This is a genomic window from uncultured Ruegeria sp. (assembly GCF_947489545.1).
Classification (GTDB): domain Bacteria; phylum Pseudomonadota; class Alphaproteobacteria; order Rhodobacterales; family Rhodobacteraceae; genus Ruegeria.
This window is the reverse complement of sequence record NZ_CANLDZ010000015.1, coordinates 1-115343: the sequence shown is the minus strand read 5'-3', so window position 1 is coordinate 115343 and position 115343 is coordinate 1. Positions and strand designations below refer to the sequence as shown.

The window sequence follows — 115343 nt, the reverse complement described above, 5'->3', positions numbered from 1 at the left end:
CAAATGCCGATGCTGCATCTGAACTTTATCAGGCAGAGCCACTATACAGTGAAACCTACCGAGTTGTCGTTTCCAGCACACACCCGATTAGTCAAAGGAAAACCGTGAACTTGGATGTGTTAGCGGGTAACGAGGCGCTGGCCAGAGTTGACTGCGACATGCGAGAAGTCTTGTTTAGCTTTTGCGCAGATCGCGGAAATACAATGAACTTCACCCATCGTTCCAACCGTGTTGATTGGCTTTTGGAGCTGGTGCGGTTGGGGAGGGGGTTTGTGATCTTACCCGAGACGGCAGTTCCAAGGAGCAAGGAATTTGTCTCACTGACCATTGAGGATGCTGATTTCGAACGTCACGTGGTTGCGCTTCGGTATGCCCACCAACCTGTACGCCCCGAAATTCGGGGTTTCACTCAAGAACTGTCGAGACACATTTCAGCAGATGAGTGCATCGTGTGATGTCTTTTAGCAATTGCTCGTGGAGCGCAATTGAAGGTTCTGTCTGGGTTCACACCCTCAAACCATAGTCAAAATCTATCGTTAAATAGAAACTGGGAATTGGCGCTTCCGCGCGATGTCGTGGGATATTTGCAATATCGAATTCTAGATGAGGCATGCGGCGTCATGGAGGAAAAATCTTCAATTAAAGTGATGTGTTTGTGCGCGAAGCTAATGAAGGTGTGTGGTAAAAATGGCCTACGTTAGAAAGTGGGAAGAGGATCCCCTGTCTGCCTCATTCTCTAAGCAAGAGCGGGATTTGCCTTTGCTGCCGACAATTCTGGCTGGCGTCCTTACTGGTGTTGCTGGGGCTTGCTTAGCGTTTTCTGCGGGGTACGGGATTATTGCAGCAATGGTCTGCTACGTTATTGGTGGTGCTGTAGTTTCGCTCCTTCTGCCCTTGGCTTTCCATAAGTTGATCACCCTTAGAGCAGATTCAGATCGTAAGGAGACTCCGGAGTTTCTGTCAGAAGGCGGTGTGAGTGGTGAACTGGACGAATTGGATCAACATTTTCTGGGTGAATTGGAATGGCTTGTTCATAGAGGTCAGGGTAATACCACTCTTGGATTGTACCAGGGATCTCAGGTCATGTTTGTCGCGGGCGGAACAAAGGAGGCGTGCGACATCAGAAACTCATTCACTGAGGCGGGCTTTAAAATCAGTGACAGCCAAAGCCTCAAAGACGCGATGCTGATCATTCTTGATGCTCCGGAGCGTTGGGGACTGCTTTGCATAGATTTTGACGCATTCGGCGGTGTGACGGGTTTCGATACTGTTGTTGAGCAGCTTGTTTCATTTCGTAATGCTGCTTCCAGCGTGCCAGTTATGCTTATCTCGCGTTCCTTCTCGATAGATAATTTTTATTTAGTTCACAGACCGTCTATTGCCGATGGCTGTTTGCGTGTTCCTGCCGCAGATTCAAGCGTTGTGAGAGCGCTAAAAGACGTCTGTGTAAACAATCTTATTTGGCAGTATTGTCGTGATCGAGCCTAGATGTTCAATTACGCCAGTTGATGCCTTGTTCCACGAGTGCATAACAAATGTCCATTTGCTATGCTCAGGAGAGCGATCGTGACAAGATGCAGCAATTTTCTAACAATTGCTTCTATGCCCCTTCTTTACGCCTGGAATGTCGCTACTCAAGCAGCTTGAAACTTGAACATCAGCATTCCTCGGCAGGGTAGAAGTTAATATGGCTACACTCACGATAGCTATTGGCTATTCAGCAATAGCACATCGGTATTGGCTTTCGAACTCAATATCGCTGAAATCTAACGAACCACCTCGGATACAGCGTGGCGCGGTGTGGATAGGAGTTTTTATCTAGTCGCGTCACGCAACGTCAGGATTTCCAAACACAGATTCGCGCAGGAACCCTTTTTGAGTAACGCCAAATCAATAACCCAAAAACTAGGGGGATACATGCACGCCCGACTAAAATGAAGACGAAATAGCAATAACACCTACGAACGGAGAGTACTTTGAATAAACTAAATGCAATGATAATGTGTGCCATCGTAGCCTTCGCTCCTTATACTTCGCTAGCGAATGCACAAGGTATGGGCGATGCAAATGTCAATCCGTGGCAAGAGTGTGGTATCGGCGCCATGGTTTTCCCTGATAATGGCGCTGCATCTGCAATCTCGAATATTATTTGGGACTTGGGAACAACAGCGGTGAGTTCCGCCCTGTCTAGTCCCGAAGAGTGCCAAGGTTCGACGGTTCAAGTCGCAGCCTTTGTAGCGCGCGGGTATGATCACATTTCACGCGAAACAGTTGTCGGCGAAGGTGAATACTTGCAAACACTGATGGACGGGATCAACTGTGATCCAGCCATTCAACCAGCGCTTCTCGCTGATGTTCGTGACAGATTCGCTGCACGGTTAACGGATGCTGAATACGCAGCTAAAGACGACAGCGCAAAAGCGGAAGCATACTTCCTTAGTTTGCGTGACGTTGTGCGAGTAAACTATTCAGGTAGTTGCGAAACCTTCTGATCAAGCAGTAACCCCATGATTGATCAAGATCAGGCGGCTGCGGCCGCCTGATTATACGTTTGGAGGAGTAGTTCTTGCGTTCAATCAAATTGTCGGTGTTTTTTCTGGTATCTTGCCTAGCATTTGCCTGGCAAGCTGGTAATGCATCTCCCAGTTCACTGAAGGAGACCACCCAACTTAATGGCAATGCCAATGATCCTCTGTGGCTCAGTCTTCTACAATACGACGTTTCACGCACATCGCCCCGCAGCGATATTCATTCTGGCGACTTCTTTCTGACCGCCCGCGGACACCAGGACCCAGAAGCGGAGCTCCTGGCTCTGATAGATGCAGTTTATGAGCCAGTGCCAGATGATCAAAATGCACATGCCGTCTGCCGCTTCCCTGCACGCGTCTTATACTTACAAAGGGTCTTAAACGTGGATGATTTGCCGGACCTGTCGTGTCCCAATTACGAAGAATGGTCAGGATATGGTAGGATTACCGGTGCAACGCTCATCTTTGCCTCTGGAAGTTTGGGTGATCCAGCAACATTTTATGGTCATATCCTGCTTAAATTCACTACCAACGCTACATTTAGTGGAAATACGCCGCGCCAGACAGGCCGCAACAGCTTGTTGGATAGATCACTCAACTATGGTGCAGTTTTCCCCAAAAACGAAAATGCTGCAGTTTATGTCGTCAAAGGGCTGTTTGGCGGCTATTCATCTACATACACAAACGTTGAGTATTATGCACAGCTTGGTAACTATGTGCAAAATCAGGATCGAGACCTGTGGAAATATGAGCTGAACCTGACGCAAGATCAGTTAGAACTGTTGATTGCGAGTAGTTGGGAGCTCTACCAGCAGGAGAACACCTACTATTTTCTTTCAGAAAACTGTGCATACCGCTTTGCCGAGCTAATTGCATTGGTCACTGAACAGGATATCAATTTTCAGGGAAAGCCATGGGCACTACCTCTCGACGTTTTCGTCGATCTCGATACGATGCAAGGCTCCAATGGGTTACCGCTGATCGCCAACATCGAGAGGATACACGCTCCGACCACTAGATTCCTGAGTGCATATGAAGCCTTAGATGGTGAGCAACAGGTGGCATTGGAGTTATCCGTTCGCTCTGCGTTAAATACCGATCAACCCTACGTGCCTGCGCCTTACTTTGGACGTTCCAATATATCAGACAAAGATCGTGCCGAGGTTGTCGAAGCCGGTCTACTCTACATTACAATGATACGTTCGCAGGATGAAAATGGTGATGCAATTGAAGACGTTGTATCCCTTGACAGAGCGTTCCTTTTGCAACGGATAAGACTGCCAGCAGGAGATACCGGCATTGGATTGAGCGCTGATACCCGCCCGCCACATGAAGGACATCGCACCTCAACGGCGCAGATCACTTATCTCAACAACAACCGCCTAGGTGGTGGTGTTGAATTGCGTCTACGACCGGTTCTAACCGACTTTCTTTCACTCTCGGCGGGTGAGGCGCCATTCTCCGAACTTTCTATGGGAGATGTGAGTTTCATCTTGCGGGGTGGAACAGCGCGACTCCGGAGGTTTGACGCACTGCAGATCACCGCGATTTCGACGCGCAAGAGTCGGCTCCCTTACGAATACAAACCATCTTGGAGGCTGCGGTTTGGAACCGAAAGCCGGACACTCGCCAAAGATGGAAATTTAGTTGCACTAGCTGAGTTCGGCTATGGACACGCCTTTGCGCCGACACCAAACACAGCGCTATATGGAATGGTTGAAGGTCGACTAGATACTGGACAACATACCGTCAGGGCAGGCTTCAGTATTGGCGCGATAGCGCGAATAGATGACCGTGTGCAAATAATGTTGTCGGCACGTAGTCTCTCTCCAATCCGAAATTATGAAAGGACAACGCTCCAATCTGACTTCGGGCTTCGGATCGGGGATCAACGCGACAGCGACTTTAGGTTGATTTCGCGCTACGAAAATGATGACATTTCAGGTCAAACAATGGAATTCGGGCTGAGTTACTCACGGCATTTCTAACCTGTCAACTTAGGGCGCAAGTCGTATTTGAATTACTTTGAAATACCAAAGCCCGTCGTCAGGTATTTTGAGTAACCGTCCAACTAGCCGATCTGTAACAGGCAATCAGGGCATCAACTCTCCGAACACGGACCCAAGCTAGAGTTGACCGGTCATTTTTCCAATCGAGCGGAGCCTAATCGGGCTGCGGTATCGACTTCTACGCCGAGCACAACAGTGCAAGGCTTTTCAAGCTCCTTCATCGTGGGCCTTCGGCGAGTGCCTTGCGAAGTTTGCGCCGGCGAACGTGAAGGGCCTTTAAACAAAGGCAAGACGGCTATGGCGGACCAATTGGTCTTGCCTAAAACTGCTTGACCTCAGAGGCACCGTTGCGGAAGGCCTGAACCTAAGGGAATCGACCCCTATATTCGGCGTGTTTTTGGCAGGTAGCGCCCACCATAGGCTGTATCAATCAAAGCATAGAAACCTAATATTTTCCCAGTACAGTCAACTGGTTCTAAGGTTGGGTACACGGGCTTCGATAGGGTGCATTCCTACGCGATCAATTACAGAGACCTAGAAGTCTCGGTCGGGGGGCAAGGCAAAGCCCAGCCACAACCCGAGTTGGCAATAAGGCCTTTGTTCAAAGACTCGCGAGTTTCTACTCGATGAGTGAATAATTAAACAGTGAAGTGAAAACACCAGTGTTCAAGAGACTTCAGTTCATTTTATTCACCTTGCCTCAGACACTTGCTGCAGGTCAGGTTTTGTCTGCCCCGCTGATTCAATGTCCAGGCTGGCAGCAATATGCTGTCGAGGGGACAGGGGTGCCGCTGAGGTCTTCTTCGCCAATACAGTTGTTTGAGGTTGCTGTTGCCAATGGCAAAGCAGTCCAGGCGAAGGCAAAACCCCACAAGAGGGTCGCTTTCGATCTCGCTCAAAACGAACGCACCAATCCAAACCTCTCTGCCGAAAGGTTTTTTGGAGCAAAGCCGCCTTCCAGACCAGCGACTTTTGTTAAGACACCAGCTCCAGATGGCAAAATCGCTGTCTCTCCGCAATGTCGCTATGTTGTCGTAGAGGGTGACACACTTATCAACATTGCGGCCAAAATACTGGGGTCAGCAAAGCGCTGGAAAGAAATTGCGCGGGCAAATGAGCTATCGGGTTCCTCTCCCTTGAACCCGGGGCAAGTCCTCCAATTGCCTTGCGCAACCGCCGGGAAGGGGTCTATGCGGGCAGTAACGCCCCTTCCCTTATGGACGGCACGTTCCGGCGAATATGTCACCAATGTCATCAAGAGATGGTCACAATCGGCCGATTACACCTATCAACAGGTTGGCATCGATGAATCGGAGGTAACCGTTCCTATCTACGTCCGTGGTTCTTTCAAAGATGCCCTCAAAGAGTTGATCGGTGGATTTGAAGGCAGCGGACGCCCGCTCCCGATCAGTATTTATTCCAACAGCGTTGTGCGCATTGGGATGCCCAATCTGAATACCTCGGGTGGTGGTGTTCAGGGCGGCGGAAACTGATGCGAGCCTCCCGCCTGCAATATCCGGCCCTGGCCGCATTTCTGGTGTCCGCCTGTCTCGGCTCCAGCCTCCGGGCTGAGTCAGAGGGGTCTGGGAACGAGATGTTTCAACTCAGACCCACGCTCGCCGCGCTACTTGCTTTTGGTGACACCACGTCGGCCCTGACAGAGAACGAGGTGTCCAAACGCATTGACTACAAGCGTGGGGAGATGTTCCAGAATATCGCAGCCGAACAAGCGCGCCCGTTGCTGGCCAATACACCCCGGGTGACCACCTGGTGGGACGGGCAATATATGGAGAAGGACGGGTATGCAGCGGTCGCCTGGCATGGCGCTGATGGGAAAGAGCATGCTTATATCACCGATAGCAGTACGAGAGAAACCAATGGTCAGGGAATACGGGCCTATTCCGGCTATGTGTTTGACTTCAAGATGCGCTATCCGCTTAAGCGATTTGTCGACACGAGAGGGGACACCGCATACCAACTTCTGCGCTATGGCGGCCAAACCGGGGAACTGACCACCTATCTCGCTGGTAAGCGCCGCTGGTGGGAAAACGGCATCGATCATCTGCAGGCCCACCTTCCGGCCTCTGTCTGGGACATTCTTCCGAGCTCCCCCTCGGCCGAAAGCTCCGACGTACAGGTCAACACCAAACAAACCTTCCGGTTCTATGGGAAATTGCTGCAACACGACCCGAGCGAGGGCAACTAATGCGAGGTTTCCACCTGCAATATCCTGCTCTGGCTGCCATAGTAGTGCCCGCTTGTCTCGGTTCCGCCCTCCGGGCCGGGCCAGAGGAGACCGGGAGCATTATGGCCCGTCTGGGTGAGAGTACCGGCAAGATGATGGAATTGCCGGACGGGAGTCGTTTTATGATCGGTCTTCCGCTGGAACAGATCTTGCAGGTCAATGCAATCGGGTTTGTTGCGGCTGCGGCAGATGTGGAGACGGAACCCGGCTCAAATAGCCTGACGACGCTCTACTGGGACGACGGTGAGATCAATAAACTGGATACTCTGAGATCGAAGGCCTGGCGTTCCTTAAGGAAACCCCTGTGATTATCACGAAGATACCCGACGGAGTGCTTGGCCGGGAGGCCCTGCAGTTTATTCTGTCTGGGCATCAGCTTTATACAACACTGCACGTGGATTGCGCCCACCGGATTCTGCGCCGGATGCCAACCATGGGTGTGCCGGCGGAAGAACTGGCCGAACCCGGACTGATCCGGCTGCTGATCAAGCAGATGCTGGGGCCATTGCTCTGCAAGCGCTTGATACGCGATGGTCAGCTGTCAGCGAAAGATCAGACGATCGTCGCACCTTTGAACGATGACGGGGATGCGGTGCGCAAGCATGGTGAACTGTCCCAGCGCATGAGCGCGGTTCAGAAAGCGGATCTTAAATGGGGAGACGCAAAATGAACGACACCAATGATAACCACGACATACTTTCGCTTGAAGGTCACGACCCGGCCTCTCGTCGCCTCAGGCGTTTGAATTTTATTCTGACTGTGGTCGTCGCGATCGTGGTGGCCGTCAGCTTTACGATCGTAATACAAACCGTCAGTTCGGCGATCCGAACCGTGGACAGTTACCAGGACAGGCTCGACAGGTGTTGGGCATCCCGGAAAAGCCTGATGCAGCAAACCCCGGAATTAGATCCATGACAGACGATCTAGATCTGATCTGGCCGCGATTTTGGTTCGCCGTTGCAGAACCAGCTGGAGACGGCCGCCGAGGTGGCCCGGGAACAGGGGCGGGGACTGGACTCCGGACGAAAAGCGAGACGCTGCCCAATCGGCTGCTTCTGGCGGTGACACTGGTCGAAGCTATCCTTGGTTGCTCGCTCGGGACCGGCAGGACTGCATCGATAAGATTGCGGCATCTGCACGCTGTGAGGCGCTGATTAGCAGCTACTGCGACGGGGAATGAAGGCTGTCACAGCAGGTTTTCGAAACAAGTTATGTAACGGAAGAAGGAGAAAAGGACCCAAAAACAGGAGCTACATAAACCGAACCGTCCCACTGAGATCGCAATCTATCGGACGATAATCGAGTTCAGGACCGCGTTCCTGAATCCTTTTCAACACCAAGCATACCCTAAAGCTCCTGACTTGCGAGTCAGAAGCGTGGAAAGGTTTTTCCGAAGAAAAGAGATCATATGCAAATGAAATCGAAGTGCCCCGAAGAAGGCACAAACGAAAACCCCGATTGCGCGCCGGTCTTTTTGTCGGCATCTCCCGGCTTGCTGACGGTGCAGTTCAGTGGCGGCTCGGTGTGATGATCCTGTTTGTCGCAGCGCTTAGCCTGTTCACACTTATTCTGATCGTCGAAGATGTCCGTTGGTTCGAGATCAGCTATAGGGCATTGGGCGCTGTAACGCTGAATGGAATATGCCTGAACGTCCTGCTGGATGTGTCCGTCATCGATATGTTGTGCGGTGCGTTCATCTGGCTCATTGCCTCGGTAGTTGTTCGCTTTGCGTGCAGCGCAAATGCGTTGGGGCAGGGGAACAACTGGCTGATGGGCGCCATTGGTTTGCTCGCCGGGGTAAACGGCGCGTTGGCTGCTCTGGGAGTTTATGGCATCCTGATGATTGCCACGCACCTGAGCTACACACGAGCCAGATTACGGCCCAAGGGAAAACGGATCATCAGCCTCTTCCCTACGGCACTGTCCGGTGGTTTAACAATTCTGTTGGTGTTTTGCTGCAGGATAGCTGGCTTCGACATCAGCTTTGGTACGGCAGAAGAAATCAGTACTGACTTCGACTTGTTGCTCCTCGGAGGGGTTGTGATCTTCGGCGGCCCCATCGCAGTTGTCAGCGTCACACTTGGTGTCACCTGGATAATTTTCGACCACCACACTCTACAGAGAGGGTGTTCGCGATGAAATCAATAACAACCACACCTGACACGGACGCCCTTGTCGAGATCATGATCGGAGCCACGCGCGGATGCCCTACGGTAACCGGCCCGAATATCTACAGTCGCAGCTTTCGATATCGGTACGATGATTTAGAATACCTAATAGGTGGTCCGGCGCACAAAACAGCAAACTATCGTGATCATGACCATCTCAAGTCTGCACACCAATGCTTTGAAGAATACCTCAGTCTTTTCCCTGAGATCAGGCCTCTTTTCCGCGAGGTGCAAGATGACTGATCCGATATCATCGAAACGACTTTGGCAATCAGTTGTGATGATAGCCATTCGGGATCTCTGCAACGACCATCCCTGCAAGCAACTCAATCGCAAGGGTGCCGAGAACTGGGTCGGGCCATACCCGGATGCTGACTTTCGGGAAGTCTGTCATCTCGCAGGGTTCGAGGTACGCCGCGTACACACTGTCCTGTCCCGTCTGTGCGAGCTTGCCCCGGCAGATCGCAGGGAACTGCTCAATACATTTACTCCATTACCCCGCAACAAGAGGGCGGCATGATGATGGCGCATCAGTTTGAGGTCTGCTGCAAAAACGCGGGCCGGAACAAGAGTTCGCGTCTCGGCAGCCTGCGGTCCCGTGTCAGCTGCAGCATTCGTTTCCACATGATCCGGAAATACACAGGGTTACTTACAGCGACGGCGCAAATACTTCATCTACCCCAGAAAACCAACAATTCCAACCAGCACGCCGGAGGGCGTCACTCCGAACCCAACCTGTACAATGATCGCGGACAACATCAGCGCAATGATGACCGGAACGTGCTCGGCACCTTCCCACAGAGTACCGCAAGTGCAGGAACATCTCCTGAACTCATCAGAAACTGAAGTCGGAACGCAGCCACGCAACAGAAAGTAAACTTATGAGTACCAATCCTGATCTTCGCCTCACCTCCAGTTCTTGCAAACTGACACAGGCCACGATGGTCGCAGCTTGTGTCGTCGGAACCACTCCGATGATGGCCCAGGAGAACAGAGAAACAGATCCGGCGAGCTCCTTTGACCTTCGCCAGTTGGAACACCGGGTCGAAGCCTACGACGGGACAGTTAAAACGCTTGCTTGCAACCCATCAACGATCTGTCTGGTCAAGCTCGAATGTGATGAGCACATCATCAACACCGGGCTATCGAGCGCGGCTTACTGGAGGATGTTGTCCCCCATAGATCATTATCTGGTTCCGCATTCGCACGTCGGATTCAAACCCAGATCAAACACCAGGCCGGCCAATGCCATCATATTTACCGACAAGCGTATTTATGAGCTTAGCCTCGTCATCGACAATGCGGAGAGCACATCTGTTCTGAGCTTTACCTATCCGGGCTCGGACGCTGGCAGAGCCGCAACTGATTGTACCGGCACCGGTGCAACGTCGGATCAATAGGTTTCAGGGTCAAGAGTTGTAATGCTGTTTCCGGACGCTCTGAATTGTCTAGGGTTTGCGCCTGTCGCAAAGAACCTCTTTCACGTTTTGAACTGGTCGAGCATGCTCGCGGCAGATGTGCTGGGGTGCAAAGACGGCAGTTTTTTTTGTGCATGGGCTGTATTAGGGCTGGACACAGAAAGCCTAGAACCAGCAGCGTTCGAGGCTCATCTGGATAGTCTGGCCATCGATTTTGGCGGGTTCTGGAACGGCAACTGTTTCTGGGTGGTGCTCGACAGAAAACCCTCTGCGGGTCTGCAGCAGGTCGGGCTGACATTTGAGGATGTCGAATCTGAGGCCCAGTTACTCGATCAGATCTCCGGCGGATTCTCCGGGATGGATGGCAACTTGAAGCCGTTGCAGGTCTCCAATGAGTTCTCTTCTTCGGTTGCCCGGCAGCTGGTCGAACTGCGCACCCTGACGGTGATACAGGCACAGCAGAACACGGCCGCATCGTCCCGGGTCCTAGCGTATCTCGATCGCAAGGAAAGCGTCCAGCAGGATACGGATGTCGAGATACAAGAAAGCATTGAAGCCTATGATGGTAGCAGCGAGCACAGATCAGTCAACGAGATACTGGGGGCGTGACAATGAACCGTGTTCGCCTCTATGATCCAGTAAGCCATAAATATCTACACGTATCCGGTGAACACCCCACCGATGACAAAGCTTGGGCTTGGGCTGGTTCGCCGTTACAAACCGGTGTCTTACGTCGGCGGGCGTTGAACGCGCGTAAACCATGGCCTTACGTTGTTGTTCCCGTAGTTCAATCTGTGAAGTCTGATACCTCCGACGCTAATTCAGATTCTGAGGCCATGACATGACCGGTCATCGTCAACAAATTCCCGACAGCCGTCGCACAAAAACGCGGGTCGTGCAGACGGCCAAGGGGCCAACGATGCCTGATCGCACTGTCCCAATCCATTCACCAACATCGCCGTGCCTGGCGTAGGCCGGCGTGGCGGATCCGAATTGGTCGCCGTGGGCGGATTACTATCTTCTGCAATCTGGAAGATCAGGTAAGTCATTCAAGATTATTGCAGGTGAACTTGTTCGTTCCTGGATAGCAATCGCAGATCGTTATCAGCTGCTCTGCTCAATTCCGGATATTGAAGCCATCCTTGTAGCGTATGGGTTTTCTGAACCCTGCTACTGGATTGAAGACTGCGATCCCTCTACAGGAACGGGATGTTCCGCAGAGGAACCGAGCCTCCACAAAAGGAGGCCAAGCCCTTGAGTCTCCATCTGTGGAATGAACCGCTTAAGATCGACACGCCTGAGGTCAAGCCGCCCTTGCGAGCGCCCATCGCCAGGGAGCGCGCGTCGAGGCCGTTGCCTATCCCCTTATCCGGAGATGTATATCGCAGCGGTCGGGGGACGTTTTATCGTCAAGTGGATGCCTGAAAGCGGTCCGACCCACGCGCCGGACTGCACGTCCTATCAGGCGCCAGAAGAACTGTCCGGATTGGTGCAGATACAGGGATCCGCGATCACGGAATCCCCTGAAGACGGGACAACAACGCTGAAAGTGGGTTTTGCCCTGAAGAAAATGGGTAAATCCCGCGCGATGCCGGAACTGACTGGTAACAAACCCACGAAAGCAAAAGAAACTCCACGCAAGCTGACTTTGACCAACCTGCTTCATTACCTCTGGCATGACGCGGATCTGGGCAAATGGTATCCGGCGATGGAAGGGAAGCGGTATTGGGGTATCATCCATTCCACACTTCGCCGAACAGCGGCGGGCAAGGTTGTTAAGGGACAGGGTCTTGCCCGCATCCTCTATGTTCCCGAGCAGTTCAAACTTAGTTGAAAGGGAAGTCTCGGTCGTTTTCCTACTCATGGCAGAGCAATCTTGTAAGTTGTACTAAGCAAAAAATGTTTTTATCAGAGTTTTTTCACAAGCGTTCTTGTGAGTGGTTTGGGCGAGTCACGGTTTTGTGCCTTTCAGCTGAAGTCCGGGTCTTCCGAATGTTGATCTACCGTATTTAGATTACATGGTTTCGCGACCCAGCTTCGCGACAGCGCACCGTCTTGCTATAGCTCTCGGAACACCACCTGGATTCTTGATTGGTGTCTGGGGATACAACGAGTTCGGATGGTATCCGCATCTACGCCTGTTTTCTTTGTGGATATACAGATGTAAGGGCGCAGCGTTGTTTCACTGCAGAAGTAAGAAACCAGTCAAATCGTGCCCGTCAGCCCAGTGTTTTTTCCTTCGTCGGTGTTATCTGTTAATCTGGGCAATACCAAACCGTCGGATTGTGGTCAATCAAACTGGTGAATTGATGCTGTTAGCAACAGGGAAGCATATCAGAACATCGATGCACTAAATTGTTTCGTATCGCGCGAAATAGTGCAATGCACCTGGCTTCGTCAGATGCTACCCAAGGCTAGCCCGCTTCTTTAATGAAACGTTTAAACACACTTACCGTTGCTGTGCAGGCGCCGTCCGCACAAGATAATTGCGACGGGCCTGTTCATAGTTTTTACCTATTAATATATAGATATATAGTATTATATCAATGAATTAACATGGTGCTAAGATGCAAGCATCAGCAGCGCCGGGGCGGTAGACCTCTAAAACCTCGTTGCCGCCAACTGGCGAAGCTCGTGAGCGCCGATTGAGGGCCCTCCGATGCAGCCAAGGATGAACGACCTTGGCTGCATCGACAAGATGTGAAGTGATGCACAACCTATCAGTTTACTATTATCACAAAAAGTAAAATTATACCTCGCCCAAAATATATATTAGACCTATCTGTCAGATTGCCACATGTACGACATAATGGAAACAGTACACTTCATATCGCCCTTGCATCTTAGTAGTGACTCTCCAACAAGAGGGGAGTCCACAATCAATGAGAAGGCGCAATCTTCCAGTTTACATGGAATACGAATTCAAAGAGGCGCTGGAAAACGGTGGAATCCTAGAGATCGAGTGCATCTCATCTGCCAACCGTACCTCAGAAGAAGTAAGGGGCGAGTGGTGGATTTTCGTTCGGGAGACCTTGAGTGGTCAGGTCGTTCGAAGTGTACTCTGCTCACGTCGGAGTACGGGACCAAGACTTCTCAAGACATCAAGGGGTGTAGTCGGCTTGGCTGCGAAGCTCGGGGCAACGCTCATTTCAGTTCCATTGTTGGAAGGCGGAATTGGTGTCTGTGAGGTTAACTTCCCAGAAACCTCTGCGGATGAGGCTAACTCATAGCACGAGGCTAGCCGTAACGCGCTTTACCGGTCGCTATTGTCGTCGCATCCATCCGACCGTCGCTCAACTAAAACGACACGTACCGGATCTTCAGATGATCATCCTCGAACTTCCGGTTCTGCGTGAAGCCTCTGTGTTTACCGCAAAAGCTGCATTGATTTTGAAAGCTCTTGAGGGCCAGGACGCCTATGAAGGCTTTGCAAACGCGATGGTGGTGCAAAGCGACACCGTATATCCGGCGAGTGTCCGGGGCGCGGTTTCTACCGATGATCTAAGTCAATTGCTTCGGCTTCTTCTCCTGATTCCGAAAGAAATGACGACAAGGACAAGTCGTGATGTGATTGGCGGGAGGGTGTGAGGCCATTTTTCGGACTGAAAAATCTGTCCAGCGCACAAATGCGCGAACTTCTCCCGCCATGGGTAATTCGCCGAGAGATCACCTCACTGTCAACGAAAATACGAGTACAGAAAGCAATCCAGAGATGAAACCAATGACAACACGGGGCACCGTTCAGCACCTCGTGACTTTTCTTCAAAACCCAATTTCCGTCCTAGTATTTGGGCGTCCCCGGAGTGGCGGCACGGCGCTTCTTCAAGCGTTGAATAACACTCGATTGCACTCCCAAACGGGGCATCAGCTGACCTCAATGTACTTTCGGCAGTCACTTGATCGGGAGACCGCGTTGTCATCCATAAAAGAAGACGTCGATGTTCATCTGATTGATGAATTTGAGGTTGGTACTATCAGTTTTGTCAATCACGGCGTTACGAGATTGGTCGCCTTCACAGGCCATAACTGGCTGGATCTAGCCGTAGAGGGTTTTCAGGCCGTATTTCGCCGTGGGCCTGATCTGATCCTGCAAATTGAGGAACACGATACGATTGTGCCGCGTGACGAGTTCTAAATCCTTTCACCTTCAATAACGACCTGAGAGGGCTTTGGCGCAAACTTTGGAGTGGTTCGAAGGGTATTGCCAAGTTGTTGACGGCCAATTGTAAAGCAATAGAAAAGGTAGGGCTATTTCACCAGTTAGGCAGTGTAACTGACCCAGAGGTTGAACGCGTTGTTGCGAATGTGGCGGTATGAGGTTTTGGTGAGTTGATAGCGGGGGGGGCGAAGTATCAGGTTGAATTGGTCATGCGCGGACGAAAACCTCTGAGCTTGCCGGCTCACGATGACATCCCGTTCCGCTAGGAGGTCTTCGACCTCCGCAGTGTTCAAGGCAAACCGGTGGTATGCCCAAACGGCGCGGGCAATGACTTCAAGAGGGTGGCGAGAGCCCTTCAGGCGCGGCATACCGGATGGAATGTTCACGCATTGCCATTAGTCGTCTTCGTAAAACCAGACAACTTGGCAATACCCTGATCTTTGGTCACAAACTATATCCAATCCCACCCTGCTGCACGCAGAGAAAACAAACTGCACAATGACACAAGGATTCATTGCTGCATAAGAGTTTGAATATCTCCATCTTCTAATTACTGGAGAAAACAGCTCTTAGGTGTCATTATGAAGAAAATCACCTTATATATAACGGTCTTTCTATCATATTCTGTTGCCAATATGGCTTTTCGAAAAGCCGTTTCCAGCTGGCACGAAGCACAACTATTGAATATGCGTCACAACCCACTAAGAGGCTGGATTTCTATTTTACTTAAAATCTACTTTTTTTCTTTAAGCTTTTTCGCGGTCTTTCCGGCAGCCCGGGCGGAGGTAGTTCGTTCCGGTGCCATACTCGGTTTAGCTACATACGGGACGTTTGATTTCGTACTCTATAGCCACTTTGAAGGGATATCCCTCCATTTCGTAGCCATGAACCTCACTTGGGGAACACTCACTTCCGCAATGTATGTAGTAACAGCTGTATACGTCGGGCTCGCACTGCACCCGAAGGCGTATCCCGTTTGAACGAAGATAAAGGCGCAATCGCGCATTTGGTGCCGCGTTGAGGGCTAATGCGCAGGTACGAAGCTAGGCAGGCTTAGGACTACAATGTCAGTTGCCCAAATTTTCACGCGTTAAAAGGTGTAGCCAAACTCTCTGACCTCGCTCTGCGAATAGTTGCCTGCCCTCAACAGATCTCCGTCATTAGGCGCCAACACAATTCAATCGAACACCTAAACATGAAAAGTGAGTGGAGAAATGTTAGTAAGCTGCCCGGTCTTAGCGAGCCCTTATCCCTCAAATTTAAACCCTTTCGAAAAGCCAGCTCAAGATGGCACGATAGACTGGCTGGTTCGTTACGGTATTGTTTGTAGTAAGGTCGAGGAGGATCGGGTTAGGAGGCAAGGGTGGACCCGCTGCATGGCGCGCTGCTACCCAAATGCTTCTCTTGTTGATTTGCAATGGATTTCTGATTGGGTCAGTTGGATATTCTTATTTGACGATCAGAACGATGAAGCAGAACAGGGACGCGAAACAGAACGTCTAACTGAATGTCGCCCCCTTCTTCTGAACATCATGAGAGGTGGCGCGGCACAGGATGATAATCAGATGCTTCAAGCTTGGCATGATCTATGGGCACGCATCCGACCTAAAGTGAACCCTGACTGGTTAGAGCGGTTGACGCAGCAACATGACGATTACTTCTTGGCATGTATTTGGGAGGCATCCAATCGCAAAGCCGGTATAGTTCCGGACACTAATACTTACCTGCTTAAGCGGCTTGATTCAGGCGCTGTATACCCCTGCTTGTCTATTATTGAGTTTGTTGGGCAACTGAACCTACCAGAGAACGTACTTTGTCACCCGGTCGTTAGTAACCTAAGTCTAAGCACAAACAATCTTGTTTGTTGGAGCAACGATATTGTGTCTCTAGAAAAAGAAGTAAAGAACGGTGACATGCATAACTTAGTTATTGCTCTGAGCAATGAGCGCCAAATCAGCCTGCAACAAGCAACCGACAAAGCAGTTGTCATGCACGACACTGAAATGGAGCGTTTTGCAGCTTTGATAGATCAGGTGCCACAGTTTTCCACACAGATTGATATTGATCTGCAGTCATATATCGAAGGCTTGAAGTTTTGGATACAGGGAAATCTTGATTGGTCTTTTGAAAGCCAAAGGTACGGCGCAACGCCGACTCATCGCAGATAGTAGTCCGATGGTCTGAAGGTTTTATTCGAAATCAAGTTTCAGATGCAACAAACTGCACTGACTGCACTGACTGCACAAAAGGGCGAATTCTGTTGATGGGCAATTGCTTCGATATCCAATCAGAATGACGGTGTCCGTCCGTTGAACCCGCCCTGTTACGCTGCTCAAGCAGCGTAACGCCAGGGAAGGAGCTCGTCGAGACGAGCGTTGTGGTTGGTAATTTAGGTAAAGACCCTAGTGAGCCAAGCTTGGGGGTCGACGTCGTTCAGTTTTGGGGTTTCGATGAGAGTGAATGCGATCGCCATGGCATTACCCCGTCGGATTTTCATCTACGCTCGCGACATCAATTTGAATTGCGTACGCGACCCACATTATTGAAAGCAATTAAACGCATCTACCAAAAGATCCTGAAGAGCTTCTTTCAGATCTACACGACACCATCAAACCTTGGAATCGAACACCAGACTTGCACTGGTTACTCCGGACGAGATCGCCGGATTAGCTGTTTCTAGCAATTCGTCAATACCGGCCGTTCCGCATGGTTGCGACACACTCGGATCTTAATGCAGTTACTTGGTCAAACAGCTTTCTTGGGATTGCTCAACAAAAGGATTGATAACCAAACCCTGTGGGAACAGTGTCTCGATATGTGTTCTGGCCGATTCCAGAAAAATTACCTTAATATTAGCCCCGGCATCCATTGTGGCATAAATTTCAATTCCTTCTTTCCGAGCATTCCAGATAGTTTCCAGGAACGCCCAACTCGTTGGTTTTAAGTAATTCAGGACCGGCCTGGACGCTAGCATCGTTGCATGCATTGATAGTGCGTTTGCTTCCACGGTCTCACCAAGCGTTGTAAAGTCACGGGTAGCAATAGCCTTGTACACTCGAGTACAATCAGCTTCGGCACGTTTCGGCCAGGTCTCAAAGAGCGGTGATGTTGCCATAGTGTGCCGCATCCCATCGCTTGATGGCATCATTTTGATCGACGTATCGACAGGTATGATCGCTATTCGGAACTCTGGCCAATCGTACTGTAGTCGACGAGCAAGACAGTCGGTCCCGTCAGCTCTAATTCCCCGATCCCAACGTACAAAACCATGCCACATGGACCGAGTTGCACTACCGCTACCAAAACGGGAAATCATGCTGAGTTGCGTATCGGGGATATCAAGCTTGAATGCCCCGCAGATTGCTCGAGTTAAGGCAGCGAACCCAGATGCCGATGATGCCAGTCCTGCTGCAGTCGGGATAGTATTTTTGGTGACAATATGTAACGGTAAATCCTGACCGCGGCGAAACAGATCTACGAATTTTAATGCTTTCCTCGCAAAACTGCTTTGATTGGAAAGTTTCTCACCATCGAGCCAAACACCGTCGGCACCATCAGCCGCTGCAGACACTCGGGTCGTGCTCCCCAGGTTCCCAAGAGAAATAGATAGTGAACTGTTTAGCGGCAGATTCAAAATCTGGTCTCGTTTGCCCCAGTACTTTGATAGTGCAATGTTGCTAGGTGCATAGGCTTCACAAGGTTCTGGATGTGGCAAACTACTTGGTAGCAAACCGTTAAAAATCACTTGAACCGGATCAATCATCAATGCGCAGTCCCTCCGACGTTGCGGTTACTTGAAAAAAACCGATAGGAACGGCACCTACCGCTAGGACACAATCACCAAGTCCGGAACCAGATATCTTTGCACCAATGGTTGCTGGGCAAGCGAGTGCATCACCCACTATCTTTCCAAGGGTTGGGTCTGAAACATCAAGTTCTTCCATCATGCCTTGATATTCTGAAATGGCAGCGCCAAAGGCTAACCAATCTTGTTTTTTTGCGAAAACAATTGCGTCAGCGGCAGCTTGGCCCATCCGCTGGTAAAGAACTTCAAACGCTGCCTCTCTCCCAACCATAGATCGCGCAACCTTGGCAAGCACGACCGGTGTTGGAGTTTTATAGCCACTATGACACAGGCTTAGAATCGGAGGTGTAGGTAGTTGGGTTATCTCCGCCGATATTTCTCCCGCCGGAACTTTGTCTAACAATTCAGTTGGAAGCTTATAGGCAAGCATGCCGCCAAAGATGCTCGCCGCTAAATCTGCACCACTCCCGCGTCCTTCGTTTCGTCTAACAATAGTTAGTGCCTTGGTGTACAGTGATTGCCCCAAATCCTCGCCTACCATTGTAGCCAGAGCCGCTAAGCTAGCGATCGTCACGGCAGCCGAAGATCCCAAACCCAAGGAAGGGTCGATCTTAGATGAAATGGTTAGACGCACCCCATGTTTTAAACGGTTACTAAAAAACTCAACGGCACTGAGAATGAAACGATATCTGCCACCCTTAGAAACAAACTCAAGTGGCAACGTCATGGGTGGACCTATGTCTGAAACGATTTCCACTCGTCTTTCGGTCAAAGGTAACGCCTCGACGGTGATCCTTTGGTCTATTGCACAAACGATAGAAGGGTATCCGTAAACGACGGCATGTTCACCTGTGATCATGATCGAACCAGGGGCAGAAACCCGGATGGTGGTGTAGCTCATGGAGCTGCGCCATGCGCTGCCCCTAAAGCGCAAACCCTTAGCGGCGCCCAACAGAGGTTTCCATGATCAGTCATAAGCGCGTTCATGGCATCTTCATCCTCCATGTAGACTAAAACCATCCCCCCTTGCTCTCCTTTTATTGATCCGGCACCGCAAACCTTTGCGGCGCCCCCAATTCTTTCCACAGCATTCACAAAGTTTTGCGTCGCAGATGGTACCACTCCTATTCGAACCAAAAGACGGTGATTGTGACGCAATGTCTTTATCGGGCTCACGCTTGCTTCAAGATTTGACTGCAGGGTGTTGGTGCAATCGTTGAACTCTTGCCACAATGCCACGTCTTTTTCGTGAAATCGGCGCACCGCCTCTACGCATTCTCCCGTGGCGCTCGCAGGTGTTCCATGGAAAACCCAGTACCAGCCATCGCCTGTCCACAACGCGTGGTGCTGCGGAATGTTCGGGCGACTCACCCGATCGCCATCCACCCTAATCACCCCGCCGTAAACGACGGTGGCGGCATCAACAGCGCTACCGTGTCCATGTTGCAGACGCTCACAAAAACGAATTCGCTCAACGCGCTCTTGGGGCGATACAATTTCATTGAACAGGCTTTCGTAAAGGGCGAATATTGCCGCGATTATCGCCGCCGACGAACCCATCCCCGCCCCCAATGGCAATGATGAACGGCTTCTCAGTGTTCCCGAAATAGGTATTTGATGGTTTTTACGAACTTTGGGCTTCGACAATTGTTGCAGGAACAATGTCACAGCATACATTGCCAACTCGTCGGGCCGCTGTAGAATGTTTTGAACCGGCAACTCGCCGGCCACAAACTGCTCAAACCGGCGATCAAGTCTCTGTTTGAATTCATCCAGCATTGCAAATGGATAAAACTCACCAGATGAAACTTGCTTGAAAGCAGTGAACAGTCCACTACAACCGCGGATTGGGTTCAACCACACTTCAGTGTAGCGAGCAATCGATACCGCGAGTACCGGAGCTCCGAACACCACCGAGTGGTCTCCTGACAAGATTACTTTGCCAGGAGCATGTGCTCGGGGAGTGTTAATTGAAAGCATTGACGTAATGACGTTTGTGTTCATCAATCTTCGCCAATCTATACTGACCCTTGGCCAACCGGGGCATTTCAACACTGCTCCCATCTTGTGGGTCGGGCACTTCTCTAAGAGCAAGATAGGTATCATAGCTGACTGCGGTACGCTCCGCTAAGAGTGCCTTATGTCGGGCCGTCAATAGATGATCCGCGTAACCGGGCTGTACCTCGCCGGCGAAGAATTCCGCAACTGCACCCGAGCCATAACTGTAAAGACCGATTGGTCTACCCGTCAGATCAATTTCTGTGTTTTCCAAGGCTGATGCCAACCCCATATAGAGCGACGCAGCATAACAATTCCCGACTTCGCGATTATAGACCATGCCAGCCTTGCATCGGTCTAGATTTGGATCGCCATTAGCCAATTTGGCAAGATGGCGGTGGCCTTTTTCACCCATTCGCGAAAATGGTAGATGGTAACAGAATTGGACAAACTCCTCGTAAGCTCTACCCCCGTTGTCTTGGTAATCGTTCCAACACTGTTTAAGTGCGTTGAGATAGCGAAGAGTTGAAAACTTACCATCGACCAAAGGTGTCTTACGATAGTTTGGCCTCCAGAAGTCCATTATATCTTCTGTAAAACAACCAGCTATCGGGTCGATTGCTAGAAGTTTTGGGTCAGCAGATACGAGCATGGCCACCGCACCACACCCCTGGGTTGCTTCTGCTGAACTGTTCAAATCATAGCGCGATACATCAGAGGCAACCACCAATACTTTTTTTTCGGGCTGCCTCGTCACATACGCACACGCCATTTGAAGTCCCGCCGTTGCCGAATAGCATGCTTGTTTGAGCTCAACAGTTCTGCAATTTGGAGGTAAATTCAATAGTCTATGAACGTAAATCCCTGCAGATTTTGACTGATCAATTCCAGTTTCGGTTGCAAAGAGAAGTGTGTCGATCCCGTCGACGCCTTCGGCATCAAGTATTGGACGGGCTGCTTCAGCCGCCAGAGTAACAACGTCCTCATCGAAGCCTGTCAAGGCTATCTTTTTTTGCCCAAGACCAACTTTAAACTTATCAGGATGGATTCCATGACGTTCGGCCAACGTTTCTAGTCCAAGATAGGACCCAGGCACAAAAAAACTCAGAGCAGCTATTCCCACCTTCACATTTGTTGCTTGGCTGGTCATTTTAGAAACCTCCCGTTTTTCTTTAAGTCAGCACAATCCGCACAACCAAGTAAAAACATCGCAGTACGAAATTCGCGTTTTAGTTGCTCGATCTTATCAATCACTGCATCGCGCGATATCTGAGCGGCTGAAAGAAATGGTGCCGCGAGACCGCACAAATCAGCCCCTAAAATGATAGATTTTGCTATGTCGATGCCTGAGCGAATTCCACCACTGGCTATCAGCGTTGTTTTCTGCTGACTGCTCTTCAGGATTGGCCGTGCGGCACGTAGAGCCTCAATCGTTGTTAAACCCCAATCTTGAAATACCAAGCCGAGGTCGTCTGATTCCGATGCCCTGCGATGGTACTCAATCCTGCTCCAGGAAGTTCCTCCTCGCCCGGCGACGTCAAAATGACGAATACCAGCGTCAAGTCCCAACCTGATATCGGGGGCAGAAAGGCCAGAACCAACCTCTTTTAGCAATACAGGTACCGGCAAGTCTGGAACCAGTTCAGCGATTGCCGCTCCAAGACCAGAAAAATCCCTGTCGCCTTCGGGTTGCACCGCTTCTTGTAAGGGGTTCAAGTGAAGATAAAGCCCGTCTGCACCTAAGACCTCAACCGCTTCGGTACACTCTTCAAGGCCAATACCGGTATTCAGTTGAACGGCACCCATATTTGAAATCAGAACAGTTTTGGGTGCAAACTCGCGTAGTTCAAAACTTGATCGAGCATGATTGTTGGTAAACATTACGCGCTGAGAGCCGACTGCCATCGCTACCTCTGTAGCTTCTGCTGCTTCAGCTAGGTTCTTGTTAATTGTTCTTAAATTTTCCCCCTCCCCGCCAGTCATCGAAGAAATGAGAAGCGGAAAGCTAAGCCTCTTACCGAGGAACCCCACCTGCGTTTGGATGTCATCCAGATTAAGTTCAGGCATTGCTCGATGACATAAACGCAAGCTGCTAAAGTCGCCTGTATGGCGCTCGACACCCGTATCTTTAGCAATAATACTTAAATGGTCGTGCTTACGGCCAGAGACACTACGATCTGGGAGATGATCAGTCATGCGCGCTCCATCTTGATGTGTGCTCGCATTAACTCGCCAGGGTTGGTTTGGGCTGCCATCAGCGATAGTTCGCCACAAAGAACGGTTGCAGCGCAAACACAGGCAAGCCTGCGAGCATTGTCACCGGGTATTCTTTCTTCGCGGCAACCGATACGTTTTAGGTGAGCTTCGACTTGTGGGTTGCTCTTGCCATTGCCTACAGATCCAACGATCAGATTGGGCAGTGTGCAAGAAAAGTAGAGCGCTTCATTTCGAGCCTCGCAATGAACAATCCCCTGGCTACCCTCGACGATATTTGCCGCGTCCTGACCGGTTGCCAGGTAGAAAGCCAAAAGCATGTTTGCAAAATGAGCGTTGGCACTGCGCAACGATCCTGCAACGGTCCCTCCAATCAGGTTCTTTTCTACATTGAGCCGAACCATCTTTTCAGGTGTTGTACGCAACATACGAACGACGATTTCTCGAGGAATTTCGATCTCGGAAATTACGTATTTTCCGCGGCCAAGAATACCGTTCACGGCAGAGTTTTTCTTGTCGCAACAGTAGTTTCCAGAAATACTTGCATAGTCGAGCTCTGGGTATTGTTGTAGAATCCATTCAATTGCTGCATCGGCTGCTTTCGTAACCATGTTGTGGCCGGAAGCATCTCCGGTAATACACTCCATTCGAATATAGATGAGGTTCCCTATTATCTGGCGGTTCATTGAAAGCAGCTGAACAAAACGTCCAGTTTTTTTGATAACTTCTGAAATCTCTTCCTTACGCTCAGAAAGTGCCTGCCAAGTTAATTGAGCAGCTGCTCCGTTTTGGGCCCTCAGCATGATCGATCGCGACATCCGTTCGTCGACCAATGTGCAACGAATTCCACCCGAACGCTGCGAAACTCGAGCTCCGCGTGCCGTAGAGGGCCAAAGCGGTGCTTCAAAGGTCGCGAGAGGAACACTGATCTGCCCTTCGACATGCTCCCCGGTAATTTCAATCGGACCGACCCATTGAGTCGGGATCGGTGTGAAGGGTTTTGGTTCAGTCGTCCGGTTTTTAGCCATTGTCATATCGCCGTCGCACGTCTCAAAATTCGTCAAAACCTTCTCCCTTGCGTATGATGCCGTTGGTATGTCGGTAAGTATGAAAACACATTTAGGTTCATGATGTTGATCAGATTTACTCACCTCCAATTTTCGATTTTCTTCTATAAATGTTCAGATCGTGAGTTACGCTTTTCCCAACTAGAACCTACGGAGCCGCCAAAGGTCACATTCGTGTTTGGGCTCGTTTGCTATGTACGATCTCATTGAAATCAGCGGCTGGCACTTCTGTCAGCATGATCGATTGGTAATGTAACTCGCGATAGCGTTGAGTGTTTCTGCTCTAGCTCCAAACGGCGCCAGAAGGCCTTCGGCGTCAACCAAAAGTCGATTGAGTTCTCTGCGAGACCTTTTGATCCCCCAAAGTCCAACAAGTGTTGCCTTTCCCGCTTTCTTGTCCTTGCCTGTCGCCTTGCCCAACTCTTTCGGACTTGCAACGATATCCAGAAGATCATCTACTATCTGAAACGCTATTCCGATTGTCTCTCCGAACTGGGTCAATCGACTAATATCGTCATCTGTTGCGTTCGCCAAAATAGCACCAGTTCGACAGGCGTATCGCAGCAGCGAACCGGTCTTCATAGCTTGAAACTCGCGAATCTCGACTTCCGTCTTATCGCTATACTCTGCTTGAAGGTCGAGCATCTGCCCACCCACCATACCATTGCTACCAGCCGCTTTTGAAAGCTCCCGAGAAACACGTAGACGTACGGCGGCATCCGGATGAACAGCTTCGTCAGCGATAATATCAAACGCGAGCGTCAGGAGCGCATCACCTGCTAAGATTGCAGTTGCCTCATCGTAAACTCTGTGAACGGTCGGCCGTCCTCTGCGCAAATCATCATCGTCCATCGCCGGTAGATCGTCATGCACAAGGGAATAACAATGAATGAGCTCCAGTGCGCAAGCTGCGTCCAGTACGCCTTTATCCACGCGGCCCAAAAGTGCTGTACACTCCAAGATCAATAAAGGCCTTAGTCTCTTACCACCATTCAGGACGCCGTATCGCATCGCGGCCAATAGTCTCGGTGGGCGTTTTATCCAATTAGTAAGATCAGATCCTCTCAGAAGGTCATCTAGTCTCACTTCAATGCGCTCGGTTTGCATCGCTAAATGTGTTTTAAGATCAAGTGTCATGCCTCACCCCGGAACACTTAGGTCAATGTGTGACATTCAGTGTTTTACCAAAACAGGTATTCTAAACGTCACAGATCGAAACTTAAGCATGCTAATTTGTTTCCTTTATCGATCTGTCGATTACTTCATCTGGTTTATTGCTTCGATAGAGAAACAAGAAGAGAGTTCCCTGCTACCAAAATCAGTGTTGGGTCTTGGCTCTGTGAACATCCCATATATCGACCAGCCATTATCCTCCAAACGGCTACCCATTAGCTTCAAAAAGTCCTTACGATCGATAACACCTAAATTCTTCATCGCGATAACCCTCAACGCTCACTCAGGTGTAAATAGAGTGAAGCCAGCCCGTGATGGAAGCTTTTTAGATCCACCGTTTTATAAAAGAGATACTCACTATACATTCGCTGACTTCTCTTGATTCAGCATCAAAAGCCAAGTCATACATCGTACTTATTTATTGACTTACACAGTTTAAAAAACAAATGTCTAGCCTTCAGAAAGATTCAAATCTTATTGATGCACGTAAGGACTATTATTTGCACAAATAGTAATGTTCGCGTTGAAGGTTGAGTCGGGGTCGATCCCCGCTGAGTGCAGAATTGGAGAGGTAAGACGAGTTTGTGATTTTGGCGGATTCTGCAGGGCTACCCAATCAGCGATCTAGTTTTCGTTTAGCCAACGATGGGTATAGACATTGCATGAAAGTGTCTGCCAGAGGGCTCTTCAGGTTTTGGAGACTAGGGTCAGGAATCATAACCAGTAGATGACGGTTGCCGCGAGTGCGATGGCTGAGAGGAAGACTTTGGGACAACGGTCATAGCGTGTCGCCACACGCCTCCAATCCTTGAGTCTGCCAAACATGATCTTGATGTGGTTTCTCCGCTTGTATCTGCGCTTGTCGTACTTGACCGGCGTCTTGCGTTGCTTTCGCCCGGGGATGCAGGCACGTATCCCTTTGTCTTTCAGCGCGCCTCGGAACCAATCGGCGTCATAACCGCGATCACCGAGCAGCCAGTCTACCTTTGGGATACTACTGAGCAAAGCCCGAGCTCCGATGTAATTACTGACTTGCCCGGCGGTAACGAACAGGTTGAGCGGGCGCCCTTGGCTATCATAGATGGCATGCAGCTTTGTATTCATGCCACCTTTGGTTCTACCGATCAGGCGGTCACGCCCCCTTTCTTAGCGGCCATACTGGTCGCAGTGCGGTGTGCTTTTATATAGGTCGCGTCAATCAAAACTGTCTTCTCTTCGCCGTGCTCGGCGGCCAGACCAGCCATGATCCGTGCGAAGATGCCTTTCTTGCTCCAACGCTTCCATCGGCGGTAAAGCGTCTTGTGAGACCCGTAGTCGCCAGGGGTATCTCACCAGCGCAAGCCATTGCGATTGATGAGGATAATCCCACTCAACGCCCATTTGTAATCAACCCGGGACTTGCTGTGCGACTTCGGAAAAAATGGGACGAGCTTGGCCATCTGCTCGTCGGTTAGCCAATAAAGATCGCTCATGTCATCGCTCCGTTTTGGGAGCCGTGAATTATTTAGCGCACCGAGATTCAATGCATCCTGACCCTAGATGCCGCAATCATGTCGATAGCGTTCAGTCTCCTGCCCAAACGTCTTTCCCCGGAGTTTCAGTTTATGCTTCTTGATCCGGTTCCCGCACGGGGTCCAAGATGAGGACAAGGCGGGTTTCTCCACTGCCTTCGATAGGTGGCGAGCGATGTAGCAGTCCAGACGGTGGTTGTCCGGTCCAAAGCGTTCCGCGAAGTAGAAATGGTGACCCGGTTGGCACAGTGAAGACGCGTTTAGGTTCCCTCCCATCCGTAGAGATACCGTATTGCGTCCCGATGCCCCGATAGGTGCACACGAGCTGCGCAGTTGTGGCGTCGATGTGGAATTCGCGGCAGGCATCGGTTTTCACAGTTTCCAACCGTAACCGAAGGTGTTTGGCGGACATCAGACCCGAAAAAGTGCCGGCCAAAAGGGCGATGTCATCCTGCAACCACTCCCTTTCCTTGCCGTCAGGCAAACCAGATGCATCACAGATATGTCTGATAGTTTTCGCCACTGCATTTTGAGGCAAATTAACCTGAGCACGTGGCAAAGCATCCGGGTCAAGAAGATCAAGCCAGCTTTGTACACTTGGCGGGGTTTGTCTGCGCCAGATAGCTGCAGCACATCCCGGTTTCAACAAAACGCTCAGGTTGGTGGGATTGTCGGCAACACCTACACCTACCGCCGCGTTTCTTACGGTCTTTCGAATGTATTCCATGCCGCCACGCCCGTCGGTTAAGGTTGCAAATAAACCCGATTGCAATGTTAACACACTCGACGCGTCCGTTGCACTAACTTCAATAAGCGAAAGCTGCGGGTACAAATGTCCGGAAGGTCCTCATCTGACGCTCAAATCTAACGGCAGCTTTGGGCTGGACCTGCCGATTGCACACGCAGCATCCAGATGGCTCGGCGATGGCGGTTATGGGCTCAAACTGCCAGTTGAGTCATGTCGCAGAAAATGACGAGGGCGAGCACACGTTTGTTTTGCAGTCTCGATAATAAGCTGTGTGAACGGTAGAACTAGCCTCTGCTGGCGGTGCGCAGCACCTTACGAATGTAAGAGTTTGCAGACCGAAAATGTGATGGACCAGACGCCTCGGCAAACCGACCAAGAGACCATTTACCGGTCCATGGGTGCACACCACTGGAGTAAAGCGTGACATCGTCTTGAGCCTCGATAAATCGACGCAGTTTATCGCAGGCGGACTCGAATTCCGAGAGCAGGCCCGCCCAAGGTGTCTCGTTGCCTCTCGCATACAGTGACGCGTTGTATTCTTTGAGTTGGTTCCATTTGTAGCCCCTGGCTGGCACATGAACCTCGCGTCCCGCAACGCCGTCTTCGTACCAAACGTGGAACATGCCCATCCAATGGGTGCGGTGAGCGATGACACCTTTGATCGTGGTTTGGTCTTCAGGGGTCGACAAACAGGAACGCGCTTCATCGACGCCATCGAGCGTTTTGCGTAGCTTTGCCAAGTCCTTATCGAAGGCGGCAAGCAAATCAGTCTTGTTCGTTGCTGCGGGCATTGCTTAGCACTACACTATTCAACGGGTGGGTTTCTTGATTTGGGTCAATGGCACTTGGTTTTGCCTAACGAAGCGGCAGTGACCCTTTGGGTGGATGCCGCGAGAGTCCGCTCTCCCGTCATTTGCCACCTCGTTTGAATGTCTGGAATGTGCGGTTCGCGACGTACTGCACCTGCAAAGGACCGAAGCCTTGTCGATGGCAACTCAGGGCTCAAACTCCCAATTGGGCTGATAATAAAGAACGGCTGCAGTGAGCCCATGACCCCCGGATTCTGCGCGATACACAAACAAGGGCAAAGCGCTGAAAGCCGAAATCCAATGCAGCTCTTAGCTGGCTTGCGGTATTCGGTCTATACTCTGCATTCGTAGCCTGCATAGCGGTCATTCGCGGAGACAGCAGAAGAAAGGGTTGCTACGTTGGGGTTCGGTAGGTTGAGTGCGAAAGCCCTGGCTTCAGAAGTGGCCACGTCGGGCGGTATTGAGTTTGCGAACATGAATCCCGAAGGTCAACTCACGCGCAGAGTCCGTCGGTTTCGCCAGTATACCCCAATTTTGTAATCGGAACCTGAGACAGTCTTAGGTTTACAGGATCAACCCGATGCTTAGCGACGGAACCGTATCAGGAAAGTGTCTGTGTTTTAACTACCGTTGATTGCTTGCGACTTCACCTCTCAAATGATTTCTTCTGAAAAAACCGATGCAAGACTAAGTCGGTAAGATTACGCCAACTGCTTTAACCGGGGCATCAAATCCAAAAGTTCCCTTGTGTACGGATGCTCTGGAGTTGCGAACAACGAGGCCGTTTCCTGCACCTCAACCAGCTTTCCCTGGCGCATCACGCCGACCCGGTCACACATCTGACGTACGACCGGAAGATCGTGACTGATGAAGAGCATTGTCAAGCCGAGGTGATCCTGCAGATCTTTGAGGATGTTCAGGATTTGCGCCTGAATCGAGACGTCCAGCGCACTTGTTGGTTCGTCGCAGATCAAAAACCGCGGCTGCGTTGCAAGTGCGCGGGCGATGCATATACGTTGGCGCTGCCCCCCAGAGAACTCATGGGGGTATTTGCGCCACGCGTCCTTTGCCAAACCAACCCAGTCCAATAACTCGCGTACGCGCGGGCCGATTTGGGCCTTTGGAAGAATTTGGTGGTGATGGATCGGCTCGGCTACAAGATCCCCGACCCTCATACGGGGATTGAGGCTTGAAAACGGATCCTGAAAGATCATTTGAATCTGCCGGCGATAGGCTTGCAGAGCATCCGTGCCCATCGCCGTAACGTCCTCGCCATCAAAGATCACGCGACCACTATCCAACGGGTAGAGCGTGCCGATCATCCGCGCGACAGTGGATTTCCCGGACCCGCTTTCGCCGACTAGGCCAAAAACCTCGCCGTCGCGAATATCGAAACTCACCTGATCGACGGCTGTGAAATACTGACGTTGCGACGGCAGCAGCCCGCCTTTCTGCAAGAAGGTCTTGGTGATGTTCTCGACTTCCAGCAGCTTGCCAGTTTTGGACAAATCGGTCTTGTCCCAATGCGCCGCTAGATCGTCGATCTTGAAGGTTCTTTCACGTTCACCATAGCTGACCATTGGGAAGCGTTCGACCTTGGTATGCGGGCGCGGCACGGCGGCGATCAGGGATTTGGTATAGTCATGCGTGGGCGCACCGAGGATTTGATCGGTGGTTCCGCTTTCGACGACGTGGCCGGAATACATCACGGTGACCGTATCAGTGGTGTCGGCAATTACGCCCATGTCATGCGTCACAAGGATGACGCCGACCTGGCGCTCTTTGGCAAGCTCTTTGATCAGATCCAGCACCTGCGCCTGAACGGATACGTCCAGCGCCGTGGTGGGCTCATCTGCAATCAGCACACTGGGTTCGGTACACAGGGCCAACGCGATCACGACCCTTTGGCGCATCCCGCCGGAAAACTGGTGGGGGTACTGATTGAACCGATCTGCCGGGTCCGGAATCGATACCCGGTCCAACAGCGCAATGGCGCGTTTCTTCGCCTCTGACGCAGCCAGGCCAAGGTGCAACTGGATCGTCTCGACCAACTGCTCACCGACAGTAAACAGCGGGTTCAGTGAGGTCAGCGGGTCCTGAAAGATCATCCCGATCTCTTTGCCACGAATCCTGCGCTTGTCCTCGGCGTCCAGTTCGTCGATGCGGCGGCCGTTCAGCCAAACCTCCCCCTCGGACACATGGGCCGGGGGGTCCAGCAGGCCGATCACGGCATTGCCGGTCATAGACTTACCCGCGCCGCTTTCCCCAACAACCCCCCGGATTTCACCGGGGTGCAGGTCATAGGTCACATGTTCCACTGGCTTGAAGATGCCGTGGCGGGTGGGGATTTCTACCGTCAGATTGCGGATCGACAAAACGGGATCGGTCATTTCAGCCTCGGGTTCAGAACATCGCGCAGCCAGTCGCCCAGCAGGTTCACACTCAGCGCCAGCGCCAGCAGGGTGCAGGCTGGGAAGAACAGAATCCACCATTCGCCCGAGAACAGGAAGCCCTGACCGATGCGGATGAGTGTCCCCAGCGAGGGCTGTGTCGGCGGCGCGCCAACACCCAGAAAGCTAAGCGTCGCCTCAGCAATGATCGCTAGCGCCAGCGAGATGGTGGCAATCACCAGCACCGGCGACAGCACATTGGGCAGGATGTGGCGCAGCATGATGGTCAGCGGGCTTTGCCCGATAATGCGCGCGGCGGCGACGTAATCCTTGTTCTTCTCGACCAGCGTTGCACCCCGGACAACCCGGGCGAACTGCACCCAGTCAGACAGACCGATGGCAAGGATCAGCACCCAGATCGCCATCTGGTCACGGTACTCAATGGGCGTGATACCCTTGGCAATGCCAAAGATCAGCATCGCCAGAAGGATCGACGGGAAGGTCAGCTGTATATCCGCCGTGCGCATGATGATGGTTTCGGTCCAGCCGCCAAAATAGCCAGACAGAAGGCCCAGAATGATTCCTAGAACCATGGCAAACAGAACGGCTGCCACGCCTACAAACAGCGAAATCCGCATCCCGTAGAGGATCGTGGAAAACACGTCTCGCCCCTGATCGTCAGTGCCCATCAGGAAGCTTTCTCCGGTAAAGGCATTGGGCTCCATCGGTGGGGTGAAGCCGTTCATCAGATCGAGGCTGGAGGGATCAAAAGGGTTCGTCGGCGCAATCAGCGGTGCCAGGATGGTGGCGAGAATCAAAACCAACGCTACCGTGGCCGAGACCATAGCCACTGGCGACCGGCGAAAGGCGTAGAACTGGTCGCTGTCCAGAATGCGTCTTACACGGTTCATGCGCTGACCCTCAGGCGCGGGTCGATAAAGGCATAGAGGATGTCGACCGCAAGGTTGATGGTGACGAAGATGACCGAAATCATCATCAGGTAAGCTGCCATAACAGGAATATCCACGAACTGGATTGCGTTGATGAACAGAAGGCCAAGGCCCGGCCACTGGAACACCGTCTCGGTGATGATGGCGAAGGCGATGATAGCCCCCAGTTGCAGACCGATAATGGTGATGACGGGGACCATGGTGTTTTTCAGCGCATGGCGGAAGTTGATGGTTCGGTCACTTAGACCGCGGGCGCGGGCAAAGCGGATATAGTCTTGCCGCAGTACCTCCAGCATCTCAGAACGCACCAGCCGCATGATCAGGGTCATTTGGTACAGCCCCAGCGTGATCGAGGGTAGGATCAAGGCTTTAAGCCCGCTGGCCGTCAGGAAACCGGTGTTCCACCAACCCAGATCCACGACCTCACCCCGCCCGAAACTGGGCAGCCATCCCAGTTCGACCGAGAAGATGTAGATCAACAGAATGCCGATCAGGAACGTCGGCAGGGACACCCCGATCAGCGAGGCCGACATGATGAAGTTCGCCGCGAACCCGCCCCTTCGGATGGCTGTGAAAACGCCCAGAGCGATGCCCAGCACAATGGCGAACACAGCCGACACCATCGCCAATTCCAGCGTGGCGGGGGCACGTTCGGCCAGAATCTCGGCCACCGGACGTCCCTGACGGAAGCTGACACCGAAATTGCCCTGCACTGCCTCTTGCAGGAATTTCACATATTGTACCGGGAACGGTTGATCGAGGCCCAGCTGGCCGCGCAGACGTTCCACGTCTTCCATGGTCCGTTCCTGCCCCAACATGTTGTCGATCGGGTCACCGACAAAGCGGAACATGGAAAAGGCGACAAGGCCAACGACGAACAGAACCAGCGCCGATTGGGCCACGCGCCTGATGATGTATGACAGCATTTAGTTGACCGACACCCAGCGCAGAAGGAAGAAATTGTCGGGCCGTTGTGTCAACTCGATATTGCTGCGTGCACCCCAGACCAGCGGCTGAACGTAAAGGGGCACATAAGCCACCTCGTCTTGCAGGATACCTGCGACCTCATCCAGCATCGCCTGACGTTTGGCCTCATCAATCTCGGACTGGATCATCGGCAACAATTCATCCACGCGCGCGTTGGAATATCCGCCGAAATTCCACGAGCCCAGCTTCTTTTCCTCATTGGGGGTCGAAGCGAGAAAGCGCACGGGATGTTCAGCGTCAAACGTTCCGGGCGACCAACCCAGCAGATACATATCGAAGTTATCGGCCCGCAGTTCCGGCCAGTAGTTCTGTACCGGCATTGCATCCAGTGTCACGTTCAATCCGGCCTGCGTCAGCATGGCGGTGATCGCCTGGCAGACGGCTTCGTCGTTCAGATAGCGATTGTTCGAACACTTGAAGCTGACCTCTGCCCCTTCCGCCCCGGCCTCGGCCAGCAGCGCCTTGGCCCCGTCGGGGTCGTAGGCGTAAGGGTCTGCACTGGCTGCCGAATAGCCGCGCATCGCTGGGCTGACCAACTGGCTGGCCACTTCGGCATTGCCGCGCATGATGGTTTGCAGGATGGCCGGAACGTTGACTGCCTTGGCCACCGCCTTGCGGGTTCGCGGATCACGGAACACGTCGGAACCACCCTGACCGGCCTCGCTTGCGCCTTCTTTCAGGTCAAAGCCCAGCATGATGACACGCGCTTCAATCCCCTGAATGACTTTTACATCTGAATTGCCTTGCAGCCGGGCCACGTCCTGGATGGGGACCGGGTTGATGAAATCCACATCACCGGACAACAACGCCGCCAGCGCGGTTGCCGGGTTTTGAATCGGAACCAGTTCGGCACGGGTCAGGTTGTGCTCTGCCTCATCCCACCAGCTGTCGAAAGGCTCTAACACTGTGCGCAAACCCGGCTCGCGCGCGGTGACGCGGAACGCTCCGGTACCATTTGCATTAAGGGTGGCGTAGTTTCCCGCCTCTTTGTCAGGAAGCGCGGCCTCATTTGCCTCGGCCCAGCCGCTGTCCATGATCATCCAGTTGGCAATGCTGTCCGGGAAGATCGGATTCGGCGCGGTGGTCATCACATCGACGGTATAGTCGTCAACCTTCACCACCTCGCTGACCGGAGCAAACCAGCTGCGCGTGTCAGAGCTTTCGTCCGAGGCCCGCTGATACGAAAAGATCACGTCATCAGCATTGAATTCGGCCCCGTCGTGAAACGTCACACCTTCGCGCAGTTTGAATCGCCAGCCTGCACCGCCATCAATGGTCTCCCAACTGGTGGCCAGTGCCGGTTCGATGGTCATATCCTTGCCCCGACGGACAAGCCCTTCGTAGATGTTGTTCAGAAACCCCAGAACAGGGGCAGAATTGACCGCATGCGGGTCCATCGTTTGCGGGTCAGTTGTGACGGCAAATGTGAACTCTTCTGCTGCGACGGGTAGGGCAAGCGCGCTCAACAACGCGGCAGTGGTCAGACGTTTCATGATAGCTCCCACTTTTTGGTGCCAGGCCCCGCAGGCCAGGGCCTGGCGACTCGGGTTAGTTCAGACCGAAATGCTTGACCATTGGCTGATCCTCGGGATCAACATTGATGTCCAGATTTTCGGCCATGCCCCAGTTCAGCACCTGATGGTGGATCGGGATGTACAGCTGTTCGTCCTGTACCACACGCCAGATCTCGGCGATGGCTTGATCGCGGGCAATCAGGTCTGTGTTCGAGGCCAGCGATTTGATCTTGGCATCCAGGTCATCATTGTCGAAGCCGGTGCCGTTCCAAGTGCCGATATCGCTTTCGCGGCCATGAACCAGGAAGTTGAAGATGTATTCCGAATCATAGGTCGGAACACCCCAGCCCAGCATGTAGAAATCGGTCTTGCCATCTGTGATCAGCGGGAAATGCTGCGCCTTGGGCTTGGCATCCAGGTTCACCGTAATACCGATCTGACCCAGCATCCCGACCGCGGCCTGACAGATGCCTTCGTCGTTGATGTAGCGGTCATTGGGGCAATCCAGCCGGATCGAGAAACCGTCAGGATAGCCCGCCTCGGCCAACAAAGCTTTCGCGCCTTCAACATCCGTGCTGCTTTCACCGTCCATCTCGACCGTCCAGCCGTTGACGAAGGGTGGTGCGATCATCCCGGCAGGTTGCGACTGCCCGCGCATGACCACCTGTTTGATGGCATCCCGGTTGATCGCCTGCGACATCGCCTGACGCACGCGCACATCGGCAAGCGGGTTCTTGCCATCGACGTTATCGGCTTCGATATCGTCCCCACCCTGGTTCATGCCAAAAAAGATTACCCGGTTCTGCGGCGCTTGTTTGACGACCAGCCCATCCACGGCATTCACCCGGTCCAGATCCTGCACCGGCATATCCTGAAGGAAATTCACCTCACCCGACAGCATCGCAGCAACGCGGGTGGCATCGTTCTGGATCGGTGTATAGATGATTTCGCTGATCGCCATCGGGAACTGATCACGACCCCAATAATCCTCGTTCCGCTCCATCACAGTTTTCACGTCGGGCTCACGGCTAACCAGTTTGTAGGGGCCGGTGCCGTTCACATTAGTCGTCGCAAAGGTGATCTCGCCACCCTCAAAATCCTGAACGTCAACTGCGTTGTTCACCTCGGTCCAGACTTTGTCCATGATGAACAGATCCGTCAGGTTCGCCGGCAGGATCGGGTTCGGACCATCGGTTACGATCTCGACCGTATGGTCATCGACCGCGCGCACCTCGACGATCGAATTGATCAGCTCTTTCATGTCCGAGTTCGGCTGTTTAGCGCGATTGATGCTGAAAACCACGTCTTCCGCAGTGAAATCGGCGCCGTCATGGAACTTCACACCTTGACGCAGATTGAACACCCAGACATTCGGATCACTCTCGTTGGGAGCCCAATCCGTGGCCAGTGCGGGTTCGAAGGCGCCGGACGTATCGCGGATAATCAGAGGTTCATACATCTGGTGGCGCACGGTATGCGTGGGCCCTTCGTTTTGCGAATGCGGGTCAAGCGTCAAAGCATCCCCCGAGCGCGCCCAACGCAAGGTTTCTGCATTGGCCAACGACGTCGTAGTCATCAACAGCGCAAGCGCGAGCATTTGTTTTTTCATTATTTTCTCCCATATTGCAGTCGTTTAGCTGCATTGAATTCACGATACTTTGCCGCAAAATTCTGTGAACGGTATGGTTGTTGATAGCATACCAACTGTGAATGCATGTCAATCATTCAACGGGTTGCCTAGTTGTCAAACGCAAGCGACCCGGGACTTTTAGAGAACAGCAACTCTCCCCAAAAACAGCGCTTCAAGAACCTATTACTCTAGCGAACCCAAAACAAACCACAAAAATCATGCTTCCCGTACCGACAAGTAGATCCGGGTAGCTTCGAGGAGAACCGCGATTCTCAGAATCTAGATAAGTGTCCGCACTATAAGCGATTACCACACTGCCTTATACTCGCTGCGAGATTCTGCGATCCTCCCAAGGCGTTTTAGTCTTGCAAAGCTCACAAAGCGGTTGTTCGAGCAGAACACACCAACGGCAGATTGGTCCGCTCATCTGCCTTAGGTCGCTGGTACTACTAATGTCCGGCTTGCGCCGGGTTCACGACGTGCTCACGAGCGAAGCCTCAAAGTGCAATGAAGGTATGGTAAGGGCTTTTACTTCCAGTGGAGGCAAGTCGCGGAGAACGGTGGTAGTGAGCCCAAACTGGACACAGTTTGCGGCGCAGCTGATGTCAGCTTAGCCGATTGCCTTGCAAAATCACCGCATCAAAATCGCGAAGACTTCTTGAGCCAGCGGTGTACCTATGAGTTCTTCTCGGCCCATCGCTGATCCAACTTGGATACTGCTCGATATCGAACAAAGTGTACGAAGCACGTGCGTGGCATATTGTTACGTGCTCTGTGTGGCCACCTAGGCAATCTTTGGCGTTGCTCGTGAAGGCTTCGCGCAAGAGATGGCGACATCGGCCATAGTTATTGGCTATGACCCCATAGCGTATCAGTATTGGCTTTCGATCCCAATATGGCCGAAATTTATGGAAGCTCCCTCGAGCACAGCGTGGCGCGGTGTTGATGGGGAATTTGCTTTTGCCGCGTCACGCAACGCCGTAGTTTCCAAACCCGGATCCGCGCGTAAATTTTTTTGGATGGCCGGATTACGACATGTTGAGAGTATTGGACAGGGGATACGTGTTCTACAAAAAGAAATTTTGGAAACAAGAATAGAGCGGCAACAAGCGCTCGCAAATCACCACGAATTCCAAAAAACGAATCTAAGTCAAATAGATAAATGTGCACGACTATTGCAATAGGGAGGCAGCTACGGTGTCGACGGCGAAGAATCTCGGCTATACGATCCGCAAGGGAAAAGGTTTGTTACAGGCCGAACTGGCTGGCATATCCATGCCTACGATGAACTTTATCGAAAACGGTAAAACCAGTCCAAAACTGGAAACATTGGAAGCTATTGCAGAGGCTCATGGCACCAGCGTGCCACATCTGATGGTTTTCAGCTCGACACAACTGTTCCGCATAAGCAGGATTTAAAGGTTAGAGTAGCTCGAAATGTGCGGGACAGGCGCGAATACCTCGGTCTATCGCGGCGCGAGATAGACGAGCGGGCAGGTTTTGTACAGCAGTACATTACGAAGGTTGAAGGCGGAACTCGGCTGTTACTTTTGAAAAACCTCATCCGGATGTCATATGCACTCGAAACTCACCCGACCTGGCTTATCTCAGATGGGTTTGATGTTACTTTTTCGGTGCCAGATGAGATACCCGGAAACCACTGAAGTTATGAAGATATTCGAAGCACGAAGAGTACACAGAAAACTGTCTATATTTAAGATTGGAACTGCGACCGGCCATGGTCCTGCGATCTGGTATAATATGCTGCGATCCGGAAACATGACGATTGTGGTGTTTTTGAAGATATGCCGCGCGCTATCTTTAGATCCGGAAGATTTGATTGATGCTCGATCTTCAGAACAGGATGAAATCCTGGCTAAAAAGTTCTTCCCGAAAGCCACGCATTAAACATAGATTTTTCCTATCTAAAAATAGAAATCTAGTATTTTCCCTGCGCAGCACCCTGCCGCTAATCTCTTATTGTTGATAACTTTGAGTGACGCACCTTCAGGTTATCTAAAGAGCTTATCCTGGGAGTGTCAGTCGGTGAATGCGTGCTTGGTTTCTACTCTTTTATCTCCGGAACAAGAGCATGAGATAAGTACGGCTAAAACCCGATTTGCGCGGCGAAGTGATTTATTAAAATGGCTGATTTACGGAAAATGAGTCAATATTTAAGATATATTAGATTCTCGCGCTGATGTTTAAGCGACTCCGGTTCATTCCCCTAACTCTGCCCCTGGCGCTTGGTGCAAGTCAGGCTTTATCTGCCCCGCTGATTCAATGTCCGGACTGGCGGCAGTATGTCGTCGAGAAGCCGGGAGCGATGCTGCGGTCTTCTCCGCCAAAGCAATCGTTTGAGGTTGCTGTTGCCAACGGCAAAGCAGTCCAGGCGAAGGCAAAGCCCCTCAAGAGCCCCGCTCAAAACAAACGCACCGAGCCATTCCCTCTGCCGAAAGGCTTTTGGAGCAAGGTAAAACCAGACGCCAAACCTGCGACTGTCGGTAAGACCCCTCCGCCGGGCGCCCCGGACACCATCTCTTCGCAGTGTCGCTATGTTGTCGTGAAAGGCGACACACTTAGCAGGATTGCGGCCAAAAAACTCGGGGCCGTAAGGCGCTGGAAAGAAATCGCGCAGGCAAACGGGTTGTCGGGCTCATCCCCTTTGCTCCCGGGACAAGTCCTCCAATTGCCATGTGCGACCGGTGGGAAGGGGTCAGTTCCGATTTCGCCCCTTCCCGCTCCACTTCCCGTGTGGACGGCACGTCCCGGCGAATATGTCAGTGACGTGGTCGAACGCTGGGGCAAGACGGCCGGGTACAAGGTGACACAAGACGGGGTGGATGAGTGGCAGGTGATCGTTCCGATTGTCTTTCAGGGCAGTTTCAAGGATGCGCTGAAGGAACTCATCCGGGGCTTTGAAAGTAGCGGCCGTCCTTTGCCAATCAGCATTTACGCCAACAAGGTCGTCAGGATCGGGAGGCCCATTTGATGCGCACGTTTCCAACACTCATTGCGCTGTTCCTGACCATCGGCCTTTCTACAGGCTGTGATGCCATCCGGGATGCGGATGGGCTGTCCAGTAGCACCATCAAGCGCACGGCAGATGAACGGGCGCGGCTGAGGGCCGCTCAGCGTGGTCAATTGCACGAAGTTAACCGGCCATTCTACGGAGAAGTGGTCCAGGTAGAACGCGGCTCGCAGAGTGGCAAGCCACTGCCAAAGAACCTTGAAGGCGCACGCAGCATCAAGATTACAACGGGCGGGTCCCCGGCGGACATCAAGACGCTGGCCAACCGGATTTCGCAGCAGGCGAATATGCCCGTGAACATCCGAACCGTTTACACCAGGCCGGATGGTGAGCCCATCAAGATCCCGATCGGCACGACCATGCGGGTGGATCATGAGGGGGCGCTGTCCAAGCTGCTCGACCAGATCGGTGCGCGGATGGATATTGCGTGGTCCTATGACGGCAAGGCTATCACCTTCGATCGGATGATCACAAAGCGCTACAAGCTGTCTCTGCCGACGGGAACGTCAGTCCTGACCAGCAATGTTGGCGGAGTGATAGGCAGTGGCGGAGCAGAGGGCAATCGCAGCGTCACCTTTAGTCGAGGCATTGAGGAACACGATGCCTGGGCGGACCTGAAAGAGCAGTTGACTGCCGTGACACCGCCACCGGCCCAGGTCACTTATGGGGAAACGATGGGTCGGGTATCAGTATTTGGACCACCTTCGGTGCAGGCGCGGGCGGCACAGGTGATCACGGATTTCCAGGAGGTGTATTCGACCCGGATCGGTATCGAGATCGCAGTGTATTTCATTGATACCAGCAAGAGCGATACATTCGCAGTTGGTCTTGAAGGCTCTGGCACGCACGGCGCAATTGCCGGGGCGATTGGTGCGATCACCGGCAATGGTATTGCCACGATCAAAAACGACTTTGGATCCATCAACTTCCAGTCGCTTGCAGAAAACAGTTCCGTAGTCGATTACCGCCTGGCTTCCACCATCGCCCAGTCCGGCACCATAGCACCGATCGCCCTGCCCAGGTCGCAAAACTATGTGAGCAAAACGACATCAACGCCCGATTCAAACGGGAATGTCTCTACCAGCGTTGAAACAGCGACGATCGATACAGGGATCTCGATCCATGCGTTGCCGAGGTTGGTTCAGAGCAACCGTATTCATCTGTCCCTGACGCTGATCCAGAACGACCTGACAGAGTTGGAGAGTTTTGAGTCCGGTGGCAGCACGGTGCAATTGCCGAAGGTGGATCAGCGGATGATCCTCAACGACAACGTACTGGCGCCAGGCGAGACATTGGTGTTTTCCGGCTACGAACAGGACAAGGCCACCCGCTCCAACACTGGTGTGGGCAGGGCGCGGTTCCTCGGGCTGGGTGGACGGACCAGGGGCGGGGTCGACAAGATCCGCATGGTTGTGTTGGTCCGCCCAGCGATTATTCCGGTGGCTGGCTGATGGTCCGGGTGGTGACATATCACGGTCAGGAGGCCATCGCCGGGCTGCGCTGGGAACGGAAGGGAAACCGCCCGTTATGGAAACCCGCTCCGATTGCCGCAACCTGGGCTGATCGGACGGCGCACCTGCCGGACGGAGAGGATCTGATCGGGACGGTCAGCCTGCTGTCCCTGCTGGCGGACAGTTTGCCGGACACCGCAGTGGACGACACAGTGTTGTTGATCTTCGCGGATGCTTCGCAGGATTTGCATTTCGCGGCCGTGATTGTCCGGGGCAAGCCCAAGCTGGCGGAAGAAATGCTGTTCGAGGACCGCGAAAGCTTTCTCGATTACGTGACCCGGGAATGTGACAGCGGTCGGATCAATCGGTTGGCCACAACTCAGGATCTCGTCGATGTGTTGGACACCGATCTCAAGGTTACTCTGTTCGAAGCCCCGACAAACTCCATGGACCCGGTTCGCATCGAAGGAAATCCACGAAAGGAACCGTCGCATCGTCTGTTAATCGCAGGCATTGCCGGTACTGGCGTCGCAGCTGCTGCGGTTTTTGGGAGTATGCTGTGGTTGAGTTCTTCGGAAGCAAATCAGGACGCGGTCCCGAAAGTTGCGGTCATTCTTGACCGAGCTGCCTTCGAACACGGCTGTCTCGAGGCGTTTGCCGAAGGCTGGCCGCGCGCGCCGGGCTGGGACATCGTGCGGGAAGGCTGTGCCACCCCTGAGATGAACGATCCGGCATTGTCCAGAAGTTCAACCGTGGGCGCTGTGGCCTATCGGGAATACAAGTTGCGGGACGGCTATAACGGCGAGATTGCCCGCCGCGCGGCCGAAGCGGTGCATGAGGGCACGGTCGTCGAGTTGCATGTGGGGGACAATCGGCTCTTTGCAACCAAGGTAATCGAAGCCCCACTAATGGAAATGGAGTTGGGCGGTGAGGCGCTTTCGCCTGCGGAGCTGCGAGATGCGGCGGCCGAGGTGTTTTTGGGCAGCGCCCGTCTCAGGGTGACGCTGCCGGGTGGCGCAGAGACTCGCGTCCGTATCGAGATGCAGGGCAGTCTTGAAGACGCGCTGTCCACAGCCCACCGCCTGCCGATGACCGGGATCAACCGGCTTTCCCGCACGGGTGAAATCATCACCCTGGACCTGTCCCCTCTGACCCCGCGCTACATGCCGCGCTCATCCTTCGAGAAGGACCCGACCTGATGCGACACCTGTTTATTGCATCCGCACTATGCACGAGCCTGTGCCTCTGCCCGATGGCTGCAGCTGCGCAAAGCTGGGACCGTACACGGCTCAACGACGAGGTTCTGAACTCGGCGGCCAACTATACCAACGTGCTGCGTACATCCCATGCCGAGGTCCGCAGGTATATCAACTGGAGAGGCTGGCGACCCGGAATGAACGCCGAGCAGCAGGAAGCGCGCACCTCATCGATCCTGACCTCTATCGATGCCAGCGAAACAATCAACGCAACACTTGTTCCAACGCTGACGCCAGCCACCCTCGAAAGCTACGGTGTGCGGTTCCGGTATTGTGATGGCAAACTGCTGAGCTATTTCGGAACGCCCGATTTCAAGCACAACCTGACAGGCGCGCAGATTGCAGAAGCGCCGGTGCTGCAGGCCGAACGGCGGGGCAAACGCTATGCCGGACGCCCTGTCGGCGTTGTGGAGGCGGGGTCGGATGGCATGGTCCTGGCCTTTTCGAACGGACGGCAGATGCGTATCCCCGACTGCCTGATCAAAGGCGCTTATCCGACCAGCCTGGCCACTGGTACCGTGGCCTATCTCAGTTCGGCCCTGCAGAAGTACGGGGTGGCCCGGACAAGGCGCACACGGGAAAAGCAGAAGGTTGCCTGTCCGGTGGGAGAGGTTGGGCTTGGTCAGACCGAGCGCCGCTATCTGAGAACGGATTACAGTGCACAAGGGAACCAGATCGGCACTCCGTACTACGACACGTCGGAAGGTGGTGATGGCAACTGGACGGTGACTGCGGACTTCTGCCGTGAACCGGGGACGGTTCGAAAGCGGGATGTACAACCCTGTGATGCGGTGATCAGGGGACCGAACCGGACCATGACGGTACCGGGCAAGGGCAGGGCGGTTTATGACTATTATGTCACCGAAGCGCAGGATCCGACCGATTTCACGAAGGTGGTCTGGCTGCCCTCCGATGCGGAAGGAAACTACACCACAAACGTGACGGGCGCGCTGTCGCAGCTGTCAAACTGCGACAATCTCGCGCCCACGGCCACGGTCACACCTGTGGTCAGCACAGCAAAGGAAACCCAAACGCTCGGCTGTGCTGAACCCTGGACGCATGGTGGCCGGGATTACGTGCGCAAAGTGACCACTACGACCTACACCTATTCCGGTATGAAACCCGATTGGGAAAGTGGTCTCTCAGCCACCGATGTGGATGTGGTGCGCTATGGCAGCTGGACCCTGGCGAATAACAGCTGCCGCAGGTGGGTCTTTTCATCCGCAATGCAGCAAAAGAGCACGGATTGCAGTTGCCGCGGAAAGGTGACGCACCAGCGAGCGGTGACCACCAAGGGGTGGGACTGGCAGACCCGTGCCGACACGATCACTACCACCCATGGGGACTGGAACCGGGTGTCCGGCTCCTGCGAGCCGGCTTGGAGGGTCGAGCGTCAAGGCGGCAGCTGCAACAACAGCAACTCACCCAACAGCGGCAATGATGGCGGACCCGAAGGTCGCGAGGACAATGATGGGGACGGCGTCAATGACGCTCAGGACTCAGATGATAACGATCCCGGCGTGGGTTGATTGCGCATAACAACTTTCTGTTCGCCCAACTCAACCGCAACCACCCACGTCACAAAGGAGGACACAATGACGATTTCCAAATGCGCACTCACGGCCGTTTTGGCGATGACACTTACATCCGGTGCGGCCTTTGCAGAGAAGCGCAAGTACTACAAGCGCGGCAAAATTTTTCAGAACGTGGCAGCGGAGCATGTCCAGCCGCTGCTCGCGAACACAGCCTGGGTGTTGACCTGGTGGACCGGGAAGAACAAGAAGCGCGGTGGTTATCTCAGCGTTGTCTGGTACGACGCGAACGGAGTTGAGCATGGTTGTTCTAGCAGCGGCAACTCTACACCCACATGGTCTGCCACGTATACTGGCCGCATCGTTGATCACCAGCGCCGTAACGTGCGTTACCCGCTTTTGATGCGGGTACGTGACGGTGAGCGTTTCTATAAGCTTCTGCGCTACAATGGTTCGACGGGTGAGATGGCTACTTATTTGATGGAGCGCCCCCGCTGGGCGGAGGCTCATTACGGCCACCTACAGGCGCGCATCCCGGCGGTGACCTGGGAGATCTGCCCGGACTTTCCTTCCGCCGAGAGTCTTGGTGCTGAGGTGAACGCCAGGCAGACTTCGCGTTACTACAATGAACTGCTGAAACAGGACCCCGGCGCACGCATTCTGCGACCCCACTACGTCAATGAATGCGCGCACGAGTGGTACGGCAAAAAGACAGACAAAAACTGTCAATTTGTGAGTCGAAACTGATGCGATCGGCCCGTCTGCAATGTTCCGTAATAACCGCTGCGCTGATCGGAGTTTGCCTAAGCCCGGGGCTGCGCGCCGAACAGGCAGGGCAGGGGGACGCCCTTTCCCGGCTAGTGGCACATTTCGGAAAGGTGGTGATTTTGCCGTCGACGCAGCGAGTGGTGTTTTATGTGCCTCAGAATGAGGTTTGGGGCCTGTCCAAAGACAACCGGATTGTCGAGCGTGGCGATGTCCACGCGCAGCCGGGCCCTGACTGGCGGCTGGAGCTGTATTGGCGCAACGGTGTGCTGGATGTTCTCGACCCCTCAAACGCAAATGATCTTGAGTTCGTCGATGAGACCCCGCCAATCGTCAGGCAGCTGGAACAGATCACCGGCAAGCGTCTCGCACGGGCCGTCGGGTCCCTGCAGGCAGGGACGCAATTGCTTGAAGGCGGAGTTGTTCTGAACAGTTCGGGCGAAATCATCGGCGAATGGGAAGTCCGCACAACCGGTGTCGGGTTCTACCCGCCGGACGGGCTTCGCCGCGATCTTGATCCCGCCGAGATCATCGCGGCGCTATCCGACGCTCAGCCGGAGGTCAACTAATGCGAAATAGTCGTCTCAATGGCAGAATGCCGGTTTTATCCCTTGTTATGAGCTTTCTGGCCGCCGGCGCCATGGCGCAGACACTTGGTGATCTGCCTGGAGCAAGAGCAGTACCATCCAATCCCGGTGAGGCAGGGTCGAACGGGCAGGGTCAGGACATTCTGAGCTGCCCGTTCGATGAACTTCTGGCGGCGTATACATCATTCTACAGTGATGTTCAGCAGGTCACGGCCACGGCGCTCTACAATGAAGTGACGCGGATCTGCACCGAGCGGCAGGACCAGGTAAAGCGGATCCTGAGCAATGAGCGGGAACTGAGAACACTGCTGGAAGGTCTGATAGAACCGGTGGTCCGGGTCGGGTCGATCCAGGCCGCCGCGTGCCCGGAGCCTGAGCCCGTTTTGGAACCGGCACCTCCACCCGTTCCGGACCCGGTTGATCTGAAAGCGGCAAAGGCGGAGGAAATCGCCCGGGACGCGCTGTACTGTGCCGCCCCGTTCCAGGTGGCAGCCATTCTCGGTTCGCCAGTCATAGGCCCAGGTCTGAATGCCATTTTGCTGGACACAGATACGGGAGAAGAACTGACCGTGCGGGTGGGAGATGTATTGCCCGGCGGCGTGCGCATCGATGTCATCACCATGCAGGGTGTGACGGTTGAAGCAGGTGGTGAACGGGAGCAGCTGCCCAATCGCCCGTCCTCACCGGAGGTGCACGATGGCGGGGGTTTGATCGCAATCCCGGCAACGGTGCAGGAACTGTATGACCCGGAGATTTCCGCTACTCCGAACCCGTTGGAGGCAGGGTCAAACCAATGAATATTCTGAAGGATATTCTGGGCGCTCTCAAACCCTCCGCATTGGAATGGAAGGTATTGGCGAACGGCATTATCGACGTACCGGATGCTCGGTTCAAAGAAATTGCTGCCGTACATCAGGACGGGACCTGCTTTGTCGCGGAAGGGAGTTATGCGCACGATGACGTGTTCGTCGAAGGACTTCGGCGCTTGCATAAACAGGGGCATATCCCGCAAACGGGTGCCACTGAGCAGCGCAGTATGGCCGAGATTCGCGCGCTCTATCGTCCGGAGAGCACCGCCAGGCGAGCCGCACAGTCGGAAATGTCCAAGGGGCGACAACGTTTGCGCGCCCTGATCGAGGCCGCGGCGGAAGCGCGGGCCTCGGATTTCGAGATCATCGATCACGAGACGCATACCGATGCGCGGATCAAGATTGCAGGGCGTTGGTTCCAGCATGGCAAGCCGTGGACGTCGGAAGAGGGTCGGGGCGCGATCGCCTGCGCCTTTGATGCCCAGGATAAGGGGACGGGTGAATCCACCCTGACGGAGTACGGGTTCCAGGGGTTTTCGATCAACCCAAAGAATGATTTCCCGCTCCCGGCAGGCGTGGCGAAGCTGCGATGTTCGCGCGGGGCGCATGAAGGAGAAACGCGGCTTGCCTCTCACCTGGTGGGTCGGCTGTTTTACAATACGGGTGACGACACCAGCACGCTTGAGGATCTGGGCCTTGATTCAGAGGTGATGGGCAAGCTGGCAAAAGTGCGGACGGGTTTGCGGGGCGGGATCATCATTGGCGGTGAAACCGGTGACGGAAAAACAACCACCCTGATTAGGAACCTCGGGCAACTCTGTGACGAGCATGGCCACCTGAAAGTTGTGATGCTGGAAGACCCGGTTGAATACCGGCTCAAGCGTCCGAGCGTGGTCCAGATCCCACTGCAGTCTGCGGGCGACGAAGAAGAACGCACGCGCCAATACCGGGATGCGTTGCGTCATTTCGTGCGGAGTAACCCGGACGTGGGCGTGATTACGGAAATCCGGGATGGGGTTGGTGGCCGGGAAGCCTTGCAATTTATTCTGTCGGGGCACCAGCTTTATACAACACTGCACGTGGATTGCGCTCACCGGATTCTGTTCCGGTTGCCAACCATGGGTGTGCCGGCGGCAGAACTGGCTGAGCCCGGACTGATCCGGCTGCTGATCAAGCAGACATTGGTGCCGTTGCTCTGCGAGCACTGCAAGCGCCCGATGCGCGAGGTTTATCTGTCAGCGAAAGATCGGGCGATCGTTACCCCCCTGAAAGGTGACAAGGATGCGGTGTTCATGCGCAATCCGGCTGGCTGCGACGCCTGCCATCGGGATACGAGCGAGATCGGGCGTTTGGCCTGGTGGGGGTACCAGCGCGAGATCGCCGTTGGCGAAGTGATTGAACCGGATGTCGAGTATCTGCGATGCGTGCGGGTTCAGGATTCCATTGGAGCATTGAACCACTGGCTGAAGCCGCGCAGCGAAGGTGGCATGGGCGGCATCACGATTTCCCAGAAAATGACCGAGTTGGTTCTCGCAGGCCGTGTCGACCCGCGGGATGCGGTGCGCAAGCATGGCGACCTGTCAGAGCGTATGAGCGCGTTTCAGAAAGCGGAACTCAAATGGGGAGACGCCAAATGAGAGACAACCTGGTCCTGATCTGGCGGCGCGTGCATTTCCGTGCACGAACCCGGGCGCGGACCTGGCGCCTTGTGGCGGACCTGGTGGAAGCGGGCCTGTTGCTGTCGGACGCACTGAACACGGCGGCGACCGTCGCACGTGAACAGGGCAGGGGGGTCGTGGGCGACATTCTTCTCGATATCCGGGAAGGGGTTCGCGATGACGAGTTTGAGGACCGGATCAGCCGCTATGCACCGAGCGACGAGTTCTTGCAGTTCCAGAATATGGCCCGTGCCAGTGCGGAGGCGGTGTTTCGGGCGGCTATGCGACAGGCGGAGCTACAGGACAAGGTGCATCGGGCCTTCCGCTCGGCGCTGGCGCAGCCGCTACTCGGATTTGTCCTGCTCGGGGCTGTGATCTACATGCTCGGCGGGTCGTTCTTTCCGACGATGGAGCAGATTTCACCGATGTCGAGCTGGCCGTTGGAGGGACAGCTGATCGCGCAGTTCAGCATCTGGTTCAGCGCCAATATCTGGATCGTGCTGATTGTCCTCGGGATGATGATCTTCGGACTCCAGCTAACGATTGCCCGCTGGACACGCGCTCCGCGGCAGCTCTTCGATCGGTTGCCGCCCTTTTCGTTCTACAAGATGCGAACGGGTGTGAGCTTCTTACTCACGATTACCGAACTCGGCCGCATGGGCGTAACGCTCAATTCTGCCCTGCTGGACCAGATGGCGGCCAACGCATCGCCCTATCTCAGATCCCGCATTACGGCAATCGCCCGGGAAGTCCAGGACTACGGCTGGGAAGAGGCTCTGCAGGCCACGGGCCATGATTTTCCCGGCCGGGATCTCAATGCGGTTCTGGGCGTGCTGACCCAGCAGGACAACTGGGTCGAAAAGTTCTCCGGCTTTCTCGATCGCTGGCTCGAAGATTTCGACACAACGATCAAGGAACGCACAGCCATTCTGAACGTGCTGCTGATGGCGGTAATCGCCGCAGCGGTTGGCGGCGGGGCGCTCAGTTTCATGTCCATCATGCAAACCCTTTCGGTTCATTAGCAGGAAGAAAACAGCCATGCTTACACGGACTTTTTTGCGACCAACTCGCCCCGGGTTTCATTCCGGGACACAGGCAAGGGACACCACCCGTCCACAAGCTCAAGGCAACCGGCGCAGGATGCGCCATCCCCGCCGCAAGCGTCGGGGAAGCCTGATCGGGGGAATGCTCTACCTGCTAGTGATTACTGTCGTAATTATTGGTCTGTACGGACTGTACAACGGCATGATGAACATGCTCCGGTCCAACCAGCTGCAAAGCCAGTTGACGCGAGCGGTTGCCATTATCGAACGCTATCACAGCTATACCGGCATCTATGCGAATGAAAGCCTGCTTGGATTTCTCGATGGAGAGGGTTTTACCGACCAAGAATTTGCCGAGACAGCGGCGGGTGGTTTCAATTTCAGGTCGCCTTATGGCACCGACATCACCATCCAGGGCGACGAGCGGAATTTCATCGTAACGATCAATGACCTGCCCGATTCAGCCTGCAAGAAAGCAGCGCTGGCGTTTCAAAGTTCGGGGTCCGGGCTGGACGGCCTCGTCATCGAGAACACACCCGTTGTGCTGCCAATGACGGAAATCGCGGTCAACGGGGCCTGCAACAACGGCACTAACGATGTGGCGCTGACCTTCTGAGACCCAGCCCATGTTTTTCGCTCGCATATCGTCTTTCTGCCGCTTTCGGCTCCCCGGCAGCCCCGCGCCCCGTCGCCTGGCGCGCAAGACCCGTCGCGGGTCGCTGGTTGTGGGTGCGGCCCTGGGGTTGGTGATCGCAACACTTACGCTGACGCTGTTTTGGCAGAGCGAAATGCGCAAAGCCCGTCACGACCGCAATCTGGCCCGGGCGCAGCAGGTCGCGGAGATCGCATCCTTCTTCGATCTCTACGTTCACAAACATGCCTGGTGGGGTGAGATTGACCTGGGGTATTCCCTACCCCCGAAACAACAAACGTCTTTTGAGGGCTGGATGGACGGGGTTGTCTCACCGGACATCGCCGGGTTCGACATAACCTACATCATCCTGACTCTGAACGAACAATTCAGCTACTACCCGGATTTGTACGGGCTGCTTCTGCTCAGCGCAAACGAAGATCCGGCTTATGCGGATCTGGATGGGCTGCTCGATGCGCTGGAAGCCATCGGGCTGAACTCGGGAAAAAAAGAGGGCAATCTTCAGGATCGCCTACTGTCGGCTGAGAATAGGGTCGAACAGATACTGGGGCGATCGCTGGGGACAGATGAGGCCGCCATTCTCACGGCGTCACTGTCCGGGGTGCCGGAAGATTATCTGCTCCGGGAAACCCGGGCCGGCCACGCGCTGCCGGAACTAGGCAACGAGAAGGGGGTGTTTGACCTGGCTGGCAACGCCATCATCGGGGTCAACCAGGTTAGCGCGGAGAACGCCACTGCGGGCAACGTGACCGGGATTGTCGAAGGCAACAATCACACCGGGATGCTGACTGAAGTGACTGGTACACTGGACGTGGATGAGAGTGTGACGGCCTTTTCTCTGCACGTCACCAATGCTCTTGGCCTGGGCGGGATCAATGTAACGCAAGCCCAGGCCGGGCAGACCACAGTCTTACATAATGTGGCCGCCGGGACGATAGCAGCCATGGCGGGACCGCTTGGAGCGGCGGATATGTTTGGGGAGACGGTGACAACGAAAAGCGATGTCACCGGGATCGATGCCGTTCTGGCCAGCGATGTCCTGGCCAAGGGCGGGATTTCGACGGGCACAGCCGATCTCACGACCCTGACCGCTGTGCAGGCAAACGTACAAAAACTGACGGTGAGCGGATCATGCGACGGATGCTGAGTATCATCGGGAAACAGGGACTGCGCAGGCCGCGCCAGGCTCGGCGGGGATTTAGTCTGATCGAGGCCATAATGGTTCTGCTCATTCTTATTCCTGTTCTGAACCTCGGAATAAGATTTGGGACGCAACATGTCCGTAACATCGCTGGTCTGAATGAGGCGCGGCTGTTGACGCAGGTGGTGGATGCCGGTGCAACACTGGCCCTGCGGGATCTCAACGGGACGATCAACTCCCAAATCGGTGTGGGCAATGCGCAGGTTCTGGACCTGGCGGACCTGGAAGCGACGGGCCTCTGGACTTCAGGCAGCAACCAGCTGACGGCTCTCGGGCGGGAGGTGTCGCTGATCCTGCACGCCCGTGGTTCGGAGGAACTGATCATACTGGCCCGGGCCTCAGCGCTGACGGGAGAAGAAAACCCGCGCTATGTCCCCCGGGGTGGGGAGGGCGTGGGTCTCGTCGGTTTTGTCCCTCCGGATGCGGATGATCGCCTGCGCGGGCCGGGACTAGATTACGATTTGTCGGCGCTTCAGGCCCTGACGGGCGCACCGCAGAGCCGGGATGTACTTGCCATCCGGGTGCTTCGGATGGATCGGGATGTTTTGCCCTTCCTGCATCGTGCTGCACAGCCGGGCTTTCCCGAGCTGAACGAGATGCAAACGGATCTGCTCATGAACGGGTTTGATCTTGTCGGTGCGGGGGAACTGCAAGCGAATGAAGTCACGGTTGCGGGAACTCTTCAGGCGGACACGATTACCGGAACATTGATGGTGGACGGGGATGTTGAGGCGGCGGGAGATCTGACCGTGGGCGGGGAGGTGACCGCCAACGAAGCAACAATCAGCGGTGCGACCACCGCCAGCACGTTGACCGTAACGGACCAGGCCACGATCGGAACATTGAAGGTGGAGGCCCTGACTGCGAACGACTCGGTTTCTGTGGCACGGGACCTTGTGGCGGAGGGCACCGCAACCCTGGATGCGTTGGCGGTGACCGATCTGTCAGCGCAGGGGATTGAGGCAAAATCTCTGACGACCGGCACGCTTGCGGCAGACAACGTGTTTAGCTCCGCAGTCACGGCAAACACCGGTCAGATTCAAACTCTTAAAACAGGGACGTGCTCGGGATGCTGACAACCAGAACAGGACTGTGTCGGCTGTCGACAGCGGCGTTGCTGATCGCAATCACCGGGACCACCGTCGCATTGGCGCAAGAGATCCAGCAGCCGGACCCGGACGACCCTGGCCTGCGGCCGATGATTGCCCTCCGGCAGGCGTTGCGAGCGGATGTGCAGGCACTGCAACGCATCGCGGAGTACCAAGAGGGTCTTCTGGACCTGGCAGAGAAAGATTCCGAGGACGCGCTTGATGCACGCCAGTCGTGGCAGGACTGCATGGAAGAGATCAACGCCGCCACTCTCTGCGCCGCTCTGACCAGCAGTTACAAGAGGGCGGAATAGTGATCCTGCATGTAACCCTTCTGAGCATTTTTCTTCTGCTGCTGATTGCAGAGGATGTCCGGACCTTTGAGATCAACTATGCAGCGTTGGCGGTGGTGGCACTGGCCGGGGTTTGCCTCAACCTCTACCTGGGGCTTCCGATCGAGGACATGCTGGCGGGCGGTCTTGTTTGGGGATTGGCGGGTCTTCTGACCCGTTGGATACTGGGTCGTCATGTACTGGGTCAGGGGGACCTGTGGCTGTTGCCCGTGATCGGCGCGCTGGCGGGGCTATGCGATAGTGTGACTGCCATCGTGGTGTTGGCCCTGCTCTGTGTCGTAACGATGCAGAGCTACCGGATGGCCCGTGCCCGCCCGAACGGCCGCCGCAGCTTCAGCCTGTTTCCTGCGGCGCTGCCTGGGGCGCTGACCATCTTCGGCGTTCTTGCAGCCCGCATTGCCAACATCGACATCAGTTTCAACACAACCGTGTTCCGGAACCCTGCCTGGTCGGAGATCAATACGTTTCTGCGAGCAGAGGCAATCCAATGGGGAGGGGTTGTCACTGCGCTGGCCGCGATGTTCGCCCTGATCTGGATGGTTTTTGATCGCCACTCACTGCACAGGGGGTGTTCGCGATGAAACTAGCAACACCCGCACCTGATACGGACGCCCTGGTCCAGATCATGATCGGATCCACGCGCGGATGTCCTACGGTAACCGGTCCGAATACCTACAGTCGCCGCTTTCGATATCGGCGTGGTAGATTCGAACACCTGACAGTTAGTCCTGAGCGCAAATCAGAAAACTATCGTGATCGGGACGTTCTCAAGTCTGCACATCAATGCCTTGAAGAATACCTCAACCAATACCCCGAGATCAGGTCTCTTTTCCGCGAGGTGCAAGATGACTGATCCGATGTCATCGAAACGTCTTTGGCAATCAGTTGTGATGATAGCCATTCGGGATCTCTGCAATGACCATCCCCGCAAGCACCGCCATCGCCAGGGTGCCGAAAACTGGGTCGGGACATACCCGACCGCCGATTTTCGTGAGGTCTGTCATCTCGCAGGGATAGAAGCATGCTGCTTGCATACTGCTCTGTTCCGTCTGTGCCAGCTTGCACCGGCACATCGCAGGGAAGTGCTCGATACTTCTACCCCATTACCCCGCACCAAGAGGGTGGCATGATGATGGCGTGTCAGTTTGAGTTCTGCCGCCAGAAGGGCGGGTTGAACAGCACTTCGCGGAAGAGCAGCTTGCGCGGAATGCGCATCGGCCAGACCTGCCGCCACAGGATCCGGAAATACTGCGGATCATATGCCGCGTATTCGCGCAACTTGATCACGCCGGCCGCAAAGAAGACGGGGGGAACCACAAGTGCGGCGATGACCATGTCAAAGGAGAACAGGGTCACCGCGAGCATCGCCATTGAGACGATCAGGGCAATCATCGGCTCCCGTTCCACATCAAAAAGGGTCTTGTGTACTGGGCGGGATCTCATCTCGATCTTCGGTCTCACAGGGATGGCCTCAATGTGGTCTGTCTTGGCGCAGGTTACTGCGCAATCCGGACGGGAGGCAAGCTGATGCTGGACCTCGAGCGCCTTCTTGGGCCGATTTTTCCCCATGTGCATGATCCGGACGTGGTCGAGATTTCTCTCAACCCGGACAGGAAGATATTCGTGGAGCGCTTCGGAGCCCGGGCCAAAGGGGTCGGCATGATGGACCCGGATCTGGCTGAGCGGTTCATCCGCAGCTGTGCCACGGCAACGGACATGCTGATTGATCCGAAAGAGCCAATCTTTTCGGGGCGCATTCCGGGCACCGCGCACCGGATCGAAGCGGTGCTGCCGCCGCTTGTGAACGGTCCGATGATCTCGATCCGCAGGCATCGGGACCAGGTTCTGCCCCTGTCGGAGTTTGCACCGGACGCGGAACTGCGCCAGGAGATAGAAGAGGCGATTGCGACACGGAAAAACATCCTGGTTGCAGGTGGAATCGGGTCGGGTAAAACCACGCTCACCAACTCCTTGCTGGCCACGCTTTGCGAACAGGCTCCGGACACCAGGATACTTGTGATTGAGGACACGCCGGAACTGAATGTCGGGTTGAGCAATCAGGCCCAGTTGCGCAGTTCGCATGACGTGAGCATGGACCGCTTGCTCGTATCCGTGCTGCGCCATGCCCCCAATCGTATCGTGGTGGGAGAAGTTCGCACCGGTATTGTTCTGATGACACTGCTGAAGGCCTGGAACACGGGCCATCCGGGTGGGATCACCACGATCCATGCCAACTCGGCTGAAGAAGTCCTGCCTCGGATGCAGGGTTTGGCGCTTGAAGTCAGCGTCACGGATCAGATCGCCCTTATCACCTCCTGCCTTGATCTGGTGCTGTTCGTCGAGCGCGGCATCGGACCCGCTCGCATCACGCAGATTGCCCGCCCTGTTCCCGGTCGGGATCTTTCCTCCCCATTTTCCCTGGAGACCAGACATGTTGAACGTAATTGACCGGACTATCCTTTTGGCGGTTTTGCTACTGCTCGTATTCATCTCTCAAGCCGACCCGGCCTTTGCCGAGGTCAATGACTCTATTTTTGAAGACGCGCAGCCGTTTCAAAAATTCATTGCCTGGGTCACAGGTGGGTTTGCCACCTTCCTGGCGATAATTCTGGTGCTTGTTGCCGGGTTCATGCTGGCGTCAGGCAGTGATTTCTCGGGGTTCGCACGGCGCATACCAACAATGTTGCTTGGGCTCGGCTTCATCCTGCTCGCGACCAAATTCATCACGTTCCTGTTCGGCTCTTCCGGAGTCGTGCTGTTGCCGCATGAGATTGCCGCGATGCAAACACCGGCCGTTACGCGACCAGCCATCGAAGCGCGGGAAGAGATTGCCCCCGAACAAAGCCCAACACCCGAGGAAATCGCTCATGTCCGGTAGAGGTATACGCTCCAGGATTGGCAGTGCTGTTTTTGCCCCTCTGGCGAGCCTGCTGCTACTCGCTTTGGTAACCTATGTGTTTACCCTGTTTTCGTTTACGCTTCTTACCCTAGCGGGCTTTGAAATAGGTTCCCATTCAGGCTACGGCAAAGCCTTCCTTGGATATGCCGGGGCGTTTTGCGCGATCTTGCCAGTGATCGTTTCAGTGTCACTGCTCGTGCTGATCCCCGATCTCCCAAAACCTGAGCGGCGCATACTGGCGGCAATCGCTGGCATCGGCAGTATCCTGTTTGTGGTGCATGGCATCATTGCCATTTGGACGAAATCAGATATTGCCGCCCATGGTTTAGATATTGTTTTCCCCAGGTATGGGGAGACCATCCTTGTCTGATTCCCGCCTTCTCTTACTGTCTCTATCCGTTGTGTTCAGCCTTGTGCTGCCCGCATTGGCTCAGGTTTCAGCCGATGAGGAAATCTTCGGCCCGGCCGTGCAAACAGAAACCGGGCCAGGGGAGCTGGATGCACTGACCCTGCCCGCTGACCCGGTGGAAGAGCCGGACACCCCTGCTTCAGATATCACGCCGCCGCCCATTGATACCGAGGTATTGCCCGCGGCAGAGGACACTGAAGAGATCAGCACTCTCGCACCAACACAACCGACCGCATCACCGGTGGTTCCGAACACATCTCAACCGGCACCAGAACCGGAGCCAGGGGCCGATGCCGCACTCAGACTCAGTCCCGACGAGCTGCGCGCCCTCGCGAAAGCGCTTGCGGAACACATAGAACCTCAGCCTGCGAAAACTGCGGCCCCAAGTCTGACTCAGACTGAGCTGACCCAGAGAGCAATAGAGTTCTGGGGAAACCGGACCGGGGCTGTAATCCCCGGTCCGGACGGACGGGTGGTGCATGTTTTTGGCGAGTCCATTCCAACGCTTGTGTGCAAGCCTGGCCAGGCCTGCCTGCTGGAACTGGAGCCGGGTGAGGTGGTTCAGGACAATGTCGTGCAGCCGGACCTGGTGGGCTGGTCTGTCGAGCTCCGTCATCGCGATATCGTCCCGCCACAGATATATTTTGCATTTAAACCGCTTCCGGAAGCCCCTCGGAAGACAAATTTTTTCATTCTCACGGACCAGCGGGTTTACACGATCAACCTGGTCAAGGACCTGCGCTACAACACGCCGATCCTGAGCTTCAGCTATCCGGATACGCAACGGCGCGAGATGGCCGAGAAGATCGAAGCACTTAAAGCCGCACAGAAACAGAAAGCCGACGCAGAGCGGGCAGAGCGTGCCGCCCGAACCACCCGCACCGGTGTGAGCACCACGCGGGGCACAGTGCCGGCCGATGAACTGGATTTCGACTACCGCATCATGGGGACTGCCCCGTTCAAACCGCTGCGTGTCTACAACGACGGCCGCCGGACCTATGTGGATTTGCCCACAAACTACCGGGGGGACTTTCCTTCGGTGATCGGGGGCAGGGCCGAAAGCAACCGTGCCCTGAACTTTCGGGCAACGAAAGGAGGACAGCAGATCGTGATCGACGGGGTGCTGGGCAGATTTGAACTGCAGGTTGGTCGCAAGGTCATCAAAATAAGGAGACGCTCGTGAAGGACCGGCTCCCCGGATTGCTTGCCACCGCCCTGTTTCTTGTAGGCTGTGCACCGCCGATCCCGTCCATGAACAGGAGTGATTACAATCTGACGCCGGTGCAGGCCTGCGCCATCGGATTTGATATGGCACGGACCATCCATAAGACGATCTCGCTGCGCAAAACCGTGGTGATCGCGCCGGGGCGTTCCAATTCCTGCGAGACGCACACGCTGAACTATCTGCGGTTGGCCGGGTTTGCCGTGGATGAAAGCGGCCGGGGCGATGCACGCACCGCGCTCGATGTTGCCGTGACCCATGGCGAGAATGGAGAGATCACGGCTTTGGCGACGGTCGCCGGAGACCTGCGGATCGCACGGCGGTACCGGCTGGCCAATCAAGGGGTCTATGCGGCGTCCGCACCTTCGATCATCCACCTGCCCCCAGAATACCGCCGCAAGGGCGCCGGACTGCCCCGGATGCCGACTTTTCGCAGGAAAAGCACCTGATGAATTTCCCCGCCATACCCTCGCTTGTCCCGCCCCGTGCGCGGCAGTTCTCCGATGTTCTGAACTGGTCCGGACTGCTGGCCCCGGGTATTCTGGGCTGCAAAGACGGCTCTTTTGTCTGCGGCTGGGAAGTGACCGGGCTCGACACCGAAAGCCTGGAGCCGGAAGAGATGCAGGTCAGGCTGGCGCACGGATTTTCGGGCTTCGGCGATAAAGATTGTTTTTGGATACAGCTGGATCGCAGGCCTTTTGTCGGCCTGCAACAGAATGCGGACCCTTCGCCTTATCCGGCGCTGAATATCCTGGAAGCGGAGGCCCGCACCTTGTTGTCTGCGGATGGCACGCTTTACGAGAATACGATCCATCTCCTGTATCAATGGCGGCCTGCCGATTCCGGAATGCCCCTCGAGCAGGGTCTTGAGGGATTTGCGCAAGCCAGCAGAACCGTGGAAATCCGGTTAGGGGGTATCTTTGGACTGCGGCGCCTGGGGCTGCAGACGGAAGAGGATCTCGATCGCAGGGTTGATCGCTTCGACGAATTGGCAGGCCTGCTGGCAAGCGCACTGACAGGGCCGGTGCAAAAATTCCGGATCCCCAGGGATCTGAAATACATGTTTCTTGACAAGTGGCTCGGGGTTGATTTCGAGCGCGACCCGGAAACTGGACTGCCCCGTATTGAAGGTTGCCCGGCGGTCATTCTGACGATCGAAGGGATTCCGAAAGAGGCTCCACGGGGCGTTCTGGCGGTGCTGGAAACCTATGCCCTCGAATATCGCTGGACCACGCGCCTGTCGAGCATGTCCTCTCGCACGGCCCGCAAGCAACTGCGGAAAGACGAAAAAGCCTGGACCCAGAATGCCACGGATCCCGTTGCGCAGATCGTCGATGGCGGCGGTGGCCGCCGCGACAGGTATGCAGAGGAAATGGCACTTGGCGCCGAAGAGATGGCCACGGATGTGAACCGGGGCGAGGCAGTCGGGATGTACCTGTCCACGCTGACATTGATCGGAGGGCGCTATACGACGCCGGAGGAAGTCCAGGCCGCGGCCGAGGAGATCGAGGCGGCACTCGTGAACGCTGGTTTCAAAGTGCGTTATGAGCGTGAGGCCGCGCTGGAGTTATACCTCGCAAGCCTGCCCGGCCATGCGCACAGGGTTCTGCGGGATGCCATGATGCCAGTGTCGGATTTCGTGGAACTGATCCCGCTGCGTACAAGCTGGAAGGGAGAGGTGCATAATCCGTCACCGCTTTTCCCGTCCAATTCACCCGCACTGACCTGGGCGCGCTCGATGACGGGTGAACTGTTTCATTTTAACCTGCACGTGGCTGATGTCGGCCACACATTCATGTTTGGCCCGACCGGTGGGGGCAAATCGGTCCTGCTCGGTTTGCTCTGCGCCCATTGGCTCAAATACCCGGATGCACGGGTTATCTTCTTCGACAAAGGGTATTCGTCCCGGCACCTGGTCAATGTGTTCGGAGGCAGTTTCACCGCCTTTGGCGGTGAAACCGGACGGGGCGTTGCGCCGGTGGCACATCTGCACGAACTGGGTCTCGAATGGGGTGTGGACTGGGTAAGCAAGATGGCGGAACTCGGCGGCGTGTCCCTGACACCCGCCCTCCGGGACGATATCCGGGCGGGTTTGTCCAACGCGCTGAGGACCGGTTTCCTGACACTTTCGGAATTGCAGACCTTCCTTCAAAATCCCGACCTCCAGTCTGCAATTCGCCGCTTCAGCAGGAACGGTGGTTCAGGATTACTGGATGATGATGACGTTTCTCTGGATTGGAAAAACCTGACGGTTTTCGAAGTGGATGAGCTGTTTCAGCAAAACGAGCACTTGGCGCTTCTGGCACTGGATTACATCTTTGCCCAGGTCGAAAGCCGATTTGATGGCAAGCCCACCTTGCTGGTACTCGACGAGGCTCATGCGTTTTTGCGCCACCCGATCTTTGCCGGGCGCATCCGGCGTTGGCTAAAAGAGGCCCGTCGATCGAATGTGACGGTTTTGATGGCAACGCAGAGCCTGTCCGACCTCACGATGTCGGACCTGTCGGACGTGCTTCTGGAAAGCTGCCAGACACAGGTGTTTCTGCCCAATCCGGCAGCCCGAACGGAAAAAGTCCGCAAACAGTACTTCGCCCTTGGCATGACCAAAGCCCAGATCGATCTCATTGCATCGCTCACGGCCAAGCGGGACTACTACCTGGTTAAGCCGAACGGTCAGCGCGTGGTGGAATTCCTGCTGGGACCGTTGGCTCTCTCCCTGCTGGGCAAGACCAGCAAGGATGAGAGCACCCGTGCCGGACAGCTTCACATGGATAACCCCGATTATTGGAGGGAAGAGGTCCAGGACATTCTCGATCACCATTACCAGGGAGACCCATCCTCATGACATCTGTTTGGCTACGCATATTTGCAATTACCGCGGGCCTGGCGCTCTCGGCTCCTTCGACGTTGAACGCGCAGGGCGCCACCGAATTCACCCAGATGCTCAACAATTACAAACTGGCGAGAATAGTCAATCTTGAGGGCAAAAACCTTGCGATCAATGCGAAGTCCTTATCCAACGATATCCAGCAACTGGCGACACAGATCCAGACCTACGAGGCCATTCTCCAGAACCTCGAACAAATCCCCGAGACGTTGCTGGATGAGTCCATGGAACCGGTGCAGGACCTGTATGCGCTGATGAGTGAAGCCCGGGCCATTGCAGCCAGCGGGAAAGATCTCGACGAGTTTCTCCGTTCTGATCTTATCAAGGACCCGCTCTTCGACGGGAAGCCCCTTTCCGATGCCCGTTTGTCCGAGAGATACGATGAATGGGTCGATACCTGGGATGGAGCACTGGCGACCGGGTTGGGCCAGGTTGGCTTGACCCTTGAGGACATTGGAACCGAGGCCGAGATACTGGACCGGATCAACGGACAATTCCCGGGCGTGAGAGGCAACCTACAGGCCCTGCAGGTTTCCAACGAGCTGTCCTCGTCCGTGGCCCGCCAGCTGGTCGACCTGCGCGCGCTCACCGCAACACAGGCACAGCAGAACGCGGTGGCCTGGGGCAGGGTTTTGGCCGATCTGGACCGCAAGGAGAGCGCGCAGCGGGAGGGGGAAGTGATGATCCAGGAAAGCATCGAAGCTTATGAGGCCAACGACAATCACCGCACCATCAAAGAAATTCTGGAGCTCGAGGAATGAGCCGGGCCCGCCCTTGCAGTGAAGGTCAACCCTCATGACCTCTGTTTCGCTACCCGTACTTGCAATTACCGCGGGCCTGGCGCTCTCGGCTCCTTCAAGCTTGCACGCAGGCCCCCAGCCGGGTGGGGCCACCGAATTTACCCAGCTGCTCAACCATATTGAACTGGCGAGCATCGTCGGTCTTGAAGGTGAAACCCTTGCAACCAATGCGGAGTCTTTATCCAACCAGATCCAGCAACTGGCGACGCAGATCCAGACCTACGAGGCAATTCTGCAGAACCTCGAACAAATCCCCGATACATTGCTGGATGAGTCCATGGCGCCGGTGCAGGATCTGTATGCGCTGATGACTGAAGCCCGGGCCATCGCGGCCAGCGGGAAAGATCTCGACAAGTTTCTCCGTTCTGATCTCATCAAGGATCCGCTCTTCGAAGGAAAGTCCCTTTCCGACGCCCGGTTGGCCGAGCGATACGATAAATGGGTCGATACCTGGGATGGGGCACTGAAGACCGGGTTGGGCCAGGTTGGTTTGAGCCTTGAGGACATTGGAACCGAGGCCAAGCTTCTGGACCGGATCAATGGACAATTCCCGGGTGTACAAGGCCATCTGCAAGCCCTGCAGGTTTCCAACGAGCTGTCGTCATCCGCGGCCCGTCAGATGGTCGACCTGCGCGCGCTCACCGCAACACAGGCACAGCAGAACGCGGTGGCCTGGGGCCGGGTTCTGGATGATCTGGACCGCAAGGAAAGCGCCCAGCGGGAGGGGGAAGTGATGATCCAGGAAAGCATCGAAGCTTATGAGGCCAACGACAATCATCGCACCATCAACGAAATTCTGGAACTCGGGAAATGAGCCGGACCCGTCAGCCCCTTCCGGACCGCCGCCTGGCGGAGACCCGGCGTGTTGAGACGCCGCAGGGGCATACGGCCTTTATCTCGGTGGGATATCAACCGAGTTCGCCGCTGAAGCCCCGCGAGGTGTTCTACTGCGAAGGTTTCAAATCCGGCAGCGACCTTGAATATCATATGCAGGACATGTGCGTGCTGATCTCGCTGCTCCTGCAGTTCGACATGACGCCTTCAGACATCGCGCGGTCCCTCTCCCGTCGGAAAACAGAGATGGGTGAAGTGGCTTATGCCAGCCTCGTGGGTTGGGTGCTCGAGGCCGTGTGCCAGCCGCCCCAATGGGCCGATCAGGTGACCCTTGCCGGTGATCCCCCGGAACAGGAGGGCCGTGCCAATGAAACCTGATAACTTTGGGGCTCCCCCCGGCAAACCAGTGTCGGACGAAGAGCGCTTTGCCGATCTCCTTGACCCGCTTTGGTCCTCGGCTGACGACTATTACCTGGTGACCGAACGGGGGCAGGGCAAGCGCTTCGCCTTTATCGCCGGAGAGCTTGGGCGCAACCGTGTTACCGCCGAAAGTCGCTGGCAGCGCTTGAAGGCGGTCGATGACATTGAGGAGCTGTTACTCCGTTACGGATTGTCGGACATGCGCTATTGCCGATCGCTGCCGGAGGACTACCGCCTCCCCTCTGAACCTCTCGATGCAAAGGGAAAGCGGGTTCCCCCAGTCAGGAGGCCAAGCCCTTGACCCTCCATCTTGGAAACATCGAGCTAAACGTTGAGAGCGCGGAAGGTCAAGACGCGCTGGCCCGCGCCCACCGGAAAGGGGATCGTGTCGACTGCCGCTGCCGGGTGCCATATCCGAAGATGTACGTAGCCGCGGTGAACGGCCGTTTCATCGTCAAGCGGATGCCAGAAACCGGGCACGAACATGCTCCGGCCTGCACATCTTATCTGCCCCCCGGCGAACTGTCTGGTCTGGCCCAGGTGCAGGGCTCTGCGATTACGGAATCGCCCGAGGATGGGACCACCACGATCCGGCTGGGTTTTCCCCTGAAAAAAATAGGCAAACCCCGGGCAATGCCGGAACTGACCGGCCAGCCAGCTACCGAGGTAAAGCAATCCCCGTACAAGCTGACCATCACCAGCTTGTTGCATTATCTCTGGCACGAAGCGGATCTGGGCAAGTGGTATCCGGCGATGAACGGGAAACGCTTCTGGGGCGTAGTCCACTCCGCATTGGAGCGGGCCGCAGCGGGGAAGGTCGTTAAGGGACAGGATCTTGCCCGCATTCTCTATGTGCCCGAGTATTTCCGGGTTGACCACAAGGACGAGATCGCCGCCCGGCGCAATGCTCTCTTTGCGCACCTTCGGCCCGGCAAAGGCGGTCCCGCACCGCTCGGTCTCCTGATCGCGGAATACAAGACGCATGAACCAACGTCCTTGGGGGCAAAGTTGGTCTTCAAGCACGCGCCGGGCTGCCCCTTCTTTGCCGATGAGGATATCGCCCGCCGGTTCAACACCGTGTTTGCCGAGCGACTTCATCTGTCGGAATTTGTCGAAGGCAGTCATCCGATCATGATTGCCAGTTTCAGCATATCCAAATCCCGGTATCCGGTCCTGCTGGAGATGGGAATGATGCTGGTGACATCCAACTGGATTCCGTTCGAACACACGCGGGACGTGGACCTGATCACCCGACTGACCGATCAGAAGCGGGCGTTTCAAAAATCGCTGCGGTTCAATCTAAAGTCCGATGCCCCGATTGCCTCGGCCGTTCTGCTCGACACGGTGGATCCGGTGGCTCTTTACGTGGCCGAGGATCCCGACTCAGCAGAGGCGGTTGCGGCTCTTGTCGGGACGGCAAGTGAGAGCCGCTATTCCAGCTGGCTATGGACAAGTCATGACCCAATGCCCGATTTGCCTCCGGATCGCTGGAATACCCCACCTGGTGACCCATCACGATTGCCGGGCGGGGCACCTGACCATCCCCAAACTGCCAATACCGCTGGCCAGAAATCCCCGCGTAATCCGTCCGAGACCTCGAAAGTTCACGAAGGAGGACCTTCCGATGCCATCTGAGAAGCTATCTTTTCCTGTCGTTGTCCTGCCGGCGCTGGCGGCCTGCCTTCTGGTCGCACCGGATTTGGTGCTGGCGCAACCGATGGGACCGATGGTGCCTCCGGAAGGGGGCTCGCTAACGCCTTCAGAACCCGGAGATACAACGGCTGCGGATACCGTGTTCGATGATCTGAAGCTGATCCTCACGCGATATGCTGAGGGCATTCAGAAAGCGGCAAGATACCTACTGTTTGCGCTACTGGGTGCGGACCTGGTGATCAACACCGGCAAGACAGTGATCTCAAACTCATCTCTGTCTGAACTGCTGGTTCGGTTCATCTACCGGCTTCTGTTCGTGGTTTTTGTGCTGTTTGTCATCAACAACATCGCAGACGCCGTCGAAATGGTGGCCTGGTTGGCAATCGAGCTGGCGCAAAGCGCCACGGAAACCGAGACACCCATTGATGATATCAGCGTCAGTTCAATCCTCTCAGATGGCGGCGTAATAGCATTGGAGATGGCGAAGACCCTGTCGGTGTACTGGCTGATCTATGCGATCTGCGCGGTTCTGTGGCTGGTGATGACAGGCATCCAGGTCGCGATGATCATATTGGTTTTTGCGGAACTCTATATCGGTGCGCTGGCTGGGTTAATTACGCTGGCCTTTGCCGGCCTCGACGTCGCAAAGGATGCGGCCACTCGGTACATCACCACCGTTATCGGCAAGGGTCTCGCGATCCTGACCCTGTTGCTGGTGTTTTCCATGTTCGGATCTCTGGCACTCTCTGTGGCGGGTGGGGACACCCGGTCCTGGGGTCTTGGCAATCTGTTTACCGTGATGATGCTGCAGGTCATTTGCTTGTTGTTGATGTTGACCCTGCCTTCGCGCGTGGAAAGCCTGGCAGGAGGCGTTGGTTCCTCTGCTGCAGCCAGCATTGCCGGAGGTGCTATGGCGACAGCCGCGATGGTGCCCGTCGCGATGGCAACGGCCGGGGTGGGAGCAGCTGGCGGTGCCGCAGCTGCCAGTGGTCTGGCCAAGGGTGTGAGCAGCGCAGCCAGTGGTGCGGGAATGAGCGCTTCCCTGAAAGCCGCTGGAGCCGGGGCTGCGCGTACCGGCGGGCGATATCTTGGCTCTACTTTTTCGCGTGGCCGTTCGATCCGGGGTGAGATGGCCAATGATACGGTGAAACTAGCCAATCAGGTCAGGTCCATCCTGCAGGGATCATCCAATTCCTCGAAAGGCAACGAGTCATGACTTCGGAACAGGAGAAAGAAACTCGTGCCGCCCCCGATCCTGACGCGGGCTATCGCCGGGCGCGGCAGGACTGGGATGAACGCTTCGCCGGCCACGCGCAGGCTGCTCGCCAATGGCGGATGATGGCAGTGTTCAACGGCGTCCTGATGACGATCGGTGTGGGTTTCGGCGTCTGGGCTTCGGCGATGTCGAAACATGTGCCTTATATTGTCGCCTATGATGCGCTTGGCCGGGCCGTTGCGACAACGGAAGCCAAAACAGTTTCCGATTGGCCGGCGCCGGTGGTCAAACGGGAATTGGGGGATTTCGTGTCCCGGTGGCGCTCTGTCCCAGCCGATATAGCGGTTCTCAGAGCCGATCTTAACCGGATGTTCAGCTACACGGTCGCGGGCAGCGCTGCGTCCCAGCGGATTAAGTTGCAGGGACGCGCCAATTCGCCTTTCGAAACCATCAAGACGCGCACAAACGCGGTCGAGATCATCACTGTTCTCCATGAGCGGGGCAGTACGTGGCAAGTGGAATGGCGCGAGACCACACGCGCGCGCAGCACTGGCAAGACGCTCGGGATCGGACATTACAAGGGCTCGTTTGTGCTTGAACGCGCGGCCGAACTCTCGCCGGAACTCATCTCCGTCAACCCGCTCGGCATCATTGTTGATCATTTCGACATTCAGAAACTGGGCGGAAGCTGAGCATGGCACAATCCCCGAGCGTTCAGAATCTCGCACTCACAGTGTTAGTTACAACGGTCATAGCCGGTCTGGGTGTGGCCGGTCTATATTTCGGCGGCCGTTATGTGCTGGAGCAGGTCGGTGGAACCCCGAAGGAAGAGACTGCCGGTCCGGATCAGCGCACGAGCGCGCAGATCGAACGGGAAATAGCGGCACTGGAACGTGCGGCGGACGCATTCAACGAAAGCGCCGCTGAACCATCGACGCAAGACAACCTCCTGCCACAGGTACAAGAGAATGAAGTGCCACCCGAACCGCGGTCAGATCGGCTCCCCGCGGTGCTCACCGAACAGGCTGCGGAAACCCTGAAGTTGAGGGAAGAGCGGCGGCAGGCTGCGCTGACAGCCCCTCTCGGGAAAAGCCTGTTCACCATCGACGGCATTCGCAGTGCAAAGCGATCAGGACAAAGCGCGCTGGATGAATCATTGCCACCAGGGAGCGCACCCCCGGCAGTGCCTGCAAGCCCCGTCTCGCTCCCTTCATCGGTATCTGCGGACGTATCAGCGGATCCGGTGGCAACAGGACGGGCGCTCGCTGCCCCCACTTCGGGCATTGACAGCTATTCCGTGCAGCGGCCCGGGCAGGTGTTATTGGCGGCTGGATCGATCATCCCGGCGGTTCTGGTCGACGAGATCCGCTCGGACTTGCCAGGCCTGATCCGCGCCACGATCACCAATGATGTTTATGGCACACTTGAGCCCGGGCACGTGGTCATCCCGCGCGGATCCATGCTGGTTGGAACATATGCAAGCCAGACGCGTCCTGGTCAGAGACGCCTGTTCATCACCTGGACGCGAATTCTGTTTCCAAATGGTGTCGCGCTCGATCTCGAACAAGCCGGGGGCGTGGATGCAGACGGGGCCAGCGGGATCAAGGGCCGCCGTCGCACTGGGTTCTTCACCGCCATCCTGGGAACGGCCATGATCAGCACCGCGCAGAATGTCGGCCGCAAAGACACGACCAATTCGGATATAGCTGAGGCCGCCCGCATTGCCACGGGCACCGCCGTGGGCACTTTGTCGGAGCAATATTTCGGGGACACCCTGTCCCAGGGCCCGACATTCGCGGTCCGGGCCGGAACCATACTCAACGCCCAGACCGAACGGGATTTCTATCTCAAAGGGTACACCCAATGAGGCGGTTGCTCGGGCCCCTGTTGATCGTGGCGGGGATCGTGGGTTTCCTGCTGCTCGCAGGGCAGGGTATTGCCCCCGATCTCGTGAGGGGACTGTCGTTTCTGTTTGCAGAACAGGAAGAGGGCAAAACTATCCGGGGCAGCGCATGGGTGATCGATGGGGACACGCTTGTGGTCCGCGGTCAGCGTATCCGCGTTGCCGGGATCGATGCGCCGGAACTGGATCAGCCCTGCATAACGCCGAGTGGCATGGAATGGCGCTGTGGTGACGTTGCCCGCGCCGCGCTTGGCCGTCTGGTGGTGGGCAAGACCGTTGATTGCGAGGTGTCAGGGGACGATCAGTATGGGCGCTTTATAGCAACCTGCCGGGTGAACGGACGGGATGCGGGACGCTGGATGGTGAACCGGGGCTGGGCCATGGCCTACCGGCGGTATTCTTCAACCTATGTCGCAAGCGAGGCCCGGGCCCGGGAAAATCGGCGCGGTGTCTGGATCGGCACGATGCAACCTCCATGGGAGTGGAGGGCAGCGCAGAAATGAGCCAGAACGCGTTTCTTCTCCCTCTGCTTCGGGTCGCACTGGCTCTTCCGTTATGGCTTTTTGCCGTCGGTGCCATGGCCTGTACCGAACGTACAATGCTGGAGCTGATCGGAACACTCGAAGCTCCAAAAGGGTATGACCAGGTCTATTCCAGGGTTTCGGTTCAGCCACCCAGGCCGATCACAACGATGACGGTCGGGGAAGTTCTCGATTGGCAGCGCCTGGCATCGAAGACATCTGTCTCCAGTGCCGCCGGGCGTTACCAGGTGATCCGGGGAACACTGAGCAACCTGGTCGACCAGGGGGTTGTGTCCGTCGACGACATATACAGCCCCCGCACGCAAGACCGGATTGGCCTGCACCTATTGCGGAGCACCGGATATCGCAATGGAACAACTTCGCCGGCGGTCGCCAACAGGGTGGCCGGAATCTGGGCCGCCCTACCGCAGATCGGGGGCCCGGAAGCGGGGTTGTCGGTTTATGAGGGGTATGCGGGCAACCACGCGCTCATCTCAGCACCCTCTTACCAGGGTGTTCTCGACTGCTCCCTCGATGTCGCAGATGTCGAGATGGAAGCGACGGTTATCCGCGCCGGCACCCGACTGGGCTTTGAATTCGACCACATCATCGAACGGATGCTGGAAGGCAGCGAAGCCATGGCGGAACCGTTACAGGAGGCCGCCCTGTGGCTGCTGTATGCCCTCGCCATCGCGGATATCGTGGTGACGTTTGGCCGTATTGCCATCACCGGGCGGTCGCTTGGCGTGGTGATGCAGGACCTGGTTTCCCGGATGCTGGTGATCGGCTTGTTGAGTTTCGTAATCCTCAATATCGCGGACATTGTGTTCATGGTGGCGAATGTGGCCGCGCTTCTCGCGGAAGACATCACCAACAGCAAGGGTATATCCCTCTCGGCCTACGCCAGAGCAAAGACGACGCTGGTGTTTTCCTTCAGTGAAGGCTTCGGAAACCTCCCGTCTCATAGTTCGCAGCTGGTCTTTTCCCTGTCGCTGATAATCGTCTTGCTGACAGGGGCCATCATGGCATTGGCATTGCTGGCCTATGCCCGGCTCTACATCGGGACGATCATTGGTGTGCTCGCGGCCGGTTTAGGCGGGTTCACCGCGACCCGCAATGCGCCCCGGGCGCTGATCTTCAGCACGTTGGGGAACGGGCTGCGCCTGCTGACGCTGATGATCATCATGCACCTGGGGCTGGAGATGGCACAGGCCCTGCGCGGGTCCAGCCCAGGTGAGACCGCGGCGTTGCTCACGCTGATGGTGGATATCATCATAGTGCTTCTGTGCTGGCAGCTGCCCACCACCATCACCAAACTGACCGGAGGGCCTGGTCTGTGAGCTTTGTCCGGAACCTTTTCCTCTGTGTCCTGCTTATCCTGCCTGCAAGTCCGGTGAGGGCGGAACACAGCGATGCGACCCTTCTGACATTCCTCCGATGGTTTGAAGCGGAAGGCAGCTATGACCGCTATGAACACCGGATTCACATCCCACCTCCAAAACGGTTGACCGCAATGACCGTGGGCGAGGTGTTGGCCTGGCAGAGTGCCCTGAGAAAGGCCCGTGTCAAATCCACGGCCGCCGGTGGATACCAGATCATCTACAAGACACTGAACGATCTTGTCCGTCGACACCGGATCACGCGCGATACCCTGTTCAATGCAGCGCTGCAGGACCGGCTGGCACGACACCTGATCGATGATTGCGCCGCCGCCCGTGCGCACAGCAACACGGCCTTTGCCAATTGCCTCGCCGGAATCTGGGCTGCCCTGCCGCTGGTGTCCGGGCCAAAGAAAGGCCTGTCGGTCTATTACGGAATTGCGGACAACAAGGCCCGCACCACGCCTGCGAATGTACTGGCCATGCTGAGCGGCCAGCCCTTCAGTACCAAATCCACCCGAATCGCCCGGGAGACCGGCGGCGCAGGGGAAACCTCCACCCCCCGGGTCGCCACGCCGCGTTATGTGCGGATCCGCAACGCCATGCGCCAGACCGCGCAGGCAGCGGAGAACAGAACCGCCCCACAAACCTGGGTCATCGATCCTTACGCGATGGAGTAACCAATATGGACATCACAGCAAGCTCGCGGGATACAACTATGGGCATCGGACACATGGGCCGATCCCTCGTTCTGCCCGTATCTGCCATCCTGGTCTGCATCGGATATTTTGCTCCGGGCGTGAGCTTTGCTGTTGCGGTATTGCCCTTCGCCTTTGCCATCTGCACGAATGACAGGATCACCCGGTTCCTCTGGGTGGCGGGATATTTCGGCTGGGTTGCGGCGATCAGCTGTTGGGGTCTCTGGAACCTTGGCTATCCCGCAGCTGCCGTGATCCTTGCGGGGATACTGGGCACGTGTCTTGTAGCGCTCCTCTATACAGGGATGGGGGTGGGCCTGGCGTCTTTCCTGTTGCTGCCGGTCCATTTCATCCCCGGTAATCCGCTGCTCGTGGCCGGTACGGTTTTGCCGGGCACAGGGCTTCAGGGGATAATTGCCCTGGTCCTCATTGTGATCCTGGTTGAGGGCACCTCGCGCGCCTGGCTCCGCGCAGTCATCCTTCTGCTGGTCCTCATACTTGGCAACACTTGGTACGATCTGACGGGGCTCTCACGACCGGAAATGACGGAGGGTCCACGCTATCAAACCCTCGACATTGCGGACCTCAATGCGGTCACGGAATATGGATACAACGATGCGCTTGAGCGCCGGATGAGGTCAGGCAGGTCCTATATCACGGGTGAGAACCTTATCCGGTCCGATGATGCGGGTACTGTTGCCCGATGGTGCCGACGCGTACGGACGCGCGATATCACTGTCTATCTTGGCGTTCAGGATGCAGAAACCGGGCAGGGTCAGGTCTGGGAATTCAGCGATAAGACCTGCCCGACCCCGGAGATCACATATGCCGCGCGCACAGGTATTCCCGGATTGACCGGAGGGGTTTGGCTGATGGATGGGTCGCAATCCAGTCTGGCTCCAGCGTTTATTGCCTGTTTCGAGGCCTTCAGTCTTTGGCGCTGGACGGAGGTTTTGCAGCTGCGCCCGCAGACGATTGTCACCATCGCCAATGATCACTGGACCGAGCCGCTGCCCGTTGGCCGCCTACGTCGCAAGATCGGGGCGCAGTTCGAACGGCTCATATCCGTCCCCGTGTTTCATGCAGAAGCCCGGAAAACAATGCTTGTGCTGATGCCTGCGGGGAGAGCAAAGCAATGAACAGGTCCCGGTCAAAAATCAGGACCAGATTGTCTTGCTTGTGCAGTGCGCTGTGTCATCGACTGGAAAAACTTCTGCCGCCTGAACGTCAGCTGAGCTACGACTGCGATGGCTGGAGTGGTTCGGTCTCAGCCCTTCAGGGCAACGCAGAAACGACCGAATTGAAGGATCTCCGGGTCCGTTTTGCCATCTCGCCGGAACGGATTGTCAGTGACACTCTCTATGCACCGGAAGCCAATGGGTGCTGGGTGGAATACCCGGTTCGACCGCTCCCGCAGGACCAGCCTGCACCCTCCGAAATCACCGATCCCGACACATCCGGAACGCGCCCCCTGGTCTTCGATCATTTTTTCTGTCCTGCAACGGTGTTGGATCCGTGCACGGCGATCGGGACTCGTGAGCTGAGCCAGCGTATTCGGCTGTTTGCGGAAGCGGGTCTGATGTTGCGCCACAAGCAGCCTTGTCACGGCAGTCAGGTCGTCGAGGCGTTCCTGGCGCGCTACCCTGATATCCCCCAGTCTGAGGCCTGGCTCCTGCAACCCACGTTTCTGGCGGTACATGTGCCATTCAAACACGGACCTTTCTGCATCTGGATCGATCAGGTCAGGGATGACGCTCTGCCGCGCCTGTTCAGCCAGGCCCTGACCCAAGAGGGATACCCGGTTGGCGCAGCACAGAGCCGACCGATCAATACATGGACCAACCGGGACGCCCGCCTTGATCTGTCGGCCTTCGGTGAAGCAGGTGATCCATGCTGAAACTCCTGGGAGCCTCTTTTGGTTTGCTCGGCGTGCTGTGGCTGACGGTCTTGGCCGGTCAGCTGACCGGTAACCTGTCTCCCTCGGCTCCAGTGGGTCTCTATCTTCGGGCTGAGCGTGAAAAGGCTGCCTATGTGACCTTTTGCCTGCGCGCGGATCATTCCAGCCTGCCGTTCTATCCCCGGCTTTGCTCCCCGGACAGTCCTGACGGGCAACGCATCATCAAGCAGATCACCAACCGGCATGAGGACGGCAGCCTGACGGTAACCGGGAAGGTACCGGGCTCGATCGATTCCAGCCTGCTCGGGCGCATCCACCCGGATCAGGTTCGCGGATATTGGAGGCATTGGCACCTGTGAGAAAACCAAGGCCATCCAGTCCCGCCGAATACAAGGCCGAGATTGCCCGCGTCCGTCAACGTGAGGAGAGGCGGCTTCTTCGGGAAGCCCAGCGGGCTGGGTACTTTGATTTGAAGATCACCACGCCCCAGTTGCGGAAAATGCTCGGGGCCCTGCTCAAAGACTCCATCCGAATCTCGCAACTCAGAGGATTGGAGGAAGCCATGAACGACATGAAATCAACCCTCAGCAAGCAACAGCGTAAAGATGACACACGGCGCAAGATTCTGCTCGGGTCGTTTCTGATCGCCCAGATGGAGCACAGACCGGAAGACTTTGGCTGGGTCAAACAGGAACTCGAAAAGTTTCTGGACACCCACACCAAGGCAAACATCGTCGCCCAAAACAAGGTTCTCCTGGCCGAGTTTCTGAGGTGACGCGGAATACAGGTTTGTTCCGACAAGGGAACGCACAGCCCCGGAGTCACTAATGCAACCTCTGAATTTCTACCCAAGCCCGGGGAACGACAAAGAAAGAGAGCAAATGAAACACACATCAAAAGACGGTCAATCGGGAACGGCGCGAAGGGCACGGCCCGTGGATGTTCATGTAGGTGAACGTCTGCACCAGAAACGGCAACAGGTTGGCATCAGCCAGGGTGCGCTTGGCCGAATGGTCGGGGTAAATTTCCAGCAGATCCAGAAATACGAGAACGGGCATAATCGTATATCCGCTTCCCGGCTATGGAGCATCACCAAGGCTCTGGATGTTCCTGTCAGCTACTTTTTCAAGGGATTGAACCCAGGCGATAAGCGGGTCAGCGATGACCTGTTCGCGCGGCACGAAACTTTTGCACTGCTAACTGCCTGGTACGGCATGCCCGAGAGCCAGCGCAAGTTGCTGCTCGAGCTCGTAAAGGACATGGCCCAAATGACTGATCTGGCAGGCGCAAACTGAACAAAAAAAGGTGATGCCATGATAACTCGAGAAACCCAGGAAAGAACCCATATTTTATCAATCTATGTTGCGGCCGTGGGGTGCGTGATCTTCATGTTCAGCCTGCCGATTTTGTTTATGGGGTACCAACCCTACAACACAAGATTCCTGCTGTGGTCATTTTTGGGACCTGTACTTCTGCTCGGCGGTATGGCTGCCCTGACCTATGACACTCTGAGTTGGCGGCAAGTCCGGTTCGGGGCCCTCAGCATCGGGGCAGGGTGGTTGTTGGGGGTCGCACCTCCATCCGACAACTCCCCTCAAGCCATCGGGCTGTTGTGGCAACCGCTCTGGAACTCGTCGCTGCGCCTCCTGACCAATTCCGGTGGACTCTACCCCGTTGAGCTTCTGCTGCTGGCCCTGACGATTATTGCATTCCTGGGGATGTGCTGGGGGGTCGGGGGAATGTTTCGGAAATTTACGACACGCAAGGATCCCTTTCTAACGCGGGGAACATCCAAGGGCGGCGCCAAAATCCAACGTGCCCGATGGGCCACTCCTAGTGAAGCGGCGCAGAGTCTCAACGCACCTGGTGGCATTGTTCTGGGAGAAATGACACCCGTGGAAATTGGCGGGTTCAACGCGTTCAAACCCGATGATCCATATACTTGGGGCAGGCAGGGCAAGGGGCCACTTCTTACGATGTTACCTACGGATGGTAATGGGCAAATCATTGTTTTCTCGGAACCCGGTGGCTACAAAACATCCGGCCTCGTGGTCCCTACTGCGCTCACGTACCAGGATGCCCTCTTTGCCAACGATCCTAAACTGACACTTTATGCCCAAACGGCCGATTCACGTCGCCAAATGGGGTTTAATCCAATGAAGATTTCCGCGACGGATGGGCTTGATCCGTTTCGGATGCTGTCACCTCTCCTCGATGGCCATCCCTCGGTATTCTATGCGTTGGCCAAGACCTTGATACCGCAGGGTCCTGGCGCGACAGAAAACTCGATCTACTGGCGGGAAAAATCCGTCAACCTGTTGACCGCCCTGATACATTACTTCCTGGAACAAAATTCCCAGAACATCTCTCTCGAAATCGCGCGCTTCCTTTCACAACCAAAAAGAGAGGTTCTCAGGGGAGCAGACCAAATTGCTGCCAGCACCCATGAATCCTATGTGCAGATTCCAATGGATGCCCTGCACAGTGAGAGTGACGAGGGATATCCCGGACTGATTTCCGGAGTGCTCAACAAATTCTCTTTCAGCCAGTTTTCAGATGTGCGGGGATTTCTGTTGGAGCCGCCAGACAGCACCAAGCACCGTCTGGCGCTGGACCCCAAGACCGATATTTTTTTGAATATGCCCACGGCCACGATGAACAACTTCAGCCCAATGGTCAGGTTGCTCCTGGCATCGTTCCTGACGGCAGCACAATTGACTGAGCAACCGGAGCGACCGCGTGTTCGCCGATTGTTCATTCTCGATGAGGCCAAGGGGTTCGGCAACATGGATTTGCTGGAAACCGTGCGTGATGAGGGTCGCGCGATCGGCCTGCATCTCATGATGATTTATCAAACCTGGGGCCAAATGGAAAAAATCTGGGGCCGGGACTCCGCCAAAGCGTGGGAAGACACAGTGGATGCTCGCATTATGGGAGCGATCAGCGATCCGGACAGAGCCCGAAGTGTAGCGGCCATGCTCGGTAAGGACACAATTGCGATCAAAACCGAGACAAGTTCGACTTCATCGGCCAAGTATCAGATGTTCACCGGGACAGTTGGCGAAGGAGCCCACGAACAACTCAAGGAAATTCCCTTACTGTCGGAAAGCGAGCTCGCAAAAATTCCCCGACACGGGGCCCTGATCCTGACCCGCGACCTTCCTCCAATCCTGGCAAGCAAGGCGATTTACTTCACCCGGGCCGATATGAAAGACAAGGTGAAGTCATTCAGCGAAATTGCGGCGGAGCTGGAAGAAGACCGCCAAAAAGTCAAGGACGCAGCAAAAACATCCAAACCACACGAGAATGAAAGCACTCAAAACTTCGAAAGCAATGACAGCCGCGACGCCGGTAATGCGCCCGACAATAACAATCATCGCCACGAACAGCGGACCAGAAACCGCCAGGAAGAAATGCAGAGCAGCCCGCAATCAAAAAGTACTGAACGGGAAACCTTCGATCTGTTCGATAAATCTGAATACGAAACCCGGGAGGGACCTGCACAAAAGGAACCGTCTCAGAAACCAAGGAAAATCTAGACCGCTTTGAATTGATAGTGGAGGTTTTCAGATGACGAAAAACAATATGGCAGAACTGACCATCCCGCAGGCCGCCTGGCTTCGGTTTGCCGAAAACAACCAGTCTCACCGCGCCTGGATGATGCTGGTGTCCGCGGTCAGCCACGGAGATACTGATCGAGCTGAGGTGCTCTTGAGCATTTTGTCTGCCTGGGGCAAGACCCGGAAAGACCCGGCCAGGTCCGTATCAGTAATAGGCATTGCCGAGGCGCTGCGCCGCATCAAAACCGGTGGCGGTGCAGCTTTGGCTCTTAATTGGCAGTTACAATTCGACCAAATAACCAAGCAGGCAACTCGGACAGGAGGTACCCGATAATCCCAAGATCGCGGGCGATCTTGGCTTTGGCGATACCTTCGCTCGCCAGCACCTGAAACCATCATCCCGGTGGATCACAGGCCGATGATGCACTAACAATCAACTCGGACCAGTCAGATGAGGCTGCTCAACGGCACTAGTAAATCGTTGGATTGCGACACGTCTAACTTGTTTGCTCTCGTCGTAACCGCTGATCCCCCAGGTACATACGCGCAGCTGTAGTCATACCCTATAGGCCTCGACTTTGGGCCATCAGGGCCTACACTAGTTGATGAAGTCAATGCACCCGCATAAGGTCAATTCTAACAACCCTAGAACGCACCTTTCACGCCACAAGTGCTCAAAAGCCCCAACCGACACCTATGTGAGTCAGTCATGAAACTATCCGTCCGTAGAGATGAGTTTTCACTTCAGTTGACACATCCAAATTCAAAGCTCTTCTTCGTGAGGGTGGTTAACCCCGATACTCTTTTTGGTTGCGTAGAAGTTTCTGATTTCAGAATTGCCGAGAATGATGAACGCTTGGGCTATGAAGCACTCGAGTACATTTGGGAGAACTTTCCTAATCTGTTCTCTTTAAACCAATGGAGATTCAAAAACATTTATCCACAGCTTCACGATGACACGGTTGGACTAAATAGAGACTGTGTCACGAAGCGGTTTGATGAGGTAACACGTCTTCTTAGAATGTTTTTTGAAGAAAGAGGTATCCTTATGACAAACTCATTTTTGGATCAATCTCACGGCAGATTTGATAGCTTCTACGAAATCAGAAAATTGGTCGCCACTCATCCAAAGTAAAAAATCCAGGCAGCGCGTCGCGTTCCTACTCCGCGTTGTCTTCCGTCAGTGCCTTCAGGAATTGCGGGGCTTTCGATTGCTGGACAAAGTGGATCTTGTCCCATGGGCCATCTCTTCCGTTGGCCTCGGTTTGAATTTTCCATTCGAGAATAGCAACGAACTCTCGGATCAGACGACGCAGTAGCCGCCTTCTGCCAGAAGGCACCTTGAATTTGAGCTCGTTGTCCTTGGCAATCTTTACGCGAGGAACGTTGGCAAGAGCGTATACGGTTCTCGGGATATCCACGACAATACTTGGAAACTCCTGAACTATTAGCGCCCCAAATCCAAGTTTCTGGGCCGCTGCCTCAGTATCAAGTTCCAAAATTGAAGCACTCATAAGGTTTAGCCCGACTTTTTCCAGCTCATCTTCCAAATCCATCCGAGCATTCTTGAAGTCCCTGTGCGCTATTATGTCAGGAACAATGACGACGTAAGCTTTTAGTCGAGTTTTGTTGATCTCTGTTTCGCCATCTGCCCGGTCGCGAGCAATCTTTACCCTTTTCGAGAGGAAGCCCGTCGAAGGGTCGGAAAAACGCGTGACGCAGTTCATAAAATAGCCAAGAGCTATGCTCGCGGGCCCGGAAATATTGACAATGGGCAACCCGGAAAAATATTGAGAGAAGCTGCTCTCACTAAACTCAATTCCATCTGGGCTATTGTAGTTTGCTAGCAGACGATTCCGAAGCTCAAGGTGCGCTGCGTCCTCTTTGTCAAAGTCATCTTTGAAGTTGAAGTTCAAAATTGCTCTTTGTTGAAGAAGGTAAAAGGGCAGTGTGTCTCCGCTAGTCACTAAGATGTATGGTATACCCAGTGCGTTAACCGCGCCGAGTTCATAGATAACGCTGGCACTCTCGTCACTGACATCCACTACCACCACGTCCGAACTCTCGATACCGTTTAGTACTGCCGCGACGATATCACCCCTAACGGCCTCGTCCGGGGTAACTGGGACGATGTCGTTAGCATTGTCAAGATGACCTAAGTCAACGAGATTCTTGCTTGCGCCTTCAACTATTCTTGCGATTTGGGTCGTATTGTTTCTGTGAACAAACTGCGTATTCTCGCTGTCATATATTCCACGCGGGTCCATTCGTCCCAATACAAATACTCGAAGCTCCTGACGCACAATTGTCTCCTACAAACTGACTATTTTTGTTGCTTTGGCGCGATACTCTTCCGCTGAAAACTACTTTTTCTATATATATGATACTAATCTAACGCACTTTTTCATATCAACACATGTTTTGAAGGGGACGATGGTGAGCAAGACAGAAGCGAGGTACAACACAGACATTGGTACCGAACCCGAAGTGGATCACCCATACTTTGAAAGTCAGTTCCCTCTGGTCAGCCAGTTCTTAATCTGGCCCGAACTGGTGTCAGCGTTCGACGAATCTGAAAACGCAGCAAAAAGACTGAAGTATCGAGTCCGAGTTTTCGGGATTATCGCTATTTTGCTTGCTTTGACAGGCCTGATACTCGCAACTGCCAATACAGTGTTCGATTTCTCGTCTCACAGGATAGTTGGACTAGAAACGGATGACATTTTCTCCTGGATAACGCTAGCGCTACTCTTTTTGGCGCTAGTGTTCGGAAAAGGTATCCTTTTTGGAAAAAACAGAGACGTTTGGCTTTCAAACAGGTTGCGAGCCGAGCGCCTTCGCCAATTTCATTTTCAGTTCATTATGCTCAACGCCCATGCAATTGCGACGGATTCATATTCTGTGCGCCAAGCTCTCCTGAGTGCTCGTAGCAAACAGCTTGAACGCACGATCAAACGCCTGAGAGAGAATGGTTACATGCAATCTGTTCTGGATGACGCGGAGCTGTCCGAATGCTTTCTCGCTGAAAGAGTGTTGGGGCTAGAAGAATCTCCTAACGACAATGCGCTTGAACAGCTTAGAGAGGCGTTATTAGAGTTAAGGTTTAAGCATCAACGCGGCTACGCGCTCCATCAGCTTAAAAAAAGTGGATCAGGATTGTCTCTGCGCGGTTCAATCGCAGACCGTGCGCGGGGTGTCAACAATCTCGAGTTTATGGCAACGCTGTTGTTGCTGGTGCTCCAGTTAATAGCTGTTCTGCTGACTATCATCATGGCTCAAGATGCACCATTTTCTCAGACTTTCGCTTTCGCAGCTAGTGTTGCGGCATTGGTTGTTGTCGCCCTAAAATCGCTTGAGGAAGGTCTTCACTTACCGCAAGACCTAACAAGAAATCGAATTTATGCAGCAGGGTGTTCAAGACTAGAAAAAGAATTCCAAACACCATCCATGCCGAACGGAGACCAAGCCGCTGACGATATATTGCGCCGCATGGAGGAGCTGGCTTACTTTGAAACACGAGAGTTTGTCATCACTCACTCTGAGAGCAGATTTTCATTATAAGGACCAGCATTGACCCAACGCGCTGCACGCGAGCTGGAACGATTGATCGACAGCGAAGCCTAGTTTTTCTTCGGGGAGGTGCGACGCGCCAAACTCGTACCCCCTCGTTGAAATCGTGAACCCCAATTCAGAGCGCGCCGCTCTCATAAGTTATACGGCTCACAGGCTGAAATTGTGTCGGATTTGCTAGAAACATGCGTCGTCGCTAGTTGACGTTGCGGCAACTTTATCAAGTTGTTGTAACGATTGCCTAGGAAACGCGGGGCGACACGCCGCACTCACAACCCCCTCGAAAACCAGTTAAAAAACTGTACGTACTAAAATCAAGACGTGCCACCCACACGAAACGTATCGCATTGCGGCAAAATTGTGTCCATGATTCCTTGCGAAACTCACCGTTTCTTTTTCGGAAACCAATCGTTTCGCAGAAATTCGACACACTAAGGGGTTCCCCCAATTACGCGTATCACCACCGGGTGCTAGACGTCAGTTAACGGAACACAAACACCACTCTGTGTACCCCTTGTTGAGGGGCTGGCATTGACCCCCTCGTCCAGCCCCTCCAATGACTTAGCAAAAAGTTCCCCAAACGTTCCCCCTGTTTCGCTATGCTCGCTGAATGTGCGGACGACTCGGCAGACCCGATATGACATGGGCAGAGCTATTTGCTTTGCAGAACTGGATCGTGAACGGCGTTCCCATTCCAACTGAACGCGACCCAAACGCCCAAGACCTCTCAATGAGCTGGAACGTGAAACCCACCCAAATGGTGGACTTGGCGTTTATCCATAATGACCGCCTGATTAGTTCTACGGCCCGCTGGTGGCTTGTCCCGCACTGGTTCAAAGGTGATGTGAAGGAGTGGAAACCAACCACTTTCAATGCCAAGATTGAGACCGCGCACGAACTCGGATCGTTCCGTGTGGCGTGGAAGCATGGTCGGTGCATCATTCCAGCCAGTTTCTATTATGAATGGACCGGCCCAAAGGGTGCTAAGCAGCCGTGGATTATCAAAACGGACACGAATGATCCCTGCATGTACTTCGCAGGCCTCTACACACGCCTGTCATCTGGTTTGCATACCTGCACAATCCTGACCCGCGCTGCCCTGCCTCAAATCGAGCACATCCACTCCAGAACACCGGTCATACTATCAAATGACAACCTGATGCCGTGGATGGCAGGTGAAATCGACCATACTGAAGCGCAAGGCCTTGGAACTGAGTGGAACGACAGGATGCGCTATCACAAGGTTGCACCCATTGGTCGAGATGACGATGGACCAGAGCTGATTGAAGTCATCGAGGACTGATGGCCACACGCAGCAGATCCCCAAAGAAGGCATCAGATGAGAAGTTTTTCCCCATCAGAGTACGTGTACAGGTTCCCGAGGAAGGCTTTGGAGGAAGGGCTGAAGAAATCTCTGCCTGGCTGGACCAACAAGCAGGCAGAGGTTGTTGGGGCTGGAATGGAGATAACGTCCTATCCCGTGGCGTTCAGGACGCGATGTCTTTCTATCTTCTGGATGCTCACTTGATTGCTCCGCTCATTGAAACATTCGGCCTGGAACTAGCTCAAGGTGAGGTAGACCTATGTGGTAGAGGGTCTTTCAAGCTTTTGGCCAATATCAACTAGCACTAGAGGCACCTTGAAATTCACGATTTGGCCCGCAAAAGCCTGTTGTAGGAGTTAGGTCATTCGAAAGTTGTCAAAAGAACCACCAGCACTATCGCGATAACGATAACCGCTACCCAAGATGACTCGGATTTTTTGGGGTTATCTGGGTCTTGAGTGCCTTTAGGTCTATTCTCTTCGAAGTAGTGAACATCAGGATGTTCGCAATCGCATTGTCCATAGGGTACGGCGTCTCGATATACAGTGCCACAATAGTTGCACTTATGAGGCATCTCACTAACTCCTAGATCAATACCAGCTCCGGCAAATTCACAGTTCGCAAGAACGGTGGAACTGCGGCTGTTTACACATCTTCCAAATCAGCGCCTTCCACCGTGAAGAAATCGATCACCACAAACAGGGACGCTCTTAAGCGACTGGCTAATCGGTAAACGGCACTACTAGGTGAAGCTCGGCGACGTTCTGGAAGCCCATGAACAGTCGCTAGAGGCATTCGGTGGGCTTCCCGGAATCAGTAATCTAGACAGCATCCTGGGGGCTATTGGCAGGCCGTATCACGGTTATCACCGCATGATGCACGCCAAGGCGGCTGCTTTGCTGCATGGATTGGCAACATCGCACGGCTTTAACGACGCGAACAAGCGCACAGCCTGGCTTTCGATGGAAGTTCTGTGTGCCAACACCGGCTACGAACTAACCGTCCGAGATGATGACAGAATCGATGATCTGGTGGTTGATGTGGTTACCGGCGATGTCAGCCAAGATGAACTGGAACAGTGGATAAGAGAGCGACTGACCAAGCAGTTCTGAGGGGTTAGCGCAGGCTCTCACAGTAGGCGGTAAGTTGTAAGGGAGGCTCAGACATTTGCAACGCCAAGTGTCCGTTTCTGAGCCCCGAGCCGACATTGCCGCTCAGCTTAAGCGCTGCGGATGCATTCGGCGGCTTTCGGCCGGTTGCAGACCATGTTCCTCAGGGTGATGACAACGAACACTGCCGGGCAAAGCGGGCTTTTCCCGGTAGGCTTTCTAAACGGAACGAAGTAAAATCGCCTGATGACGACGGATCTACAACACCTACTGTCAGCACAGGAAAATCAAACCATGAATGAACCGCACGGTAACGCGATGTGAAAGCACGAGCTGCCGTCGATCGCTGAGCTTCGAGACAGATACGAATACGAGCCTGAAACTGGTGACATTAAGGGGACTTACGGAAAGGCCCTACGAGCTGAACTGCGTGGGTGTTTGTGTGTAGATTTCCAAGGCGTAAAAATCTACCAGCATCGCTTGGCGTTCGCATTGATGATGGGCAGATGGTCTCACCTGATTGACCACAGGAAGGCCCAACTCGTCGAATGAGCCCATACCAGTCGTTCACCGCCATCTAGGAATTTGCACGTGCAGCAAGCGGCGAACCGCACATTCCGGACATTTAAAACCAGGTGGCAATTGGCGGATGAGTGGGACCTGACGAGCTTTCGCAACGACAGAGTGACTGTTTGGTTGGCCCGTGTTGACAAAATGAAAGTCTGCCGGGTGCGGACCTCGCCATAGCAGGAGGCTATCGAAATATAGAATTGGAGTATTTCCTAATAATGCGGCCGGGTTCTAGGGTTTGGTATGGAACGCATTGATCGGCCCCCGAGTGCTCGGCTAAAAATCGTCAATATTCACAATGAATTCAGCCTGTTACTTGCAGGCCGAGTGGGTCTGGCGTATCATTCGGTTGCAAGAGCTGACGCTGCGGGCAACTGCGTTAATTCAGTTAAACAATCTGACATTTGGCCCTAAGCTTGGCTATCGCGCAATGATAGCCAAAACCCTGGGTTTCGAGTCTGCCCTTCGCCATCTAACCGTCTTTGTTTGGCATGGTCGCCTGACCAGGTTCAAGGGTCAGGTGGCGAGCCTTGCGCCGGGGCTTTCGGCTGTGACCATCGCAGTGGTGATGTTCACTGGCAATATGGCGCATGCGAGTAACGAGTGCGGGCAAGTAGTTAACCGTCAAGTGCAATGCGGCCCTGACGGTGACTCTAATGCTCCTGGCGTCAACCCCTACGCTAATGGCATCAGCTATATCGGACATATCGGACCAAATCCAACTATACAGTTTTTGACACTTAGAGGCCCCGGCTACAAGGTGGAGGGCTCTGGGGTGTTTTTGGGTGTGCTGCATGACGATGAAGCTATTTTGAATGTGATTGGCGACGGTGAGATCACCACCAATAGTTCTGCTGGGGTCGGGATTTTTGCAAGGAGCTTTGGTGATGGCGCTGTTACTGCGCATCTGGAACTCGGCGCAGTTACTACGGGTGGTGAACGTGCTCGTGGGCTTGTTGCGGAGATCCGTAACGCGGACAGTAGATCCACGGCGACGGCGCGCCTGACCAAAGGAGATATCAATACAGGCGGTGGGTGGGGCTTTGGGCTTTGGGCGCTGACTTCTGGCGCTGGCGCTTCACTTGTTCAGGTGGATGGCGGCACAGTTACCACGGTTGGGAGAAGTGCCCATGGTCTTTATGCGCGTTCAGATGGCGGTCAGGCGATTGTCGAACTGGGTGTAGATGGAGATGTCATCGCGTCAGGACAACTTTCGTACGGTATTTATGCCGTAGGTCAAACAGGCTTTGATGTGGATGTGTCCGGGTCTGTGAGGGGCGGAGGCGGTGCCGCAATCCGTACGACATCTGACGCCGGGGGGACGATTGATATCTCCAGTACTGCTTTGGTGGCTGCGGGGACGTCTGGTATTGCACTACAAGACGGGGGTGGCGACGCGGTGGTCACCTCGGCAGGGGACATCGCCGGCGATATTCGTCTTGATGCGGGTAACGATACTCTGAGCCTGACGGGCGGGCGTTTTACCGGCGGCATTTATGGCGGTGCGGGTGACGATACAGTCACGATTGAGTCCACAGCCCGCTATGACGGATCCCACGTTCTGGATGGCGGTGCGGGGGATAACGATCAGCTAACGCTGCATGGCCAGACCATCAGCAACACGGCGGAGAACTTCCGCAACTGGGAACGTGTCACGCTGAATGACACAAACCTGCGCCTGAATGAACTTACCCGGCTCGATATAGATCAGTTGTCCATCAACACCGGGTCCGCGTTCCGTGCGTCTGGCGGGGGAGGGGGGATCACCATCGCAGGTGATGTGACCAATGATGGCTCTGTCGTCTTAAGCGTGCAGGACGGGGCTGCGGATGATGTGATCACCATCGAGGGGGATTACACCGGTTCGGGAACAAGTGTCTTTGCCCTGGATGCAGTTCTCGCTGGCAATGATGCGAACACCGACAGGCTTGAGATCAAGGGCGACGCTTCGGGCGAGATGATGCTGTCAGTCACCAACCTGGACAGTGCCGGTGACGAAGACACACCGCTGGAGATCGACGTGGTCTCTGTTGGCGGAACGTTTAATGGAACGTTCACCCTTGTGGATGGCAACCACGTCACCCCGGACGGGGCGCAAGCAGTTGTCTCGGGGGCTCACCTCTATACGCTGACCGAGGCCGAGGATGGCCGAGGCTGGGTGCTGAGCGCGATGTCGGAGACCGGTGGGAGAAACTGGCAACCGTCTGCGCCGATCTATGACAGCTATGGCCAGTCGCTGCTGGCCCTCAATGGCCCCGCGTCGCTGCGCAGCCGGGGCAGCTCGGAAGACTTCCGGAGCCTGGCCTGGGACGGGGGACCAGCCACGCAAAGCGCAGGCTCCCCGCTCTGGTTCCAGATGGGTGCGGAACAGATCACATTGTCTGAAGAGCACAGCACAACAGGGGCCGCGCTCGACAGCAGTGTCTGGGAGATGGAGATCGGTGGGGATGTTGTCCTGAGCGAGAGCGGTGCGGGCCTTCTTGTGGGCGGGCTGATGTTCTCCTACGCCACAGGCAGTACTGCAGTCACCTCTGCCTTTGGGGATGGTTCGATTGACACCACTGGCCTGGGTCTGGGCTTGGCTGCTACGTGGTATGACAATCGCCGGTTTTATGTCGACGGGCAGTTCACGTTTGCCTCCTACACGAGCGACCTTGAGGCTGACAGGATTGGAACCCTGGCGGACGGCAACGGCGGCACAGGCCTTGCGCTGTCGATCGAGGCGGGACAGCAGCTTGACCTGGGCGCCCGGCTGACGGTGATCCCGCAGGCGCAGCTGAGCCTGTCCTCTGTTGCGTTTGATGACTTTGACGGTGAGCGCTACGGGGAGCAGGTGACGCTTGAGGATGCGTCCAGCCAGCAGCTGCGGCTTGGGCTTGAGTTTGGTGCGCAGGAGGCACAGGAGACGCGTCGCCTTTATGGCATAGTGAACCTGTTCCATGAGTTTGGCGCGGGCAGTGAGGTGACTGTTGCCGGGGCGTCCCTGACAACCGAGAGCGAGCCCTGGGCGGTTGGGGTCGGCATTGGCGGCAACTATGCCCTGACGGACCGCGTGGATCTCTTTGGCGAAGCCTCTTATGCCACCGGGCTCAGCAACGCAGGTGATACCAGCGCTCTGAGTGCAAATGCTGGCCTCAAAATGGTGTTCTGAGGGGGTGTGTCTGGTCGTTGTGAGGACTGGAGCGTCAGCAAACAGGCAATTCCGGAGCAGCGCAACGACTAGGCCGAATATCGGCCTTTTCTTCGCGACATGCCTGAATTGGTAGAATGAGCCCATTCCTGCCCTTTAGCGAGCTTCAGTCTTTAGCATGTGCGGCACGTCGAAAACCGCACATTCCGGACGTTCAAAATCCGGTGCCGGATGGCTGGTGGGCGGGACAAACCTGCCGTTTGGCCAATGGCAGCTTTTGGTGAGTGGGCTCCGTCAGCGGATCTCAATTTCGCTGCGAGGGCCTAGCTTTCGGAGGCATTCATTGAGCGTTGCGCATTCTTCGTCAGTGAGGTCTTCCATCAATGCCATCATGATGTGGGTGCGCTCTTCACAACTCTCCACAAGGACACTGCGACCGGCCTTGGTGATCGATAGCCGAGGTGCGCGCCGATCTGCTTCATCGGTCTCTTTTTCGATCAACCCCCGCGCTTCAAGCGCATTCACCAAACGGCTCATCGTCGGGCGGGTGACGCTCTCGTGTTCAGCCAAAAGGTGAAGCCGGTCCCGTCCAAATTCTGAGATTGCCGCTAGCGCCGAAAGCTGCCCGCCCGTTGCGCCTGCACGGCGCTCCGTCTGCCGCATGAGCCGATCCAGCTTCGGCAAGGTCTGGTGAAGCGCCTGAGCGGCGCGGAACTTGTCGGTGTTTTGTTTATTCATTAGCTATGCTAACAATATTGTCTAACGAAGGGCAAGTCATGCAGATACACAAGGGCCGTCTGGTCGATCATATTCATCTCAATGTCTCGGACCTGTCGGACAGCCGAAGGTTCTACAGCGCATGTTTGGCGGTTCTGGGACGAGATCTGTCTAAGGATACGGAGCACTTTTTTATTGCAGATGAGCTGTTCGTCACCCCGGCGGGAGACAACCCGATCACGCGTATCCACCTGGCGTTTCAAGCGGAGTCCGAAGACGAAGTGGCCGCTTTTCATGCCGCCGCCCTACAGAATGGTGGAATAGACAACGGAAAACCTGGACCCCGAGACTATCATCCCGGCTACTATGCGGCCTATGTTCTCGACCCTGACGGCAACAATATCGAAGCGGTCTGGCACGGCCCGGCAGAGCGTTCAGCGAAGAGCGTCGTTTTTACGATGCCTGGAGGCTGAAACCGTGCCTGAACTGAAACGACCCATACAGCAGATGCCAACTTTCGTGAAAGACGCTTTGCAAGAAGCAGGTTTAGTGGAGCAATACGACTCCAGACCACCGTATCAGCGGAACGATTACCTATGGTGGATCAACAGCGCGAAACGGGACGATACCAAACAGAAACGGCTTTCCAAGATGATGACGGAGTTGAAAGCCGGATCAAGCTACATGGGGATGGATTGGAGACCCAAATCGTGAAGCCGCCATTCGCTGCGTCCTGAAGAACTAGTATGATGGGCTCGCTACAGCCATTTTATGCAGATCGCACGGTGTAGTGAATTTGAGCCCATTGCCGTCGTCGGCCAAGCCTCCTTCTTTCGCATGTGCGGCACTTCGCGAACCGCGCACACCGGACATTCCCAGACGCTTCACGGATGGCGGATGAGCGGGACACAGTGTGAGTTCGTCGCGGCTACGCCAATGTCAGCTTCTTATATGTTGAACGTCAGATTTCTTCGACAGCGAGCCACGCGACACCGCCGCAAAACCACTTTCACATCACGCCATGTCGAGCGGCTGTGATTGATGTCTATCAATGGAGTTAGTGCCCAAAACTCTCTGGTGTGATTACCTGGTGCGTCGGTTTTTGGCGATGGATGCAATCAGCGTCAACACGACCAAATACACAGGCGCATTGTAGAAGTTTCAAGAGTAAGGTTTGCATGTAACTTCCTCCAATTTAGGAACCCAAAACAACGGAACATCCGGCGACTATGAGAAGAACAGCCGCAGCCTGGTTAGCCAATAGAAACAAGCTATTTGCTTTGAGTAGCTGCGTTGATACACGGGCAAAGAAGACCCAAATACTTGCATTTATCAGAGCCAACACGACGAACGTTGCCATCAAGATTTCAGCTTGGACAAGCAGAGGCATTTCCGGGTCAATAAACTGGGGAAGAAACGCTACATAAAACATCAGCACCTTTGGATTGAGTATCGAGACAAGGAAAGCTGAAACTGTTATGCTCCTACGCGAAACTTCGCAATCCGCTTTCGGATTAGGCGTTTGGTCAGAGGTCCTCCAAACGTTCACCCCAAGATAGACTAGGTAGGCCGCGCCACCATACTTGAGTATCGAGAACAGATAATCCGATGTAGCAATTGCTGAACTCACACTAAGTAACGCAAGAAGAACCGATGTGAAGACACCAATGCCGACGCCAATTATGGCTGGGACACCGGCACGGTATCCACCTCTTAGAGTGGATGTGATCAGGAACAGATTTGCTGGACCCGGGATTGCCACAAGAATTGCACTGGCGATGATAAATGATAGCCAAACCTCGACACTCATTCCGCACCGCCCGAACTGATACCTATTCGGTCCGTTCGACCAAAGCAAAGTCCGGCAGAATATCTTCGTTCTTGGCTGTTCCGAGGACAAAGGTCGTTTTGTAAGACTGAACGATTGGGAGAGTTCCGAAAGTGCTTTGCGCGAACGCGTGGTATTCTTCTATCGAGCGCTCGCAAACCATTAGCAGGTAGTCGAAATCGCCTGTAACCGCATGGCATTGCGTGACTTCCTGAAAAGCTGTCACATGTTTTGCGAATTGCTCCGATACCGTTGCCTTTGGGGTTGTTAGCTTCACAGTGACCAATGCTGTAACTGGCCGACGAAACCGCTTCCTGTTGAGTTTCACAACCTGTCGCTTGATGTAGTTTTCTGTCCATAGTCTCGCCGTTCGTTTGGCCGTCGCCGAAGGGGACAAACCAATTTCCTCAGCCAACTCAGCTGTTGAGCGCCGCAAATCTTCCTGCAAGAGAGATAGAAGCGACCTGTCAAATTTATCCATTGTTCCTCGGTTCCCTAGTTTATGGCCTTAGCGCGCGCATTTTTCTCGTTATCTTAGGCATCTTGAATAAAGTTTCTCCCAAATCCAGCAAAATAAGCGCATCTATCCGTCGCCTCCAGCTAGGGTTGTCGCAATGACAGGCAGGAGACTGGAATGACTAAGACAATTTATCTGGTGAATGCAGCAAATGATGAGTCCATTGCATCCATCGCTAATGACTACAGCTTTCCGGCGCTCAACATCTTAGCACTCGGAACCTGGCTCAAAGCCGCGTTTCCCGATATTGAGATTATTTGTAGAGATGGGGGGATCTGTGGCACTGAGCTGATACAAAGGGAAATTAACACCTTCAAACCCTGGCTGGTCGGAATAGGTGCGCTGTGCACATCCTATCATACGGCTCTCGAACTGGCTAGAATCGCGAAGTCGGTCGGAGCTTATACGGTCTTTGGCAACGATCACGCAGCACATCTATCTCGGCAGATCGTTCGAAACCGGCCAGATGTAGATTTCGTAATCGCGGCGGAATACGGTGAATATGCCTTGGAGCTACTGGTACGGGAGTTGCTTGATGGGGTAGGCGATTTCGCCGGTATTGCATCGCTGACCTATCGAACACCCAGAGGGCAAGCTGCTGGATTTGACTACACAACTCAGAAAGACACGTTGGCTATAGCGAACTTGCCCTTCCAAGCGGCCAAACAGAGAAAGGGCGCATTGGACATTTTCCCAACGGTGGATCGGTCACTCTATCCACAGTACATGTGGGACAGCTATCTCGAGAATTATAAATCAGCGTTTGGTCATCTTCATGGTGATCATGTCCCGACGGGGATCACAACGATGAACCGGGCAAGAGGCTGCTCAAGAGCGAACGAAAATATCAAATGCAAGCACTGTGATATGCTACTGGACGTGTCTTTTTCATCTGGAAACCGATTTTGGGATGAGGTTCGCACTGCGAACGCACAGGTGAAATCTGAGGTTTTTTATGAAGTCTGCGATAGTCTTACCAGTTTCCCACGGTTCATAAGGGATGTGGTAAAGAGCAAACCGGATGACCTTGATTTTGATCCTATGTTTTTCATCTACGGGCAAGCGCTCGACATTATCCGCAATGATGATCTTGGGGACCTCCTTGCCGAGCTGAACGTCTTCAAACTCAATATCGGTCTTGAATCAGGGTGCGACCGGACGCTCAAGCATATGAAGGGGCCGAAGGACTCTGTAGAAATCAATGAAACGGCCCTAAGAATCCTCAAGAGCCGAGGCATAAACGTCTATGGCTCGTTTGTCCTTGGCACAGAACCAGAGACATCGGAAACTCTTAGAACGACCGTCGATTGGATTAAGCGGATCATCGACGAGGGACTTATCAGCGATGTGGAAGCTCAACCGATCCTGCCACTGCACAACAATCACTACGGAAAACAACTCTTCTCAAGCTACAATCCCAAAACAGAAGATGATTGGCCGATAGACATTGATGAGGTTTCAAGGGAATACATCTCCCGACACTCCGGTGTTTCTTATGATGACTGTATCTCGGCGGCAAACGAAATTCGACAACATGCCCGTCAGGGGCAGATTAACTTCGGTAGCGGGTTGTCTAAAAAAGAGAACTATTCAGTTGAAGTGGTCGCATAATATGCCAATTACACTCAACGAAAATCTTCCTGCTTTTCGCGTCCTCACTGATGAGGGCGTGATGGTAATGAACTCGCGCCGCGCAGCAATCCAGGACATCCGCCCGTTGCGGATCGGTTTTGTAAATCTGATGCCCAAAAAAATCCAGACTGAAATTCAGTTTGCAAGATTGATCGGGTCAACACCTTTGCAAATCGACTTCCAACTGATCCGCATGACAGATCATGAGAGCCGAAACACAGCCAACGATCACATGGCAAGCTTCTATCGGACGTTCTGTGAAGTGGAGGCTACAGGTGAAAAATTCGACGGGCTAATCATTACCGGTGCTCCCGTCGAGCATTTGCCATTCGTATCAGTCTCTTACTGGGACGAACTTCGGCGGGTGTTTGATTGGACACAAAGCCATGTACATTCGACCATCGGGATATGTTGGGGTGGCATGGCAATGGCATGGCACTTCCACGGGATCAAAAAACATCTTCTAGAGCGGAAAGCCTTCGGGTGCTACAAACACCAAAACCATGCGCCGTCCTCGCCCTATCTACGGGGTTTTTCAGATGAGGTGGTGATCCCAGTAAGTCGATGGACCGAAGTGTGCCAAATGGAGATCGATGCTCGCCCAGAGCTAAATACTTTGTTGTCCAGTGCGAGCGTTGGCCCTTGTGTGGTTGAGGCAAGCAGCTATCGTGCGCTCTACGTTTTCAACCATCTGGAATACGATAGCACGACACTAAAAGAGGAATATGATCGCTATATTACTCACGGCAAAGGCATCCAAGTCCCTTGCAACTATTATCCCGACGACAACCCACTACAATGCCCTCTAAATCGCTGGCGCGGCCATGCGCATTTGTTTTACGGAAACTGGATTAACGACATCTACCAAAACACCTTTTACGATATGTCGCTGATCGGAAAAATGGGCATCAGCTCGCAAGTGCCCGCGTAGTTCCGCAAGCATTTCTTCCTGTGTGACGATCCCCGTCACAACTTGGCCCGGCATAGTGCCAGGCCTTTTTTCCCGAAGCGCTCGTTGGATATTGGATGCTGCAAATCTGGCTCAGAAATACTTGACGTTTGGGTCAACAATGCATGGCGCGCCGCACTGATATGATTCAGAAATGCTCGTTGGAGTAATCAAGCACGGTGGCGCACGCTATGGTTAACGCCTACTGCAAAATTAAACAGACGCCCACCTTCCTGTCTTGCGCGTTCCAATAGACTTACGGCGCGTTTCAGAGATCATTACCTCCAATGCTATCGACGTCGAACACTTCAAATCGCACACGCTGCCAAACCCAGAAAGCGCCCGCCCGGCTCTGATTTGCCAAAACCTCACCACAGGAAATGACCAAATTGTCGACGGCAACCTTACATATGTAGCGTTTGGCATGGGTGTCATCATGGCCCAACAGGAAGGTATTGAAATGCCTGTGCCGCCAAGTGCGGCGGGATACATGATCGAACCAGTTGCTTGGAAACGATTTGTTGTGCCGCCTGAGTTGCGAGGACCCGACCAACTTAAGTAGGCCATGCGTCACACCAAACCGCGCGCAATGAACAGATCACAATAAGCGCTGAATCTCATGAATGGAGACATTCGTGCAAATCGCAGCATCCGCCAGTGTGGGCTCGATGCGGCCATTCTCTGCGACGTCCCCAATTGGTCTAAAGAGCCCGAAGCTGCCCTTGATCCCATTTCCGCCTTTCGCACATGCAGCGGACCGCAAACGGCACATTCCGGACATTCACAGCCCGGCGTCGGATGGCTGATAAGCGGACTCGACGCAGTCGTTCGCTGCGCAGTGCATCAGTGATCGCTATGCGGACAGAGCCGACCTTCGCTGCAAGTTCGCCAAGGTCAGTTCTCGGAAAGGCGGTCAACAACAGACTTTTTGGATGGGCCTGAGCATCGACACAGTGGTTTTTCGTCAAGGTTCCATAAATGCTAAAAAACTAATTAGACACTGCGGACAAACACCTTGCAGACCGCGATATGTTAGCATCGATACCTCTCTTTACGAGATAATAGTATGCCGCTTTTCAACAAACAGAATCTTCAGAATGGCCTGTTTATTCTAATCGCTATGCCGAATGCACGTGAGCCCCAGATGATCCGGGGCTCACATGCCTTTTGCCGCTTTACGAAGTCGTTTCGATCAACGCGTTGTTTATCTGTGCCAGAGCGTTTGCCTTTTGCTTCATGAGATTATCCAACTCCGCAATCAAATTTGTGCCGTTCGCGTTTGCCGGATCAACGCCCTTCGAGCGAAGCGAGTTGATTGAACTTTGCATCAGCTTGATCGCGCCATCAAATTGCTTTGCGACCTCAGCTTTGCGAACGCGCAGGTCTCTTTCGACCACAGCGGCAATTTCAGCCTTATGAGCGACTGCCGTTGCCTTGGTGCGCGCTTCAAGATCGCGTGCATCGGCCTCAATGCGCTTTGTTTCGACATTCACGTCACGGACGGCGAATTCGGGCAAATCAAGAACAATACGCTGTTCAGCCATCTGGATATCGGGCAGGTGCATCACGATAGCAGTCTGATCGACCTTGAACTCCGGAATTTTCGTCACAAATTCCGTCTTGTCCTCCCAAAACACCGGCACTTTTATGATGATCGGCTTACAGTAAATCTTTATTCCACGGAATTCCGGGATACATCCAACCTGTTTGTTCTCCATCTTAGACTTGATGGTAGTAAACGAGAAGCGACGGTTCTTCATAGTGACCTGAGGCAGATCAAGAACAATACGCTTTTCACGCATATTGATAGTTGGCAGATCGAAGACTATGATATGCTCTTTCATCTCCACTTCGGCGTCGAAACCTAACGCGACTTCGGCACCCTCAGGAGCCCGTTCGCTCAAACGGCGACCTTCTTTAGTAAAGCTGTCGTAGCGCTGTTCGTAGCGCGAATTTATATCTTCGATCGTGGCATTCAAATCGTCGGCAAAACCTGCGACCGGAACGGTCAGGGCAGTCAAAGTAGCTGCAAAAATCAAAGTGCGCATGATATCCTCCATTACGTTTTAATTGCAGCGCCTGTCGTCCAAACGTTGATCAACCTCAAATTTGAGCTGATCTTTGTTGTGAAGTAGAGCGCACAAGACGGGTAACACTGGATTCGATGTTGGAATTCACCCAAACTGGTGAGTGCAAGATTTTGGCATATTTGGAATAGAATGAGTGACGACTCCAACATAATTGATGCTCTTGGTCTAAGGCTGAATGGCGCAGACATTTCGACGGTGCTACTAAGCATCTATCAGTGCCTTACTGATCCTGACCACTTCACAGACATGACGGGAATGCTGACTTCCTGGTTCGAGGCCGAAGATAACCCGATACTCGTAGCTCACTTTGAAAGTCATTCAGCGGCATTGTGGGAAACAATGCTGCTAGAATTTCAGAACCCCGGAGAACATCACGGCCGTGATTCAGACGTGGGAACACTGATGATTGAATTTGACTCCAATAGTAGTAGTTCGGCCGACAAAAAGCTGGGCTTAGTGCTGGACAAATTGTGTTCGGAGGATGTAGCCAGATTGAAGTCTTGGTTACACGAATCTGACGGCTCAAAAGAAGTTGAACCGATTTTAATTCGTTACTATGACGACGCCTTGCAGAAGCCGCACATAGGAGTATTTAAAGTTGTCGCGGAGGATCGTGTCGGCCTTTTTGTGAGCAAGAGTTTTTTTGAGGACGCGGTTACTCGTTTGTTCGAGAAAAATTTTTCGCTTTCACCTCGGGAATTAGATGTTCTTAAGGCGTTGGTTGTCGGCAATAGCCCCAAAGAAGTTGCGGAGCTTCAGGGAAGGTCGCTGGAGACAGTTCGGACCCAAATTAAGTCGATAACTTCCAAGCTAGGAGCCTCAAGCCAGACTGACCTCGTTCGTTTGGCCGGGGAAGCCGTGGCAATTTCTGAGAACGCGCGCTCAGCAGATAAAGGCGAACTATTGTCTGCACATCAAACTATGTTGGTGGCAAGACCGGGTGGCAGGAAGATCGAATACGAAGTCGATCCGCCGACGAGTGGATTACCGTTGCTCTATTTTCACTGCCTCACATCAGGTCGGCACTGGACCAAAAAGGCAAAAGCAATGGCCGCAGAAAGCGGGTTTCGTACGATAAGAATTTCTCGAGCTTCGTTCGGAGCATCTAGTTCAAACTCAGCAGTTGGGCTCGAACTTCTTAGAGTACACGCATCCGACTGCGCATCTGTCCTTGAGAGGGAGAAAATCGATCGTTGTCTTGTGTTTGCACATGGAATGGGATTTCCGAGCGCATATTTTTTTGCGCTTAGATACCCGGAGAAGGTGATAGGGGTCGTTGGACTCGATGTGCCTCCACCCATCCTATCCAGAAAAGATGCTTCAGTACTTACTGGCATTTTCAGAACAGGCGCACTTGCTACTCTCTACGCACCAAGTTCTGCAAAACTGGTAGCAAGCTTCGCATTTAGGCACTTGGTGAAGCGTGACGGAGTTGATCTCAAAAAACCACTGTCTATGCCACATATAGATCTGACAGAGTATGAAGATTCCGAGGGATGCGAGACAATTCGCTTGAACAATTTCGATGCGATGAAGAACAACGGAGAGGGTTATTGGCGCGAGGCAACTTGCGCAACTGTGGATTGGGCTGAGGCACGGCAAAACGCCAACAATCTTCCCAAGGTCAGGCTAATCCAAACGGAGGACAATCCCTTCGTAGAATTCGGCGGAATCTGTGCGTTTGCTTCACAAATTGGAGCGCCCACCCGCAGCATCAAGAGTTTCCTACCTATGATTTCAGGTCCGTTTTCAGCAGTGGCTGAAGAGCTGCGCCAAATTATGGCTCCTACAATCTGACCACGTTCCGGTGGGCAATGTTGCAGCGCTATGCTTAGTAGGAGTGGTCAAAAGAGCTTTATGCATCGAACGTCGGCTTTCCTTCAGCGCTCCGACCTCATCATCCCGAAGCAGACTTTGGGACAATGTGCAGCATCGTGCACATTGGGCTCGCTGCTGCCGTTCTCTGCGACATGCCCCAACAGATCGAATGAGCCCATTCCTGCCATTGCCGGTTGATCTGGTAGCTGCGGACGCATTAGGCCGCTCGTAGCCCTAACCAGACATTGGTCACAGGCGCTCGGATGACGGCAGCGCAGGACGAAACGGGCATTCGCTGCGTTTGCGAACAGGAGATCAGAAGTTCAGGATTTCGCCGCTCCTGAAACAATTCTAAACTCGGGAAAAGCGAAACGCTCCCTTGATATTTTGATGCAAAAACTGCCCTTTTGAGGTAGATTCAAGCATGGCATCGAAAATGTGCTCTGGAACGTCGAAGTATTGGTACGTCGCGCCACTGTTAAACTCGACTTGTAGGGTTTCGGAGCCATCATCGTAGCCAATGGCCGCTACGTTTGAAGAATCCACTTGATGCATCTCCATCGACTATTCGTCCTTCTTGATCCTAGAAATCTTGGGGTTTTGAGCCCGCCATGCTTCGACGACTTCATCGTATCGGGGGGCGACCTCTTTAGGAATGCCCCACCCACCTGGGTTCTCAGTATCGTTCAGAGATATCTCATCGTATACCACAGGATCTTGACTGTCAGGGCGGCGGTTCTTGGGTGGTGGTTCCACAGTCGTTCTCATGGGTAGCTTGACCGATTCTCCAAGAATTATGGCCTCGCCAGTTCTTAAAATTGGCAGCATACCTATGAGCCCATCGAGATTATCTGACATTGCAGACGCAATGTGCGACCGATCAGACGCATTTGCTAAACGCAAGGCAATGAAGGTTCCACACTGTGAAAGAATGGTTGAGTCAATTTCAGACGGTCTTTGGCTAACTATCATTGCTCCAATACCGTACTTTCTACCTTCTTTTACAATGCGTTGTACGATACTTGAGGCCATATTCTGTGTTTGGTCGTTGAGATAGATATGGGCCTCTTCCATAACCAATAGTAGCGGCCTATGACGGCCGCCCTGAGATAAGTCACGCCCCCAAAATACAGCTTCATATAGTAGACGTAGTAGCACCCCGATTGTCGTTAGAAGGGTATCAGCTGGTACGCCGGAAAGATCTAAAATTGAGATTGGGTGCTCGGTCGCCATCCAGTCACGTAGAAGCTCATCAATATCAGTATGAATTTCACCATCTGATGCCGGATAAAACTGCTCAGGCTTAAAAATGAAATCGTATCGGGGTATCCGAAGTTTCGTTCCCAACAATAAGACTTGTTTGCCAATATTAAGAGTGCCAGGCAAATGAAAAATCTTCTCTTCTCCGGCGCCTTTAACGATGTTCTTAAATGTCGGCGGAAGACCAAGTTGTGGATTGCCCTTCAGCTCCTTTCCATTCGGGTCCGTTTCATAGGCCAGATGGTCTCTCGGGTTTCCTTTGCGATCCGAGTAGTAGGTTGCAAACGTATCGACAAAGAGCTCGTGCCACAGATCATGGAGGCTGAACGGGACCGGTGAATCAACACTTAGCGTATCTGTTGTGACGCCATCTCGTGGGTGCCTATTTAGAGAAGCTAGTTTGTACTTAAAAACTCTCTCCATGACGATGTTGCGATTTTTTTCATCGCTAAAATCACCAAAGGCAACTTTGCAAAGTTCATCAAAATTCAAAGCCCAGTATGGAATGAGTAACCGTTTGTCGGAGTTATTTGCCTTTTGATCATGGTGGATCTTGAAGATGTTAGCGCGGTCCCGCAAAGCGCGCCCATACTCTCCATGCAGGTCAAGCATGACGATCCGAGCTGAAGGGTACTTTTCGACATCAGATAGTGCATTCATCAAGCTAGCAACCGTAGTGGACTTGCCGGAACCGGTTGTTCCAACAACAGCAGAGTGACGAGTCACCAACTTATTGACATCAACCAACGCAGGGATGGCTTCAGCGTTGGATATGTGGCCAAGCCTCACGAAGTAGGGTTTGTCAGGTTGCCCATAGATATCTTTAAGTTCCTTTTCTGAAACGAGATGAACTTTGTCTCCAATTGTCGGATATTGCGAAAGGCCTCGTTGAAAAGTACCGTTTCTAGGCCCTTCGCCTATCAGCTGAACTGTCATCCATCGGTTATTGTCTTCCGTTTCTGCACGCGCTTCAGGTACTGCACTTGCCCCGACCTGGCTCACAATGCCAAAAAGGTTCTCAAACCCGATGGGAATTCTGACAAAACTGCCGATCTGGCCTGCTCGGTACCCTTGACCGTCAATATATACGAAGCCGGTCAGCGATTTGGCCGACATCTTGATGCGGACGGTTGTACCACTTACGTCTTGGACGTCGCCAAGATAACTATCATCACTTAACATCTTGCTCACCGACTTGAGAACCGATGAATTTTTTCAGAAAATCAGTGAACACAGAAAAATCACCAAGCTTGACGTGAGGTTCCGATGCACCATCGCCGCCTTCGATAAGAACAGAGGGCGCAAATTCCTTAATGTCGGGATCTTCGTCATCCTTGTGCTTGATCGCGCCCCACTTGCCTTGGTTTGTACCAATAATCGCCTGATCATATGTCCAAACGTTCAAATTATGCTGTCGTTCGGCGAGCTCATATGCCTTAGGATAGCGATGACCTCCCCCCTCTTCTTTGGACAGATTGAATTTGCCAAATTGTAGCGCTAGGACCATTCCTGTCGGGTTCGATTTCAATGCATTAATGATGGCATCATTTAGGTGTCCGTCATTGAACGAATAGCCACTAAGAACCAAAAATGACGATTTTCGGCGGATGAAGCGGTTTAGTTGGTCAATAAGTGCCAAATACGGCATCTTTCGACTTTCTTCGTATTTTAGATGTGATGGATAGATCAGGTGGGTTGCACCCTCCTCCGGGTGTGATGAGCGATACACTTTCTTCTCTTGTCCGACGGTCTCTTGGTGCCAGTTTATCGAGCCATGAATTTTCCAAAGTCGTGACCAATGGACAGGTATCAAATTCTCTTCAACTGCCCGCAAATCAAAGAATGACCGACGTGATCCGACAAATCCATCAAAGTATGGAACTTCTAGATCATCAAGAGCTTGCTCCAAAAGGAGATCGTAGTTTGTTGTGAAAATCTCGATGGGCACTTTCCGATCAATCGACCGCACCCAGTTACTCATTCTATGATACGGTGTTTCCCCATTGGGCAGCGGAACATCCAGCTTATCTACTATTTTAGCACAAATCTGACCTTCAAGCGCCAGAAGATCAGCTTCAGAAAGACCCCGAACGTCTCCCCCAATTGCAACAGCCAACAGGCCACGGAGGAAGCTGAGGATATCTTCAACATTTTCCTGATCTTTTCCAGATTTCTTTAATTCCCCCAACAATATCTTATACTTATCGTCGTTACCAAGAGCAGCATTAATGGCAATTGTGAGGTTCCTAACATCTGGAATCAGCGGCCATTCGTCTTTTGGCATGTCAACGGACAGTGGGCATCCTGCAGAAATAAAAAAGCCAATAGCTTCATTGTCCTGCGACAAGGATTGGCGGAGATATTTTAGGTGTCGAATTGGGTCATGAAAATTTGTCAAATGTTAGGTTCCTCTGGACTAGCTATCGTCGTCGAGTTCGATCAGGGGCAAATCTAGCCCGTCAATTTCCTGTAGTGCTTGACCGGCAATGCCCTGAAGGTCGCCATACATGCCGACGGTGCTCTCAATTACACTTTGGATTTGTTGTTCACGCTTTGCCCATAGTCGCGTCATTGCTTTTTTTTCACGATCAAGGTCTGACTGCATGTCTGAGAATTTCTCAACAATTGCCTCGACGCGACGTCGAAAACGTGGACCTGTCAGATAATCATAGACAAGTTCCATCTTTGACTGTTGCCCAATCTGCGCATTCTTGGACAATGCAACTTCGTGCAAGGTCTGCCTCAGTGCAACTGCTAACCCTAGACCGAAAGAAGGGGCTGAAACCCAAACGCCATCGATCAATCCAAAATTTTCGAGTTCCTTTGGTAGTGTGTTCGTCAAAATGATTGAAACATCGGCGTTTGCCGTTCTTTGGTCGTCTCTAAGTTTGGAAAGCCAAGAGTTGCTCCAGTTTTTTGTTCTTTTCAATTCCCATAGTATTGCGCCAATCGGATTACCCGATTGAGAATTCACCCTTTGGATGACGTCGCCTCCAAACTCACCCTTCGGTACTGGTTCAATCGTATCTAGTGGAAATTTCGTCGCTAGAGCTTGCTCCAACTGCAGTTCTAAGGCTTCTCCTTGCAACTGTTGCGAGCCTTGCTCAGATTTTTTGCGCAGCTCTTCAATCTGGCGCTGCATCGAAAGAATTTGCTCTTCCTTTTCAGTCACCTTGAGCTTCAATTCTCCTTCGACCTCAGCTTTCGTCGAACTTCGAACCAAGGCAATACTTTCCTGCACTCGCTTTTCCACGGTCAGATCTAACTCTCGCTTGGCGTCATCGAGGAGGCGTTCTTTCTTCATTAGTTCGGCTTGGGCCGCTTGGGCTTCGGCAAGTTTTTCGCTTCTTTCCTTGATAAGGTCTTGGAGCTCGATGACTTCTCTTGTTTTGGCGTCGATTTCAGCTGTCGCGATTGCCCTTGCCTTCTTTGATTCCTCTTCAGTGATTTTGCTACGTTCACTGACTAGTAATTCCTCCAGCTTGTCGTCCAGCGTCGCTTGAGCTTCCTTTAACTCACGCTCCTTCGCTTTGATCGCGACTTCCCGCGTCTCAAACTTCTCTCTTTGGTCTACTAACCTACTTTCATATTCTGATCGAGTTGCGGCAATCAGGGGTCCCGCCAAAGACTCAGTCAGCCGTATCTGAGTGCCACAATTGGTGCATTCGATTACTGGCTCTTCCATCCGGACTTCCAATCAATGGTTGTATTTTTGTAGATACACTTTTGGTACCATGCCCCACATTTGCAGTGTGGTGAAGCAGATACGAATGCCGTGGATATCTAACTCAACGAGTTACATCGCATGTAGTTTGGGAGGCTCCTTTCCGAACTGGTGGGCCGCACGGCAGCGTTGCAAAAATGAGGTGAATGACCAGTCTGGGCCGTCCTGGCGCAGTCTGCTGATAGAACTTTGCAGGGTCCGCTTTCTGCGCATTGATGACGTTAGCGGTGCCCAGTGCCGCAACCGCAGCGAAGGGCAGCTTGGTGGCCCTTTCTGTCGAATACTCTATGTCACCTGTACCCGTGCCGGGGAGAGTCTAGCGTTGGTTATCTACTCTGACGATCCGAATGCGGTTGCAGCGACGATGATAGGCAAAGAGTGGGTTTCCGAAGACGAGGTTCTGGTTTCCTAGTTGTTTGTGATAACTCACTCGATGAGGTCATGCTTAGTTGCCGGTTGTGCTTTCGACAAACGTTTCTCCGCAGTGGAAAACAGTTACAACTCTGTTGGCCCGCTTAGGTCTCACTCAAAACCACGTCCTCTACCTGGAACCCGGAACATATCCCGCTTGATGGCATCCTGATGGTCCCCCCAGGGGGCTGCGTTGATTTTGTCCTGCTGGAAGAGTAACCGCAGCGCACCTTTGAACCCTGACGAACCCTGCGGCGCGACATCAATCCCGCGTGGTGGTACAGTGTTGTGTTTGACCAGCTGATCGATTTCCCGGATTGTAAACACCTTGTAGAGTTTTTCAGCCAGGGCGTTCCTGCGATTTTCCGGCGGCTCAGCGCCACTGGACAGCTCTTCCAGAACAGACAGGCGATCCTTGCGCAACTCATCCGGATCGGGCAGGGGCTCGATTACGGTCGCGCGCACGACCGCTTTGGCCAGATCTCGTGTGTTTTCGGGAAGGTCTTTTGGCAGGAAAGCCGTGGCACGGGCGATCGCGCGGTCTGTATTGGTTGCCTCATAATCTGACGGGACCATGTCTTGCAGGCGAGCCTGCAAGACTTTGTCGTACCTGGCGGCGTTTTTGGAGTTGAGAAAATCAAACGGGTTTTTGCCTCGGTGGACCGCCTTGACAGTATAGTGGTCATCCCGTTTTTCTCTGGATCCGCTTTCCTTCAGAACCATATCGATGACGTCCAGCTTGACGGCATTGATATGCCGACGGCGCGCGATTTCATGCGCGGCCGCTTCGACCTTCTCTGGATCGTCCGGGGCAAAGCGAGCACCGTCGGCCAGCAAACTGCGGAGATCGCCACGCAGGTTGGCGCGCTGATGCACGGGATTTTTGCCGTCGATATGCTGCGTGACAGCAGAAGCCAACGAGCGAGCCAGGTGCCCAAGCCGCGGCGGGGCAGGGCGAGCGGGCGCGGTTGACTGTGGGATCTCCCGCACGGGTGCAGGCTCCTCAATCAATGGCTGGCCGGTATCGATCACCAGTGTGCCGTCAGCGCTGCGTGTCAGCGTGGCCCGGTCGTCAACCGTCATCCGGGGACTGTTTTCCTTGTAGGCCTTGAGAAAACTTTCGACAAAGCCGGGCCCCCGGGATCTGTACGGCACGAACGCCTTAAGCACGGCCCGCGCTGCGGCGGCTTCGCTGTTCGGGATGAGATTGGAGAGCCGTCGGGGTGACGGAAGCCGGATAGGTGACCCGCCGCGTCGGGCATAGGGAGGCAATGTTCGCGTCTGTGCCGGGGCCTCGGGGGCGTTCGGAATCTGCTCGACCACCTGAGCCTCGAGCGTTTCAATGCCGGGGCCAGAGCGGACAATGTGCGCCTGCTTGGCATAGAGAGCGAGACCGCGGCGGAAGTGAGAGGCAAGATCAGCCTCGCCCCGGGTCTCTGCCAGTTCCGCCCCCCGGGCCAGCACCAGGGCCGCAGGCATGGCCTTGCCATCACGCCCCGGTCCGGCTGTGGCCAGCGCCAGACGCTCCGCGCGCGCCAGAATGTCTTTTGTACCGCGCTGTCGAAGGCTGGATTTTCCCTGCAGCCGAATGGCATGCCTGACAAAACCGTCGAGCCTGTGCCGCACGTCCGGAGCCGGAGCTGTACCGGTCTCGCGGATCGCACCCGCCATCACCTCACCGATTGCTTCCGCACCGATGCCTGCTGGCAGTCCATCAGACCCTTTCAACCGCAGGGCTTCACCGCGCGCAGCCTGCCGCATCGCAAGCGCAGGATCAAAGCTGTAATCCAGTGCCCCCCGCGCCCGTCCGTCTGTCTGCAGGATCTTACGAACAACGGAGATGCGCCGGTCTTCGCTGGCTGGCACCACCACGTTGAGCCGGTCCTTATGCAACGCCATTCCCGTGTTCAGAACTTCACGGCTCATGGCCGGGTTGACCAGCAGATGCACGGACCCATGGCCCTGACACCGCGCCCCATTCACGGTGCTTGCGAAGGCAAAGCGGTACCGGAACGCCTCATCCTCACCCTTGAACACAACTTCCTTTTCGGCGCCGCCAGGTCTGCGCAGCCGGATCCGAACACTCTCCGCATCCCGCGACACCACATCGCCGATGCTGCCGGGCCCCAGTGCCGCAGCATCGTAATATTCCGTCAGGGTAATCCGGTCCCCAACCTGCAAGGCCGCAACCGATCCTGTATGCTGCGCCGTGTTTTTGAATGCCGCCCGCTCCGGCATGATCTCGTCCAGCTCCGCGCGGATTGCCGTGTTGAGCTTTTGTACCTCGGCACCCGACCAGGCCAGTGCGATCTTTGTTTCGGAGCCATCTGTCACATAGTTCCGCGCAAGGGTCTCGATCGTCGCGTGTGAGGTGCCACCAGCCTGGAATACACCTGCTGCTTCCAACGCTTTGAGTCCTTGCGCCGCCCGCTCGCCCTGCTCCGGTGCTGCCAGATCCGCCAGTGCCTTCGCGAGCCCCGGATCGCTCTGCCGGTGGCTCTCCCCGAGCGCAATCGATCCCATGCGCGCCTCCAGCATCTGCCAGATCGGCCCTGACCCAAACGGACCGGGTTGTTCCGGATCCGCCAGCATCACCATCTGCGCACCGCTCTTCTCTACCAGGTCAAAAAGACGTTTGCCGGTTTCCGCATCGAGCTGGCCCGCGTCATCGAGTACGATCATGCTGCCCGCTGTGAGCGACAGCAGAGGATCAGCCCCCTCGGAACCTGCCGATGCCAGTTCCGTAAAGTGACGCGCACTGAACACCCGCCGCTCTCCGGCCTCCCGCAAGGCCCCAAGCCCCGCCCCGGTGGGGGCGAGCGTATAGACATGATCGGACCCGGCCTCGCGATACCCTTTGGCCAGCATGCTTACCAGCCTTGTCTTACCGGAGCCGGACCCGCCCCGAACAAGGCTGAGTCGGGACCCGTTTGCAACATCGCGCAGCGCCTTCGCTTGCTGCTCGTCCAGTCCGTGCCGGCGGCCAAGCTGGTCAAGTAGAGCACCATCCGGGCGAGGAGTCTTTACATCCCGCCCCGGTAGATGGGTACTGAGCCCCAGCCGCAGGCCCTGATCGACAACACCCGCCTCGAAGGCAACCTGTGATTTTGTGCTGTAGATCCGACCCTCACCACCGATTCCCTCATCACTCATAATGATCAGATCCGGATGCTGCATCGCCTCGCGGAAGAGGCGCAGGAAGGTGGCGGGATGTTGGGTGACACGGGTCAGCGCACCTGCCACATCCGCCGCGCGCAGGTTTGATTGCTGTTTCAGAAGATCATCCACCACCTTTGCAGGGCTGGACGTATAGCCCCATGGATCTTCACCGACCAACGCCTGCCCCTGTGTGAACTCCGCCTTCAGCAGCCCGCTGATCCGGTTGGCAACCCCCGACAGATGCGCATCCGCTTCGAAGGCCACAACGGGAGCCGGAGTGTCTTCCGGCAGCAGATCGGCACGGGGCTCAACCACCCCTGGGGTGGCCGGCCCGGGTGAAGACCGGCGTGGTGACAGGGAAGTGCTGGTCGGATCCGCATCGGGATCGTCCAACCGCAGATATGCGCTGCGCAGCATTGCGGCCTCCAGCGCAGCCATGTCCTCCAGCCGGTCTTTCGGAGCATACAGCTCGAACGCCTGGTGATGCCGGGTCGCCATTACGGTGAGCACATGCCGGTTCATATAGCCGTGGCCAAGCCCATAGACATAGTCTTTGGACATGCCCTGGGACTTGTGAACCGTGGTGGCATAGCCATAGTCGAAGCTGCTGAACTCCTTCAGATCGACCGTAACCGGCCGGGTATGCTTATCGATCAGTATGTCCACCTGCTGCGCCCGGATCACCTGGACCGTGCCAAAGCTCGACTTCGGGATCCGCAGCCCGCGATGGCTCGCCGTGAACATGATGCGATCGCCCGTGCGCAGCTTCAGCGGCAGGTGGATTTTCCGCTCCCGCTCTCCGTCCCGCAGGATCCGCACGATCTCGCCGCAGTCCCGCTCCGGACCCTGCAACTCACCGCGCTGACCCGCCTCCGATCGCAACGCCGCGTTCAGGGCCCAGACATCCCTGTTTGTATAGGCCAGCGCAATCCGCTTACCAGGTGCGCCACGCTCGAAACATCTCTCAGCGATCTGTGCGATGGCTCCAGACACATCTTCGGTAAAGCGGATATCGCCCTTATCATGGTAAAACCGCAGCGCGCTGATCGCCTCGCTGCCGCCTTCTTCCAGCTGTTTCGAGGCATGGCGTTCGAGATGGTTCTCCTGCCGGATCACCTCATACATCGCGGTGAACCCGATCTGCTCCTGATCCATCAGAACCAACTGTGCGCTACTTTCGCTGGTCGGCTGCAGCTGCCCCGGGCCACCCACGGCGACCAGCTTACCGCCAAGCGCATCAATCCGCTTTTGGACCCGCGCCCAGGTGTCGCCACCCACCATACCGGCCTCATCCATGAAGAAGACAAACCGGCCCGATGCCGGCCGCCAGCCCCGCTCCCAGCGCGACTCCCAGGCCGCCAGCGTCGCAACATCCAGATGTTTTACATCCGTGGCCAGCTGTTGGGTCATCGCGCCGGATGACGCGCCGCCGATCACCTCGTAGCCGCGCGCCTGCCAGACTTTGGCCGCCTCGCCGATCACGTAGCTCTTGCCCGCTCCGGGATCGCCTGTCACCAGGGTCAGCCGCTTTGCGTCCAGCATCGCCAGCGCTCCCGGGCGCTGCCCTTTTGTCAGGCTGGGGGACAACAGATCGAGATGGGCCTGTTCATCCACATCAAACCTGTCTGTCGCCATGGCCACACCCCGGGAGATCAGGTCCATCTCCACAGCCGAGCGCGCGCCGGTGCTGTATTGCGCCTGTCCGCCCGGTCCTGCCTGCGCGATCTGCACCACTTCGGGCATGTCGAGCACCAGCTCAGCCAGGTCCCGCGCCTCTCCGCGACCCGCTTCGAGATAAGAACGGGCGGAACGGACAAGCTCCTCCTCCGTAAAGATCGCTCGTTCCGCCGCAACCAGGCTCAGCATGTGTTCGGGATGTGCCCGCAGGAACGCCGCGTTCGCCGCGCGGATCTCCGCACTGGCAGGGCTCTCCAACACCGGAGCAGGGGCTTGAGACCACGGATCTGGCAGGTCATCCACCAGGCGCGGTTCAAGCCCTTCGATGCCCGGTCCCCGCCGGGCTTCTTCAGCGCGCGCGCCATAGAGATCAAGACCACGCTGGAACCGCTCTGCAAGAGCATCCTCCCCAAGAGCTTCCGCGGCAACCGCCCCGCGCGCCAGGGCCAGCGCTGCCGGCAGGCTGCGTCCGTCGCTGCCCGAACCGGCCCGGTCCAGCGCCAGCTGGTCAGCGCGTGCTTCTATTCCGGGCGGCAGGCGTCTTCGCAGGCTTTGCCAGTCGTCTTCTCCAGCAACGTGGCGCACCATATCGGTCAGCGCGCTGCGCGTTGCATTTGTCGGCGCGGTCCCTGTCTCGAGAATCTGCCCGCCGATCAGCTCCGCCATCACTTCGCCACCAATGCCATGGGGCAGGGCGCGGGCAGGGCGCACGTCTGTCGGCCCTATCATATCCGGAGTGGATGTTTCCGGAACACCTGTCTCGGTTCTGACAGTCTCCGGCCCCATCCAGAGCGCCAGCCGTTCCGCGCCCTCAACGATCGCATCCTCGCGCAGCTCCATCGCCTGGCCCCGCAGTGCTTCCCGCGCCGCCAGCGACACATCAAACCCGTAATCCAGCGCACCCCGGCCGGTTCCATCCTTCCGCTGGATGGCCCGCACCGCACGCCCCAGGTTGTCCTCTGGCACCGGCAGAACCACGTTCAGCGCGGTCTGGTGCAACAACATAGCCGCATCCAGCACATGACGGGTCATGCCCGGGGTGGCCAGTACATGCACCGACCCGTGGCTCCTGCCAGCAGCCCCATGCACCGTGCAGGCAAAGCCGAAGCGATAGCGGAAATCCCGATCCTCCACCGAGAAGGTCAGATGCCGCTCCGTCCCGTCGGGCGCGGCCATCAGCAGCGCAACTCCGTTGTCATCATGGCGCAGGACCTCGCCCTCGCTGCCAGCAGGCAGGTTTGCGCCGAAATACCCGCCCGCGAGCAAGATCCGATCGCCTGGGCGCAGCGCTGCGATTGATCCGATCGGGGCCTCGGCAAGCTCCTTACTATTCCCGAAAGGGCTCGCCGTTATCGTTCGCTCGGGATAGCGCGCATCCATGTTCTCACGGATCAGCTTGTTGAGCTCATTCACATCCGCCCGGGCCTGGGCAACCACGAGTTTCGAGGACACCGCGTCGCGCACATAATCCTTCGCTATTCGGTCCAGCGCCAGGACTCTTGTCTCTCCCGCCTGGAACACTCCCTCTGTCATGAGCCCGGAAAGCCCCCGTTCCGCCGGACCTTCCCTTTGCGGATCGCCGGGAACGCCCGTCGGGGCCTGCCGGAACGCTTCCAGCAACTGTTTGCGCACCGGGTCGACCTGACGCAGGCTGTCCCCGAGACGGTGCCCACCAACCCGATCCTCCAACATCCGGAAGACCGGGCTGGCCTCCAGGGCAGCAAACTGGTGCGTATCCCGCAACGCCACGATCTTGGAGCCATGAGTTTCTGCAAGGCCGATCAGGCGATCCGCTGTTTCCGCACCCACGAGACCGGCATCGTCGAGGACGATCACGCTGCGCGGCATCAGCGCAATCCGCCCGTCTGCGACCCGCTCCTCGAACTGGCGGATGCTCATCGCCCCACTTTCTCCGGCCCGTCGTAACCGGTCGACGCCGGCGCTCGTGGGCGCGATCGCGTTGACCTCTTTCACTCCGGCCACGCGGTATGCCCGCGCCAGCGCCCCTGCAACCCGGGTCTTGCCGGATCCCGATGGGCCGCTGACAAGGCTCAGCCCCGGCTGATCGATCGCGGACCGGAATGCGGCCTCCTGTTCCCGGGTCAGACCGGAGCTTTGGATTTCGGCTGACAGGAGCGCTTCTTCCCCAATTCCGTGCAGGGATTGGCCGAAGGCCTTCGACCGGGCTGTTCCTGCATGAGGCAGATGTTCCAGCAGCGACAACCGTACACCACGATCAAGGACATTCATCTCCTGGGCCACCTGCGTCCGCCTACTGTAGATCCGTCCTTCACCATTGCGGCCACCCTCGTCGAGGATGACCAGGTCAGGATGTTCCATCGCCTGCTTGAAGAGCCGCAGGAAGGTCTCCGGGTCCTTGGTGATCCGCGACAGCACATCCGCAACATCCGTCGCCCGGAACACCGCCTGCCGCTCCATCATCTCGTCGATGACCCGCCAGGGATCCTGCGCATAACCTTGCGGGTCCTCTTCCAGGATCGGGTCCCCGTCCACGAATTCCGCCGAAAGCAGGCCGCCCACGCGCGAGGCTATACCTGACAGATGTGGATCGCCGATGAACCTTTCCCGGACCAGCTTCTGCACGGTCTCGCTGACGGGTATGAGATCCAGTCGGTCCTTCGCAAGCCCACTTTCCACCAGCCCGGTACCTGCACGCCGGATCTCGTCTGGTTCCTCGGACCCGTCGATCCACAGGTGGCTTTTGGTACCGAACAGATCCTTCAGGTCTTCGAGTGTCTCGATCCGGGCCTCCGATACGTAGAGATCCACCCCCTCTTCATGCCGTGTCATCGCCACGTTGCCCAGGTAGCGATTCATCCGGGGATGCGCCAGGATATGTACTCGTTCTTTCGACATGCCCTGCATTTTATGGATCGTTGCCGCGTAGGCGTAATCGAATCTGTTGAACGCCTCCAGGTGCACCCGCACCGGGGTATCGGCGCCATCAAGCAGGATATCCAGCGCCTTGTAGGGCATTGCCACCACCGAACCCATGCTGGACTTCGGGATGCCCAGATCGCGATGGGAGGCTGTGAAGATCAGCCGCTCGCCCTCCCGCACCAGGAGCGGCAGCTTCAGGCGCACATCGTGAAAACCCCGGTGATCGATCCGAATGATCTCTCCCAGGTCCTGTTCCCGCTCCCCCAGCACGCCGCGATTGATTGCCTCGGCGCGCAGCAAATCCTGCAGCGCCCATACGTCGCGGTTCGACACCGCACCTGCTATCCGCTCATTGCTATGACTGACAGGTGCATCAAAATACCCCTGGACCAGCTTTGCAAAGGTTTCCTCGTTGTTTTCCAGGAAGTGAATATGGCCTGCACCATCGTAGTAATCGAGCGCTTGATCTATATGTTTCCCGCCCTGTGCCAGCTGCCAGGACGCTTTCAGATCGTCTTCGTTGTTCTGCCGCACGATCTGGTCCATCAACACCGGGTCTTTTACTTCCAGCAGAGCATCCACGATGCTTGAATCCATGACCGGCTGCAGCTGCTCGCCATCACCCGAAACGATCAGCTTGCCTCCCATGTCCGAGACCCGCTTGAGCACCCGCACCAGGGTATCACCCCCGACCATGCCAATCTCGTCGAGGAAGAAGACAAACTTGCCTTGTATGGGCAGAGCGCCCCGGGCCCAGCGAGACTCCCAGGCCGCGAGGCTGGCGATCTCCATCTCCGGTATTGTGGAGAGTTCCTGGGTGGCCTTACCCGAGATTGCCCCACCCAGGACCTCATACCCGCGGGCTTTCCAGACCTTTGCGGCCTCCCCGATGGTGTAAGTCTTTCCCACGCCACCGTAGCCAGTAACCAGCGACAACCGATCCGGGCTGACCATCTCCAGCGCCGCATTGCGCTGCGTCTCCCGGAGACCCTCGGACAGCAGATCCAGCCGGTCGGACCCATCCACATCGAGCGACTGACGCGCCAGAACCTTTGCATCGAGAACGAGATTGCGCTCCCTGTAGGCCCGGGCCCGTGTGGTCAGGCCGGGCCATTCTTCACCCTTCCGATCCTCAATCGTGCAGTCCAGTTCCACCAGCTCCCGCGACGCCATCGCAGTATTCACCAATGACCTGACCTCATCTTGACCGGCATCATCGAGCCGCCTTTTGAACTCGTTTTCAATATCCTGCTCGGAGAAGATCGTGGCCTTCGCCGAAACCACGGTAAGCACATGCTCGGGATTGGCACGAAGGTAGGCGGCATTGTCGCGCCGCACCTGGGTGATACGGTCCTTCTCCCGGGCCAGATCGCCGGACTGTTCTGCATGCTCGGCGACATGCGGGTTGTAGCTGTCCGGCTTCAGCTCGATACCTTGTTCTTCCAACGTGCGGTGATCGATCCGCTGGTGCAGGCCCGCCCGTTCGAGGGCTATATTGGCCGCATTTGCCCATTCCATCCGCCAGCTGCGGAGCAGGGATTTATGGTCCCATGCCATATTCTTTTTGCCCCACGCATCGGGTCCGAGATCCCGCATACTGGCCATTACGTGGATATGCGGGTTGTCCTCGAGATCGTGGAACGTGCAATCTGCGATCATGCCGCGCTCTGCAAAGCTGCGCTGCACGAACTCCCGGCCGAGCTTGACCTTCTCTTCAAAACTCAGCTCCAACGGCAGCGCAAAGGTTACGCTACGGGAAAGCCGGGCTCTGTCACGACGGGAGTGTTTGCTGTAAACCTCGATGAGGGTCAGGTCTTCCCACAGCTTTGTGGATACTTTTGCCACTTCGGTCCGTGCCTCCGGGCTGTCACCGAGAAATGTCAGGTAGCGCTGTTTTGCCCAGTCGGGTGCATCCTCTGGAACTGCGATCCAGGTATGAGCTACTTCGTCTTTACCACCATAGTCGAAGGTACGACCTGTCGTGATATCTTTGACCTTGATGCCATGACGATAGGCGGCAGCTGCGATGGCTCCGTTTCCGCTGCCGCGGGACAAAATGCTGACGTTGAAATAATAGACCGCCATGGGGGATTGGAGCACCGTTTGTATGAGATGTCAATCTCATACCTAAACGTGCTTGTGTTGATTTCTCACAAAATCATTTCGGATAGCTTCCTTCAACTGGCTGCGCCCCTTTTCAGCGCCCTGTTCCAGCGGTAAGCCCCAGATTTGCCACGAAGTGCCAAAGGCGAAGTTGACACCGACCCTCTCAGATCGACCGACATCGCGAGGTGCTAGCCGTGCGGCGCTGGTGCCAGACAGGACGGGCAGGGTATTGATCCGCCCCGCTGCACTGGCAGCCTTCCGACTGCAGGGCTTTCAGCGCTCGCGCGCTGGCTGTCCTGGCCGGAACGACAGCCACATACCCGGAACGCCGGCGCCTATGGCAAACATGGCCGTCTGGGGCGGCCTGCAGAAATCGCCACAGGCGCGATATCCGGGCCACTGAGCGCGGTTTCTTTATTTTGGCAGGAGCAGACCCCCGTTAAGCCCGCTCTACGGCGCGCTCGGGGGCTCACCGGAGCCCCATCACACGTACAAAACACCTTCTGGCCCCTCAACCAGAAGGGCATAAGAACTGGCATTACCAGTCTTTATGCCCAGTTGTTTATCTGGGCTATAACTTGATAGTTGCTGGCTATTGCGATTGCTATTGCCCGGTATTTTGCCAGTTGGTTACATTGGCAAACGTAGTGCAACTAGCCCTGATGTTATCTGGATGATCAACAGGCAATTGCCTTTGCACTTTACCGGAACGAAGGGAAACGCTCATGGCCGGACAACCGGGCGCGTTCGAAAACGCCCTCCAAAATATTAGAGACGCCGCCAAATCAGAAGAGGGGCCTGCCAAAGAGGACCCCGCACTCGGCCCGGGCGCCAAGCCGAAGACCGCCACAGCCAATCCGAAGCCGAAGTCCTCACCGGTTCGCTCACTAAAGGGGCGGAGAAAACCCGGGACCGAACCCTTCAATCACCGCATCGATGTCGAAATCAAAGCCTACCTCTACGACATAGCGCTCGCCAACGACTGGACCATGAACCGCACCTTGCGCGAAGCAGCCAAAGCTTTGGCAACAGCACGGGGCGATAAGAAAGGGGCAGGGCTGTGACAGCGCGACCGCTTTCCGACGTTTCTCAGCAATTGGGGCCGCCTGGGCGGCCCCGGCACCCAACCTATGAAAGTCTGGCCCGAAATCTTCCGGAGGAAATTTCGGCTCTCCAATATCCCCGAACCGGGGGGTTCGAAGGGGGGCACCCCCTCGGCGACTGCGCAGCCATTGGCTGCGCACCGGTCGCGCGGTGCAATCGCACCGCACATTAACCCGCTGATGCGTTGACCACGACGCAGGGCGATAACAAAGGAAGCGAACTTTGAGCGCACATGTCTGGGCCACTGCCAGCACCAAGGGCGGTGCAGGGAAAACAACACTCATCGCGATCCTAGCCGGAGAGATAATGAGGCTTGGCGGAACCGTCGCGCTTATCGATGGCGATCCGAACACACCACTGCTCAACTGGGTGAACCGGTCGGACCTGGCGAAACGGATCCCGGTCATCGTTGACACCGATCCGGAAGGCTCCGAATTGGAGAGTAACATAGAGAAGGCATCCGGGCAGGCGGAGTTCGTTTTGCTGGATACGGAAGGCACGGAAAACGCGCGATCGGCGCTGGCCGCTCAACTGGCCGATCTGGTTCTGATCCCGATGCAATATTCCGCCCTCGATCTGAACGAGGCCACCAAGGTCAGGACCTTTCTCACCAAGCTGGAAACCCGAACCGGCCGAGCTCGACCAAACGTGATTGTTCCGACGCGGGTTCCGGCCGCCATCAGGTCGCGAACTCAAAAAGGCATTGGAGACCAGCTTACGGCCCAAGGCTTCCCGGTGCTGGATCCACCGGTGTTGGAAAAAGACGCCTACCGCCAGATATTCAGCGAAGGATGTCTGTTGCAGGATTTGCCACCTGCGCCCGCACTAACGTCGGCGCATCAAAATGCGCAGGCGCTTCTGCAAGGGCTGGCCGCAATCTACGGCGCAGCACATGCGGCATGAAGGGCCTGCTCTCCGCGATACTGCGCCCCGCGATCCTCTGGATGGTCGCGATCTCCGCAGTCACCGCGGTCGAGACCCGGTTCGGGCTACCTCAACTGACCTACCTTCTCGTGATCATCTTCGCTCTTTTCTGGGGCGTTGAAGCCATAACATGTTGCCTCGTCTGGTCGCCGTCCGAGGGAACCCGCGATGCTTTGGGCTTGCTCACCGCTTTTGTGTTGTTCCGATACTGGCCGAACATCGAGGGCGGTCTCACGGTGCAGGCCACCGGGCCACAATACCAGTTTCTAACAGAATCCGATCTGACAACGTGGTTGATTGCGGGCGTGGCGATCTCCGATTGGCTGTTGCCATGGGTGTTGATTGTCTCGACCGGGATACTTGCGCTTGGCAATGTCATCCGCCTGTTGCGACCAAAGCCATCAAACAAGCCAACCACAGATGCGGCGGGGGCAGGTCCGGTTTCAGCCGCTCCCCGTCAAAGCGGCTACGTAGCATCTGAAGAAAATCCTCTCGACACATTCCGGCGTTTCTAAGCAATTGGGGCCGCCTGGGCGGCCCCGGCACCCAACCTCTGAAAGTCTGGCCCGAAATCTTCCGGAGGAAATTTCGGCTCTCGGATGTCTCCGAACCGGGGGGTTTCGAAGGGGGGCACCCCCTCGACGACTGCGCAGCCATTAGCTGCGCACCGGTCGCGCGGTGCAATCGCACAGCAGGTCTTTTCAATTGTTATGAAACAGGCGATCTGCCCAACATCGTGCGGAAACGCAGAAAAGCGGCCCCGAGGGGCCGCAAACTCTCACAGAAAAAGCTTGGTGAACGCTGCAGCACCGGCGAAGAACGCGGCACCAACAATCAAGAGATACCAACGGTTCTCAGTATTGATCTTGGCCGTTTCCGCGACAAGCTTTGCGATCTCGGCGCGCATCTTATCGTCCTGGAGTCTGACTTCAGCTTCGGTCATGTCGTTCATGCTCATGATGATTTCCTTTGAATATAGGTTGAAAACCGTCTGAAAGCAAAGCGAACTCGCCCGCCCTGCACGGTCGCGGGCATTTGGACACGCCGAGTCAAGGACCGCTGAAGGCGGCGTGCGAGCGCCGCGCCTGCGCGGCGTGAAGTCCTTTACCGGTGTGGGATAATGACAAGACCGTGTGGGGGTGGGCCGCCCGGCCCTGGGCCGCGCCCGGCGCGGGCCAGGTTAACAGCCGGGCACGAATGGCACGGGATCCGACTGGCGCAACGTGCAAATGATGCGACTGGCCGGACCTGCAACGGTTGTGGGTTCAAATTGAAACAGGCGATCGCCCAACATCATGCGAAAACGCAGAAAAGCGGCCCCGAGGGGCCGCAAACTGTCAGGTTCCGATGAAGTTCAATATTGCTGCCGTGATTGCCGTCGTGGCACCGATCAGCGCAGCTGCAGCCAGAAACGGTGCTAAGAAGGTATTGACGCCGATCTGTTTTGTTTCAGCAATCAGCTTCGCCACTTCAGCGCGTAGTTTCTCATCTGTCAGTTTGACTTCGGCTTCGGTCATGTCGTTCATGCTCATTGATGATCTCCTTTGAATATAGGTTGAAAACCGTCTGAAAGCAAAGCGAACTCGCCCGCCCTGCACGGTCGCGGGCATTTGGACACGCCGTGTCAAGAACCGCTGAAGGCGGCGTGCGAGCGACGCGCTTGCGCGGCGCGAAGTCCTTTACCGGTGTGGGATAATGACAAGACCGTGTGGGGGTGGGCCGCCCGGCCCTGGGCCGCGCCCGGCGCGGGCCAGGTTAACAGCCGGGCACGAATGGCACGGGATCCGCCAGGCGCAACGTGCAAATGATGCGACTAGCCTGACCTGCAACAGTTGCGGGTTGTAATTGAAAAGTGCGATCTGACCAGCAAAAAAAGCTGACCGCAGCCTTATTCTCTTTCGACGGTGGTCACCCGACCTGCTTTCAATTCCTCACCCAGTTTTGCAATCAGCTTCTTGTAGAAGATGCGGCTAAAACTATGACCCGTTCCGATCTCAGAGATGTAGAAAGATGTTTCAAAAATCTCGCGGTTCCATTCAGAGAGAATGACCCACTGCGATAGGTTCCGGCTAAGGCCCGCACGTTGCACCTCGGTACGCGGAACTTCCACAGCCACCTGATCCGCAGTCGGCTCCTTAGTGGTGATCGGCAGCATGTAGACACGATGGCGGCCGGATCGTAGCGGGACAACCAGTGCGACACAACTTGGCCGCTCTTTGCATCCCTCTGACTCGCCGCGGTTAGCCTGCCAAGACCATAGATATGGGTAGTCAAAAACCTCGCCAGACTTCGGTAGATCAATCACGGCTCAACTCAGCATCAATAGCAGTCAGCATTTCTTCACGCACACCGTCTGGTACGGTGTCCAACTCAAACACCTCACGGCCATCTCTGCCTTTGGTCAGCGTTTCGTAATGCTCAGCGCTCATCAGGACATATTTTGCGCGACGATACTTCGTGATAGCGACAGGGCCGCGTAATGCAGTTTCGAGGATCTCTCCGGATTTGCGCGTGATATCTGTAGATGGGAATTGTTTCATCGCGACCTTCAATAATACGTAATATACAAAACTTTTGTATATTAGACAAGATCAAACCATCTTCGGCAAGATCACAAAATCATCCCCAAAGGTGACATGTAAGTCAGTTGATCGCCCGTCCATTTGCGGATCTCAGCCAGATGGCTGACCTCAGTTTCACCACCCGTTGTCAGCTGTTGAATGGTTTTCGGGTCGTTGGGATTTCCAGTTTCTTAACATAATTTCTATTACACCACTTATTGGTTACGCCATGCTCGCTCACTCCGTCTGCCAGTCATCATCGAGCGAGGATTGCACTCCGCTCTCTGTGATCGAAGCATTGTGCGTGGCGGTTTCGGTGCCCACTTCTGTACCGTCACCCGACATGTAGGCCTGTGCGAACTCAGTGCGCTTGAACACGGATCCATCTAGTTCGATTGTGGTGCGGTCCTCCGCCGTCGTGCGTGTAACAGATCCATCGTACCAAACCTTGATCCGTGTGCCGTCTGCAATCTGTACCACAACGGCCATGGGTTCGATCTGCACACCCAGCCAACCTTCATCGGTATCCCGCCGCGCGATAATCTTGTCAGACCGAAACTTGACCTGGACATCACCTGACAAACTGTTGCCGGTTGATTTCAGAACAACAAAAGCCTCCTGTTCGGCCGGGTTTGGATGGATGGTTGCACTTGCATTCTTAGGCGGCCAGACTTTGGCAGAGTCGCGCTTATTACCCTTCTTGTCGCGATGAAACCCGACATAAAGCTGGGCTTATCTCCAGATGCGCGTGGCCTTCCGTGTAAGTGCCGTGGATTTTGCAGTCATGTGATTGGACCTTTTGGAACGGATATCTCCAACTGGTGCTTACGGACGCCATGCGGATCTGACGGGTTAAGGTCGAAGGGCAAGGTATCAAGTGTGAACCGCCCAATGGAATACCCATGAAGAAAATCCAGCAGGTAGACTGGATCAGCTGGGTACGGCGCACAGTTCCACGCCTGGCGCAGGGCGGCGGCTTCGTTGGAAGAATGGGCCGCCACCCGGCACCGGGCCTCACGCCATTTATCGACGCGTTGTTTTCGGCTGCTTTTCTCCTGACGTTCCCACTGCGCGTTTGCGCATGACCTCATCTTCGCCTGGTTGTTGCTCAGAGATCTGATCCGCCAATAATGGAACAGCCTCGCGTTCCTTCTGTTGTTTGCGACGCAGGGCGGCAGGCTTGCGCGGTGTATCTTCGAAGGCAAAACGGGACCACATCTTGAACCTCATGGCATTTCCTCCAGACGGTGCGCATGGGCATCCAGCCGCCCGATGAGCGAGGCCATCAGTTCTCTCAGCGATGCCTGATCGGCGAGGATAAGTGCGGCGCGTTGACCCGCTGCCTGGGCGGCGACCTTGGGCGGCTGCGATTCTGTCATCTGGCCTGCAGGTGGCAGAACGCCCAGTCCGGCCAGCTCGTCGGTAAGGGGACGCAACATATCTGCCAGTGCTTCAGTATCGGCGCTGTTCGAGGTGGCGGATTTCACGATGAGCCGCAGGGTGTCCACCATCTTTTTGACGCGGCCTGTGTTTGTGTCGTTTTGGAATGCCATGTCGTTACCCTTTCGTGTCTTCCACGGCGCAGTCGCCTTTCCTCTTTGTGGTGATGCGGTTGCTGCTGTCGCCCGGCCTGTCCGCTTGCGTTTCGTTATGAGCACAGCAGGCCAAGGTAACGGCCTGCTGGCCTGTCCTCTCCCCCTGCCCCATCCGCGTTTTTCCCGGACGGGAGTGGGGGGCGATGGAAGAGGTCCGAAACGGATCCCGCCGGGTTGGTCAGGCTAAAAAACGGAAAGTTTGGCCCAAGGGGCTAAAAGCCGTTTTTTTGCTTGAGGCGTACAAGAAAGAAGATGTGATCCGCGTTTTCGCGGATCTCCAGTTGCGCCCTCCAGCCCGCCGGGATCGGTTACGAGACCTGTTCGCCCCCCCGAACCGTCGGGGAAACAAGCGCCGCAGCCCGCGTCTGGCGGGCTGCTCAGCCAATCATGATAATGTCGGGGCTGGGGTGAGTGCGCCCTGGCGCGTTGAACCCCTGCCCCGTCCATTGGATATCTGCGAGCCGCGCGCCTGGCGCGCGGATCTCCAAAGTCGATTGCGAAAGGCCGAGAGAAACGAGGGAATCGCGTTACCCTTTATGGGCCGAAACAACCTGATGCAGGTGACTTGCGGCCGCGGTTAAAGCTGGCTCGAATGAGACAGATTTCACCGCTCCCGGGCCGCAGGGAGATCGCGTCTGGTTGGTTCGGGTCGGATGCCGGTGCAACCGGCATCCGAGTAGCGACCGGTCCCGCTGCCTGTGGCGGCGGGATTTGCGCATATTACCCCCAACCTCATAAGACAAGAAAACGCCACCACCAGTCACAAAATTCCTGTTGAATTGTAATCCGCTAATGGAACCAAACTGGCGCAATATTGGAGAAAGTTTCCCGCCACCGACACGAAGGATGCGCGGCAGCGCCAGTCCTGCGGCAATGCGGACCCGAAGGGGCCGCGTTGGCGCGGGACACCCCTACCCGGCCGGGATTTGGTACAGGTATGATCTGTTGGGGGACGCGTCTTCGTTTGCGCAGGCCGCGAGTTATCCAGTTGTTGGGATTTCGACCCTGGGAGAAAGTGCTTTCGGCAGTCTTGCCGAAAGCGGTGTAATCTCGACGACCGGAGCAGACAACAAAGCGAACTCATCAGACAGAGAGCGACTTGTCTGTGGGTAACTCGCGGCCGCGTGCGCTTTGCGGGCGCTCAGAGCGAAGCGACCCGTCCTGTTGGCGGTGCGGGGCGCTCTGCCCCGCTCAGCTACAGGACTACCAGACCCGCCGCCCGGCCTGCTATACGCCGAAAAACAGCTTTGCCATTGCGACGCCAGCAGTTAGCAGCACACCGGCAAAGCCAGTGCCCACCGCAATAGGATACCAGCGGGATTCCGTGTAAATTCTTGAGGTTTCAGCATTCAACTTTGAAGCCTCAGAAATCAGCTTTGCGATTTCAGCGCGCATTCTGTCGTCTGCAAGTGCCTGTTCCGCTGCTGTCATATCGAGGTCGCTCATTGGTCTATTCTCTCAATCAAACATAAGGTGTATTGGGATGGATTGCCAGATTTTGCTTTGGCGCGGGCGGGGCAATGGCCCCGCCCGGTGAGGGGTCAGGATTTCGGTTTTGCGGGCGGGTCAACGCGCATTGCCTTGATGCCTTTGCGTTCTGCCTTGTCGGCCAAGTTCAGG

At 55.0% G+C, this 115343-nt stretch carries 109 protein-coding genes and 2 pseudogenes (1 of these 111 running past the window's edge); 74 read left to right on the top strand and 37 right to left on the bottom strand.

Features of this window, described 5'->3' with window-relative positions; translation table 11 throughout:
• The 16 genes from Q1B13_RS18775 to Q1B13_RS18700 all read left to right on the top strand — a co-directional run.
• A protein-coding gene (locus tag Q1B13_RS18775; protein WP_299082846.1) for a LysR family transcriptional regulator crosses the window boundary here: on the top strand, positions 1-455 show its 3' portion. The gene continues 436 nt to the left of window position 1, outside the view; the window shows 455 of its 891 coding nt (coding positions 437-891); its start codon lies beyond the left edge, outside the window; the stop codon is at positions 453-455.
• A 232-nt stretch (positions 456-687) separates the two neighbouring features.
• On the top strand, positions 688-1488 hold the full coding sequence (locus Q1B13_RS18770; protein ID WP_299082849.1) for a hypothetical protein: 801 nt from the start codon (positions 688-690) through the stop codon (positions 1486-1488).
• A 488-nt stretch (positions 1489-1976) separates the two neighbouring features.
• On the top strand, positions 1977-2492 hold the full coding sequence (locus tag Q1B13_RS18765) for a DUF3015 family protein (protein ID WP_299082851.1): 516 nt from the start codon (positions 1977-1979) through the stop codon (positions 2490-2492).
• A gap of 74 nt (positions 2493-2566) precedes the next feature.
• Entirely contained in the window at positions 2567-4516 is a 1950-nt protein-coding gene (locus tag Q1B13_RS18760) for a DUF4105 domain-containing protein (protein WP_299082853.1), read from the top strand.
• A 671-nt stretch (positions 4517-5187) separates the two neighbouring features.
• Positions 5188-6030 (top strand): LysM peptidoglycan-binding domain-containing protein, encoded by an 843-nt coding sequence (locus tag Q1B13_RS18755; RefSeq protein WP_299800212.1) that lies wholly within the window; start codon positions 5188-5190, stop codon positions 6028-6030.
• The gene (locus Q1B13_RS18750; RefSeq protein WP_299082857.1) at positions 6030-6743 is read left to right on the top strand and encodes a hypothetical protein; all 714 of its coding nucleotides are present in this window, start codon (positions 6030-6032) and stop codon (positions 6741-6743) included. The genes Q1B13_RS18755 and Q1B13_RS18750 overlap by 1 nt, the downstream gene beginning before the upstream one ends.
• 101 nt (positions 6744-6844) lie before the next feature.
• Positions 6845-7090: a hypothetical protein gene (locus tag Q1B13_RS18745; protein WP_299082859.1), complete on the top strand. Its 246-nt coding sequence runs from the start codon at positions 6845-6847 to the stop codon at positions 7088-7090.
• Positions 7087-7452: an ATPase, T2SS/T4P/T4SS family gene (locus tag Q1B13_RS18740; protein WP_299082861.1), complete on the top strand. Its 366-nt coding sequence runs from the start codon at positions 7087-7089 to the stop codon at positions 7450-7452. The genes Q1B13_RS18745 and Q1B13_RS18740 overlap by 4 nt, the downstream gene beginning before the upstream one ends.
• Positions 7449-7697, top strand: coding sequence for a hypothetical protein (locus Q1B13_RS18735; RefSeq protein ID WP_299082863.1), 249 nt, complete (start codon positions 7449-7451; stop codon positions 7695-7697). Before Q1B13_RS18740 ends, Q1B13_RS18735 begins: the two co-directional genes overlap by 4 nt.
• A 612-nt stretch (positions 7698-8309) precedes the next feature.
• On the top strand, positions 8310-8921 hold the full coding sequence (locus tag Q1B13_RS18730) for a hypothetical protein (protein ID WP_299800209.1): 612 nt from the start codon (positions 8310-8312) through the stop codon (positions 8919-8921).
• On the top strand, positions 8918-9193 hold the full coding sequence (locus tag Q1B13_RS18725; protein WP_299800207.1) for a hypothetical protein: 276 nt from the start codon (positions 8918-8920) through the stop codon (positions 9191-9193). The genes Q1B13_RS18730 and Q1B13_RS18725 overlap by 4 nt, the downstream gene beginning before the upstream one ends.
• 638 nt (positions 9194-9831) lie before the next feature.
• Positions 9832-10350 (top strand): TrbG/VirB9 family P-type conjugative transfer protein, encoded by a 519-nt coding sequence (locus Q1B13_RS18720; RefSeq protein WP_299082867.1) that lies wholly within the window; start codon positions 9832-9834, stop codon positions 10348-10350.
• Positions 10351-10437: 87 nt separating this feature from the next.
• Positions 10438-10977: a hypothetical protein gene (locus tag Q1B13_RS18715; RefSeq protein WP_299800205.1), complete on the top strand. Its 540-nt coding sequence runs from the start codon at positions 10438-10440 to the stop codon at positions 10975-10977.
• A 664-nt stretch (positions 10978-11641) separates the two neighbouring features.
• Complete coding sequence (locus Q1B13_RS18710) at positions 11642-12202, top strand: DUF1173 family protein (RefSeq protein ID WP_299082871.1); 561 nt, start codon at positions 11642-11644, stop codon at positions 12200-12202.
• A 1490-nt stretch (positions 12203-13692) separates the two neighbouring features.
• Positions 13693-13956 (top strand): hypothetical protein, encoded by a 264-nt coding sequence (locus tag Q1B13_RS18705; RefSeq protein WP_298937273.1) that lies wholly within the window; start codon positions 13693-13695, stop codon positions 13954-13956.
• Between the two features lie 325 nt (positions 13957-14281).
• Entirely contained in the window at positions 14282-14503 is a 222-nt protein-coding gene (locus tag Q1B13_RS18700; RefSeq protein WP_299082873.1) for a hypothetical protein, read from the top strand.
• Between the two features lie 125 nt (positions 14504-14628).
• On the opposite strand, the gene Q1B13_RS18695 is transcribed toward Q1B13_RS18700, so the two are convergent.
• Positions 14629-14913 carry a hypothetical protein gene (locus Q1B13_RS18695; protein WP_298937270.1) on the bottom strand — a complete coding sequence of 95 codons (285 nt, stop codon included), beginning with the start codon at positions 14911-14913 and terminating at the stop codon, positions 14629-14631.
• Between the two features lie 195 nt (positions 14914-15108).
• Here Q1B13_RS18695 and Q1B13_RS18690 point away from each other — a divergent pair, with 195 nt between their 5' ends.
• On the top strand, positions 15109-15507 hold the full coding sequence (locus tag Q1B13_RS18690) for a DUF2177 family protein (protein ID WP_298937269.1): 399 nt from the start codon (positions 15109-15111) through the stop codon (positions 15505-15507).
• Positions 15508-15903: 396 nt separating this feature from the next.
• Entirely contained in the window at positions 15904-16695 is a 792-nt protein-coding gene (locus tag Q1B13_RS18685; RefSeq protein WP_299082875.1) for a hypothetical protein, read from the top strand.
• A gap of 221 nt (positions 16696-16916) precedes the next feature.
• Here the strand turns inward: Q1B13_RS18685 and Q1B13_RS18680 are convergent, their stop codons facing one another.
• From Q1B13_RS18680 to Q1B13_RS18605, 16 genes and pseudogenes are all read right to left on the bottom strand, one after another.
• Positions 16917-17000 (bottom strand): transposase domain-containing protein, encoded by an 84-nt coding sequence (locus Q1B13_RS18680; protein WP_298937289.1) that lies wholly within the window; start codon positions 16998-17000, stop codon positions 16917-16919.
• Positions 17001-17264: 264 nt separating this feature from the next.
• Complete coding sequence (gene mvaD, locus Q1B13_RS18675; protein WP_298937267.1) at positions 17265-18290, bottom strand: diphosphomevalonate decarboxylase; 1026 nt, start codon at positions 18288-18290, stop codon at positions 17265-17267.
• Positions 18283-19233, bottom strand: coding sequence for a hypothetical protein (locus tag Q1B13_RS18670; RefSeq protein ID WP_299082877.1), 951 nt, complete (start codon positions 19231-19233; stop codon positions 18283-18285). The genes mvaD and Q1B13_RS18670 overlap by 8 nt, the downstream gene beginning before the upstream one ends.
• On the bottom strand, positions 19230-20312 hold the full coding sequence (locus tag Q1B13_RS18665) for a hypothetical protein (RefSeq protein ID WP_298937265.1): 1083 nt from the start codon (positions 20310-20312) through the stop codon (positions 19230-19232). Before Q1B13_RS18665 ends, Q1B13_RS18670 begins: the two co-directional genes overlap by 4 nt.
• Positions 20299-21480, bottom strand: coding sequence for a hydroxymethylglutaryl-CoA synthase (locus Q1B13_RS18660; RefSeq protein ID WP_298937264.1), 1182 nt, complete (start codon positions 21478-21480; stop codon positions 20299-20301). Before Q1B13_RS18660 ends, Q1B13_RS18665 begins: the two co-directional genes overlap by 14 nt.
• Complete coding sequence (gene fni, locus Q1B13_RS18655) at positions 21477-22526, bottom strand: type 2 isopentenyl-diphosphate Delta-isomerase (protein WP_299082881.1); 1050 nt, start codon at positions 22524-22526, stop codon at positions 21477-21479. Before fni ends, Q1B13_RS18660 begins: the two co-directional genes overlap by 4 nt.
• Positions 22523-23572: a hydroxymethylglutaryl-CoA reductase gene (locus Q1B13_RS18650; protein WP_299800199.1), complete on the bottom strand. Its 1050-nt coding sequence runs from the start codon at positions 23570-23572 to the stop codon at positions 22523-22525. The genes fni and Q1B13_RS18650 overlap by 4 nt, the downstream gene beginning before the upstream one ends.
• Before the next feature lie 270 nt (positions 23573-23842).
• Positions 23843-24748 carry a polyprenyl synthetase family protein gene (locus Q1B13_RS18645; RefSeq protein WP_299082885.1) on the bottom strand — a complete coding sequence of 302 codons (906 nt, stop codon included), beginning with the start codon at positions 24746-24748 and terminating at the stop codon, positions 23843-23845.
• Between the two features lie 750 nt (positions 24749-25498).
• Positions 25499-26256: pseudogene (locus tag Q1B13_RS18640) on the bottom strand (IS5 family transposase).
• Between the two features lie 130 nt (positions 26257-26386).
• Positions 26387-27022, bottom strand: a complete 636-nt coding sequence (locus Q1B13_RS18635) for a DUF1826 domain-containing protein (RefSeq protein ID WP_299082887.1) — start codon at positions 27020-27022, stop codon at positions 26387-26389.
• 305 nt (positions 27023-27327) lie between these two features.
• Positions 27328-27834 carry a ClbS/DfsB family four-helix bundle protein gene (locus Q1B13_RS18630; protein ID WP_299082889.1) on the bottom strand — a complete coding sequence of 169 codons (507 nt, stop codon included), beginning with the start codon at positions 27832-27834 and terminating at the stop codon, positions 27328-27330.
• Between the two features lie 719 nt (positions 27835-28553).
• A complete protein-coding gene (locus tag Q1B13_RS18625) occupies positions 28554-30242 on the bottom strand; it encodes an ABC transporter ATP-binding protein (protein WP_299082891.1) in 1689 nt (562 codons plus the stop codon).
• Positions 30239-31153 (bottom strand): ABC transporter permease, encoded by a 915-nt coding sequence (locus Q1B13_RS18620; protein ID WP_299082893.1) that lies wholly within the window; start codon positions 31151-31153, stop codon positions 30239-30241. The genes Q1B13_RS18625 and Q1B13_RS18620 overlap by 4 nt, the downstream gene beginning before the upstream one ends.
• A complete protein-coding gene (locus Q1B13_RS18615; protein ID WP_299082895.1) occupies positions 31150-32118 on the bottom strand; it encodes an ABC transporter permease in 969 nt (322 codons plus the stop codon). The genes Q1B13_RS18620 and Q1B13_RS18615 overlap by 4 nt, the downstream gene beginning before the upstream one ends.
• Entirely contained in the window at positions 32119-33672 is a 1554-nt protein-coding gene (locus Q1B13_RS18610; protein WP_299082897.1) for an ABC transporter substrate-binding protein, read from the bottom strand.
• A 55-nt stretch (positions 33673-33727) separates the two neighbouring features.
• A complete protein-coding gene (locus tag Q1B13_RS18605; protein ID WP_299082899.1) occupies positions 33728-35302 on the bottom strand; it encodes an ABC transporter substrate-binding protein in 1575 nt (524 codons plus the stop codon).
• A 1218-nt stretch (positions 35303-36520) separates the two neighbouring features.
• Here Q1B13_RS18605 and Q1B13_RS18600 point away from each other — a divergent pair.
• From Q1B13_RS18600 to Q1B13_RS18525, 18 genes and pseudogenes are all read left to right on the top strand, one after another.
• On the top strand, positions 36521-36742 hold the full coding sequence (locus Q1B13_RS18600; protein WP_299082901.1) for a helix-turn-helix transcriptional regulator: 222 nt from the start codon (positions 36521-36523) through the stop codon (positions 36740-36742).
• A 20-nt stretch (positions 36743-36762) separates the two neighbouring features.
• Complete coding sequence (locus Q1B13_RS27030; RefSeq protein ID WP_366871113.1) at positions 36763-36987, top strand: helix-turn-helix transcriptional regulator; 225 nt, start codon at positions 36763-36765, stop codon at positions 36985-36987.
• Positions 36988-37523: 536 nt separating this feature from the next.
• Positions 37524-38006 (top strand): annotated as a pseudogene (locus Q1B13_RS27025) (LysM peptidoglycan-binding domain-containing protein); the annotation flags it as partial.
• Between the two features lie 69 nt (positions 38007-38075).
• Positions 38076-38315 (top strand): TcpQ domain-containing protein, encoded by a 240-nt coding sequence (locus Q1B13_RS18595; protein ID WP_299082903.1) that lies wholly within the window; start codon positions 38076-38078, stop codon positions 38313-38315.
• Positions 38315-39805 carry a secretion protein gene (locus Q1B13_RS18590; RefSeq protein ID WP_299082904.1) on the top strand — a complete coding sequence of 497 codons (1491 nt, stop codon included), beginning with the start codon at positions 38315-38317 and terminating at the stop codon, positions 39803-39805. The genes Q1B13_RS18595 and Q1B13_RS18590 overlap by 1 nt, the downstream gene beginning before the upstream one ends.
• The gene (locus Q1B13_RS18585; RefSeq protein ID WP_299082906.1) at positions 39805-41004 is read left to right on the top strand and encodes a hypothetical protein; all 1200 of its coding nucleotides are present in this window, start codon (positions 39805-39807) and stop codon (positions 41002-41004) included. The genes Q1B13_RS18590 and Q1B13_RS18585 overlap by 1 nt, the downstream gene beginning before the upstream one ends.
• Positions 41004-42590: a hypothetical protein gene (locus Q1B13_RS18580; RefSeq protein ID WP_299082907.1), complete on the top strand. Its 1587-nt coding sequence runs from the start codon at positions 41004-41006 to the stop codon at positions 42588-42590. Before Q1B13_RS18585 ends, Q1B13_RS18580 begins: the two co-directional genes overlap by 1 nt.
• A gap of 66 nt (positions 42591-42656) precedes the next feature.
• Positions 42657-43340: a hypothetical protein gene (locus tag Q1B13_RS18575; protein ID WP_299082909.1), complete on the top strand. Its 684-nt coding sequence runs from the start codon at positions 42657-42659 to the stop codon at positions 43338-43340.
• A complete protein-coding gene (locus Q1B13_RS18570) occupies positions 43340-43927 on the top strand; it encodes a hypothetical protein (protein ID WP_299082911.1) in 588 nt (195 codons plus the stop codon). The genes Q1B13_RS18575 and Q1B13_RS18570 overlap by 1 nt, the downstream gene beginning before the upstream one ends.
• The gene (locus tag Q1B13_RS18565; protein ID WP_299082913.1) at positions 43927-44742 is read left to right on the top strand and encodes a hypothetical protein; all 816 of its coding nucleotides are present in this window, start codon (positions 43927-43929) and stop codon (positions 44740-44742) included. Before Q1B13_RS18570 ends, Q1B13_RS18565 begins: the two co-directional genes overlap by 1 nt.
• A complete protein-coding gene (locus Q1B13_RS18560) occupies positions 44739-46391 on the top strand; it encodes an ATPase, T2SS/T4P/T4SS family (protein WP_299082915.1) in 1653 nt (550 codons plus the stop codon). Before Q1B13_RS18565 ends, Q1B13_RS18560 begins: the two co-directional genes overlap by 4 nt.
• Positions 46388-47434, top strand: a complete 1047-nt coding sequence (locus Q1B13_RS18555) for a type II secretion system F family protein (protein ID WP_299082916.1) — start codon at positions 46388-46390, stop codon at positions 47432-47434. Before Q1B13_RS18560 ends, Q1B13_RS18555 begins: the two co-directional genes overlap by 4 nt.
• Before the next feature lie 16 nt (positions 47435-47450).
• Entirely contained in the window at positions 47451-48071 is a 621-nt protein-coding gene (locus tag Q1B13_RS18550; protein ID WP_299082917.1) for a hypothetical protein, read from the top strand.
• A 10-nt stretch (positions 48072-48081) separates the two neighbouring features.
• On the top strand, positions 48082-49254 hold the full coding sequence (locus Q1B13_RS18545) for a hypothetical protein (protein ID WP_299082918.1): 1173 nt from the start codon (positions 48082-48084) through the stop codon (positions 49252-49254).
• Entirely contained in the window at positions 49239-50384 is a 1146-nt protein-coding gene (locus Q1B13_RS18540) for a polymer-forming cytoskeletal protein (RefSeq protein WP_299800191.1), read from the top strand. Before Q1B13_RS18545 ends, Q1B13_RS18540 begins: the two co-directional genes overlap by 16 nt.
• Complete coding sequence (locus Q1B13_RS18535) at positions 50378-50710, top strand: hypothetical protein (protein WP_299082920.1); 333 nt, start codon at positions 50378-50380, stop codon at positions 50708-50710. The genes Q1B13_RS18540 and Q1B13_RS18535 overlap by 7 nt, the downstream gene beginning before the upstream one ends.
• The gene (locus Q1B13_RS18530) at positions 50710-51330 is read left to right on the top strand and encodes a prepilin peptidase (RefSeq protein ID WP_299082921.1); all 621 of its coding nucleotides are present in this window, start codon (positions 50710-50712) and stop codon (positions 51328-51330) included. The genes Q1B13_RS18535 and Q1B13_RS18530 overlap by 1 nt, the downstream gene beginning before the upstream one ends.
• The gene (locus Q1B13_RS18525) at positions 51327-51602 is read left to right on the top strand and encodes a hypothetical protein (RefSeq protein WP_299800188.1); all 276 of its coding nucleotides are present in this window, start codon (positions 51327-51329) and stop codon (positions 51600-51602) included. The genes Q1B13_RS18530 and Q1B13_RS18525 overlap by 4 nt, the downstream gene beginning before the upstream one ends.
• Before the next feature lie 287 nt (positions 51603-51889).
• Here the strand turns inward: Q1B13_RS18525 and Q1B13_RS18520 are convergent, their stop codons facing one another.
• Positions 51890-52141 (bottom strand): hypothetical protein, encoded by a 252-nt coding sequence (locus Q1B13_RS18520; protein WP_299082923.1) that lies wholly within the window; start codon positions 52139-52141, stop codon positions 51890-51892.
• A gap of 135 nt (positions 52142-52276) precedes the next feature.
• Between Q1B13_RS18520 and Q1B13_RS18515 the strand changes: the two genes are divergently transcribed.
• The 25 genes from Q1B13_RS18515 (at position 52277) to Q1B13_RS18395 (ending at position 74182) form a co-directional block, all read left to right on the top strand.
• Entirely contained in the window at positions 52277-53197 is a 921-nt protein-coding gene (locus Q1B13_RS18515) for an ATPase, T2SS/T4P/T4SS family (RefSeq protein ID WP_299082924.1), read from the top strand.
• Positions 53181-53627 (top strand): TrbC/VirB2 family protein, encoded by a 447-nt coding sequence (locus Q1B13_RS18510; RefSeq protein WP_298937218.1) that lies wholly within the window; start codon positions 53181-53183, stop codon positions 53625-53627. The genes Q1B13_RS18515 and Q1B13_RS18510 overlap by 17 nt, the downstream gene beginning before the upstream one ends.
• Positions 53617-54018: a hypothetical protein gene (locus tag Q1B13_RS18505; protein ID WP_299082925.1), complete on the top strand. Its 402-nt coding sequence runs from the start codon at positions 53617-53619 to the stop codon at positions 54016-54018. Before Q1B13_RS18510 ends, Q1B13_RS18505 begins: the two co-directional genes overlap by 11 nt.
• Positions 54011-55240: a TrbG/VirB9 family P-type conjugative transfer protein gene (locus Q1B13_RS18500; RefSeq protein WP_299082926.1), complete on the top strand. Its 1230-nt coding sequence runs from the start codon at positions 54011-54013 to the stop codon at positions 55238-55240. Before Q1B13_RS18505 ends, Q1B13_RS18500 begins: the two co-directional genes overlap by 8 nt.
• A complete protein-coding gene (locus tag Q1B13_RS18495) occupies positions 55237-55728 on the top strand; it encodes a hypothetical protein (protein WP_299082927.1) in 492 nt (163 codons plus the stop codon). The genes Q1B13_RS18500 and Q1B13_RS18495 overlap by 4 nt, the downstream gene beginning before the upstream one ends.
• Positions 55728-58124, top strand: coding sequence for a hypothetical protein (locus tag Q1B13_RS18490; RefSeq protein ID WP_299082929.1), 2397 nt, complete (start codon positions 55728-55730; stop codon positions 58122-58124). Before Q1B13_RS18495 ends, Q1B13_RS18490 begins: the two co-directional genes overlap by 1 nt.
• Positions 58121-58927, top strand: a complete 807-nt coding sequence (locus Q1B13_RS18485) for a hypothetical protein (protein ID WP_299082931.1) — start codon at positions 58121-58123, stop codon at positions 58925-58927. Before Q1B13_RS18490 ends, Q1B13_RS18485 begins: the two co-directional genes overlap by 4 nt.
• A 34-nt stretch (positions 58928-58961) precedes the next feature.
• On the top strand, positions 58962-59780 hold the full coding sequence (locus tag Q1B13_RS18480) for a hypothetical protein (RefSeq protein WP_299082932.1): 819 nt from the start codon (positions 58962-58964) through the stop codon (positions 59778-59780).
• A complete protein-coding gene (locus Q1B13_RS18475; RefSeq protein ID WP_299082933.1) occupies positions 59777-60178 on the top strand; it encodes a hypothetical protein in 402 nt (133 codons plus the stop codon). Before Q1B13_RS18480 ends, Q1B13_RS18475 begins: the two co-directional genes overlap by 4 nt.
• Positions 60168-60521, top strand: coding sequence for a hypothetical protein (locus Q1B13_RS18470; protein WP_299082935.1), 354 nt, complete (start codon positions 60168-60170; stop codon positions 60519-60521). Before Q1B13_RS18475 ends, Q1B13_RS18470 begins: the two co-directional genes overlap by 11 nt.
• Positions 60518-61855, top strand: coding sequence for a DUF1173 family protein (locus Q1B13_RS18465; RefSeq protein ID WP_299082936.1), 1338 nt, complete (start codon positions 60518-60520; stop codon positions 61853-61855). Before Q1B13_RS18470 ends, Q1B13_RS18465 begins: the two co-directional genes overlap by 4 nt.
• The gene (locus Q1B13_RS18460; protein WP_299082937.1) at positions 61845-63089 is read left to right on the top strand and encodes a type IV secretion system protein; all 1245 of its coding nucleotides are present in this window, start codon (positions 61845-61847) and stop codon (positions 63087-63089) included. Before Q1B13_RS18465 ends, Q1B13_RS18460 begins: the two co-directional genes overlap by 11 nt.
• Positions 63086-63781, top strand: coding sequence for a VirB8/TrbF family protein (locus Q1B13_RS18455; RefSeq protein ID WP_298937206.1), 696 nt, complete (start codon positions 63086-63088; stop codon positions 63779-63781). Before Q1B13_RS18460 ends, Q1B13_RS18455 begins: the two co-directional genes overlap by 4 nt.
• Before the next feature lie 2 nt (positions 63782-63783).
• Entirely contained in the window at positions 63784-64956 is a 1173-nt protein-coding gene (locus Q1B13_RS18450) for a TrbI/VirB10 family protein (RefSeq protein ID WP_299082938.1), read from the top strand.
• Positions 64953-65495: a thermonuclease family protein gene (locus Q1B13_RS18445; protein WP_299082939.1), complete on the top strand. Its 543-nt coding sequence runs from the start codon at positions 64953-64955 to the stop codon at positions 65493-65495. The genes Q1B13_RS18450 and Q1B13_RS18445 overlap by 4 nt, the downstream gene beginning before the upstream one ends.
• Positions 65492-66853, top strand: a complete 1362-nt coding sequence (locus Q1B13_RS18440) for a hypothetical protein (RefSeq protein ID WP_299082940.1) — start codon at positions 65492-65494, stop codon at positions 66851-66853. The genes Q1B13_RS18445 and Q1B13_RS18440 overlap by 4 nt, the downstream gene beginning before the upstream one ends.
• A complete protein-coding gene (locus tag Q1B13_RS18435) occupies positions 66850-67572 on the top strand; it encodes a hypothetical protein (protein ID WP_299082941.1) in 723 nt (240 codons plus the stop codon). Before Q1B13_RS18440 ends, Q1B13_RS18435 begins: the two co-directional genes overlap by 4 nt.
• A gap of 5 nt (positions 67573-67577) precedes the next feature.
• On the top strand, positions 67578-68729 hold the full coding sequence (locus Q1B13_RS18430) for a hypothetical protein (protein ID WP_299082943.1): 1152 nt from the start codon (positions 67578-67580) through the stop codon (positions 68727-68729).
• The gene (locus Q1B13_RS18425) at positions 68726-69487 is read left to right on the top strand and encodes a hypothetical protein (RefSeq protein WP_299082944.1); all 762 of its coding nucleotides are present in this window, start codon (positions 68726-68728) and stop codon (positions 69485-69487) included. The genes Q1B13_RS18430 and Q1B13_RS18425 overlap by 4 nt, the downstream gene beginning before the upstream one ends.
• Positions 69481-69846: a hypothetical protein gene (locus Q1B13_RS18420; RefSeq protein ID WP_298937199.1), complete on the top strand. Its 366-nt coding sequence runs from the start codon at positions 69481-69483 to the stop codon at positions 69844-69846. Before Q1B13_RS18425 ends, Q1B13_RS18420 begins: the two co-directional genes overlap by 7 nt.
• A gap of 203 nt (positions 69847-70049) precedes the next feature.
• Positions 70050-70262 carry a hypothetical protein gene (locus Q1B13_RS18415; RefSeq protein WP_299082945.1) on the top strand — a complete coding sequence of 71 codons (213 nt, stop codon included), beginning with the start codon at positions 70050-70052 and terminating at the stop codon, positions 70260-70262.
• 106 nt (positions 70263-70368) lie between these two features.
• Complete coding sequence (locus Q1B13_RS18410; protein WP_298937197.1) at positions 70369-70782, top strand: helix-turn-helix transcriptional regulator; 414 nt, start codon at positions 70369-70371, stop codon at positions 70780-70782.
• A 267-nt stretch (positions 70783-71049) separates the two neighbouring features.
• Positions 71050-73026, top strand: a complete 1977-nt coding sequence (locus Q1B13_RS18405) for a type IV secretory system conjugative DNA transfer family protein (RefSeq protein ID WP_299082946.1) — start codon at positions 71050-71052, stop codon at positions 73024-73026.
• Positions 73027-73057: 31 nt separating this feature from the next.
• Entirely contained in the window at positions 73058-73381 is a 324-nt protein-coding gene (locus tag Q1B13_RS18400) for a hypothetical protein (protein ID WP_299082947.1), read from the top strand.
• 375 nt (positions 73382-73756) lie between these two features.
• On the top strand, positions 73757-74182 hold the full coding sequence (locus Q1B13_RS18395) for a hypothetical protein (RefSeq protein WP_299082948.1): 426 nt from the start codon (positions 73757-73759) through the stop codon (positions 74180-74182).
• Positions 74183-74207: 25 nt separating this feature from the next.
• Here Q1B13_RS18395 and Q1B13_RS18390 read toward each other — a convergent pair whose 3' ends face one another.
• Positions 74208-75314: an STING domain-containing protein gene (locus tag Q1B13_RS18390; protein ID WP_299800178.1), complete on the bottom strand. Its 1107-nt coding sequence runs from the start codon at positions 75312-75314 to the stop codon at positions 74208-74210.
• Positions 75315-75483: 169 nt separating this feature from the next.
• Here Q1B13_RS18390 and Q1B13_RS18385 point away from each other — a divergent pair, with 169 nt between their 5' ends.
• The 5 genes from Q1B13_RS18385 to Q1B13_RS18365 all read left to right on the top strand — a co-directional run bounded on the left by Q1B13_RS18385 (position 75484) and on the right by Q1B13_RS18365 (position 82771).
• On the top strand, positions 75484-76608 hold the full coding sequence (locus Q1B13_RS18385; protein ID WP_299082950.1) for a hypothetical protein: 1125 nt from the start codon (positions 75484-75486) through the stop codon (positions 76606-76608).
• Positions 76609-77227: 619 nt separating this feature from the next.
• Positions 77228-77920 carry an SOS response-associated peptidase gene (locus Q1B13_RS18380; RefSeq protein ID WP_299082951.1) on the top strand — a complete coding sequence of 231 codons (693 nt, stop codon included), beginning with the start codon at positions 77228-77230 and terminating at the stop codon, positions 77918-77920.
• Positions 77920-78243, top strand: a complete 324-nt coding sequence (locus Q1B13_RS18375) for a hypothetical protein (RefSeq protein ID WP_299082953.1) — start codon at positions 77920-77922, stop codon at positions 78241-78243. Before Q1B13_RS18380 ends, Q1B13_RS18375 begins: the two co-directional genes overlap by 1 nt.
• A 444-nt stretch (positions 78244-78687) precedes the next feature.
• Positions 78688-79053 (top strand): type II toxin-antitoxin system death-on-curing family toxin, encoded by a 366-nt coding sequence (locus tag Q1B13_RS18370; RefSeq protein ID WP_299082954.1) that lies wholly within the window; start codon positions 78688-78690, stop codon positions 79051-79053.
• Between the two features lie 865 nt (positions 79054-79918).
• Positions 79919-82771 carry an autotransporter outer membrane beta-barrel domain-containing protein gene (locus tag Q1B13_RS18365; RefSeq protein WP_299082955.1) on the top strand — a complete coding sequence of 951 codons (2853 nt, stop codon included), beginning with the start codon at positions 79919-79921 and terminating at the stop codon, positions 82769-82771.
• A gap of 273 nt (positions 82772-83044) precedes the next feature.
• Here the strand turns inward: Q1B13_RS18365 and Q1B13_RS18360 are convergent, their stop codons facing one another.
• Positions 83045-83488 (bottom strand): MarR family transcriptional regulator, encoded by a 444-nt coding sequence (locus tag Q1B13_RS18360; RefSeq protein WP_299082956.1) that lies wholly within the window; start codon positions 83486-83488, stop codon positions 83045-83047.
• Between the two features lie 38 nt (positions 83489-83526).
• Between Q1B13_RS18360 and Q1B13_RS18355 the strand changes: the two genes are divergently transcribed.
• Together Q1B13_RS18355 and Q1B13_RS18350 are read left to right on the top strand one after the other, a co-directional pair.
• On the top strand, positions 83527-83940 hold the full coding sequence (locus Q1B13_RS18355) for a VOC family protein (protein ID WP_299082958.1): 414 nt from the start codon (positions 83527-83529) through the stop codon (positions 83938-83940).
• Positions 83941-83944: 4 nt separating this feature from the next.
• Positions 83945-84181: a YdeI/OmpD-associated family protein gene (locus tag Q1B13_RS18350; RefSeq protein WP_299082959.1), complete on the top strand. Its 237-nt coding sequence runs from the start codon at positions 83945-83947 to the stop codon at positions 84179-84181.
• Between the two features lie 481 nt (positions 84182-84662).
• Here Q1B13_RS18350 and Q1B13_RS18345 read toward each other — a convergent pair whose 3' ends face one another.
• Positions 84663-85277, bottom strand: coding sequence for a LysE family translocator (locus tag Q1B13_RS18345; RefSeq protein ID WP_299082961.1), 615 nt, complete (start codon positions 85275-85277; stop codon positions 84663-84665).
• A gap of 22 nt (positions 85278-85299) precedes the next feature.
• Positions 85300-85776, bottom strand: a complete 477-nt coding sequence (locus tag Q1B13_RS18340; RefSeq protein WP_299082963.1) for an Lrp/AsnC family transcriptional regulator — start codon at positions 85774-85776, stop codon at positions 85300-85302.
• A gap of 153 nt (positions 85777-85929) precedes the next feature.
• On the opposite strand from Q1B13_RS18340, the gene Q1B13_RS18335 reads away from it, so the two are divergent.
• On the top strand, positions 85930-87423 hold the full coding sequence (locus Q1B13_RS18335) for a radical SAM protein (RefSeq protein WP_299082965.1): 1494 nt from the start codon (positions 85930-85932) through the stop codon (positions 87421-87423).
• Position 87424: 1 nt separating this feature from the next.
• Positions 87425-88375 (top strand): homoserine O-succinyltransferase, encoded by a 951-nt coding sequence (gene metA, locus Q1B13_RS18330; RefSeq protein WP_299082966.1) that lies wholly within the window; start codon positions 87425-87427, stop codon positions 88373-88375.
• A gap of 1193 nt (positions 88376-89568) precedes the next feature.
• Here metA and Q1B13_RS18325 read toward each other — a convergent pair.
• A complete protein-coding gene (locus tag Q1B13_RS18325) occupies positions 89569-90441 on the bottom strand; it encodes a hypothetical protein (RefSeq protein ID WP_299800173.1) in 873 nt (290 codons plus the stop codon).
• A gap of 171 nt (positions 90442-90612) precedes the next feature.
• Between Q1B13_RS18325 and Q1B13_RS18320 the strand changes: the two genes are divergently transcribed.
• The gene (locus tag Q1B13_RS18320) at positions 90613-92280 is read left to right on the top strand and encodes a LuxR C-terminal-related transcriptional regulator (protein WP_299082970.1); all 1668 of its coding nucleotides are present in this window, start codon (positions 90613-90615) and stop codon (positions 92278-92280) included.
• Between the two features lie 372 nt (positions 92281-92652).
• On the opposite strand, the gene Q1B13_RS18315 is transcribed toward Q1B13_RS18320, so the two are convergent.
• The 5 genes from Q1B13_RS18315 to Q1B13_RS18295 form a co-directional block, all read right to left on the bottom strand.
• Entirely contained in the window at positions 92653-92862 is a 210-nt protein-coding gene (locus Q1B13_RS18315) for a KTSC domain-containing protein (protein WP_299082971.1), read from the bottom strand.
• 3 nt (positions 92863-92865) lie between these two features.
• Positions 92866-94743 (bottom strand): ATP-binding protein, encoded by a 1878-nt coding sequence (locus Q1B13_RS18310; RefSeq protein WP_299082972.1) that lies wholly within the window; start codon positions 94741-94743, stop codon positions 92866-92868.
• Positions 94733-95959, bottom strand: a complete 1227-nt coding sequence (locus Q1B13_RS18305; RefSeq protein ID WP_299082973.1) for an SIR2 family protein — start codon at positions 95957-95959, stop codon at positions 94733-94735. Before Q1B13_RS18305 ends, Q1B13_RS18310 begins: the two co-directional genes overlap by 11 nt.
• 18 nt (positions 95960-95977) lie before the next feature.
• The gene (locus Q1B13_RS18300; protein WP_299082975.1) at positions 95978-97246 is read right to left on the bottom strand and encodes a DUF2130 domain-containing protein; all 1269 of its coding nucleotides are present in this window, start codon (positions 97244-97246) and stop codon (positions 95978-95980) included.
• A 561-nt stretch (positions 97247-97807) separates the two neighbouring features.
• Entirely contained in the window at positions 97808-107518 is a 9711-nt protein-coding gene (locus Q1B13_RS18295) for an AAA family ATPase (RefSeq protein ID WP_299082976.1), read from the bottom strand.
• 746 nt (positions 107519-108264) lie between these two features.
• On the opposite strand from Q1B13_RS18295, the gene Q1B13_RS18290 reads away from it, so the two are divergent.
• The 3 genes from Q1B13_RS18290 to Q1B13_RS18280 all read left to right on the top strand — a co-directional run bounded on the left by Q1B13_RS18290 (position 108265) and on the right by Q1B13_RS18280 (position 110082).
• Positions 108265-108603, top strand: a complete 339-nt coding sequence (locus Q1B13_RS18290; RefSeq protein ID WP_299082977.1) for a hypothetical protein — start codon at positions 108265-108267, stop codon at positions 108601-108603.
• Between the two features lie 262 nt (positions 108604-108865).
• The gene (locus Q1B13_RS18285) at positions 108866-109546 is read left to right on the top strand and encodes a ParA family protein (RefSeq protein ID WP_299082978.1); all 681 of its coding nucleotides are present in this window, start codon (positions 108866-108868) and stop codon (positions 109544-109546) included.
• On the top strand, positions 109543-110082 hold the full coding sequence (locus tag Q1B13_RS18280) for a hypothetical protein (RefSeq protein ID WP_299082980.1): 540 nt from the start codon (positions 109543-109545) through the stop codon (positions 110080-110082). The genes Q1B13_RS18285 and Q1B13_RS18280 overlap by 4 nt, the downstream gene beginning before the upstream one ends.
• Positions 110083-110345: 263 nt before the next feature.
• Here Q1B13_RS18280 and Q1B13_RS18275 read toward each other — a convergent pair whose 3' ends face one another.
• The 9 genes from Q1B13_RS18275 to Q1B13_RS18235 form a co-directional block, all read right to left on the bottom strand.
• On the bottom strand, positions 110346-110525 hold the full coding sequence (locus Q1B13_RS18275) for a hypothetical protein (RefSeq protein ID WP_299082981.1): 180 nt from the start codon (positions 110523-110525) through the stop codon (positions 110346-110348).
• Between the two features lie 379 nt (positions 110526-110904).
• Positions 110905-111099: a hypothetical protein gene (locus tag Q1B13_RS18270; protein ID WP_298937997.1), complete on the bottom strand. Its 195-nt coding sequence runs from the start codon at positions 111097-111099 to the stop codon at positions 110905-110907.
• A gap of 356 nt (positions 111100-111455) precedes the next feature.
• Positions 111456-111722 carry a hypothetical protein gene (locus tag Q1B13_RS18265; protein WP_299800168.1) on the bottom strand — a complete coding sequence of 89 codons (267 nt, stop codon included), beginning with the start codon at positions 111720-111722 and terminating at the stop codon, positions 111456-111458.
• A gap of 142 nt (positions 111723-111864) precedes the next feature.
• A complete protein-coding gene (locus tag Q1B13_RS18260; protein WP_299082983.1) occupies positions 111865-112107 on the bottom strand; it encodes a type II toxin-antitoxin system prevent-host-death family antitoxin in 243 nt (80 codons plus the stop codon).
• Positions 112108-112365: 258 nt separating this feature from the next.
• Positions 112366-112710 carry a hypothetical protein gene (locus tag Q1B13_RS18255; protein WP_299082985.1) on the bottom strand — a complete coding sequence of 115 codons (345 nt, stop codon included), beginning with the start codon at positions 112708-112710 and terminating at the stop codon, positions 112366-112368.
• A 200-nt stretch (positions 112711-112910) separates the two neighbouring features.
• Positions 112911-113129 carry a hypothetical protein gene (locus Q1B13_RS18250; protein WP_299082987.1) on the bottom strand — a complete coding sequence of 73 codons (219 nt, stop codon included), beginning with the start codon at positions 113127-113129 and terminating at the stop codon, positions 112911-112913.
• 22 nt (positions 113130-113151) lie between these two features.
• Positions 113152-113358 (bottom strand): hypothetical protein, encoded by a 207-nt coding sequence (locus Q1B13_RS18245; RefSeq protein WP_299082989.1) that lies wholly within the window; start codon positions 113356-113358, stop codon positions 113152-113154.
• The gene (locus Q1B13_RS18240) at positions 113355-113681 is read right to left on the bottom strand and encodes a hypothetical protein (RefSeq protein ID WP_299082991.1); all 327 of its coding nucleotides are present in this window, start codon (positions 113679-113681) and stop codon (positions 113355-113357) included. The genes Q1B13_RS18245 and Q1B13_RS18240 overlap by 4 nt, the downstream gene beginning before the upstream one ends.
• 1269 nt (positions 113682-114950) lie before the next feature.
• Positions 114951-115169 (bottom strand): hypothetical protein, encoded by a 219-nt coding sequence (locus Q1B13_RS18235; RefSeq protein ID WP_299082992.1) that lies wholly within the window; start codon positions 115167-115169, stop codon positions 114951-114953.
• Positions 115170-115343: the final 174 nt, after the last annotated feature.

Bases quoted from the DNA above. Each gene is read 5' to 3' on its own strand.
- Q1B13_RS18400 (WP_299082947.1), top strand. From the start codon at position 73,058: ATGACGAAAAACAATATGGCAGAACTGACCATCCCGCAGGCCGCCTGG.
- Q1B13_RS18515 (WP_299082924.1), top strand. From the start codon at position 52,277: ATGCTGGACCTCGAGCGCCTTCTTGGGCCGATTTTTCCCCATGTGCAT.
- Q1B13_RS18290 (WP_299082977.1), top strand. From the start codon at position 108,265: ATGGCCGGACAACCGGGCGCGTTCGAAAACGCCCTCCAAAATATTAGA.
- Q1B13_RS18365 (WP_299082955.1), top strand. From the start codon at position 79,919: ATGAATTCAGCCTGTTACTTGCAGGCCGAGTGGGTCTGGCGTATCATT.
- Q1B13_RS18235 (WP_299082992.1), bottom strand. From the start codon at position 115,169: ATGAGCGACCTCGATATGACAGCAGCGGAACAGGCACTTGCAGACGAC.
- Q1B13_RS18430 (WP_299082943.1), top strand. From the start codon at position 67,578: ATGGACATCACAGCAAGCTCGCGGGATACAACTATGGGCATCGGACAC.
- Q1B13_RS18585 (WP_299082906.1), top strand. From the start codon at position 39,805: ATGGTCCGGGTGGTGACATATCACGGTCAGGAGGCCATCGCCGGGCTG.
- Q1B13_RS18555 (WP_299082916.1), top strand. From the start codon at position 46,388: ATGAGAGACAACCTGGTCCTGATCTGGCGGCGCGTGCATTTCCGTGCA.
- Q1B13_RS18245 (WP_299082989.1), bottom strand. From the start codon at position 113,358: ATGAGGTTCAAGATGTGGTCCCGTTTTGCCTTCGAAGATACACCGCGC.
- Q1B13_RS18605 (WP_299082899.1), bottom strand. From the start codon at position 35,302: ATGAAAAAACAAATGCTCGCGCTTGCGCTGTTGATGACTACGACGTCG.
- Q1B13_RS18590 (WP_299082904.1), top strand. From the start codon at position 38,315: ATGCGCACGTTTCCAACACTCATTGCGCTGTTCCTGACCATCGGCCTT.
- Q1B13_RS18420 (WP_298937199.1), top strand. From the start codon at position 69,481: ATGCTGAAACTCCTGGGAGCCTCTTTTGGTTTGCTCGGCGTGCTGTGG.
- Q1B13_RS18445 (WP_299082939.1), top strand. From the start codon at position 64,953: ATGAGGCGGTTGCTCGGGCCCCTGTTGATCGTGGCGGGGATCGTGGGT.
- Q1B13_RS18575 (WP_299082909.1), top strand. From the start codon at position 42,657: ATGACGATTTCCAAATGCGCACTCACGGCCGTTTTGGCGATGACACTT.
- Q1B13_RS18615 (WP_299082895.1), bottom strand. From the start codon at position 32,118: ATGCTGTCATACATCATCAGGCGCGTGGCCCAATCGGCGCTGGTTCTG.
- Q1B13_RS18310 (WP_299082972.1), bottom strand. From the start codon at position 94,743: ATGTTAAGTGATGATAGTTATCTTGGCGACGTCCAAGACGTAAGTGGT.
- Q1B13_RS18560 (WP_299082915.1), top strand. From the start codon at position 44,739: ATGAATATTCTGAAGGATATTCTGGGCGCTCTCAAACCCTCCGCATTG.
- Q1B13_RS18240 (WP_299082991.1), bottom strand. From the start codon at position 113,681: ATGGCATTCCAAAACGACACAAACACAGGCCGCGTCAAAAAGATGGTG.
- fni (WP_299082881.1), bottom strand. From the start codon at position 22,526: ATGACTGATCATCTCCCAGATCGTAGTGTCTCTGGCCGTAAGCACGAC.
- Q1B13_RS18375 (WP_299082953.1), top strand. From the start codon at position 77,920: ATGGCCACACGCAGCAGATCCCCAAAGAAGGCATCAGATGAGAAGTTT.
- Q1B13_RS18635 (WP_299082887.1), bottom strand. From the start codon at position 27,022: ATGGAATACATTCGAAAGACCGTAAGAAACGCGGCGGTAGGTGTAGGT.
- Q1B13_RS18320 (WP_299082970.1), top strand. From the start codon at position 90,613: ATGAGTGACGACTCCAACATAATTGATGCTCTTGGTCTAAGGCTGAAT.
- Q1B13_RS18625 (WP_299082891.1), bottom strand. From the start codon at position 30,242: ATGACCGATCCCGTTTTGTCGATCCGCAATCTGACGGTAGAAATCCCC.
- Q1B13_RS18720 (WP_299082867.1), top strand. From the start codon at position 9,832: ATGAGTACCAATCCTGATCTTCGCCTCACCTCCAGTTCTTGCAAACTG.
- Q1B13_RS18455 (WP_298937206.1), top strand. From the start codon at position 63,086: ATGACTTCGGAACAGGAGAAAGAAACTCGTGCCGCCCCCGATCCTGAC.
- Q1B13_RS18710 (WP_299082871.1), top strand. From the start codon at position 11,642: ATGAACCGCTTAAGATCGACACGCCTGAGGTCAAGCCGCCCTTGCGAG.
- Q1B13_RS18340 (WP_299082963.1), bottom strand. From the start codon at position 85,776: ATGGATAAATTTGACAGGTCGCTTCTATCTCTCTTGCAGGAAGATTTG.
- Q1B13_RS18355 (WP_299082958.1), top strand. From the start codon at position 83,527: ATGCAGATACACAAGGGCCGTCTGGTCGATCATATTCATCTCAATGTC.
- Q1B13_RS18470 (WP_299082935.1), top strand. From the start codon at position 60,168: ATGAAACCTGATAACTTTGGGGCTCCCCCCGGCAAACCAGTGTCGGAC.
- Q1B13_RS18460 (WP_299082937.1), top strand. From the start codon at position 61,845: ATGCCATCTGAGAAGCTATCTTTTCCTGTCGTTGTCCTGCCGGCGCTG.
- Q1B13_RS18750 (WP_299082857.1), top strand. From the start codon at position 6,030: ATGCGAGCCTCCCGCCTGCAATATCCGGCCCTGGCCGCATTTCTGGTG.
- Q1B13_RS18295 (WP_299082976.1), bottom strand. From the start codon at position 107,518: ATGGCGGTCTATTATTTCAACGTCAGCATTTTGTCCCGCGGCAGCGGA.
- Q1B13_RS18570 (WP_299082911.1), top strand. From the start codon at position 43,340: ATGCGATCGGCCCGTCTGCAATGTTCCGTAATAACCGCTGCGCTGATC.
- Q1B13_RS18380 (WP_299082951.1), top strand. From the start codon at position 77,228: ATGTGCGGACGACTCGGCAGACCCGATATGACATGGGCAGAGCTATTT.
- Q1B13_RS18505 (WP_299082925.1), top strand. From the start codon at position 53,617: ATGTCCGGTAGAGGTATACGCTCCAGGATTGGCAGTGCTGTTTTTGCC.
- Q1B13_RS18360 (WP_299082956.1), bottom strand. From the start codon at position 83,488: ATGAATAAACAAAACACCGACAAGTTCCGCGCCGCTCAGGCGCTTCAC.
- Q1B13_RS18440 (WP_299082940.1), top strand. From the start codon at position 65,492: ATGAGCCAGAACGCGTTTCTTCTCCCTCTGCTTCGGGTCGCACTGGCT.
- Q1B13_RS18725 (WP_299800207.1), top strand. From the start codon at position 8,918: ATGAAATCAATAACAACCACACCTGACACGGACGCCCTTGTCGAGATC.
- Q1B13_RS18425 (WP_299082944.1), top strand. From the start codon at position 68,726: ATGAACAGGTCCCGGTCAAAAATCAGGACCAGATTGTCTTGCTTGTGC.
- Q1B13_RS18390 (WP_299800178.1), bottom strand. From the start codon at position 75,314: ATGGACCCGCGTGGAATATATGACAGCGAGAATACGCAGTTTGTTCAC.
- Q1B13_RS18510 (WP_298937218.1), top strand. From the start codon at position 53,181: ATGTTGAACGTAATTGACCGGACTATCCTTTTGGCGGTTTTGCTACTG.
- Q1B13_RS18665 (WP_298937265.1), bottom strand. From the start codon at position 20,312: ATGCTTTCAATTAACACTCCCCGAGCACATGCTCCTGGCAAAGTAATC.
- Q1B13_RS18270 (WP_298937997.1), bottom strand. From the start codon at position 111,099: ATGAGCATGAACGACATGACCGAAGCCGAAGTCAAACTGACAGATGAG.
- Q1B13_RS18620 (WP_299082893.1), bottom strand. From the start codon at position 31,153: ATGAACCGTGTAAGACGCATTCTGGACAGCGACCAGTTCTACGCCTTT.
- Q1B13_RS18410 (WP_298937197.1), top strand. From the start codon at position 70,369: ATGAAACACACATCAAAAGACGGTCAATCGGGAACGGCGCGAAGGGCA.
- Q1B13_RS18735 (WP_299082863.1), top strand. From the start codon at position 7,449: ATGAACGACACCAATGATAACCACGACATACTTTCGCTTGAAGGTCAC.
- mvaD (WP_298937267.1), bottom strand. From the start codon at position 18,290: ATGATTGATCCGGTTCAAGTGATTTTTAACGGTTTGCTACCAAGTAGT.
- Q1B13_RS18660 (WP_298937264.1), bottom strand. From the start codon at position 21,480: ATGACCAGCCAAGCAACAAATGTGAAGGTGGGAATAGCTGCTCTGAGT.
- Q1B13_RS18275 (WP_299082981.1), bottom strand. From the start codon at position 110,525: ATGAGCATGAACGACATGACCGAAGCTGAAGTCAGACTCCAGGACGAT.
- Q1B13_RS18315 (WP_299082971.1), bottom strand. From the start codon at position 92,862: ATGGAGATGCATCAAGTGGATTCTTCAAACGTAGCGGCCATTGGCTAC.
- Q1B13_RS18770 (WP_299082849.1), top strand. From the start codon at position 688: ATGGCCTACGTTAGAAAGTGGGAAGAGGATCCCCTGTCTGCCTCATTC.
- Q1B13_RS18670 (WP_299082877.1), bottom strand. From the start codon at position 19,233: ATGAGCTACACCACCATCCGGGTTTCTGCCCCTGGTTCGATCATGATC.
- Q1B13_RS18610 (WP_299082897.1), bottom strand. From the start codon at position 33,672: ATGAAACGTCTGACCACTGCCGCGTTGTTGAGCGCGCTTGCCCTACCC.
- Q1B13_RS18565 (WP_299082913.1), top strand. From the start codon at position 43,927: ATGCGAAATAGTCGTCTCAATGGCAGAATGCCGGTTTTATCCCTTGTT.
- Q1B13_RS18300 (WP_299082975.1), bottom strand. From the start codon at position 97,246: ATGGAAGAGCCAGTAATCGAATGCACCAATTGTGGCACTCAGATACGG.
- Q1B13_RS18550 (WP_299082917.1), top strand. From the start codon at position 47,451: ATGCTTACACGGACTTTTTTGCGACCAACTCGCCCCGGGTTTCATTCC.
- Q1B13_RS18395 (WP_299082948.1), top strand. From the start codon at position 73,757: ATGAAACTATCCGTCCGTAGAGATGAGTTTTCACTTCAGTTGACACAT.
- Q1B13_RS18485 (WP_299082931.1), top strand. From the start codon at position 58,121: ATGACATCTGTTTGGCTACGCATATTTGCAATTACCGCGGGCCTGGCG.
- Q1B13_RS18265 (WP_299800168.1), bottom strand. From the start codon at position 111,722: ATGCTGCCGATCACCACTAAGGAGCCGACTGCGGATCAGGTGGCTGTG.
- Q1B13_RS18480 (WP_299082932.1), top strand. From the start codon at position 58,962: ATGACCTCTGTTTCGCTACCCGTACTTGCAATTACCGCGGGCCTGGCG.
- Q1B13_RS18745 (WP_299082859.1), top strand. From the start codon at position 6,845: ATGGCCCGTCTGGGTGAGAGTACCGGCAAGATGATGGAATTGCCGGAC.
- Q1B13_RS18325 (WP_299800173.1), bottom strand. From the start codon at position 90,441: ATGCGCACTTTGATTTTTGCAGCTACTTTGACTGCCCTGACCGTTCCG.
- Q1B13_RS18685 (WP_299082875.1), top strand. From the start codon at position 15,904: ATGGCGCGCTGCTACCCAAATGCTTCTCTTGTTGATTTGCAATGGATT.
- Q1B13_RS18690 (WP_298937269.1), top strand. From the start codon at position 15,109: ATGAAGAAAATCACCTTATATATAACGGTCTTTCTATCATATTCTGTT.
- Q1B13_RS18475 (WP_299082933.1), top strand. From the start codon at position 59,777: ATGAGCCGGACCCGTCAGCCCCTTCCGGACCGCCGCCTGGCGGAGACC.
- Q1B13_RS18415 (WP_299082945.1), top strand. From the start codon at position 70,050: ATGAACGACATGAAATCAACCCTCAGCAAGCAACAGCGTAAAGATGAC.
- Q1B13_RS18540 (WP_299800191.1), top strand. From the start codon at position 49,239: ATGCGACGGATGCTGAGTATCATCGGGAAACAGGGACTGCGCAGGCCG.
- Q1B13_RS18450 (WP_299082938.1), top strand. From the start codon at position 63,784: ATGGCACAATCCCCGAGCGTTCAGAATCTCGCACTCACAGTGTTAGTT.
- Q1B13_RS18730 (WP_299800209.1), top strand. From the start codon at position 8,310: ATGATCCTGTTTGTCGCAGCGCTTAGCCTGTTCACACTTATTCTGATC.
- Q1B13_RS18630 (WP_299082889.1), bottom strand. From the start codon at position 27,834: ATGCCCGCAGCAACGAACAAGACTGATTTGCTTGCCGCCTTCGATAAG.
- Q1B13_RS18650 (WP_299800199.1), bottom strand. From the start codon at position 23,572: ATGGCTAAAAACCGGACGACTGAACCAAAACCCTTCACACCGATCCCG.
- Q1B13_RS18490 (WP_299082929.1), top strand. From the start codon at position 55,728: ATGAATTTCCCCGCCATACCCTCGCTTGTCCCGCCCCGTGCGCGGCAG.
- Q1B13_RS18260 (WP_299082983.1), bottom strand. From the start codon at position 112,107: ATGAAACAATTCCCATCTACAGATATCACGCGCAAATCCGGAGAGATC.
- Q1B13_RS18280 (WP_299082980.1), top strand. From the start codon at position 109,543: ATGAAGGGCCTGCTCTCCGCGATACTGCGCCCCGCGATCCTCTGGATG.
- Q1B13_RS18335 (WP_299082965.1), top strand. From the start codon at position 85,930: ATGACTAAGACAATTTATCTGGTGAATGCAGCAAATGATGAGTCCATT.
- Q1B13_RS18535 (WP_299082920.1), top strand. From the start codon at position 50,378: ATGCTGACAACCAGAACAGGACTGTGTCGGCTGTCGACAGCGGCGTTG.
- Q1B13_RS18645 (WP_299082885.1), bottom strand. From the start codon at position 24,748: ATGACACTTGATCTTAAAACACATTTAGCGATGCAAACCGAGCGCATT.
- metA (WP_299082966.1), top strand. From the start codon at position 87,425: ATGCCAATTACACTCAACGAAAATCTTCCTGCTTTTCGCGTCCTCACT.
- Q1B13_RS18525 (WP_299800188.1), top strand. From the start codon at position 51,327: ATGAAACTAGCAACACCCGCACCTGATACGGACGCCCTGGTCCAGATC.
- Q1B13_RS18520 (WP_299082923.1), bottom strand. From the start codon at position 52,141: ATGATTGCCCTGATCGTCTCAATGGCGATGCTCGCGGTGACCCTGTTC.
- Q1B13_RS18680 (WP_298937289.1), bottom strand. From the start codon at position 17,000: ATGGCGATCGCATTCACTCTCATCGAAACCCCAAAACTGAACGACGTC.
- Q1B13_RS18545 (WP_299082918.1), top strand. From the start codon at position 48,082: ATGTTTTTCGCTCGCATATCGTCTTTCTGCCGCTTTCGGCTCCCCGGC.
- Q1B13_RS18345 (WP_299082961.1), bottom strand. From the start codon at position 85,277: ATGAGTGTCGAGGTTTGGCTATCATTTATCATCGCCAGTGCAATTCTT.
- Q1B13_RS18705 (WP_298937273.1), top strand. From the start codon at position 13,693: ATGATCATCCTCGAACTTCCGGTTCTGCGTGAAGCCTCTGTGTTTACC.
- Q1B13_RS18580 (WP_299082907.1), top strand. From the start codon at position 41,004: ATGCGACACCTGTTTATTGCATCCGCACTATGCACGAGCCTGTGCCTC.